This is a genomic window from Prevotella scopos JCM 17725, from assembly GCF_018127785.1.
In the GTDB taxonomy this organism is placed as follows: domain Bacteria; phylum Bacteroidota; class Bacteroidia; order Bacteroidales; family Bacteroidaceae; genus Prevotella; species Prevotella scopos.
Genome location: NZ_CP072390.1, coordinates 230,686 through 346,028, shown reverse-complemented (window position 1 = coordinate 346,028; position 115,343 = coordinate 230,686). Strand labels below are relative to the sequence as shown.

At 41.1% G+C, this 115,343-nt stretch carries 81 protein-coding genes, 2 tRNA genes, 3 rRNA genes and 1 pseudogene (2 of these 87 only partly in view); 46 read left to right on the top strand and 41 right to left on the bottom strand.

The features are described from left to right. The 6 genes from J4856_RS06705 to gltX form a co-directional block, all read right to left on the bottom strand. Positions 1 to 238: the start of a DUF4374 domain-containing protein gene (locus J4856_RS06705; RefSeq protein WP_065367612.1), read on the bottom strand. It extends 1,010 nt beyond the left edge of the window; the window shows 238 of its 1,248 coding nt (coding positions 1–238); the start codon lies at positions 236 to 238; the stop codon falls past the left edge of the window. Between the two features lie 108 nt (positions 239 to 346). Then, positions 347 to 2,521: a TonB-dependent receptor plug domain-containing protein gene (locus J4856_RS06700; RefSeq protein WP_065367613.1), complete on the bottom strand. Its 2,175-nt coding sequence runs from the start codon at positions 2,519 to 2,521 to the stop codon at positions 347 to 349. 373 nt (positions 2,522 to 2,894) lie between these two features. Next, entirely contained in the window at positions 2,895 to 3,983 is a 1,089-nt protein-coding gene (gene trpS, locus J4856_RS06695) for a tryptophan--tRNA ligase (protein ID WP_025838798.1), read from the bottom strand. Between the two features lie 36 nt (positions 3,984 to 4,019). Next, entirely contained in the window at positions 4,020 to 4,499 is a 480-nt protein-coding gene (locus J4856_RS06690) for a hypothetical protein (RefSeq protein WP_025838796.1), read from the bottom strand. Beyond that, complete coding sequence (locus tag J4856_RS06685) at positions 4,496 to 5,731, bottom strand: 3-deoxy-D-manno-octulosonic acid transferase (RefSeq protein ID WP_065367614.1); 1,236 nt, start codon at positions 5,729 to 5,731, stop codon at positions 4,496 to 4,498. Before J4856_RS06685 ends, J4856_RS06690 begins: the two co-directional genes overlap by 4 nt. Positions 5,732 to 5,764: 33 nt before the next feature. Further along, positions 5,765 to 7,282 (bottom strand): glutamate--tRNA ligase, encoded by a 1,518-nt coding sequence (gene gltX / locus J4856_RS06680; RefSeq protein ID WP_025838794.1) that lies wholly within the window; start codon positions 7,280 to 7,282, stop codon positions 5,765 to 5,767. Positions 7,283 to 7,424: 142 nt separating this feature from the next. Between gltX and J4856_RS06675 the strand changes: the two genes are divergently transcribed. After that, the gene (locus tag J4856_RS06675; protein ID WP_025838792.1) at positions 7,425 to 9,476 is read left to right on the top strand and encodes an HD family phosphohydrolase; all 2,052 of its coding nucleotides are present in this window, start codon (positions 7,425 to 7,427) and stop codon (positions 9,474 to 9,476) included. Between the two features lie 594 nt (positions 9,477 to 10,070). After that, positions 10,071 to 11,756: a hypothetical protein gene (locus J4856_RS06670; protein WP_065367615.1), complete on the top strand. Its 1,686-nt coding sequence runs from the start codon at positions 10,071 to 10,073 to the stop codon at positions 11,754 to 11,756. Between the two features lie 189 nt (positions 11,757 to 11,945). On the opposite strand, the gene priA is transcribed toward J4856_RS06670, so the two are convergent. The 7 genes from priA to J4856_RS06635 all read right to left on the bottom strand — a co-directional run bounded on the left by priA (position 11,946) and on the right by J4856_RS06635 (position 21,403). Then, positions 11,946 to 14,252: a replication restart helicase PriA gene (priA, locus tag J4856_RS06665; RefSeq protein ID WP_025838790.1), complete on the bottom strand. Its 2,307-nt coding sequence runs from the start codon at positions 14,250 to 14,252 to the stop codon at positions 11,946 to 11,948. 218 nt (positions 14,253 to 14,470) lie between these two features. Then, the gene (locus tag J4856_RS06660; protein ID WP_065367616.1) at positions 14,471 to 15,100 is read right to left on the bottom strand and encodes a porin family protein; all 630 of its coding nucleotides are present in this window, start codon (positions 15,098 to 15,100) and stop codon (positions 14,471 to 14,473) included. Positions 15,101 to 15,357: 257 nt separating this feature from the next. Continuing rightward, a complete protein-coding gene (porN, locus tag J4856_RS06655; RefSeq protein WP_025838786.1) occupies positions 15,358 to 16,401 on the bottom strand; it encodes a type IX secretion system ring subunit PorN/GldN in 1,044 nt (347 codons plus the stop codon). Positions 16,402 to 16,521: 120 nt separating this feature from the next. Then, positions 16,522 to 18,111: a type IX secretion system motor protein PorM/GldM gene (gene porM, locus J4856_RS06650; protein WP_025838784.1), complete on the bottom strand. Its 1,590-nt coding sequence runs from the start codon at positions 18,109 to 18,111 to the stop codon at positions 16,522 to 16,524. A gap of 64 nt (positions 18,112 to 18,175) precedes the next feature. Then, positions 18,176 to 18,973: a type IX secretion system motor protein PorL/GldL gene (porL, locus tag J4856_RS06645; RefSeq protein ID WP_025838782.1), complete on the bottom strand. Its 798-nt coding sequence runs from the start codon at positions 18,971 to 18,973 to the stop codon at positions 18,176 to 18,178. Further along, complete coding sequence (porK, locus tag J4856_RS06640) at positions 18,974 to 20,455, bottom strand: T9SS ring complex lipoprotein PorK/GldK (protein WP_025838780.1); 1,482 nt, start codon at positions 20,453 to 20,455, stop codon at positions 18,974 to 18,976. Between the two features lie 9 nt (positions 20,456 to 20,464). Next, positions 20,465 to 21,403 carry a PorP/SprF family type IX secretion system membrane protein gene (locus J4856_RS06635; protein WP_025838779.1) on the bottom strand — a complete coding sequence of 313 codons (939 nt, stop codon included), beginning with the start codon at positions 21,401 to 21,403 and terminating at the stop codon, positions 20,465 to 20,467. A 483-nt stretch (positions 21,404 to 21,886) separates the two neighbouring features. Here J4856_RS06635 and J4856_RS06630 point away from each other — a divergent pair, with 483 nt between their 5' ends. Beyond that, positions 21,887 to 22,849, top strand: a complete 963-nt coding sequence (locus J4856_RS06630) for an IS256 family transposase, variant Zn-binding type (RefSeq protein WP_428842430.1) — start codon at positions 21,887 to 21,889, stop codon at positions 22,847 to 22,849. 240 nt (positions 22,850 to 23,089) lie between these two features. On the opposite strand, the gene J4856_RS06625 is transcribed toward J4856_RS06630, so the two are convergent. From J4856_RS06625 to J4856_RS06580, 10 genes are all read right to left on the bottom strand, one after another. After that, the gene (locus tag J4856_RS06625; RefSeq protein ID WP_004337463.1) at positions 23,090 to 23,311 is read right to left on the bottom strand and encodes a DUF2795 domain-containing protein; all 222 of its coding nucleotides are present in this window, start codon (positions 23,309 to 23,311) and stop codon (positions 23,090 to 23,092) included. Between the two features lie 53 nt (positions 23,312 to 23,364). After that, the gene (locus J4856_RS06620; RefSeq protein WP_025840003.1) at positions 23,365 to 23,940 is read right to left on the bottom strand and encodes a cob(I)yrinic acid a,c-diamide adenosyltransferase; all 576 of its coding nucleotides are present in this window, start codon (positions 23,938 to 23,940) and stop codon (positions 23,365 to 23,367) included. A 36-nt stretch (positions 23,941 to 23,976) separates the two neighbouring features. Continuing rightward, positions 23,977 to 24,585, bottom strand: a complete 609-nt coding sequence (locus J4856_RS06615; RefSeq protein WP_065367617.1) for a hypothetical protein — start codon at positions 24,583 to 24,585, stop codon at positions 23,977 to 23,979. Between the two features lie 624 nt (positions 24,586 to 25,209). After that, positions 25,210 to 25,322, bottom strand: a 5S ribosomal RNA gene (rrf, locus tag J4856_RS06610). A gap of 299 nt (positions 25,323 to 25,621) precedes the next feature. Continuing rightward, positions 25,622 to 28,522: ribosomal RNA gene (locus J4856_RS06605) — 23S ribosomal RNA — on the bottom strand. Between the two features lie 221 nt (positions 28,523 to 28,743). Further along, a tRNA-Ala gene (locus tag J4856_RS06600) sits at positions 28,744 to 28,817 on the bottom strand. A gap of 64 nt (positions 28,818 to 28,881) precedes the next feature. Next, positions 28,882 to 28,955: transfer RNA gene (locus J4856_RS06595), tRNA-Ile, on the bottom strand. Positions 28,956 to 29,113: 158 nt separating this feature from the next. Continuing rightward, a 16S ribosomal RNA gene (locus J4856_RS06590) occupies positions 29,114 to 30,644 on the bottom strand. Together the 16S, 23S and 5S rRNA genes with 2 tRNA genes alongside form the textbook arrangement of a ribosomal RNA operon. A gap of 569 nt (positions 30,645 to 31,213) precedes the next feature. Next, positions 31,214 to 31,576, bottom strand: a complete 363-nt coding sequence (locus J4856_RS06585) for a DUF1304 domain-containing protein (RefSeq protein ID WP_025836888.1) — start codon at positions 31,574 to 31,576, stop codon at positions 31,214 to 31,216. A 244-nt stretch (positions 31,577 to 31,820) separates the two neighbouring features. Then, on the bottom strand, positions 31,821 to 32,681 hold the full coding sequence (locus tag J4856_RS06580; RefSeq protein WP_025836887.1) for an OmpA family protein: 861 nt from the start codon (positions 32,679 to 32,681) through the stop codon (positions 31,821 to 31,823). A gap of 969 nt (positions 32,682 to 33,650) precedes the next feature. Between J4856_RS06580 and purL the strand changes: the two genes are divergently transcribed. The 3 genes from purL (at position 33,651) to J4856_RS06565 (ending at position 38,826) form a co-directional block, all read left to right on the top strand. Further along, complete coding sequence (gene purL / locus J4856_RS06575) at positions 33,651 to 37,397, top strand: phosphoribosylformylglycinamidine synthase (RefSeq protein WP_025836883.1); 3,747 nt, start codon at positions 33,651 to 33,653, stop codon at positions 37,395 to 37,397. 169 nt (positions 37,398 to 37,566) lie between these two features. Then, on the top strand, positions 37,567 to 38,160 hold the full coding sequence (locus J4856_RS06570; RefSeq protein ID WP_025836881.1) for a chromate transporter: 594 nt from the start codon (positions 37,567 to 37,569) through the stop codon (positions 38,158 to 38,160). Positions 38,161 to 38,250: 90 nt separating this feature from the next. Then, complete coding sequence (locus J4856_RS06565) at positions 38,251 to 38,826, top strand: chromate transporter (RefSeq protein ID WP_025836879.1); 576 nt, start codon at positions 38,251 to 38,253, stop codon at positions 38,824 to 38,826. Positions 38,827 to 39,354: 528 nt separating this feature from the next. Here the strand turns inward: J4856_RS06565 and rseP are convergent. Genes rseP through tsaB form a run of 6 tightly spaced genes read right to left on the bottom strand, consistent with a single transcriptional unit; the run spans position 39,355 to position 45,176 of the window. Continuing rightward, the gene (gene rseP / locus J4856_RS06560) at positions 39,355 to 40,755 is read right to left on the bottom strand and encodes an RIP metalloprotease RseP (protein ID WP_065367618.1); all 1,401 of its coding nucleotides are present in this window, start codon (positions 40,753 to 40,755) and stop codon (positions 39,355 to 39,357) included. Between the two features lie 14 nt (positions 40,756 to 40,769). Further along, the gene (locus tag J4856_RS06555) at positions 40,770 to 41,927 is read right to left on the bottom strand and encodes a 1-deoxy-D-xylulose-5-phosphate reductoisomerase (RefSeq protein ID WP_025836877.1); all 1,158 of its coding nucleotides are present in this window, start codon (positions 41,925 to 41,927) and stop codon (positions 40,770 to 40,772) included. Positions 41,928 to 41,952: 25 nt separating this feature from the next. Continuing rightward, positions 41,953 to 42,474, bottom strand: coding sequence for a ribosome maturation factor RimM (gene rimM / locus J4856_RS06550; protein ID WP_025836875.1), 522 nt, complete (start codon positions 42,472 to 42,474; stop codon positions 41,953 to 41,955). A 27-nt stretch (positions 42,475 to 42,501) separates the two neighbouring features. After that, a complete protein-coding gene (gene murA / locus J4856_RS06545) occupies positions 42,502 to 43,815 on the bottom strand; it encodes a UDP-N-acetylglucosamine 1-carboxyvinyltransferase (protein WP_025836873.1) in 1,314 nt (437 codons plus the stop codon). A gap of 11 nt (positions 43,816 to 43,826) precedes the next feature. After that, positions 43,827 to 44,426, bottom strand: a complete 600-nt coding sequence (locus J4856_RS06540) for a DUF4290 domain-containing protein (protein WP_025836871.1) — start codon at positions 44,424 to 44,426, stop codon at positions 43,827 to 43,829. Between the two features lie 57 nt (positions 44,427 to 44,483). Beyond that, complete coding sequence (tsaB, locus tag J4856_RS06535; protein WP_025836869.1) at positions 44,484 to 45,176, bottom strand: tRNA (adenosine(37)-N6)-threonylcarbamoyltransferase complex dimerization subunit type 1 TsaB; 693 nt, start codon at positions 45,174 to 45,176, stop codon at positions 44,484 to 44,486. Positions 45,177 to 45,266: 90 nt separating this feature from the next. Between tsaB and J4856_RS06530 the strand changes: the two genes are divergently transcribed. From J4856_RS06530 to J4856_RS06475, 12 genes are all read left to right on the top strand, one after another. Next, positions 45,267 to 46,145: a YicC/YloC family endoribonuclease gene (locus J4856_RS06530; RefSeq protein ID WP_025836867.1), complete on the top strand. Its 879-nt coding sequence runs from the start codon at positions 45,267 to 45,269 to the stop codon at positions 46,143 to 46,145. Positions 46,146 to 46,325: 180 nt separating this feature from the next. Next, a complete protein-coding gene (locus J4856_RS06525) occupies positions 46,326 to 46,487 on the top strand; it encodes a hypothetical protein (RefSeq protein WP_172823677.1) in 162 nt (53 codons plus the stop codon). A 234-nt stretch (positions 46,488 to 46,721) separates the two neighbouring features. Beyond that, positions 46,722 to 47,429, top strand: a complete 708-nt coding sequence (gene gmk / locus J4856_RS06520) for a guanylate kinase (protein ID WP_025836865.1) — start codon at positions 46,722 to 46,724, stop codon at positions 47,427 to 47,429. A 140-nt stretch (positions 47,430 to 47,569) separates the two neighbouring features. After that, a complete protein-coding gene (gene nadD, locus J4856_RS06515; RefSeq protein ID WP_025836863.1) occupies positions 47,570 to 48,253 on the top strand; it encodes a nicotinate (nicotinamide) nucleotide adenylyltransferase in 684 nt (227 codons plus the stop codon). A 288-nt stretch (positions 48,254 to 48,541) separates the two neighbouring features. Then, positions 48,542 to 50,395, top strand: coding sequence for a phosphoethanolamine transferase (locus tag J4856_RS06510; RefSeq protein WP_025836862.1), 1,854 nt, complete (start codon positions 48,542 to 48,544; stop codon positions 50,393 to 50,395). An 88-nt stretch (positions 50,396 to 50,483) separates the two neighbouring features. Next, positions 50,484 to 51,653, top strand: a complete 1,170-nt coding sequence (locus J4856_RS06505; RefSeq protein WP_025836860.1) for an acyltransferase family protein — start codon at positions 50,484 to 50,486, stop codon at positions 51,651 to 51,653. 33 nt (positions 51,654 to 51,686) lie between these two features. Further along, positions 51,687 to 52,712 carry an acyltransferase family protein gene (locus J4856_RS06500; protein ID WP_025836859.1) on the top strand — a complete coding sequence of 342 codons (1,026 nt, stop codon included), beginning with the start codon at positions 51,687 to 51,689 and terminating at the stop codon, positions 52,710 to 52,712. Beyond that, a complete protein-coding gene (locus J4856_RS06495) occupies positions 52,709 to 53,599 on the top strand; it encodes a decaprenyl-phosphate phosphoribosyltransferase (protein WP_065367619.1) in 891 nt (296 codons plus the stop codon). The genes J4856_RS06500 and J4856_RS06495 overlap by 4 nt, the downstream gene beginning before the upstream one ends. A 3-nt stretch (positions 53,600 to 53,602) precedes the next feature. Further along, on the top strand, positions 53,603 to 54,223 hold the full coding sequence (locus J4856_RS06490; protein ID WP_025836857.1) for an HAD family hydrolase: 621 nt from the start codon (positions 53,603 to 53,605) through the stop codon (positions 54,221 to 54,223). Further along, positions 54,210 to 54,599: a GtrA family protein gene (locus tag J4856_RS06485; protein ID WP_025836854.1), complete on the top strand. Its 390-nt coding sequence runs from the start codon at positions 54,210 to 54,212 to the stop codon at positions 54,597 to 54,599. The genes J4856_RS06490 and J4856_RS06485 overlap by 14 nt, the downstream gene beginning before the upstream one ends. Positions 54,600 to 54,801: 202 nt before the next feature. After that, positions 54,802 to 56,154, top strand: coding sequence for a DUF6080 domain-containing protein (locus J4856_RS06480; protein ID WP_065367620.1), 1,353 nt, complete (start codon positions 54,802 to 54,804; stop codon positions 56,152 to 56,154). Positions 56,155 to 56,163: 9 nt separating this feature from the next. Continuing rightward, a complete protein-coding gene (locus tag J4856_RS06475) occupies positions 56,164 to 57,528 on the top strand; it encodes a DUF6080 domain-containing protein (RefSeq protein WP_065367621.1) in 1,365 nt (454 codons plus the stop codon). A gap of 101 nt (positions 57,529 to 57,629) precedes the next feature. On the opposite strand, the gene J4856_RS06470 is transcribed toward J4856_RS06475, so the two are convergent. From J4856_RS06470 to J4856_RS06460, 3 genes are read right to left on the bottom strand one after another with little or no spacing between them, the layout of a single operon-like run. Then, positions 57,630 to 58,457: a glycosyltransferase family 2 protein gene (locus J4856_RS06470; protein WP_065367622.1), complete on the bottom strand. Its 828-nt coding sequence runs from the start codon at positions 58,455 to 58,457 to the stop codon at positions 57,630 to 57,632. Positions 58,458 to 58,474: 17 nt separating this feature from the next. Continuing rightward, complete coding sequence (locus J4856_RS06465; protein WP_025836852.1) at positions 58,475 to 59,038, bottom strand: serine acetyltransferase; 564 nt, start codon at positions 59,036 to 59,038, stop codon at positions 58,475 to 58,477. A gap of 60 nt (positions 59,039 to 59,098) precedes the next feature. Next, entirely contained in the window at positions 59,099 to 60,541 is a 1,443-nt protein-coding gene (locus J4856_RS06460) for a lipopolysaccharide biosynthesis protein (RefSeq protein WP_025836850.1), read from the bottom strand. A 746-nt stretch (positions 60,542 to 61,287) separates the two neighbouring features. Here J4856_RS06460 and J4856_RS06455 point away from each other — a divergent pair. The 6 genes from J4856_RS06455 to J4856_RS06430 all read left to right on the top strand — a co-directional run bounded on the left by J4856_RS06455 (position 61,288) and on the right by J4856_RS06430 (position 71,678). Further along, positions 61,288 to 65,028, top strand: coding sequence for a hypothetical protein (locus J4856_RS06455; protein WP_065367623.1), 3,741 nt, complete (start codon positions 61,288 to 61,290; stop codon positions 65,026 to 65,028). Positions 65,029 to 65,040: 12 nt separating this feature from the next. After that, positions 65,041 to 65,205 carry a hypothetical protein gene (locus J4856_RS06450; RefSeq protein WP_172823678.1) on the top strand — a complete coding sequence of 55 codons (165 nt, stop codon included), beginning with the start codon at positions 65,041 to 65,043 and terminating at the stop codon, positions 65,203 to 65,205. Positions 65,206 to 66,027: 822 nt separating this feature from the next. Next, the gene (locus J4856_RS06445) at positions 66,028 to 66,858 is read left to right on the top strand and encodes a LicD family protein (RefSeq protein ID WP_025836848.1); all 831 of its coding nucleotides are present in this window, start codon (positions 66,028 to 66,030) and stop codon (positions 66,856 to 66,858) included. A 43-nt stretch (positions 66,859 to 66,901) separates the two neighbouring features. Further along, the gene (locus tag J4856_RS06440; protein ID WP_025836846.1) at positions 66,902 to 67,636 is read left to right on the top strand and encodes an IspD/TarI family cytidylyltransferase; all 735 of its coding nucleotides are present in this window, start codon (positions 66,902 to 66,904) and stop codon (positions 67,634 to 67,636) included. Positions 67,637 to 67,721: 85 nt separating this feature from the next. Next, positions 67,722 to 68,774, top strand: coding sequence for an NAD-dependent epimerase/dehydratase family protein (locus tag J4856_RS06435; protein WP_025836844.1), 1,053 nt, complete (start codon positions 67,722 to 67,724; stop codon positions 68,772 to 68,774). Between the two features lie 525 nt (positions 68,775 to 69,299). Then, positions 69,300 to 71,678: a DUF2339 domain-containing protein gene (locus J4856_RS06430; RefSeq protein WP_242403043.1), complete on the top strand. Its 2,379-nt coding sequence runs from the start codon at positions 69,300 to 69,302 to the stop codon at positions 71,676 to 71,678. A 138-nt stretch (positions 71,679 to 71,816) separates the two neighbouring features. Here the strand turns inward: J4856_RS06430 and J4856_RS06425 are convergent, their stop codons facing one another. Next, on the bottom strand, positions 71,817 to 72,992 hold the full coding sequence (locus J4856_RS06425) for an ATP-binding protein (RefSeq protein ID WP_065367624.1): 1,176 nt from the start codon (positions 72,990 to 72,992) through the stop codon (positions 71,817 to 71,819). A gap of 768 nt (positions 72,993 to 73,760) precedes the next feature. On the opposite strand from J4856_RS06425, the gene J4856_RS06420 reads away from it, so the two are divergent. From J4856_RS06420 to J4856_RS06385, 8 genes are all read left to right on the top strand, one after another. Next, positions 73,761 to 75,788 carry a M13 family metallopeptidase gene (locus J4856_RS06420; RefSeq protein WP_065367625.1) on the top strand — a complete coding sequence of 676 codons (2,028 nt, stop codon included), beginning with the start codon at positions 73,761 to 73,763 and terminating at the stop codon, positions 75,786 to 75,788. Between the two features lie 607 nt (positions 75,789 to 76,395). Then, positions 76,396 to 77,286 (top strand): diaminopimelate epimerase, encoded by an 891-nt coding sequence (gene dapF / locus J4856_RS06415; protein ID WP_025836840.1) that lies wholly within the window; start codon positions 76,396 to 76,398, stop codon positions 77,284 to 77,286. A gap of 81 nt (positions 77,287 to 77,367) precedes the next feature. Next, the gene (locus J4856_RS06410) at positions 77,368 to 78,600 is read left to right on the top strand and encodes an LL-diaminopimelate aminotransferase (RefSeq protein ID WP_025836838.1); all 1,233 of its coding nucleotides are present in this window, start codon (positions 77,368 to 77,370) and stop codon (positions 78,598 to 78,600) included. A 280-nt stretch (positions 78,601 to 78,880) separates the two neighbouring features. Further along, positions 78,881 to 79,336: a thioredoxin-dependent thiol peroxidase gene (gene bcp, locus J4856_RS06405; protein ID WP_025836836.1), complete on the top strand. Its 456-nt coding sequence runs from the start codon at positions 78,881 to 78,883 to the stop codon at positions 79,334 to 79,336. Between the two features lie 128 nt (positions 79,337 to 79,464). Continuing rightward, a complete protein-coding gene (locus J4856_RS06400; RefSeq protein WP_025836834.1) occupies positions 79,465 to 80,373 on the top strand; it encodes a TIGR02757 family protein in 909 nt (302 codons plus the stop codon). Positions 80,374 to 80,831: 458 nt separating this feature from the next. Beyond that, positions 80,832 to 82,967 (top strand): helix-turn-helix domain-containing protein, encoded by a 2,136-nt coding sequence (locus J4856_RS06395; RefSeq protein WP_025836832.1) that lies wholly within the window; start codon positions 80,832 to 80,834, stop codon positions 82,965 to 82,967. Between the two features lie 709 nt (positions 82,968 to 83,676). Next, positions 83,677 to 84,300, top strand: a complete 624-nt coding sequence (locus tag J4856_RS13210) for a helix-turn-helix domain-containing protein (protein ID WP_234967179.1) — start codon at positions 83,677 to 83,679, stop codon at positions 84,298 to 84,300. 723 nt (positions 84,301 to 85,023) lie between these two features. After that, a complete protein-coding gene (locus J4856_RS06385; RefSeq protein WP_025836829.1) occupies positions 85,024 to 87,213 on the top strand; it encodes a glutamine synthetase III family protein in 2,190 nt (729 codons plus the stop codon). Between the two features lie 629 nt (positions 87,214 to 87,842). On the opposite strand, the gene glsB is transcribed toward J4856_RS06385, so the two are convergent. Together glsB and glsA are read right to left on the bottom strand one after the other, a co-directional pair. Continuing rightward, positions 87,843 to 88,841 carry a glycine N(alpha)-acyltransferase GlsB gene (glsB, locus tag J4856_RS06380; protein WP_025836824.1) on the bottom strand — a complete coding sequence of 333 codons (999 nt, stop codon included), beginning with the start codon at positions 88,839 to 88,841 and terminating at the stop codon, positions 87,843 to 87,845. Positions 88,842 to 88,923: 82 nt separating this feature from the next. Further along, complete coding sequence (gene glsA / locus J4856_RS06375; RefSeq protein WP_025836821.1) at positions 88,924 to 89,751, bottom strand: lyso-glycine lipid O-acyltransferase GlsA; 828 nt, start codon at positions 89,749 to 89,751, stop codon at positions 88,924 to 88,926. A gap of 1,011 nt (positions 89,752 to 90,762) precedes the next feature. Here glsA and mraZ point away from each other — a divergent pair. The 13 genes and pseudogenes from mraZ (at position 90,763) to ftsZ (ending at position 107,218) form a co-directional block, all read left to right on the top strand. Beyond that, complete coding sequence (gene mraZ, locus J4856_RS06370; RefSeq protein ID WP_025836819.1) at positions 90,763 to 91,248, top strand: division/cell wall cluster transcriptional repressor MraZ; 486 nt, start codon at positions 90,763 to 90,765, stop codon at positions 91,246 to 91,248. 23 nt (positions 91,249 to 91,271) lie between these two features. Further along, positions 91,272 to 92,216, top strand: coding sequence for a 16S rRNA (cytosine(1402)-N(4))-methyltransferase RsmH (rsmH, locus tag J4856_RS06365; RefSeq protein ID WP_025836817.1), 945 nt, complete (start codon positions 91,272 to 91,274; stop codon positions 92,214 to 92,216). Further along, entirely contained in the window at positions 92,209 to 92,802 is a 594-nt protein-coding gene (locus J4856_RS06360) for an FtsL-like putative cell division protein (protein WP_025836814.1), read from the top strand. Before rsmH ends, J4856_RS06360 begins: the two co-directional genes overlap by 8 nt. A 3-nt stretch (positions 92,803 to 92,805) precedes the next feature. After that, a complete protein-coding gene (locus J4856_RS06355; RefSeq protein ID WP_065367626.1) occupies positions 92,806 to 94,965 on the top strand; it encodes a penicillin-binding protein in 2,160 nt (719 codons plus the stop codon). Positions 94,966 to 95,030: 65 nt separating this feature from the next. Beyond that, positions 95,031 to 96,488, top strand: coding sequence for a UDP-N-acetylmuramoyl-L-alanyl-D-glutamate--2,6-diaminopimelate ligase (locus J4856_RS06350; protein WP_025836812.1), 1,458 nt, complete (start codon positions 95,031 to 95,033; stop codon positions 96,486 to 96,488). Between the two features lie 60 nt (positions 96,489 to 96,548). Continuing rightward, positions 96,549 to 97,820: a phospho-N-acetylmuramoyl-pentapeptide-transferase gene (locus J4856_RS06345; protein WP_025836810.1), complete on the top strand. Its 1,272-nt coding sequence runs from the start codon at positions 96,549 to 96,551 to the stop codon at positions 97,818 to 97,820. A gap of 181 nt (positions 97,821 to 98,001) precedes the next feature. Then, a complete protein-coding gene (gene murD / locus J4856_RS06340) occupies positions 98,002 to 99,333 on the top strand; it encodes a UDP-N-acetylmuramoyl-L-alanine--D-glutamate ligase (RefSeq protein ID WP_025836808.1) in 1,332 nt (443 codons plus the stop codon). A gap of 81 nt (positions 99,334 to 99,414) precedes the next feature. Continuing rightward, on the top strand, positions 99,415 to 100,704 hold the full coding sequence (locus tag J4856_RS06335; protein WP_065367627.1) for an FtsW/RodA/SpoVE family cell cycle protein: 1,290 nt from the start codon (positions 99,415 to 99,417) through the stop codon (positions 100,702 to 100,704). An 85-nt stretch (positions 100,705 to 100,789) separates the two neighbouring features. Then, a pseudogene (gene murG / locus J4856_RS06330) lies at positions 100,790 to 101,895 on the top strand (undecaprenyldiphospho-muramoylpentapeptide beta-N-acetylglucosaminyltransferase). Positions 101,896 to 101,984: 89 nt separating this feature from the next. Continuing rightward, positions 101,985 to 103,361, top strand: coding sequence for a UDP-N-acetylmuramate--L-alanine ligase (gene murC / locus J4856_RS06325; protein WP_065367628.1), 1,377 nt, complete (start codon positions 101,985 to 101,987; stop codon positions 103,359 to 103,361). A gap of 27 nt (positions 103,362 to 103,388) precedes the next feature. Further along, positions 103,389 to 104,327, top strand: a complete 939-nt coding sequence (locus J4856_RS06320) for a cell division protein FtsQ/DivIB (protein WP_025836805.1) — start codon at positions 103,389 to 103,391, stop codon at positions 104,325 to 104,327. 51 nt (positions 104,328 to 104,378) lie between these two features. After that, a complete protein-coding gene (ftsA, locus tag J4856_RS06315; protein ID WP_025836802.1) occupies positions 104,379 to 105,830 on the top strand; it encodes a cell division protein FtsA in 1,452 nt (483 codons plus the stop codon). Between the two features lie 59 nt (positions 105,831 to 105,889). Continuing rightward, entirely contained in the window at positions 105,890 to 107,218 is a 1,329-nt protein-coding gene (ftsZ, locus tag J4856_RS06310) for a cell division protein FtsZ (protein ID WP_025836800.1), read from the top strand. 416 nt (positions 107,219 to 107,634) lie between these two features. Here ftsZ and J4856_RS06305 read toward each other — a convergent pair whose 3' ends face one another. Further along, positions 107,635 to 108,681, bottom strand: a complete 1,047-nt coding sequence (locus tag J4856_RS06305) for a YeiH family protein (RefSeq protein WP_025836796.1) — start codon at positions 108,679 to 108,681, stop codon at positions 107,635 to 107,637. A 258-nt stretch (positions 108,682 to 108,939) separates the two neighbouring features. Further along, a complete protein-coding gene (gene recO, locus J4856_RS06300; RefSeq protein WP_025836794.1) occupies positions 108,940 to 109,665 on the bottom strand; it encodes a DNA repair protein RecO in 726 nt (241 codons plus the stop codon). Between the two features lie 210 nt (positions 109,666 to 109,875). Between recO and rpsT the strand changes: the two genes are divergently transcribed. Further along, the gene (rpsT, locus tag J4856_RS06295) at positions 109,876 to 110,130 is read left to right on the top strand and encodes a 30S ribosomal protein S20 (protein WP_025836792.1); all 255 of its coding nucleotides are present in this window, start codon (positions 109,876 to 109,878) and stop codon (positions 110,128 to 110,130) included. Positions 110,131 to 110,373: 243 nt separating this feature from the next. Here the strand turns inward: rpsT and hemG are convergent, their stop codons facing one another. The 4 genes from hemG to J4856_RS06275 all read right to left on the bottom strand — a co-directional run. Further along, entirely contained in the window at positions 110,374 to 111,741 is a 1,368-nt protein-coding gene (gene hemG, locus J4856_RS06290) for a protoporphyrinogen oxidase (protein WP_025836790.1), read from the bottom strand. 64 nt (positions 111,742 to 111,805) lie between these two features. Beyond that, a complete protein-coding gene (gene hemN / locus J4856_RS06285) occupies positions 111,806 to 113,170 on the bottom strand; it encodes an oxygen-independent coproporphyrinogen III oxidase (RefSeq protein ID WP_065367629.1) in 1,365 nt (454 codons plus the stop codon). Positions 113,171 to 113,331: 161 nt separating this feature from the next. After that, complete coding sequence (locus tag J4856_RS06280) at positions 113,332 to 114,534, bottom strand: MFS transporter (RefSeq protein ID WP_044080955.1); 1,203 nt, start codon at positions 114,532 to 114,534, stop codon at positions 113,332 to 113,334. A 180-nt stretch (positions 114,535 to 114,714) separates the two neighbouring features. Continuing rightward, positions 114,715 to 115,343, bottom strand: the end of a protein-coding gene (locus tag J4856_RS06275; RefSeq protein WP_065367630.1) for a TonB-dependent receptor. Its footprint extends 1,429 nt past the window's final position; 629 of the gene's 2,058 nt are visible here — the last part of the coding sequence; its start codon lies off the right edge, out of view — the gene reads right to left on this strand; the stop codon is at positions 114,715 to 114,717.

Sequence of the window (115,343 nt, the reverse complement as noted above, 5' to 3'; positions counted from 1 at the left end):
AAGGAATACCGTTCTTATTGTCGTATGTTCCTGGTAAGAAACTTGGCAATGCTTGTAAATATACATTACCACTATTACCCTCTGGATTGGTAATTCCCGTTGCGAAGACAACTCCATGGAAGTCCTTATTACCAGGATTAGGTTTAGGACCCGGTGTTGGGTCGTCACCATTGTTTCCACAAGCGGTAAACATAGCCATCACAACAATGGCTGAAAGAATTGATTTAAGCTTTTTCATTGTTCTCTTTATTTAATATTAATATTATCTCTATAGACACACAAGATGCCCTTTCTTTATGAATCATACTTTATTCCTTCATATTGCAAAATAAAGTCTTATAACCTCTTACTTCAGAAGATATCTAACTTTTACTCCTATATATCTTCCTGGCAGAGGACGATTAAACTCTGATACAACATGGCGATCCATAAGATTCTTTACCTTAAACGTTAGAACCCATTGGTCATTCTTGAAACTATGTTCTATTGCTGCATCCATCGTCAAAGCAGAAGGAATCTTCTTATCTTGATACCGACTTACTTCAAAATCATAGTAATATGTATGCACGTATGAAGCATCAAAGAGGAAACGTGTGTTCTGTTCCTTTCCTCCAAAGAGATTTTCTTTATGGAACTCTGCACCAAAGTTTGCTAACAGATAAGGTACGTTTGGGATACGTTTCATATAGGTGGGATTCTCGACAGTTGTACCAGGAGTTAGCTTTCTGACGTCACGAAGGTCTTGATAAGTACCATTCGCATAAAGATAAAGTACTGGACAGACATCTCCCTTAACATCAAGTTCAACACCTCTCGTACGAACACTACCAAAGTTACGATAGCGAGCCATCGTAGGAATCATATCGGGCGTAAACCTTATCATGTCTTTCAACTGATTATAAAAACCATTCAACTCTATCTCAACAAGTCCACCATCTTGTTTTAAGTGACGATAAAGCATACCAAGATTGACACCAGATGTACGTTCAGGCTTCAAAGCTGGGGATGCGAGGATAGAATATCCATTACCTATCAACTCCTCACTTGTAGGTATTCGCACCTCTGAATTAAAAGAGGCCTTTAGCATCAAGTCGTCTGTAAACTTATAACGAAAGGCATCACTGAATCCAAAATAAGATTTAGACACTTTTACAGGCTCTGGCGCACGTACCGAAAAAACATCTATACTACGAGAATGAGAGGAGAAAATAAAGTTCTTTAAAGTAAAAGCATTCTGGAAACGACCATCAAAGAGGGTCAGATCGTATGACAAACCCGTTGTTAAGGTTTTCATCTTACTTGGGAAATTTGATTGAAATCCCAAGGCTTTATCCATTAAAGAGTCATTTGGATGAAGTGAATTCCTATCAAAGTAAACATTCAGATTAATGCCATGATGCTTATCTATGGTATATCCCAAATTAAGTTTCGAAGTCAACTCATTCGACCGGTTTCTTCCATCTGACGGGAAGTTATTCTGCTCTCCTCCGTATGGAGAGACTGCAGGCAACTTGTTTCCGTCCCAATCATAACGATTTGAAGCCTTATCATTCAAACCATACCTGCCAATGATATATCCTATATCAAAATCAAAATCGAGACCATCCAAAAAGAAATTCTTACGCTTTAGTGTCAATGCCGTCAATCCACTAACAGAATGGTTATAAGCCTCACGCACATCAAGGTCGATTCCTTGTATTTCTTGACGTGTCTTGAGGAAAATAAGTTCCCACTTCATTTCATCAAACCACCATTTCGTAGCCTTAACCGACATTCCAGCCATGACTTTATTGAACTTATCATGGTCTCTTTCCACAATTCTATTGTCCAAATTAGCCAATGTCATCTTGTAATTGTTCTTTGAGAACGAGAAGGCTCCACCAATACCAAATTGTAAACCAGTTTTATGATTGGTACGTTTAAACACCGTTGATACTTGATGTGTGTTAAACGAACCCAGTTCGTATGAAAAGTCAAAATAAACTGGTGGGTATTCCTTTGTTACTACATTAACAGCTCCTCCTAAGGCTGAACCACCAAACTTATAAGGGACAATACCTTTATAAACCTCAATACGCTCTATCATATTCGTTGGAATATCGTTTAAGGCAACAAAGTTACTCAACTGTGACATCGGAACTTCGTCCACATACATTCCCATACGCTTACCTTCTAAACCACGAAGTGAAATGCGAGAGGCACTACCTAAACCTCCTGTATTTCGCACGGTAACTCCAACTGTACGCGCAAGTACGTCATTAATATTTGTCGCCGTACCTTGTAACTGACGCTGTCCTATAACAGATATTGGCATAGCCGACTCCTTCAACTTCCTAATCTCGCTACGTGCTGTCACCATAACTTCTTTCATCTCAATAGTTGTATCACGCTTATTCACCTCTTGTGCATTTCCACTAAGCATGAAAAAACTTGAAAAAAGTATTAGACAAATCGCCTTTCTATATAACGAATAAGTATTATACACCCCTTTGCAGATAAATATTTTTCTGTTATTTTTCATCTAACTTGTAGTTTAAAGACTCCGTGTTACTACGAATAGAGTCTTAAGTAAAAAACATGTATTCAATTATCGATACAAAGGTAGAGAATAATAGAGTGTAGTACAATACCTAAAAGTTAGTAAACCAACTGACAATAAGCAAGTCTATTCTTAGAATAAATAGAAAAGCAAGTCGTTTAAGTCATGCTTAGCACCATTGGTGTTGAGTTTAAACACCACATGTGCAGGCATCCGCACGTACGTTAGAACAAGTAAGAGAACTGAAACAAACGAACTAATTGCAAGACTATTAGACACAAAAAAAACAGTCTTATTCCTTCTATAGAAAGACGGAATAAGACTGCTTATATAGTTCTAAGATCAAGCGAAAGACTTACTTCTGTTTGAATCTATCAGCCTGACTTTTAATCAATTCTGTATCATCAAAGTAGTTAATCTTCATGGCTGTACGTACCTCATCCATTGTCTTAGCAGCTGTCTCGCGTGCATCCAATGAACCCTTCTTGAGGATATTATAAATCTCAGGTATATCCTGCTCATATTCACGACGACGTGCACGGATAGGATCCAGCATCTTATTCAGTACGCTATTAAGCAATTTCTTGCATTTCATATCCCCAATACCACCTGCAGTATAAGCAGCTTTCAGCTCATCAAGGTTATGAAACTCTGGCCAGAACTCAGCAAAGTCTTCGTCTGTTGCGAAAGCATCGAGATAAGTGAACACAGCGTTACCCTCAACATGACCAGGATCAGAAACATTCAGGTGAGTAGGATCAGTGTACATCGTCTTCACCTTTTTCCATACTGTATCAGCATCGTCAGAGAGATAGATGCAGTTACCAAGACTCTTACTCATTTTCTCCTTTCCATCAGTACCCGGCAAGCGGCGTGCTGTTGCATTCTCTGGCAACATGATAGCAGGTTCAACAAGTACTGGTGCATAAATCTGGTTGAAGCGACGTACGAGTTCACGTGTCAATTCCAACATTGGCTCTTGATCCTCACCTGCAGGCACAGTCGTAGCCTTGAAAGTTGCGATATCTGCTGCCTGAGAAACAGGGTAAGCAAAGAAGCCCATTGGAATGTTGGCTTCAAAGTTACGCATCTTAATCTCCGTCTTCACCGTTGGGTTTCGCTGAACACGACTTACGCTAACGAGATTCATCAAGAAGGTAGTCAACTCAGCAATTTCAGGAATCTGACTTTGAATAAAGAGCGTACATTTCTCTGGACTTAAACCAGCAGAAAGGTAATCTAATGCCACCTCGATGATATTCTGACGAATCTTCTCCGGATTGTCAGCATTATCCGTCAGCGCCTGTACGTCTGCCATGAAGACAAACATCTTATCGTAGTCTCCGAGATTCTGGAGTTCTACACGACGGCGGAGAGAACCCACGTAGTGTCCCAAATGAAGTTTACCCGTTGGACGGTCACCCGTCAAAATAATCTTTCCCATATATTTCTTTTTATTTTTTTCAGTACAAGTCACGGCTTACTGCTCATTTGAATGAGCCTCAACTGTATCCGTTGATTCCTCTGGAGCTTCTTCAATATTCTCTTTCACCTCTGGAGCTGTTTGAACAGGAGCCTCCACCACCGTATCGACAGATTGCTCAGGTTCTATCTGAACAGGCGTTTCATAAGGAATAGTATCGTTTGGAATAGAGTCAGTTACAGGTGTCTGTGGTGAAGAAGAACCAAGTATGAAATATGCCCCTACTCCACCTGCCAATAATAGAAGTCCGATAACAACACCCCAGAGAATAGCATGACTACTCTTCTTTGGCATTGTTTCCTGTGTCTGCTGACTATAAGAAACAGGCTGTTCATACTGCTGTCCAAGACTTACCAAAGGTAATGTGATCTCCATTACTCCATGACAATGCGGACAATTACACTCAACTGTCTGTCCTTCTTCCGCCTCAACGATAAACTGTGTACCACAGTTATCACATGTTATCTGATATTTCATAACTTTACGTTGCTTAGGATTTTATTTGTTGCACCTGCCAGACTCTCAACATAAGCACCAGCAATACTCCCACAAGTTGCACAGAACTCTTCGTCTTCTGCAAAGTGATTCATCAATAAACTGAAACTCTCTGAGTCAAAGACCTCAAAGCCTCCTCCATCGTGCAAGAGCCCTTGTGCTTCTGCAAAATGTTTATTGTTTGGACCAAAAAGTACTGGCATATCCCAAACCGCTGCTTCAAGGACATTATGGATTCCAACGCCGAAGCCACCTCCAACATAGGCTACATCTCCATAATGATAGATAGAGGACAGCAAACCAAAACAGTCAATTATCAACACATCTGCATCACTGACGTTCTCTTCAGTTGCTTGCGTGTAACGAACAACCTTCTTTTCTTTTATCAATGAGAGGATACTCTTTAGATGATCTTCTCCAATAACATGTGGAGCAATGATGAGTTTCCATTCCTTATGTTTGTTAAAGTACTTAAGGAATATTTCTTCATCTGGCTGCCATGAGGAACCAGCCACAAAAACCTTCTTCCTGTCGGCAACATCGATATTGATGAATTTCTCCACCAACGGAAGTTGCTTACTAGCCTCCTTGATTTGCAAAACACGATCGAAACGGGTATCACCCACCACCATCGCATCTTTGATACCTATCTTACTTAAAAGGTCCTTACTCTCCTCATTTTGTACGAAGAAACGACTAAAGCATTTTAATACACGTCCGTAGCCACGACCATACCACTTAAAGAAAATCTGGTCAGGGCGAAAAATGCTTGACACACTATAAACTGGTACGCTCCGATGCTGTAAGATATGCAAGTAATTATACCAAAACTCATACTTGATGAAGAACGCCATAACAGGACGCACGACACGTAAGAATTTACGAGCGTTACCCATCGTATCAATTGGAAGATACGTAATGATATCTGCTCCCTCATAATTCTTTCTTACCTCATAACCTGAAGGTGAAAAGAACGTAAGCAGAATTTTGTATTGCGGATGGTCTTTTCTGATCTGCTCTATCAAAGGACGACCTTGTTCGAATTCGCCTAGTGAAGCCGCATGAAACCAAATGTATTGAGCATCTGGTTCCACCTTCTCACGTAAAATCCGCACGGCATCCTGCTCGCCTCTCCACATCTTATGCAACTTCTCATTGAAAAAGCTGCTTATGGAGATGCCAAGCTGGATGGCATACATTATTATATTATACATATTCGGCTCAATTAAATTAGCCTTTCAAGACACTTATCCTAACACCTCGATGGCCTTACGCATACGTTTCAAGGTTTCCTCTTTGCCAAGGAAAGCAGATATATCAAACATTCCAGGACCCTTACCAATGCCAACGAGAGTGAGTCGGAATGCATTCATGATATCACCAAGCTTATAGTCTTTGTCTTCTACCCACTTCATGACAACAGGTTCCTGACCTTCAATACTAAAGTCATCAATACCCTCCAAGACATCAGCAAGCTCACTCATCTGCTGTGCAGAGTATTCCTTCCAACGTTTCTTTACGGTTTTCTCATCGTAACTCGTTGGGGCAATGAAAAAGAAAGAGCATAGATCCCAAAGTTCCTTTACGAAATCTACACGATCTTTCATCATGTGTACAACCTGCGTCACCTGCTCCATGGTAGCTTCAACACCATTATTGGCAACGATTGGCGCAAAGAGTTGTGCAATCTCATCGTCTGACTTACGAAGGATGTATTCGTGGTTGAACCAAATACCTTTCTTATAATCAAACTTTGCTCCGCTCTTTGAACACTTCGTGATATCAAACGCTTGTACAAGCTCGTCAAGTAAGAAAAGTTCTTGCTCTGTACCTGGGTTCCAACCCAAAAGTGCCAAGAAGTTGACTACAGCCTCTGGGAAGTAGCCACTCTCACGATAACCTGAACTCACTTCACCTGTCTTAGGGTCGTGCCACTCCAATGGGAATACAGGGAATCCAAGACGATCACCATCACGCTTACTCAGCTTACCCTTTCCCTCAGGCTTCAGCAACAAAGGCAAATGGGCAAAACGTGGCATACTATCCTCCCAACCGAAAGCACGATAAAGTAACACGTGCAATGGTGCACTTGGCAACCATTCCTCACCACGAATAACGTGAGAGATTTCCATCAAGTGGTCATCAACGATGTTTGCAAGGTGATAAGTTGGCAATTCGTCTGCGCTCTTAAACAGAACTTTATCGTCAAGGATGTCAGTCTTAATACAAACATCACCACGAATCATATCCTTGATATGCACCTCTTCACCTGGTTCTATCTTGAAACGAACAACATACTGCTGTCCATCCTCTATCAGGGTCTCAACTTCTTCCTTTGACATGGTCAAAGAGTTACGCATCTGTAAACGGGTGTGTGCATCGTATTGGAAGTTCTCAATCTCTTGACGCTTCGCATCTAGTTCCTCAGGTGTATCGAAGGCTATGTATGCCTTACCAGCATCCAAAAGTTGGTTAACATACTTCTTATAAATATCACGGCGCTCACTCTGACGATAAGGGCCATGTTCGCCTCCGAAGCTTACGCCCTCGTCAAACTTAATACCTAACCAGTGAAAAGAGTCGAGAATATAGTCCTCTGCTCCAGGTACAAAACGATTAGAATCAGTATCTTCGATACGGAAGATTAGTTTGCCGCCATGCTGACGGGCGAAAAGGTAGTTATACAAAGCAGTACGCACACCACCAATATGCAAAGGCCCGGTAGGACTTGGGGCAAAACGTACTCTCACATTTCTTTCTGCCATTGTATTAAATATTATATTTTCCTGCAAAATTAATGTTTTTTTTTGACTATACGCCATATTTTTAGTATTTTCGCAAGTTGTTAGAGGATTAACAGCATAAGATACAATAAGTTATTATAAGATTTACGAAACAAGATATAAGATGATAAGATTCCAAAATATTAGCAACCCCTATTGGCGAAATATGATTTCAAGAACCATGTTAGTCATAGTAGCTGTAGTTTTAATCGTACTCTTCCTACCACGTTCAACGGGTAAGCTCTTTCATTACGATGAAGGTAAGCCATGGATGTATGGACAGCTGATTGCCAAATTCGACTTTCCTATATTCAAAACAGAAGCAGCCCTAAAGACAGAAAAAGACTCTATCACAAAGCATTTCCAGCCTTACTATAATATCAATCAAACAATAGAGAAGAAGAAGATTGAACAATTCAAGCAGGCTTATAAAAACGGTATTCCAGGCTTATCACAAGACTATGTGGATGCGATTGCCCATCGACTGCATGAGATTTACGAAGCAGGAATCATCGAGCCACAACAGTACTCTACACTTGCCAAGGATAGTAATACTTTCATCCGTGTCGTAACAGGAAAGCAAGCTGTCAGTGTACCCATAAACAAAACTTACTCAACGCTTGGTGCATACGAACAACTTTTCATGGATCCATTGCTCGGTCCTAAACGCTCGATATTACAACAATGTAACCTGAATGAATATATTGAGGCGAACCTTATTTACGATAAAGACCGCAGTGAGACGGAGATGAATGACATGCTTAGTCTCATCCCACAAGCTTCAGGAATGGTTCTTGAGGGACAGCGCATCATTGACCGCGGTGACATTGTCGATGCCAAGACCTATCGTGTATTAAACTCTTTTGAGCAGGCGATGGAAAAACGTAAGGCTTCCGAGGACGAGATTACCTCTACCTTTATCGGACAGACAATCTACGTTCTGATTTTCATCTTCCTTTTCACCCTCTATCTGGCTCTTTTCCGAAAGGATTATTTTAACAAGCCACGGTCCATTTCCTTACTCTATGTGATGATAGTCATCTATCCTATCCTCACATCTCTGATGATGGAGCATAACATCTTGAGTGTGTATATCCTCCCATTCAGTATGGCACCGATATTCTTCCGTGTGTTTATGGACTCACGAACAGCATTTATCGGACACATAACAATGGTACTTCTCTGCGCTGTTGCTGTAAAATATCAGTATGAGTTCATCATCGTACAGATTGTGGCAGGTCTTGTCGCAATCTATTCCTTGCGCGAGCTATCAAAGAGAAGTCAGATCTTCCTTACCGCCCTACTGGTTACGATCAGTTCAGCAGCTGTCTATCTCGCTCTGCAACTCATACAAGCTGACGACCTCTCGAAACTTGACCGAAGCATGTATTACCACTTTGCCATCAATGGTTTCTTCCTCCTCTTTACTTATCCACTGATGTTGGTTATTGAGAAGACATTCGGCTTCGTTTCTACTGTAACAATGTTTGAGCTCTCGAACACAAACAATGAGTTGCTTCGTCGCCTTAGCGAGGTTGCCCCTGGCACGTTCCAGCACTCTATCACAGTAGGTAATCTGGCGACAGAAATTGCAAGTAGGATTGGTGCTAAGAGTCAATTGGTACGTACCGGTGCACTTTATCATGATATCGGTAAGATGCTCAACCCAGCCTTCTTCACAGAAAACCAGGCAGGAATCAATCCACATGATAAGTTAAACGACCTTGAGAGTGCACGTATCATCATCAGCCATGTGACGGAAGGTTTGAAACTTGCAGAGAAGTATAACCTACCACGTGAGATTAAGGAATTCATTACTACCCATCATGGTGCTGGGTTAACAAAGTATTTCTACATTCACTATAAGAATGAACATCCCGATGAAGAAGTCAACGAAGATCTCTTCCGCTACCCAGGTCCTAATCCTTTCACCCGCGAGCAGGCAATTCTCATGATGAGCGATACCGTTGAGGCTGCATCACGTTCTTTACAGGAATATACAGAAGAGAGTATTAGCGGTTTGGTTAATCGTCTTATCGATGGACAGGTTGCAGACGGAAATTTCACCGATTGTCCTATAACTTTCCGTGATATAACAGCAGCCAAGGCCGTTCTCATTGAGCGACTGAAAGCGATGTACCATACTCGTATTCAGTATCCACAACTGAAGACATAAAAGAACGCATCCCCTCCGTTCCTCTCTACCAACGGAGAATTTGCAAGCACTATAAACCCCAGCAAGTTACATTTATTCTAACTCACTGGGGTTTTCTTTTGGCTCTATAACGAATCGTGTGGGTAATTCGTCATAGAGCCTAAAATATTGTCAAAAAGTATAGCCTCCAACGAAACACAACTCCAAATTGACCTTCGCTTTAATACGCTTAACGCACATTAAATCCCTACCCTTCCATATACAGCGATGGTGTTAATCCTCCGCACATGTGGTGCATACCATCCGCACCACATGTGCTAAGCATCCGCACCACATGTGCTGAGCACCCGCACCACTCGTGCGGAGACTTAAACTCACGATGCTATATGGATGGATAGGAATTAACTGTTCGTAAACATTATAAAACTAAGGTTAACCATGAGATTTGTTTAATGTCGTCTTTACGTTTTGCCTTTTTACCCTTTCACAGCTACCTTTCTTCTGCACAAATTAACTAAAAGTGAGAAAAAACAAGTAAATATTTGGAAGTATAGAACAATATTCATAACTTTGCAACCAAATTATATAAGTTTTTTATACACTTACAATTTAAAAATGAAGTATCAGAAGATTACCCTCGTTGCCGCATTAATTGCAATGGCAACAACAACGAAAGCTGGAGGATTGCTTACAAACACCAATCAGAACATCGCATTCAATCGTAACTTTGCACGTGTAGGAGCAATAGGTATTGACGGTGTTTACTTTAACCCTGCCGGTGTTGTATTCCTTGACGAAGGCTTTCATATATCTCTTAACTTCCAGAACGTATATCAGACACGTGAGTTAACATCTACTTTTAGCGTGCCTGCATTCGCAAATACTCCTTACGAATATCCTTTCAAACTGAATGGCGGCGACCCTACCAACGGAAGCAAATCGTATATTGGCAAGGCCTCTGTGCCAATTCTCCCATCATTCCAAGTAGCCTATAACAAAGGAAATTGGAGTTTCCAAGCTGGATTTGGTTTGACAGGTGGCGGTGGTAAAGCAGCCTTCAATGAGGGTCTGCCAAGCTTCGAGCGTCCTATCTCACTCCTTCCTGCACTTATCAACCAGCAGTTGCCTACCTTTGCGGCACTTCTCGGACAGAACGAGGCACCTGCCACATCCTATAGCATGCAGAGCTATATGAGCGGTCAGCAGTATAATTTTGGTCTTCAGCTCGGTGCCGCTTATAAAATCAATGAGAATCTCTCTGTCTTTGGTGGTGCTCGTTTCAACTACATCTACAATAAATACGAAGGAAACATCACGAACATCTCAGCTAATGTAGGTGGAAACAACCAGAACCTCTTCGACTACTTCGATTCAAAGGTCAAGGCCTTGAATGAGAAAGCAAGTGCGTTGCAGGCACAAGCAGTTGCAGCACAAACACAAGCGGCAGCCTTACAGGCTCAAGCAAATGCAACAACTGACCCTGCAACAAAAGCTCAACTTCAAGCAGCAGCAGCACAATATTCTGCGGGTGCACAGAAGGCAAGTGAGGGTGCAAAGCTTGTTAGTGCAGGTGCAGACAAATTGAATAGTAGTAAAGAACTTGTAAAAGACCGCTATGTAGAGGTTTCACAACGTGGATGGGGTATCACTCCGATTCTTGGTATCGACTACCGAACTGGCAAGTGGAATTTTGCTGCACGCTATGAGTTCACAACAAAATTCAATATCGAAAACAATACTAAACGCGATGACACTCAACGCTATGAAAATGGTGTAAACACACCTAATGACATTCCTGGTATCCTTGCCCTCGGTGCACAATATGAAGTACTGAAAAACCTCCGTGTTATGGCAGGATATAACCACTATTTCGATAAGGATGCACGCATGGACAATGACAAGCAGCGCTTCCTTAAGCACAACACACAAGAGTTCCTTGCTGGTGTTGAGTGGGATATCAACCCATCAGTGACAGTCAGTGCAGGTGGTCAGCGCACACTCTACGGTCTTGGCGATGGCAAATACTTGACCGATCTTAGCTTCGTAACAAGCAGTTATAGCCTCGGTTTTGGTGCAAAGATTAAGGTCGCAAAGAACGCTCATCTTAACGTTGCTTACTTCTTCACCAACTATTCAAAGTTCACAAAGGAATACAACGATGCTATTGTAATTGGTAAAGAACAGGTAACCCAACCAGACGGTTCTGTTATGGTTCAGCCTAAAACAATCGCAACAAAGAACACAGATATATTCACCCGTACTAATAAGGTACTCGGTGTTGGTCTTGATATTGATTTCTAACGACTATTAATATACCGTTTTCCAAAACTAAAACCACTAAAAAAGGCAGCCAGAGTTTTCTGGCTGCCTACGTTATATGGGTGATAACGCTATCATTGAATCTGAATTAATAACAAATAGCTACTGTCAATAAGAGAAATGAATGGTAGGCTCATTATGTTACTTTAGAAGTGTAAGTAAGAGCTAAGACTATAGCGGATCAACATCATAATACACTTGAAGCGCACCATATCTTTTATCTTTCAACATGGCATCCAATGCTCCACGAAGGTATTGGCGTACACGTGGGTAGTCAATACCATTCTCTAACTTTAGCATTATTTTCCGAATGTTCAGTGTATTTACACGAGCCACAGCAGGTTTGTCAGGACCCAACACACGATCACCGAAGATATCACGTAGCCTACTCCCAAGTTCTAAACCCGCAGAATTCACTGTATTATCATCTCTATGCTTCAAATATACATAGACAAGACGGTAGAATGGTGGATAACGAAACTCATGTCTCTCAACTAGCAAATCACTATAAAATGACTGGTAGTCATTATGCACCACCTGCTGAATGACAGGTAACTCAGGACTCTTCGTCTGAAGAATAACCAATCCCTGCTTCCCTTTCCTACCAGCACGTCCACTCACCTGACTCATCATCATAAACGAATGCTCATATGCACGGAAGTCAGGATAATTCAACATAGAGTCAGCATTGAGGATTCCAACGACTGACACCTTATCAAAATCAAGACCTTTAGAAATCATCTGCGTACCAATCAAAAGATTACTTTTACCGGTAGAGAAATCAGTAATCAAACGTTCATAGGCATTACGGGTACGCGTCGTATCGAGATCCATACGGGCTACACGTGCCTCCGGGAAGATGTTACGAATCTCATCTTCTATCTTTTCCGTACCATAACCACGCCCACGTATATCCTCACTTTCACAACAAGGACAAACCTCAGGAACTTTCATCGTGTGACCGCAATAGTGACATGAGAGGTAATTCATGTTCTTATGATAAGTCAACGACACATCACAGTTCGGACACTTAGGGACCCAACCACATTGCCTACACTCTATCATTGGTGCAAAACCACGTCGGTTCTGAAATAAGATAACCTGTTCATCCCGTCCCAAAGCTTCTCGAACAGCAGAGAGAAGACGGGGAGAGAACGGACCAGTCATCATCTTTCGACGGTAAAGGTCCTTTATATCTACAATCTCAATTTTGGGTAATTGAATGTCTTTATAACGACGAGTCAGCTCAACCAGACCATACTTATCCTGCTTTGCATTGTAATAACTCTCCATAGAAGGTGTAGCTGTTCCCAAAAGCGTCTTTGCTCCAGGATACATTTGTGCCAACACGATTGCCGCTGAGCGTGCATGATAACGTGGCGCAGGGTCTTGTTGCTTAAAACTCTGCTCATGTTCCTCATCGATGATGACAAGTCCTAGTCGTTGAAATGGGAGAAAAACAGCACTACGAGCTCCCAGAATAACATCGTATGGTGAATCTAACAACTGCTTTTGCCATATCTCCACACGCTCTGCATCACTGTATTTACTATGGTAGATTCCCAGCCGATTTCCAAAGACTGATTTCAAGCGTTCAGTTATCTGTATGGTCAGTGCAATCTCAGGTAGGAGATACAACACTTGCTTATGTTCATTGAGTGCTTTCTGAATAAGATGAATATAAATTTCAGTCTTACCTGATGAGGTAACACCATGAAGTAGCGTCACGTTATGTCCCATCATCTGCAAAAGAATTTGATTATAAGCTTCAGTCTGCGCTTCATTTAGCGGTTTGATATTCTGAGGACGTGGCGGGTTACCTCCATTCAGCCTGCCAACCTCCTTTTCGTATGTAACAAGAATATTCCTTTCCACCAAAGCTCGAACAACTCCTACAGAAGCATGAGAAACGTTCATTAATTCTTCTCTTGTCACCTCACGCAATAGTGTGTCTGGTGTGATTTCATCGATTTCATCGACACCAGCTAGCTGTAAGTAAGTCATCAAGACTTCCACTTGTTTCGAAGCACGCTTCATCGAATCAATCATAATGGATAGTGTCCGTTCATGAAGGAAGTTATCTGTCAAACGAATGTAAAGTTCGGTTCGAGGACGATAACCATATTCCTCCTTTAGGCCTGATGGCAAGGCGGCTTTATACACATCTCCGATTGGTGACATATAATAGTCAGAAATCCAATGCCAGAGCTTTAACTGCTGCGGAAGAAGTACAGACGTGTCATCGAGTACATTAATGATATTCTTATAGGTGATTTTCTTGCTACCTAATCTATTATTATCCGATGAATTCGGTATATTTACAGGATACTCCGCAACTACACCCACGTATATTTTACTCTTACCGAAAGGTACAGACACACGTACCCCTGCCGTAACTCTGGACACCATCGTATCAGGTATAGCATAAGTAAAGTAGCCTTCTAGAGGAAGAGGTAAGATTATATTTGCGTAAGTCATCATGAATAGTTTAACACCTAATCAGCCTTTTCAAGCTATACTCAATTTTATTATCGCTTTGAATACAAAGTTACAAAGAAAGATGCAAATACACAATGAACAAAGGACACAATAATATCAATCTGTGAGAAGAACAAACCTTATGAGAAATTAGGGCACAAAAAATCCCATTTCATCGCTTATGAAATGAGATGTATTAACATTAAGCATTATACATTTTAAAAGAAATAAGCCACGCCAACCTGCCATGAACTGTTATTGCTTCCCTTTTTCTTAAAAGCTGAACTAGTGGCATCAACTGCTGTTTTCCATGTGATGTCAGCAGTATTACCACAAGCAATATTATAGTTAGCACTTACCTGTAAATGTTTGAAAGCTGTCACGCCGAACCCTAAATTCACACTGAAATTACTTTTCTTTAGAGCATAGTTACTACCATTTGTCCATTCGAAGTTTCTGGCACCTACGTTAAAAGCTATCTGAGGACCACCAAAGAAGAATATGTTAGCCATGCTACCTAAACCAATAGAATAACGTGCATTAATAGGAATAGCTATCTCTTGCTGTTTTACCGACTGATCAACAGAAACATGTTTAAGCTTCGCTGAACGCATATCATAAATAACAGAAGCATCCATGCCAAGTCCAACAACAGGCAAAGTGAATTTCACTGTTGGTCCAAAGAACCATCCTACCTGATTTGTCTTGTCGAAAACATCACTTGAGAAACTGAAGTCACTCACATTCAGTCCCGTCTTTACTCCAAACTTTAGTGGTTCATCTGCATGAGCAGGAATGGAAATAAGAAATGATAGGGCTAATAGAGCCGATGAAATAATTTTCTTCATATCCAAGAGTTTTAATAAGTATAGGCTAAAATCACTTAGTATGACACGTTTATAGTGATCTGCACATCTAAAAAGCTTGCTCAAGAAAGATATACAATCAGAGCATATCTTTTTATTAATCGTATTCTTAAGCTTATTATTGCCCTGTTAGAATTAATTAAGGTTGATTCTATAAAATTCCTTTAAAGAACTTTTTTGAAAAGCCATTAAAGAAAGAATCCATCGAGGATTTTATAGAATCAACCTTAAGAAAAATTTTAATGACGCTCGCGACGAACAGTTACACGTGCTGGAGAAGTTACTGCACTGCTACTATTAGATGGACGACGTGAACGACTAAAACTACTTGATGAGCCACTAGATCGACGAGTACGAAGTCCCCTCTTTGGTACTTTCTCGGCTTCTTTGGCTGCCGAAATACTGTCAAGACTATCTCGACGAGCTGGATCACCATAGATTGTTCTTTCAAAAGCAACCAACTCGCGCTCAATTTTCTTCTGTTCAGCTGCCATGGCAGAATCGTTTGGACAATATTGTGCAAGCGTCTTACCCAACATATTAGTCGTTTTGTAAATCTTGCCCTTATAGAGATTCATCGTGAAGTAGTCGTCAACACTCATCGTTGCAGCATTATTCAAATTGCTTGTCATAATGGTTTGTTTCGCAAGGAAAGGAGCCAAATCATCGTAACGTACCCAGAAGAGCGGATATTTAACTTCGCCATCACCGAAATCATCTTCACGATACATAATAGGACAAAGAGCCACAACCTTACGATGAAAGGTTGCCGTACCTTGATCGTAATAGGCACTCTCCTTTAGGTAATAGCCTTTTACCTCGCCTAAGGGGATATCACTATTATCAAGACGAATACCATGATCGGTTCGTTCGTAGAAGATGTGATAGTTATCAAGGAACTGCAAAGGCTTTACACGAGCAGAGTCAGTGAAGATTTCATTGCCATCCATACGATAGTTGTAAGCCGCAATACCGCCACGATTTGGTCCATTCATCATCAACTTAAAGATGTAGGTGAAGAGATTCATCTGCGAACCGACAGGTTCAGTAGGATAATACAATCCTGCATTAGCATCGTCAGTAAGTTTCAGTTCACGATAGATATCACGTCGCCAAACAACATCTTCGTCCATAGGAGCAGTTGTTGGGAAAGAGATCTGCGCACGTATGGTAATCGTATTTGCGGGTGACTGACGTTGTTGCTGATTACGACGTGCAGCAGGCTGTGCACTAATGGTAAGTGCCAGGCAGGCTGTGAAAACTATGAGAAATATCTTTTTCATTTTTGTTTTGTTTGTTCTTTACTAAAAAGAGATGCTGTGATATAGTGTTTTATGAGGAGATATAAGTATCAACGTTATCTATCAACTTGTCAACCCGTAAACTCGACTACTCGTCAACTACTATCTCACAATGACCTCCATATTCCTTCCATTAAGTGTTCGGGTAGTTCCATCAGGTCCATGAACGACAACATTTGTGATGTAGAATCGCTTGTTACGACTCAACTGGCGGAATTGTTCTTTCTGTTGAGGAGAGAAAGAAGCACCATTACTTGCCAACGGAACAGCATTACCCAAATTATCAAAGAAGACAACACGGAAGCTCGTAACAGTGAAAGGAATGTCAAGCAAACCATCGTCAATAGCTGCTTGAATACCCGGAGCAGACATAAGTGCAGCCTTAGAGAGAGTACCACTCTTAAATCGATCAGCACCCATAGCAATATATGGCGATGGATCTGGCAATTTTCGAACACGGAACTTGTATTCTCCAATCTTACGTCCCTTAGCTGAAACTGCAATCGTTACAGGCTGACCAACAGTCGAAGGACGTGCTACAAAATGACCACCTCCTCTTGAAACGAGTGAACCACCAGACATAGTTGCCTGCACATCGTTCTGAGAAGTATTAGGGATACTGATTGTTATCGGGTTGTCAAAGCCAGCATAGAGTACATTCATCAAGTCTGCTGCAATAGTAGCCATTCCATCAAATGGTGGAACCTTTTGCATGCCTTTCGGATTGATATATTCTTTTGGTTGCGGTCCTCCCGTTACCCAATAATCTTGTGAGAAGTTTCTACGTAGCACGTTACCTGTTAAGTCCTTTATTAGGATGTAACCATTCAAAGTATGTTTACCTGGTGCTCCTGCTTTAACAGTTATCTGGTTGCCCTTAATGAGTTGTCCGTTAACAAATACTTGCGGCTGCTGGGTAGAGTCAACTGCACCCATAAACATTTGTGCGGTCATTGTCTCACCTGGGTAGAGACGAGTCTGACTTGGCACCACAAATGCTTGTAGCTTGTTAACACGTATATCTTTCAAACCAACATTAGCCACCAAGGTATGTAAGACTTCGCCTTCTGCATAGCGAACGTCGCTCTGCACCTTAGAGAGAAGCGTTACCGCTGCCGCAACAGGCATATTTTCGAACATATATTCTTCCCAGTTCTTACCCATTGAATGGTGAGGTACCTCCGTAGAAAGGTTACTTGCAATAATCTTCTTCTGTCGTGGGTCCGTTACAAACTGCAAAATACGCACTCTATAGTTATTAATAGCTTCGTAAAGCTTATGCCCCTGTCCATTGGCAGGGTTCAACATGATGTAACTGGCAGCCTCTATATTATCCTTTCCTTCAATGTTCAAGGGATCACCTTTCTCACCATCAGCCTCACGAACGATGGCGACTTTCAGCGATTGTGCATAGTTATAGAGAGAATCACTCATCTCTCTAACCGTTGATGCCATCATAAACCACTGCTTCACCTTCTGTGGATTCTTGCGCATCATTTGGTCGAGTTCGCCAAAGATAGCATCATTTTCCTTGGATGAATTTCCCGTTGTACGATTTAGGCTCTCTTCAACAATTGAGAAGCCATTGAGTACCTCTGTTGAAATATTCAATGCCAACATTGCCATAAGGACGATATACATAAGGTTGATCATCTTCTGGCGAGGGGAAACCTTTCTCTTCTTAATAGCCATTCATTCTATTATTTGTAGTCGGAAGATAACAGAAAACTAACATCTTTCCTACCATATTTCATCATTACAAGCTTTCAGGTGCAGACTGCTGAGGAGCAACACCAGGCGCAGCCACACGCATGTTAACAGTCATTGCCTCAATCATTCGAGCATAGATACTATTGAGTTGCTCAATCTGCTGTGCCATCCTGCGAGTCTGGTCATTAATCTGGTCGATTGTCCCAATCTGCTGACTAGCACTCTTAAGTTGCATCTCATAAACCTTAGCAATTCCAGTGAGCGTACGATTGAGGTTCTCCATCTCTTCGCTATCACGGGTCAGACGTTGACTCTGATCGTTCACCTTACCTAACATCTCGGTCAGATTCTGTAGTGCAGAGACGTAATTCGTCTGGGCTTCAACCATCTCTGGTGTCTGCTGTTGTGCATCAGCAATAGCCTTACTCTGCTGACCTACAACGGCTGCTGCAATATCACTTGCTGATGGCATTGCCTGCTGAACACTCTGCGCAATGTTGTCGGCAGTAGCATGCGTTGACTGTGATTCTGAAACAGGATGTTCTACAATAACCTCCTTATCTTCTACAAACTCCTCGGCTATACGTTTTGTAAGTTCACGACCATCATCAGTCTTATCAAATGGTCGGTCGAAGGCAGAGAGGAAGAACACGATAACCTCAGTACCCATACCGAAATAGAGCATAATATTAGCACCTGGCAAGTGGGTCAACTTAAACAAGGCGCCGAGAATTACCACGGAAGCGCCCCAACTATAACCATAGTTCAGGAACGTTTGTCCAGGAACACTATCCATCCACTTCTGCAGATGGTATATGAAATTGTATTTGCTGTACTGTGTCATTTATCTTCTCTTTTTCTTACTGCTTTTCTTATTCTCTTTAGCTGCCTCACTTGATGAACTTGCAAGACTACGAACACAACGAAAGCCTATGTAACTACGTGGTTGGTTCTGATACTCCCAAGTACGCCAAGCACTGCGGATATAGCTTTCTGGATCCTTCCAACTACCACCGCGAACACTCTTCTTTTTTAATCGATATGGATCTTCTTTTGCTGCTTTGTAGTCTAATTGAGGGTTGAGGTCGTTCATCGCATCAACACCAGCCTCTGTATAAATGGTACTTGTCCACTCGGCAACATTGCCTGCCATATCATAAAGACCATTAGAATTTGCACCATAGATGCCCACTTTACTTGTAATCAAGTTACCATCTTTGGTGTAGTTTCCGCGATCTGGCTTGAAGTTAGCATAGAAACATCCATTGCCATTCTTAACATTTTGATTATCCCATGGGAACTCATCTTGATTCTTTCCTCGTGCAGCATACTCCCATTCGGCTTCACTAGGAAGACGATAACGTTGTACGTAACGCGCCTCTTTTCCCAGTCCTTTTAATAAATACTCTGTACGCCAAGCACAGAAAGCATTGGCCTGTTCCCATGTAACGCCAACAACAGGATAGTTGTTATACGTAGGATTACTAAAGTAATTACGGAGATAAATCTCATTATCTGAATTACGGAAGTCGTTCACCCAACAGGTTGTATCTGGATAAACATTAACGATATAGGTATTCAGAAAGTCCCAAGGTCCTGTCAATGGACGGTTAATTGTCTCGTTATGAATAACGCCGTTTTCATCGACATAAGCTGTATCCTTTGATATCATTACCACCTCGTTTGGATCAACGGTGACATCAGTATTCAGATTACGTTCTTGTGGATTCAAACGATTGCGACGCAGAGCAGCTGATGTATAATCGTAAATCTCATAGCGATAATTCAACTGTCTGCCATCGATGCTCTTTTCGCCTGTAACTGGATTCGTAACATAAAAGCTTTCAAAAGCACGCTGTTCATCTTCATTTGGCTTACGTGGAAGACGTTTGTTCCAATTCAAATGAGGTGTAACTGGATCGCCATTCTTGTCTTCTGTAATCATATAGCTTTCATCACCGCCATAGACTGGGTCAGCCAAACGAGTGCGAAGAATAGAATCGTGAACCCACTCTACGAACTGCTTGTACTCAGAATTGGTCACCTCTGTTTCATCCATCCAAAATCCATCAACAGAGATATCCTTTACAGGGGTTTTCTTACCCCAAAGAGAGTCTTGTTTTTCCAATCCCATTCTCAACCAACCACGCTTAACGAGCGTCATACCATATGGTGCTGGTTCACGGAAAGTACGACCGCCACCTACGCCAGTAACCTCACCGCCACGACCTGACGTAGAAGTTGATTTACCAGCAAAACAGCCTGTCAATGTTCCTAATACGAGTACACCAAGACAAAAGGCAACTATACTTTTTTTCATTTTCATTATATGTTTCTATAGAAATCTTACGCTTTTATGCTTGTTCCTGCTTTTCTTCTGCAGGTTTATATCGGTTTGATAGCTAACAAAAAGTCCATGACTACCATTCTTGAAAGCTGTCGCACCACTATACATCTCATAACTATAACCCACATTGATTCCATGAAAGGTTCCACCAACATAGGCCGTAAGAGAGTTTGTTGGACTATATGATAGACCGCCATAAAGTACTTTCTTTCCATGGGTATATACTAATCGTGCAGTGATGTCTGCTCGATAGCTCATGCCATCATAACGTGCCAGAACAGAAGTAGGTATAGATAGAAACGGATTTCGTAATTTTATATTGTATCCACCCGTTAAATAATATGTTCGATTTATTTGTAACTCATTGGTCTCACCCATTTCAACCAAGGGTGCATTAAGGTGCTGAACAGACGCACCAAAATACCAATTCTTGTGCGTATAATAAACGCCTACACCTAAATCGAGTCCGTGCCCATTGACTTCTCCTTGTGCTAAAGCTGGGTCACTCGACTCTTCTGGGTCTAACTTAGAGCCATCTAATTTTTCAAAAAGCATACCCACCTGAACACCTGCAGATAGCATTCCGCCCCAAAGTTCCTTGCGAAAGGCGTATTGTCCCGCTACACGCTGATGAACAAAGGCTCCTAACTTATCATTCAGAATAGAAATACCCACTCCATGATATTGCTTCATGAAATAGATAGGCATATCTGCTCCGACATAGAAAGTGTTCGGATTGTGCTCATAACCTGCAAAGTCGAGGGCGTATGCACCCACAACATTCAGTTTGTTGTCCTTTCCGACTGTAGCTGGATTGAACAATGGCTCCATCGCCCAATAATGACTATAAGACGGGTCATACTGTGCCCTAACAGAACCATCTATCAGACAAGTGAATGTAAATATAAGTATTAAACGTTTAAACACGTATCTATAACGTATAGGAGATTAAAATATTGCTTTCCTACACATAAATATTGAAGGGATATGACTATGAACTAAGAAGCTATCAAGCATGCGTGTGCGGTTATTTAGGCTATATAACGAATCGTGTGCGTTGTGTGTTAATATTCCACACGTGTGGTGCTGGTCCTTTGCACTTATGGTACAGATGATATGCACCACATGTGCGTAGGATTAACACCATTGCTGTATATGGAAGAGTAGGGATTTATGTGAGTTAAGCGTATTAAAACTAAGGTCAATATGGAGTTGTGTTTAGTTCTAGGCTATACTTTTTGACAATATTGTAGGCTCTATGACGAATTACACATATGATTCGTTATAGAGTCACTTAATATAAAAATAATCTCGTTTTATACGATAATATTTTTCTTATATGTGAGTCATTGTTATTTCAAAATTTGGCCTATATGACAAAAATGTGCTTAAAATCCTTGTAACTATCTAATAATCATTATCTTTGTTTTATTTATATTTTTATGGCAAAAAATCTGCTTTTATTGTGGCTCAAAATCGACTATAAAACGTGGTCATCTTAATGGTAGTCAACGCTGGTATTGTAAGTGCTGTAAGAGGAGCTTTGTTGGACATAATCGCCTTACCAATACCATTGTCAATAATCGTTATTCCAAGGGTAATCTAACAGTCAAAGATCTATCAGAGGAGTACGGAGTTTCAACCAGGACAATTTATAGAAAACTCACCAAATCTTATAAAGAAGAACTTCCCAACCTTCTTGTTCGCCCTGTAGTGGTTTTAATGGATGCCACCTATTGGGGACGTAATTTTGGTGTCGTTATCATGAAGGATTCATTGTCTGGTGATGTACTTTGGTTTAAGTTTATCAATAGGCATGAACGTCTTGAAGACTATAAGGAGGGCATAAGCTACTTGGAGTCACTTGGGTATACCATTCAAGGGCTTGTATGCGATGGTTTTAAGGGACTTAGGCAAGCTTTTCCCAATTATAAATTCCAATTATGCCAGTTCCATCAAGTAATGACTATAAAGACAAAACTAACTTCAAGACCCAAGCTTGAGGCTTCAAAAGAACTGCTTGAATTATCCAAGATGTTATGTCATACGGACAAGGAGTCCTTTATTGGGGCTTTAAAGGAATGGTACACCAAGTGGGAGGATTTTCTTAAGGAACGGACAACAACAGAAGATGGAAAATCACATTATACTCATAAAGCTCTACGTAGTGCTTTTTTGAGCCTTAAAAGGAATATGTCGTCATTGTGGACATACTATGATTACCCTGAATTGAAGATGCCAAATACAAACAATGCCATTGAATCACTCAATGCAGATTTAAAGACAAAATTGAACCTACACAAGGGGATCAGTATGGAAAGAAGAAAGATCTTCATCCAAGACTTTATAAAGTCCCATTCTCCTAAGAAATAAAAGGGGAATGGGAGATTTTAAGCACATTTTTGTCACATAAGAGAAAACGACGCTAAAATAAGCACACTTTTGTCACATAAGCCCAAAATTTGCAAAAGAGCTTTTTATCATTAATCTCTTGTATGCCTATTACCCTACCCTTTTACTACTGCTCCACTTCATACATGGAAACAAAAACATACACTTCAATAAGCAAAAAAAGAGGTTGTATCAATAATGACACAACCTCTTTTTTATTCTTTAGTATTCGTCTTCATTCCACAAGAAATCATCTTTTGAAGGATAGTCTGGCCAAATATCCTCGATACTGTCATAGACATCTCCCTCGTCTTCAATCTCCTGAAGATTCTCAAGAACCTCAAGTGGTGCACCTGATCGCATTGCATAGTCAATCAGTTCATCTTTTGTTGCAGGCCATGGAGCATCTTCCAGCTTAGAGGCCAATTCAAGTGTCCAATACATATTCTTATTTTTTTACATGATTCTTAGTGCGTGCAAAAGTAACATTTATTTTCTTATCTGCAAGTATTTTTCCATGTTTTTTCACTTGTGACACTATCTTTATTCAAATAACGTGACAAAATGAAGAAATAATCTGATAATCTGTTGACAAAGATAAAGATTTTAGGTGAAACTGTTGCCACATGGGATAAAGCAACAATACGACGCTCAGCACGACGACAAATCGTACGGCAAACATGACTTTGAGCTGCCGGTATGATACCCCCTGGCAAAACAAAATGGTGCTGCACAGGGAGTTGGGAAGATAGTTCATCAATAATGGTTTCTATTTTCGCAATGAGTTTTTGAGTACTAACAAGTTCTTCGGTCTTCATCTCTGCACGAGCAAGCTCGCCACCAATTACAAAGAGTTCTTCCTGGATTTCAGATAAGAAATCTGTGAGGTTAGCAGCAGATTGTACTCCTTCTTTTGAACTACTTGTTTGTAATAACGAAATAAGTAAACCTATATGCGCATTCAGTTCGTCTAATGTTCCGTATGCTTCTACTCGTATATCATCTTTCGATAAGCGACTACCATCACATAAGGAAGTCATACCCTTGTCACCTGTCTTCGTATATATCTTCATAATAGTATTACATTTCTAAAGTTTAACCTTGTATTTTCAAAAATTTACTATATATGATTGCTTTACCATATCAGTTCTCAGAAACAATACCCCACAATAATATAAATCAAAGCTAACACCTGTGCGCAAATCAGATATAAGACCAGACCAGTACTTCTGAACTTCATTATCTCGCTTTATATTCTCAATAATTAACACACATGATGGAGGTAAATGGTCCAATGCCTTATCGATTACCGTACTATAGTTTGAAACAAGAGATACACGCACCATACTATTCTCACCGATAGATGAAAATAAACGTACCAGTTCCTCTTCTGATATCGATTCTGTTACCTGACGATAAATTGTCTTACGGCAACCTGCACTTACATATATCTTGTAACAAGAAGAAGTTGGAAAACAATCAATAAATGTGTGAGCTTGCTGATAATTTGCTAAACGAAAGTAAAACCTACATAGTTTGCGAGTTATCTTGTCAATCGCATAAACCTGCTCTGCAAGTTGTTCATACTTATAATAAGGATAATGTTCATTCACCACATAACGAATAAAACGATATGCCCAAGGCGACTGTACACCAAATCCTCTGGAATAACGCGCACGTCTTAACCAAACAAAGAATCGTTTAACAAAATATATCATGATGAATTAATATGATTGACAAAGTTAGTATTTTTTTCCATATCAGAAAAATATTCGACTAAAAAAGCAACACTAACAAAGTATATAAAACTAACAAAACATCATACTATTAATAGCATCATATACTTATCATACACAACATCATGCACTCAGATGTAAAATTGTCGTAAATAAATTTGCATTATCATCCACATTGACTAGTTAGGGTTCTGTAGGAAAAAATGAGGAAATAGATACACAAAAGACTAATAATAAAAAGCGCTTTCAAAATTAGAAATAATAATAATTCCCAGATAAAAAAATAGTGCATAAAATGCAAGATTAATTTTATATTTAGTTGCTGTCATTATTAACACTTCGTAAAAGTACCTGTAACCAAACTAATTAGCAAGCTAATATGGATGACAGTAGTGACAGCAAATTATAAAACGATAGTCTAAGAAAAAATAAACTCATCATTAACATAGGACATTGGTCTCTAAATATAAATATTTGTCCTATTAAGTCCAATTAGCCTTATTACTCCTATTAGCCTTATTAGCTCTAGTAGGCTTATTAGCCAAATAAGCTTGACCTCCATAAACACAAAAAGCCCTGAAGATTTCTCTTCAGGGCTCTCGTAAAAGAAGGCGGCCACCTACTCTCCCGCATTGCATTGCAGTACCATCGGCGCAGTCGGGCTTAACTTCTCTGTTCGGAATGGGAAGAGGTGGGACCCCGACGCAATAACCACCTGATATTTCTCTCGGTTGACTAGTTCACAGTTGACAAGTTGACCAGTTATTTGTCATTATTCTTGTCTTCTTTCTGTCTTCTTATCAGTAGATCCATTATTAAATATTGTCCATAGAACTAATAACTTGTTTACTTGTTAACTCGTTATCTTGTCAACTCGTCTACTGACTTGTCAGCCGTATAAGGTGACGTATTTCCACAAGCAAAACATATTAGAACTTTTCTTCTTACTTTAGAAGAATACACAGCTCAAAGTCTGAGTCACTGGTCCCCGCACTCCAATATCTAGAGGCGGGAGACCCGAAGAAAGTTTCGGGCAATTAGTAGTGCTCGGCTTTGACGTCACCGTCTTTACACCTACACCCTATCAACGTCATCGTCTATGACGACCCTTATGAGGAGTTCTCATCTTGCGGCTGGCTTCGCACTTAGATGCTTTCAGCGCTTATCCAATCCAGACTCAGATACCCAGCGGTGCACCTGGCGGCACAACTGGTAAACCGGAGGTCTGTCCAACACGGTCCTCTCGTACTAGTGTCAGCACCACGCAAAACTCCAACGCCCACGATAGATAGAGACCGAACTGTCTCACGACGTTCTGAACCCAGCTCGCGTGCCACTTTAATGGGCGAACAGCCCAACCCTTGGGACCTTCTCCAGCCCCAGGATGTGACGAGCCGACATCGAGGTGCCAAACCACCCCGTCGATATGAGCTCTTGGGGGGATCAGCCTGTTATCCCCGGAGTACCTTTTATCCTTTGAGCGACGGAGTTTCCATACACATCCGCCGGATCACTATGCCCCAGTTTCCTGCCTGCTCGGCATGTCTGCCTCCCAGTCAAGCGCCCTTATGCCATTGCACTCTATAAGGCCGGTTACCAATCGGCCCGAGGGCACCTTTGGAAGCCTCCGTTACGCTTTTGGAGGCGACCACCCCAGTCAAACTACCCACCAAGCAGTGTCCGCACCACAGGCGCGTTAGACCTCAGACAGCCAAAGGGCCGTATTTCAAGGATGGCTCCACGAATGCTGGCGCACCCGCTTCGAAGCCTCCGGCCTATCCTACACATCGGATGACCAAGGTCAATGCTAAGCTGTAGTAAAGGTTCACGGGGTCTTTTCGTCCCATCGCGGGTAATCGGCATCTTCACCGATACTACAATTTCACTGAGCTCATGGTTGAGACAGCGTCCAGATCATTACACCATTCGTGCAGGTCGGAACTTACCCGACAAGGAATTTCGCTACCTTAGGACCGTTATAGTTACGGCCGCCGTTTACCGGGGCTTCAATTCAATGCTTCCCATTGCTGGTGACATCTCCTCTTAACCTTCCGGCACCGGGCAGGTGTCAGGCTGTATACATCATCTTTCGAGTTAGCACAGCCCTGTGTTTTTGTTAAACAGTTGCCTGGACCTATTCTCTGCGCCTCATATTGCTATGAGGACCCCTTATTCCGAAGTTACGGGGTCAATTTGCCTAGTTCCTTAACCATGAATCTCTCAACGCCTTAGTATATTCTACCCGACCACGTGTGTCCGTTTGCGGTACGGGTCGCTATTACATTAAGTTTAGCGGATTTTCTCGGAAGTATGATTACCTGCACTCAAGTTATCCCGAAGGATTACCTGTACTTTCATGGTTCAGCTCGGAAGGTGGATTTGCCTGCCTTCCTCATAGCCTACGCACTTAAACGCCCTATTCCGTCAGGGCGCGGCAGTGTCACTGCTCCGTCTCCACATCACTGTAATAGCGAGTTGCGGAATATTAACCGCATCTGCCATCGCCTTCGCCGTTCGGCTGAGACTTAGGACCCGACTAACCCCGGGCTGATTGGCATCGCCCGGGAAACCTCGGTCTTTCGGCGAAAGGGAATCTCACCCTTTTTATCGTTACTTATACCTACATTTGCTTTTCCATAAGCTCCAGGATCGGTTACCCTCACCATTCAACGCCAATGGAATGCTCCCCTACCGATACTTTTAATATACATTACTATCCCGCGCCTTCGGTATCTGACTTATACCCGATTATTATCCATGCCCGGACCCTCGACTAGTGAGCTGTTACGCACTCTTTGAATGAATGGCTGCTTCCAAGCCAACATCCTAGCTGTCACGGGGACCAGACTTCGTTAGACTAACTTAGACAGAATTTCGGGACCTTAGACGGCGGTCTGGATTCTTCTCCTCTCGGGGACGGACCTTAGCACCCGCCCCCTTACTGCACGATTGCGGTCCATAAGCATTCGGAGTTCGTCAGGTCTCGATAGGCGGTGAAGCCCTCTTGACCTATCGGTCGCTCTACCTCTTATGGAGATCATCGCACGCGGCACCTAAATGCCTTTCGGGGAGTACGAGCTATCTCCAAGTTTGATTGGCCTTTCACTCCTACACTCACCTCATCGGGAAGCTTTTCAACGCTTATCCGTGCGGTCCTCCATCCGGTGTTACCCGGACTTCAACCTGGGCAAGTGTAGATCACTTGGTTTCGCGTCTACCCCATCTGACTCGACGCCCTATTCAGGCTCGCTTTCACTGCGGATGCGCGTCTCATGACGCTTATCCTTGCCAGACATGGTAACTCGTAGGTTCATTATGCAAAAGGCACGCCGTCACTGCGTAAGCAGCTCCGACCGCTTGTAGGCGCATGGTTTCAGGAACTATTTCACTCTCCTTATTGGAGTGCTTTTCACCTTTCCTTCACAGTACTCGTTCACTATCGGTCTCACGGGAGTATTTAGCCTTACCGGATGGTCCCGGCTGATTCGCGCAGAATTTCACGTGTTCCGCGTTACTCAGGATACCACTACGTCTCGTCATGCTTCGAATACGGGATTATCACCCTCTATGATTGTTCTTTCCAGAACATTCTTCTCACAATCTAAGTACGACAGCGTGGTCCTACAACCCCTGCTAAGCGTTGCCACAAAGCAGGTTTGGGCTATTCCCCGTTCGCTCGCCACTACTAGGGGAATCATTATTTATTTTCTCTTCCTAGAGGTACTAAGATGTTTCAGTTCCCTCCGTTCGCCTCACTACTTATGTAGTGATAACAGGTCTTCAACCTGATGGGTTGTCCCATTCGGAAATCCTTGGATCAAAGGTTATTTGCACCTACCCAAGGCTTATCGCAGCTTATCACGTCCTTCATCGCCTCCGTGAGCCAAGGCATCCGCCATGCGCCCTTTCTTACTTTCTTCGCCTTTCTCGTTGTTGACAACAAGAAATGTAGCTCATACTTTCAGCTGTTGTGTGATTCTAAAAAAATGAAGTTTAAACCTCATTGTTTAGAATACTAATTCTTCCAATCATTGAAAGAATAGTTCTACTTTACAGTCTTGCTTGTGTCAATATGTCAAAGATCTTATGCTGTTACTTTGATTGTTCTGAGGCAGTGCCTCAGAAGCGTGAACAGCTAAGTGGAGAATAACGGATTCGAACCGTTGACCCCCTGCTTGCAAAGCAGGTGCTCTAGCCAACTGAGCTAATCCCCCAAGGGATAGAGAAATATAGGTTATCAGGCTCTGACCCAGTTCACATTGGCTTAGCGCCGATGTGTAGTCCCAGGCAGACTTGAACTGCCGACCTCCACATTATCAGTGTGGCGCTCTAACCAACTGAGCTATAGGACTGAGTTGGAAGAAACTCTGCAGCTTCTCTTGCCAGACTTCCTTTCTCTTATTCTTAAAACAGTGTCAGTGAGTACAAGAAGAAAAACGAACCAAGGTTCTTTTTATCTTTACAATACTTTTAACTTGTCAACTTGTCAACTAAAAAGCATTCTCTCCAGAAAGGAGGTGTTCCAGCCGCACCTTCCGGTACGGCTACCTTGTTACGACTTAGCCCCAATCACCAGTTTTGCCCTAGGCCGATCCTTGCGGTCACGGACTTCAGGCACCCCCGGCTTTCATGGCTTGACGGGCGGTGTGTACAAGGCCCGGGAACGTATTCACCGCGCCATGGCTGATGCGCGATTACTAGCGAATCCAGCTTCGTGGGGTCGGGTTGCAGACCCCAGTCCGAACTGGGACCGGCTTTCAAGATTTGATGCAATTTGCATTACACCATCCCTCTGTACCGGCCATTGTAACACGTGTGTAGCCCCGGACGTAAGGGCCGTGCTGATTTGACGTCATCCCCACCTTCCTCACACCTTACGGTGGCAGTGTCTCCAGAGTGCCCAGCATCACCTGATGGCAACTGAAGAGAGGGGTTGCGCTCGTTATGGCACTTAAGCCGACACCTCACGGCACGAGCTGACGACAACCATGCAGCACCTTCACAGGAGTCCCGAAGGACCTCAACATCTCTGTATCGTTCTCCTGCAATTCAAGCCCGGGTAAGGTTCCTCGCGTATCATCGAATTAAACCACATGTTCCTCCGCTTGTGCGGGCCCCCGTCAATTCCTTTGAGTTTCACCGTTGCCGGCGTACTCCCCAGGTGGGATGCTTAATGCTTTCGCTTAGCCGCTGATACCAGGTACCAACAGCGGGCATCCATCGTTTACTGTGCGGACTACCAGGGTATCTAATCCTGTTTGATACCCGCACCTTCGAGCTTAAGCGTCAGTTGCGCTCCCGTCAGCTGCCTTCGCAATCGGAGTTCTTCGTCATATCTAAGCATTTCACCGCTACACGACGAATTCCGCCAACGTTGTGCGTACTCAAGGAAACCAGTATGCGCTGCAAGTCAGACGTTGAGCGTCTACATTTCACAACACACTTAATCTCCGGCCTACGCTCCCTTTAAACCCAATAAATCCGGATAACGCCTGGACCTTCCGTATTACCGCGGCTGCTGGCACGGAATTAGCCGGTCCTTATTCGTATGGTACCTGCAAAAAGGGACACGTCCCTCACTTTATTCCCATAAAAAAGCAGTTTACAACCCATAGGGCCGTCATCCTGCACGCTACTTGGCTGGTTCAGACTTACGTCCATTGACCAATATTCCTCACTGCTGCCTCCCGTAGGAGTTTGGACCGTGTCTCAGTTCCAATGTGGGGGACCTTCCTCTCAGAACCCCTACTGATCGTTGCCTTGGTGGGCCGTTACCCCGCCAACAAGCTAATCAGACGCATCCCCATCCATTACCGATAAATCTTTACTTCAAATCTGATGCCGTCATCGAAGACCATGCGGTATTAGTCTGCCTTTCGGCAGGTTATCCCACAGTAATGGGAAGGTTGGATACGCGTTACTCACCCGTGCGCCGGTCGACGTCCAAAGAGTGCAAGCACTCTCCGCCGTTTCCCCTCGACTTGCATGTGTTAAGCCTGTAGCTAGCGTTCATCCTGAGCCAGGATCAAACTCTCCATTGTAAAATATCTGTTGGTGATAAATGATGGATAATAGGTGATAATAAATACCACTACTTCCAAACACGTCACCGAGTAATCTCTGTTTCAGAACGCTTATCCTAAAAGTATCAAGTAAAAAGCACCTCTTCGCTTGTTTCTTAATTGTTTTGAGGCGGTGCCTCAAAAGCAAGAACAATGAATTGATCGGTTCGTTTCTTTTACCCATCCATTTGATATAAAATCAAACAGACGCTTCTTGTACTACTTCTCTGTTTATGTAAATCTTTTCAAAGAACTCTTTCTTTATTGCCTTAATCAACTTGCCAGGTGGCTTGTTTTGTAAAGCGGATGCAAAGGTATAGAGAAATTTGAATACTACCAAATGTTTTGAAGATTATTTTTCAAAAAAAATAAAAATCACCCAAAGCCTTGACACAAATCAACCAAAACAACACCCAAGACACCCCTATCACACTCCAGGAAGCCATAAAAACAAAAATAGCGCTACAAAACCACTAAACAAGAAATAACCCCTTAAACGCAAAATCGAAAATAAGGGAAGTTTCAATTTTAGCCAAAACAACAAATACCTATAATAGAACAAAACTATATATTAATGCTACCAAAGCAGGCGCACCCTGCTTTAAAATAATAGCTGGACTACTTGTAAAACCGCCATAAATAGCTACCAATGCCACATACATCAAAAGACAACGCGTCCAAAACAAATCATTCATTACCCAAACAGCTATTAAAATCAACACTGCCAATAAAAGATTATAGACACCTTGATTTTTAAATAACGTAGATACAGATGGGCGACTTAATTCCTCCACATCCATATTAAAAGTACGCACAGTTGTTCTCGATTTAGTAAATATTGTTTCAAGACACATTATATATATGTGCTCGACAGCTACCAATGTAGCTAAAATCATAAAAGTAATATCCATACGCAAAACTTATATACTATAATAAAAGACAAAATCTGCACCTTGTCAATACAGTATAGACAAGATGCAGATTTATATTTATCAACGTTTTCTATTCTATCAATGCAGTAAATACCACAATGCTTCTCCGAGACACTTTCCACAGATATAAATCATATATACGGAAAATACAGCCAAAATCCACCTATACCTCCGTGGACATCGCTGGAGAATCAAGGACAGAACGTCATTATTCATAATCAGATTACTTTGTAGCCTTAGCCTCTGGAGCCTCACCAATGAGATCCATGAACTGATCAAGCTTTGGAGTAATGATAATCTGTGTACGACGGTTACGCTGCTTACCCAACTCAGTATCGTTAGTAGCAAGTGGGTTATACTCACCACGACCACCAGCTGTCAAACGCTTAGGATTTACACCAAAGTGATCCTGCAGATACTGCGCAACAGATGCTGCACGCAAACAAGAGAGATCCCAGTTATTACGGATATTCTTCATCTTGTCTGTAGTAGTGTTGATAGGCACATTATCAGTGTTACCCTCAATCAGCACATCATAATCCTTATAATCAGTAATAATCTTAGCAATCTTGCTCAATGTCTGCTCAGCACGATCATTCACCTCATAAGAACCGCTCTTATAAAGCATATTGTCAGCCAAAGAGATATAAACAACACCCTTCAGAACCTGTACATCAACCTCCTTCAACTCCTCACGGCTCAAAGAACGAGTAAGATTGTTTGTCAATACCATATTCAATGAGTCGCTCTTAGACTTCACCTCAACCAAGTGACGGATATACTGATTACTCTCGTTAATCTGATCAACAAGTTTAGAGATGTTGATATTGTTTGAATTGGCATTTCTCAAACTGTTATCAAGACTACCCTGCAACGCAGCAGCACTCTCTCTTGCCTGAGCCAACTGATCTTCCAAGCTCTTGATACGTGCGTTATTGGCAGCAATCGTTTCCTTAGCATTCTGATAATCTGCCGTCAACTGATTGTTTTCTGTACGACAATTCTCCAAATCCTTCTTGCTGGCACAACTGCTAAATGCAAGTGTACCCAATGCCAAAGCTACGATAAAAAGACTCTTTTTCATATTTACTATTTTATTTTGGTTATTATTCTACTTGTAATAGATTCCTCCGAACATACGTAAAAAGAAATCAATCCTACGGTTTTGAAACCTACTCACATTATTGTATAAAACGACGCAAACAGGTACACAAAACTAACCTCATTACACAGAATGCGGTATATCTATTGCAAAGATATTATAAAGACGTGTAAAACAAAGAGTTGTATAATGAGTTTAGACATTTTTAACCTGAAACTTACAATTAATGGAACTTTTTGATGAAATTATACAGAATAAACTATTAGAAGACAAAATAGCCATGAGACGAGATAATCAAGTAAGAAAAGACATAGTAACGTATGGAATAACAACCATTAATAACGTCAAAGAGAGTTCACAAAAAACGAATTCGACTATTAGTGTAAATAAAAAGAAACAAGGCTACCTTTCCATTTACAAATATAGCCTTTACCTTCTTGAAAACAAGTTCATTACAACGCACACAAACCAACAAAAGATCTATAAAGGGTAACTTTACCGAATTATTTTCACGAACAGAAGAAATTATTTTCATGAAAAAAAATATTTTTCTTCACGACAAGAAATATTTACTTTCATGAAAAGAAATTCAATCCAACAAATCAACGCCCCCGACACTATTACCTTACCGAAAAGGAAAAAGGTTCTTTCTACTTTTAGAAAGCAGCCTTACAGATATTGTTAAATCCTCTTTTATAAAGGGAAAAGTTCCATCAATGAAGGATATAAGATTTTATCGTAAAAGGCAGAAAAGCCCTATCCATTTTTACGTAAAAGTAAAATTAGCACTTCATTCTCATTATTACTTTAAACAGCATAATTCCACACAAAACCGAGTCTGATTATTTATAACACCTAAGAAGACTAAAAAACACTGGGCAAAAGGGCAGTATATCCAAAGAATATCGTATCTTTGCAAACAGAAGTAACACCAAATTTTATATAAAGACTATGATTCTTTTCTTCAGAACTCAGTCCAAAAGCGTGATTGCCACAGAAGTCTATCATGCATTATCCGACGCGGAAATCAACGAACTTTGTTGGCTCTATGGCGATGCCACCTACTTGCAGAACGAAGAGACACTGCAGGGCTACTATGTGGGACCACGCCGTGAGATGATTACTCCTTGGAGTACGAATGCCGTCGAGATTACTCAAAACATGAGTCTTGACGGCATTTTGCGTATAGAGGAGTACTTCCCTGTAAGTAGCAAAGATGCTGATTACGACCCAATGTTGCAACGTATGTATGAGGGTTTGGACCAGGCAATCTTCACTGTCAACCACGAGCCAGAGCCTATCAAGCGTGTAGAGGACTTGGAGAAGTTCAACGAAGAGGAAGGTTTGGCACTCTCACCAGAGGAGATGGAATATCTCCACAAGATTGAGAAGCAGAATGGCCGCCCACTCACCGACTCTGAAATCTTCGGTTTCGCACAGATTAACTCTGAGCATTGCCGCCATAAGATTTTCGGTGGTGAGTTTGTCATTGATGGTAAGGTAATGGAGAGCAGCCTCTTCAGCCTCATCAAGAAGACTACAAAAGAGAATCCTGGTAAGATTCTTTCAGCCTATAAAGACAACGTAGCTTTCGCACAAGGTCCAGAGGTTGAGCAGTTTGCACCAGCAAACCAAAGTACATCCGACTATTTCCGAGTAAAGCCTATCGAGAGTGTTATCTCTCTGAAAGCCGAGACCCACAACTTCCCAACTACCGTTGAGCCATTCAATGGAGCAGCAACAGGTACGGGTGGTGAGATTCGCGACCGTATGGGCGGTGGCGTTGGTTCATGGCCAATCGCAGGAACAGCAGTCTATATGACCGCTTACCCTCGTCTGACAGAAGATGACGGTACAACTCCAGCCTTACGTGATTGGGAAGATATCCTTCCTGTCCGTCAGTGGCTCTATCAAACTCCAGAACAGATTCTTATCAAGGCATCTAATGGTGCGAGTGATTTCGGTAATAAGTTTGGTCAGCCTTTAATTACCGGTTCACTACTCACATTTGAACATCAAGAGAATGGTGAGAAGTATGCTTACGATAAGGTAATTATGCTTGCAGGTGGCGTTGGTTATGGTACCAAGCGCGACTGTCTGAAGGGTGAACCACAGGCTGGCAACAAGGTAGTTGTCGTTGGTGGTGATAACTATCGTATCGGACTTGGTGGTGGTTCTGTTTCATCAGTTGATACTGGTCGTTACTCAAATGGTATTGAGTTGAATGCCATACAGCGTGCTAACCCAGAGATGCAGAAACGTGCTTATAACCTCGTACGTGCATTGGTAGAAGAAGACAACAACCCTGTTGTTTCTATTCACGACCATGGTTCTGCAGGACACTTGAATTGCTTGAGTGAGCTTGTTGAAGAATCTGGTGGTAAGATTGATATGTCACAGTTGCCTATCGGTGACAAGACTTTGAGTGCCAAAGAAATTATCGCCAACGAATCACAGGAGCGCATGGGCTTGCTCATTGACGAGAAGCACCTCGACCACGTGAAGAAGATTGCTGAGCGTGAGCGTGCACCAATGTATGTTGTTGGTGAAACTACAGGTGATGCCCACTTTGCTTTCGTACAGGGCGATGGTGTAAAACCATTCGACTTAGACGTAGCACAGATGTTCGGTCATTCTCCAAAGACAATCATGAAGGATGAGATCGTTGAACGCAAATATGAGAATGTATCTTATAGTATAGATAAGGTGGAGGAATACCTCCAGCGTGTGCTTCAGTTAGAAGCTGTGGCATGTAAGGACTGGTTGACAAACAAGGTTGACCGCTCTGTTGCAGGTAAGGTTGCCCGTCAGCAGTGTCAGGGTGAGATTCAGTTGCCACTCTCTGACTGTGGTGTTGTAGCCTTAGACTATCGTGGTCATAAGGGTATTGCTACCGCACTCGGTCACGCTCCACAGGCAGGACTCGCATCACCAGAGGCAGGCTCTGTCCTTTCCGTAGCTGAATCATTGACCAACATCGTATGGGCACCATTGGCAGACGGCATGGATAGCCTAAGTCTTTCAGCCAACTGGATGTGGCCTTGTCGCTCACAGAAGGGTGAAGACGCACGTCTTTATAGTGCGGTTAAGGCACTATCAGACTTCTGCTGCGCTATCGGCGTGAACGTTCCAACAGGTAAGGATTCACTTTCTCTGACTCAGCAATATCCTAATGGAGATAAGATTATCTCTCCAGGAACCGTCATTGTTACCAGTGGTGGTGAGGTAAGCGATGTTCGTCAGGTGGTTTCTCCAGTACTTGTTAATAATAAGAACACACGCCTCTATCATATCGACTTTAGCTTTGACGAGCAGCGTTTAGGTGGTTCTGCCTTTGCACAGAGTCTCGGAAAGATTGGCAGTGACGTTCCAACCGTGAAAGAACCACAGTACTTCTGCGACTGTTTCGATGCTGTACAGGAGATGATTCGCCGTGGATGGATACTTGCTGGACACGACATTTCAGCAGGTGGTTTGATTACAACATTGCTTGAAATGACCTTTGCTAATGCTGAAGGTGGTTTGCATATCAACCTCCACGACATCAAGGGTGACGATGTAATCAAGAAGCTTTTTGCTGAGAATCCGGGTGTAGTTATTCAGGTTGCTGATGAACATAAGGAAGAAGTCAAAGAATTCTTGACTGAGAACTGTATCGGCTTTGCTCGTATCGGTACACCAAGTCCTGACAAACGTACGCTCAGCATTGCTGATGGCGATTGGAAGGCAGAGTTCGATATTGATGCTATGCGTGAGACATGGTATAAGACTTCGTACTTGCTCGACCGCAAACAAAGTATGAACGGCATGGCGAAGAAGCGTGCTCAGAACTATAAGAAGCAGCCAATCGAGATGAAGTTTAATGCTGACTTCACCGGTACACTTCAGCAGTATGGACTCAATGCAGACCGTTGGAAGACTTCAACACCTAACACCCATCACCAAACACCAAAGGCAGCTATCATTCGTGAGAAGGGCACCAATGGTGAGCGTGAGATGGCTTATGCACTCTATTTGGCAGGCTTTGAGGTGAAAGACGTCATGATGACCGACCTCATCACTGGTCGTGAGACTTTGGAAGAAGTAAATATGATCGTCTTCTGCGGTGGTTTCTCTAACTCTGACGTACTCGGTTCTGCAAAGGGATGGGCTGGTGCTTTCCTCTATAATCCAAAGGCTAAGCAGGCACTCGACCGCTTCTATGCACGCGAAGATACACTTTCATTGGGTATCTGTAACGGTTGTCAGTTGATGGTTGAGTTGAACCTTATCAACCCAGAACACAAGCATCGTGCTCACCTCTGCCACAATACAAGTAAGAAGTTTGAGAGTTCATTCTTGAACTTGACCATTCCACAGAACGATAGTGTAATGTTCGGTTCACTGAGCGGTAACAAACTCGGTATCTGGGTAGCACACGGCGAGGGTCGTTTCTATCTGCCAGAGGCTGAAGACAAGTACAATATCATTGCTAAATACAATTACGCTGAATATCCTGGTAACCCTAACGGCTCTGACTACAATGTAGCAGGTATCTGCTCTGCAGACGGTCGTCACCTTGCAATGATGCCACACTTGGAACGTGCTATCTTCCCATGGCAGCAGGCTTACTATCCACGTGAGCGTCGTCAGGAAGAGGTTACACCATGGATTGAGGCATTTGTAAATGCTCGTAAGTGGGTTGAAAGCAAGTTGTAAAGTTTGCCCCCTCCCCTATTGAAGGTGTAATAGATTAGTACACCTTTAATATATATAGACAACGCAGGGAAACGCCCTCATCTGAGTTATATTACCGAATAGGTATATGTGAACAGATGGGGGCGTCTGTACCTCTCTAATATTGATTTCACTATAAAAACAAGACACAGTGGACAAAGATAACATTTCATCAACACCAAACACCCAACGTCCATCACCCAAAGGATTCTATTGGGAAGCCTTCAAAACCTTCTTTAAGATCGGAGCCTTTACACTTGGCGGTGGTTATGCTATGATTTCGATTATTCAAAACGAAGTCGTAGTAAAGAAAAAGTGGATTCCAGAAGACCAGTTTGTTGACCTGATAGCTGTTGCACAAAGCTGTCCGGGTGTCTTTGCAGCTAATATCAGTGTCTTTGTAGGCTATAAGATGCGGAAGACCCCAGGAGCCATTTGCACCTGCTTGGGAGCAATTCTCCCCTCTTTCCTTATCATTCTCTGCATCGCTCTCTTCTTCCATCAGTTTATGGACATTCCTTGGGTGGCAGCAATTTTCCGCGGAATACGCCCTGCTGTCGTGGCTTTGATTGCAGCACCAACCTTTACCTTGGCTAAGAGTGCAAAACTTTCATTGGCAAACTGTTGGATTCCTATTGTCACCGCGATAGCCATTTGGCTGTTAGGTGTTAATCCTGTTTACGTCATTATTGCAGCAGGATTAGGTGGATTCCTTTATGGGAAGTTTATTAAACCGACGGAGTGAGATACCTCCCCCAGCCCCTCCAAAGGAGGGGAGAGCCTAACGGGATATACTTCGCAAAAGAAATAGCATACTAATAACAGAAATAACAACATGATATATTTAGAACTTTTCTACACTTTCTTTATTATCGGACTCTTTGGATTTGGTGGAGGATATGGAATGCTATCACTGATACAAACAGAAACGGTTGTGAACCATCATTGGCTTAGCTCTGCTGAATTCACAAACATCGTTGCTGTATCACAGATGACGCCTGGACCTATTGGTATAAACTCTGCTACTTATTGCGGTTACACTGCTGTACATAATGCAGGCTTTGGCGCAGGTATGGCAGTATTGGGTAGTCTCACTGCCACCATAGCCCTTGTACTCCCTTCGTTGATAATGATGATTCTTATCAGTAAAATGTTCCTCAAGTATATGAACACACCCATCGTACAGTCTGTATTTGCAGGTCTACGCCCAGTAGTAGTGGGTCTATTAGCAGCTGCCACCTTATTATTATGCAATGCAGATAACTTCTCTGCACCAAGTATTAACCCTTGGCAGTTTTGTATTAGCTTGTTCCTCTTTGCTGCAACCTTTGTCGGTACGATGTGGTTAAAGATAAATCCTATCCGCATGATATGTTATGCAGGAGTTGCTGGGTTAGTCTTACTTTATTAAGAAAGTCTCATCTGCAATCATCCTATAATGTGAGAAGGAGTGAGAACACAACATTTGTAAGGGCTATTGCTAAATGGCTTCTTCTATACTACATTATGGTGACAATAAAGAATTACGCAATATCTACCGTGGTAGGTGTTGCGTAATTTCGTATTAAGCCACAGCAGTATCGAATAAGACCTCATTATACCAGTTAATCATTAGTGCATATCGTATCTAATAACGCTTGTCATAGAGTTTTATAACCATCTTTTATTATTGTGTTAAGGCTTAGCACCATTGGTGTTCATGCTTAGCACCATTAGTGCGGAGCCTTAGCACATGAACAACATGTAGTATAGAAACGAGTATCCTACTGTACATAGAACTGCAGGAAAGGGAGAGAAAACTGCTAAAACTTTGTGAATAAGCGGCAAGAATAAACAAAAATCACGCAATACTTGCTATAGCTTGTATTGCGTGACTTCGTATTAAGATACTATTAACGGACTATTCGATAGAATTAAGTCCATTAAAGAAAACTTGTTCTTACATAAGATGCAACCAACGAAGAATGTCGTTGAGGTTGGCAAATATCATAAGGAGGATTAGGATGGTTATACCAACATACTCTGCACGTACCATGAACTTCTCTGATGGCTTACGACGAGTAATGATCTCATAGAGAAGGAATACCACATGACCACCATCCAAAGCAGGGATAGGGAGAATATTCATGAAGGCAAGCATGATACTTAAGAAAGCTGTCATCGTCCAGAACATGTACCAATCCCAAAATGGAGGAAAGAGGCTACCTATAGCACCGAAGCCACCAATACTCTTAGCACCATCAGCTGAAGCAAGGTAACGAAAGTTACCAACATATCCACGCAGCACGTTCCAACCATGCTTGATACCTGCTGGGAAACTCTCAAAGAAGGTGTAGTTCTCTTGTACTGGCTTATAATAAGTAGCCAACGTAGCTTGCATAACACCCAACTTTAAGTCTGGTGTCATCATGATTTTTAGTGTGTCGAGTTTTGTATCTCCCTTATGTTGGATTGTCAACACAACAGAACGGACTGCAAGAGAGTCTTTATGAGTATTCTTCACTGCCAAGACATCACTTAAGATACCCGTCTGATAGTTCATATCCGACCAAGTTTCAACAGGTTTCCCATTGATAGACTTAATAAGATCACCTGCCTTGATACCTGCTTTCGCTGCTGGCGTATCCCCCAACACACTGTCAACCTGTGCTGGAATAAAAGGTTCAGCAAACAAAGGGCGCGTCTTGATCATTGACAGCATATCCAAATCACCAGGCAGAGATATGCTATGCTTCTTACCGTGACGAAGGACATCGACACGTTTTGCCTGTGCTATCTGCCGAAAGAAGTCACCATTCACATTAGCATACTCACGGAATGCACCTTGGTCAGTTCCCAACATTACATCATGATCTTTGAAGCCCAGTGCCTTTGCCTCTGCATTGAAACGCATACCCATACTCATATCAGCGACCTTGAAATAGCTATCGCCCCAAACGAACATAACCATTGAGTAGATGAAGAGGGCAAGGACAAAGTTGACTAGAACACCACCAACCATAATCAAAAGACGTTGCCATGCAGGCTTAGAACGGAATTCCCATGGCTGTGGTTCCTGCTTCATCTGGTCGGTATCGAAACTTTCGTCTATCATACCAGATATCTTACAGTAGCCACCAAGAGGCAACCAACCCATACCATATTCCGTATCGTCTTTCTTAGGTTTCCAACTAAAGAGTTTACCTTTCCACTTACCGATACCCACATCGAAGAATACGAAGAACTTTTCAACACGAACACCGAAAAGCTTCGCAAAGAACATGTGTCCTCCTTCATGCAGCAGGACAAGCAGAGAGATTGCCAGAACAAACTGGAGCAATCTGATCAGAAATGTTTCCATTGTTTATCTATTCATTATTTATTATTCATAATCTCGAGTGCTACACGGCGTGCCTCAGCATCCGTCTGCACATAAACATCATAGTCGGGGTTACTATCAAAAGCAACGGCTTGCATTGTCTTCTCTATAATATCGCCCATTGCCAAGAAACTACAAGCATCCTTTCGGAAGCCTTCATTAACAATCTCATTGGCAGCATTGACAATACAAGGCATATTACCGCCCTTATTGATAGCTTCGTATGCCATTGCTAAACACTTAAACTTCTCCACATCAGGTTCAAAGAACTCTAACGGCTGACGGAAGAAGTCTAACCTATCGCCCCTTAATGGCAGACGCTGTGGGAACGAAAAGGCATATTGGATAGGTAATCTCATATCTGGAACACCTAACTGTGCCTTCACACCACCATCACAAAACTGTACCGCACTGTGAACAATAGATTGTGGATGAACCAATACTTGTATCTTATCAGCTGGAACACCGAAGAGCCATTTAGCCTCTATCACCTCGAAACCTTTGTTCATCAAAGATGCAGAGTCGATGGTAATCTTTGCCCCCATATCCCATGTAGGGTGTTTGAGCGCATCGGCTGCAGTGACATGCTTCAACTGTTCATGGGTAAAAGTACGGAAAGGACCACCTGAACAAGTGAGAAGAATCTTCTCTATCTCGTTCGCATCCTCACCAACTAAACTCTGGAAGATGGCACTATGCTCACTGTCAACAGGCAGAATAGGCACATGATATTGCTGCGCCAACTGCAGAATTAATTCTCCAGCAACAACAAGTGTCTCCTTGTTTGCCAAACATATCTTCTTCTTTGCTTTGATAGCGTGGATTGTTGGAGCAAGACCCGAATAACCAACCATCGCTGTGAGTACCATATCTATTGATGGTGACTCAACGATATCCTCCAAAGCTTTGCTACCTGCATACACCTTTACATCAGGCATATCAGCCAACTCTTGCTTCAAAGGCTCGTAGTAAGTCTCATCAGCTATGACAACAGCTGCAGGATTAAAGCGACGAGCCTGTTCAGCAAGTTCCTTCCAACGATGGTTGGCAGTGAGCGCATACGCCTCATAGAGGTCAGGATGCTGACTGATAACATCAAGAGCTTGCGTACCAATGCTACCTGTTGAACCTAATATACAGATTTGTTGTTTCATTACTTCTTTTAATTTATGCTGCGAATCATAGGTCGAGCAATCCTGCTGGGATCCGCATCGTGATAGTCTGAGCTTCCGTATCAGTTGCAACGATAAGTTCGTCAGTGGCAGGAATGAGTATTTCCTCGCCTTCAGGCGTATTCACCTCAAAGAGCGTATTGACAGTTGTTTCATCTACAGCAACAATCTTACCAATCACATTATTCGTTGCTTCATCTATCAAGGAATAACCTACAATCTGCGCCCATGACACATCATCGGTACCTTCCTCCGCCAACTTGCGTGGAAAATAGACGATACAACCTGTCAATTCACGTGCTTGCGCATCGCTGTCGATGTCACAAAACTTCATCAGGGCTATCTCGTCAGAACGGAACCGATATTCCTCCATAAAGAAAGGAACAAGGATTCCGTCAATGTCCAATATTAGATAGTCGGCATCTACCACATCAAAAATGTCATCGGAGAACTGCAACTGCAACTCTCCGTGTACGCCATGTGGTTTCCCAATACGCCCAATCTTATAGACATCTTCCTTCTTTATCATTTATATCTACTTACATCATACTATTGACTAACAAACCTCTGCTCGCTGAATCTTTGCACCAAGGGCATTGAGGCGTCCTTCGATGTTCTCATATCCTCGGTCAATTTGTACTATATTATCAATACGACTTGTTCCCTGTGCTGTTAGTGCTGCGATAAGCAGTGCAATACCCGCACGAATATCAGGACTTGACATACGACCCGCACGAAGTTTCTTAGCATTATCGTGACCAACAACTACGGCACGGTGAGGATCACAGAGGATTATCTGTGCACCCATGTCAATGAGTTTGTCCACAAAGAACAAACGACTCTCAAACATCTTCTGGTGGAAAAGTACACTACCCTGTGCCTGTGTAGCAACAACAAGTAACACAGAGATAAGGTCTGGAGTCAATCCTGGCCATGGAGCATCACTGATAGTCATAATCGTTCCATCAATGAAAGAGTCTATCACATAGTGGTCCTGACGTGGAATGATGAGGTCGTCATTATCTACTATTATCTGTACACCGAGACGGTGGAAGGTGTCGAGTATCAATCCCAAGTTAGGAACGGACACATCCTTAATGCGAACACCATCACCAATCATTGCAGCAATACCAATGAAAGAGCCTACCTCAATCATGTCAGGCAGGATTCTATGGTCAGCAGAATGCAATTCCTTCACACCCTCGATAGTAATCAAGTTACTGGCAATACCGCTAATCTTTGCACCCATTGCATTTAGCATCTTACAGAGTTGCTGGATATATGGCTCACAAGCTGCGTTGTAAATTGTTGTTGTCCCTTCTGCTAACACTGCTGCCATGATGATATTAGCAGTACCCGTAATAGACGCCTCGTCTAATAGCATATAAGTACCAACAAGTTTATCAGCCTGTATCTCATATACATCTCGATCTTCAACACGCCCAAAGTGTGCACCAAGATTTTTGAATCCAAGGAAGTGAGTATCCAAACGACGACGACCAATCTTATCACCACCTGGCTTAGCTATCGTAGCCTTACCAAAACGACCCAACAAAGGACCAATCATCAAGACACTTCCACGCAGAGAAGAGCACTTCTTAACAAAGTCGCTACTCTCCAAATAATCGAGGTTTACCTCGTCTGCTTGGAAAGAAAACTCATTAGGAGCAAGCTTCTTCACCTTCACTCCAATATCTTGTAAGAGTTTGATGAGATTGTTCACATCGAGGATATCAGGCACATTACGTATGATAACCTCTTCTGATGTCAATAATGTTGCGCAAATCACCTCCAAGGCTTCATTCTTTGCACCTTGTGGAGCAATCGTGCCACTCAGCCGATGTCCACCTTCTATGATAAAGGATTCCATGTGTCGTTATTTTACTTTTTCTTCTTATTACGAGGCTGTGCAAACTCCCTCGTATTAATTTTCTCAAACTTGAAAGTATCAAGGTCGAGCTGAATCTTGCCATCTGTATAGCGAGCAAGATCAGAGGCTATCTTCTCATCATCACTTGAGCCATGTCCCCATTGCATAAGACTTCGTTTCATCTGATTAGCAACAGAACGTACAAAAGCATCCCGACGATCTCCTGGTTCCATTGTCTTCAGCTCTTCAAAAGCTTCAAACAATAGTTTCCCATAGTGCCTTACTGGAATATTCGACATCGGATAAGTCATGGATTCAGGCTTTGTAGCTATCTTCAAAGCTTCTGACATATCACAAGGATAGTCAATATCCAACTTGAAGTTAGACATCAATGCCAAATGATCCCAAAGCTTCTCCATGTGATCAAAGTTACCACGATTCTGAGCATTCATCCTATCCATAATGGAGACAATAGTTTCTGCACACCGCTGGCGTTCCTCTTTTGTAGGAAGGCCGACAGCATAGTCCACCATGTTTTGTATCTCTCGCCCATACTGTGGCAGTATTAGTCGTTCTCGTTGTGTGTTATAATCTAATCCTTCTATATTCATTGAATGATGAATGTTACGTTTTAAGTGATGATGAAAAGCCTTCTGATAGAATCTGGACTATAGCAAAGGCTTTGCCTCTTTAGCAACGAAGTCCTTAAGATAGAATGGGACAAAGTAAGCTACATCCTCAAACTTCTCTTGTGCAATACGCTTCTCAGCTAAAGGGAACATATTCTTAGCCAAGGCATCAATACCCTTGATTAAGTGTGCATTAGGATGATTGATAATCTCCATACACTTCTCTGCGCCATTTCCGAAGAAATAGACAGGACCACAATCAAGATACTCCTTGTAAGTATTCTCGTCAACCACATCAGCCTGAATACCACGCACTTCTTTTAAAGCACGGTCATATACCGCAGAATAAACTTCCATACGGCGCGCATCAATCATCGGCACGAGGAGCGCATTGTTCTCAACCTCTTCATGATGTAATAAGACAGGCACAGTCAACAGCTCCAATGTAGGCACTGCCAACAACTTCACTCCTCGTCCATAGCAAATACCTTTTGCCATGGACACGCCAACACGCAGACCAGTGTACGAACCAGGACCACTACTAACTGCCACTGCATCCAATGGCAATCCATTCTTATCTGTAAAGGCAAGAGCCTCATCTACAAATGTTCCTAACTTTTCTCTATGCTTAGGATCGAGCGTATCTTGCTTTTCGAAAATACAAGTTCCATCCTGACTAACTGCAACAGAGCACACATTTGTACTCGTATCAATGTTTAATATACAAGACATAAAAATCAATTATGTTCTAAATAACATGCAAATATACTCTTTTTATTCCACATTTTTTGTACATTTGCAAAAAAATAATGCGAAAAGCTCATGATACTATCAATGACAGGCTATGGCAAAGCCGTTATAGCCTACAAGGAAAAGAAAATCAACGTTGAGTTGAAATCACTTAATAGTAAGTCTTTCGACCTCTCAGCACGCATCGCACCTCTCTACAGAGAAAAGGAAATGGAAGTCCGCCGTTTGCTCGCACAAAAGCTAGAACGTGGGAAAGTTGACTTCTCGCTATGGGTTGAAAAAGAGGCTACCATTGACGCTACCCCTATCAATGCTGCACTTGTAGAGAATTATTATAAACAAATTAAATCTATCTCGTCATCTACAGGTATTCCAGAACCACAAGATTGGTTTACAATACTTCTCCGTCTTCCTGACATAACAACTAAGACTGAGATTGAAGTCTTGGACGAAGAAGAATGGGAGATAGCACAACAGGCTATCAACGAAGCGCTTGAAAAACTTATTGAATTCCGCAAGCAGGAAGGAGCAGCCTTGCAGAAGAAGTTTGATGAGAAGATTGACAACATCAGCACCCTTCTTAAAAGTATCGAACCATTTGAGAAGAGCCGTGTACCAAAGATTAAAGAAAAAATCATCGATGGTCTCAAACAGATTCCTGAGGTTGACTATGACAAGAATCGCCTTGAGCAGGAACTGATTTATTACATTGAGAAGCTCGACATCAACGAAGAAAAGCAGCGACTGACCAACCATCTCAAATACTTTAAGGAGACAATGCAGGAGAATGGTCATGGAATTGGCAAAAAACTCGGTTTCATCGCTCAGGAGATGGGTCGAGAGATTAATACAACAGGATCTAAGAGCAACCAAGCTGAGATGCAGAACATCGTCATTAAGATGAAGGACGAACTGGAGCAGATTAAGGAACAGGTTCTGAACGTCTTGTAAGGACCTCTCTAGTTCCGTCACGGGAGGGAAGTACCTGACGGGGTGTAGTTTGCAGAAACTATAAATAAAACATGAAAAGGAACAAGAGTACATTATGGTAACAGTATATGGTACCGATACTCATGATAAAAAAATCTTTCATGATTATAGAAGACCTGCAAACTTATTAAGTATAACGCTATGGAGAAAGAAGATAAGGGACATCGTTATCTTGGAAACCTTCATTATCATACGAATGATACTTTTACCGACCAACTACTTTATCAAAATGCAAAATATAACAGGAAGCATCCTACTAAAGTAGAAGAACCTTTGTGGAAGTACCTGGAGGGAAGCAATTAAGTCTATGTAATCGCCGACAATATCCGGTCTTGGATTATATTTCTGCTGCTGCCTGCCTATCCTTGAACCTATTAATTGAAGTTGACGCCCCCAATCACCTCACAGCAGAATAGTAATTAAACGATAGAGAACAAGACGCTTACTCTAAATCTTTAGGTTTTCATATCATTAAGGTTCTCCAATGAGGAAGTACTTCAAAATCCCAATAAAGTATTAAACAAAATAAAAACAGCAATGAACAAGCTTTCATCTGAAAACCAATCTGCTAATATAACACCAGCAGCAAATATACAGGAGGACACTTCTAATATCACATCGTCTCCTGACAACTCCCACGACAACCCGTCAGACACTCCCGTCCTTCGGAGGGGTCAGGGCAAATTGCTCATTTTCTCGGCTCCTTCCGGTGCAGGCAAAAGTACCATCGTCCAATGGTTGATGCAGGAACATCCTGAATTTGAACTGGCTTTTTCAATTAGTTGCACCACTCGTGCCCCACGTGGCACAGAACAGAATGGCATAGAATATATCTTCCTTTCTCCTGAGCAGTTTAAGGAGAAGATTGCTAAGGGTGAGTTCCTCGAGTATGAAGAGGTTTATGAAAACCGTTTTTATGGCACCTTAAAATCACAAGTAGAGAGCCAGTCTGCAGCAGGACAGAACGTTATCTTTGATGTTGATGTGAAGGGTGGCTGTAACATCAAGAAGTTCTATGGTGATCGTGCTTTAAGCCTTTTCATACAACCTCCATCGATAGAAGAACTACGTCGCCGTCTTGTTGGGCGACAAACCGACAGCGCAGACGCAATAGAGCATCGTCTTGCTAAGGCTTCAGAAGAACTGACTTTTAGCGATAAATTCGACAAGATTATCGTCAATGACGACCTAGAGAAGGCCAAGCAGAAAACTTATGAGATTGTAAAAGCGTTTTTAGAGGGATAAAGCCTCCCCCAACCCCTCCGAAGGGAGGGGAGTTTAACCCAACACTAAGGAATAGAATAAAGCATTTACCATAAAGCATAGTTATTTCTAGAATAACTAGGAACTCTAGGAGTACTAGCCCATATAAGCCAATACCTCCAATGAAACCATCAAACAACATTACCCAGCAAAAAACTCCCCTCCTTTCGGAGAGGTCGGGGGAAGCTTCAGGGAGGACTTCCATCGGTATCTTTGGTGGTTCTTTCAACCCAATCCATAACGGGCATATTACCCTTGCAAAGGCTTTTCTTGAGAAAGAAAACTTAGATGAGGTTTGGTTTATGGTTTCCCCTCAAAATCCATTTAAGGTTAACCAGCAGCTTTTAGCTGACCACCTACGCTTAGAATTAGTGCGTAAGGCAATCGCTCACAACCCACAATTCAAGGCTTCGGACTATGAATTCCAACTTCCGAAACCTTCTTACACTTGGAACACGCTACAGCATCTCAGACATGACTACCCAACTTATCGTTTCACCCTTCTTGTTGGAGGTGACAATTGGGCAGCTTTCGACCGATGGTATCATGCAGAAGATATCCTTGCCAATTACAAAATCGTTGTTTATCCACGACTTGGTCAAGAGATAGATAAAACTATACTACCTGCAAACGTTAGTTTACTTCAAACTCCACTCATAAATGTTAGTAGCACCGATATCCGTCACCGAGTAGAGCAAAGGGAAGACATCAGCAGACTTGTACCTGCAGATATTGAGAATGAAATCCAACGACTTTATTCAGCCATAACACCTATTGGGAGAAATAGATTCCAACTAAGGAAATGATTGGAGTAACAATACAAATCTTCACTCCACAGCCAATCATTCGTAGCTTACAACATTACTTTTACTCAACAGTTTTCACATATAGTATCTTCTGCGTTTGTGCATATGCCCAACACCAATTGTGCGGAGGCTAAGCACCAATTGTGCGGAGGCTGAGCACGACATGTGCGGTGGGTAATTGAAAACGGACGAATAGACGCTTACCAGCTTACATAGTATTATTTTACGTCTAAGCTTTGACTTATCTTAAAAATAGTGTTAACTTTGCAAGTAAATAAATACGCCTACATGAAATTTGCTAAATACGCAGTCAACTCATTGAATAAGGCATATCAGCCCATTAAGGACAACGCCTCATTCTTTTTCTTTATGTACCTTATCGGTATATTAGTATCGTATGCAGAATTACCTACAAACAACCCACATGCTACGGTATATAGTAACCTATGGTTAGAGTTGTTTCTCGACCTATACATTATCTGCATCATTCTCACGCTGATTCCTCTAAAGGTTCGTCGATGGATTCGTGCTTTTTTGTATATCATCGCCTACAGCACGAGCCTTATCGACCTTTTCTGTTGGGTAAAGTTCCAATCGGCGTTGAATCCGTCAATGCTCCTACTTGTTGGAGAAACTGACAAACGTGAGGCAAGCGAGTTTTTTAGTAGTTATTTTACGTTTGACCTTATCTTCTCAAGTGTAGGATTACTACTGCTTGTTATACTTTTTCATATCCTTACAACATTTCTGAAGAAGATAAAACTGCCACCAGCTATTAGCTATAAGGTTACAGTGGCGAAACAAATAATTAACCATAGTCACCACATTCTTGGGGGCATTTGTCTCGTATTTCTTGGTTGGGCGATTGAATCATCTGCTCACAACAAGAAAGAAATGGTTCAGATGTTCTCTTTGGACACCATCGGCTCTGTTGAACACGAGTTGACAACAGACGATTGCGCACAATTTTATTTACCCCTTTACCGCCTTGCTTTCAGTATTTTCTCCAACGAGTTAGCATCGCAACAAGTTGAACGTCTCATCGAAGCAAAAGACAAGATGAGTGTAGATAGTTGCTCCTTCAAATCGCCAAATATCATCCTTATCATCGGAGAAAGCTACGGAAAGCTCCATTCACAACAATATGGCTATTTCATGCCAACTACTCCTCGCCAGATTAAACGTGAGAAGTCAGGTTTGCTCATACCATTTAAGGATGTCGTAGCACCGTGGAATCTAACTAGCTTCGTGTTTAAAAACGTATTTTCTCTACACGTTGTAGGCCAAAAAGGCGAGTGGTGTGATTACCCACTTTTCCCTTCACTATTCCGAAAGGCAGGCTATCACGTAACCTTCATCACCAATCAGTTCTTACCAAAGGCGAAGCAGGCTGTGTATGATTTTAGTGGTGGGTTCTTCCTTAATCACCCAGAACTTTCAGAGGCAATGTTCGATTCACGAAACACGCAATTATATCGATTTGATCGTGGTTTGCTCGATGATTACGACAAAAATCAGGAACAACACAATACCGATCATAACCTCATCATCTTCCATCTGCTCGGACAGCATGTTAAATATAAACAACGTTTCCCAAGCGACCGACGTCACTTCAAAGCTGATGATTATGTTAAGAAACGTGCCGATCTTGATGGCAAACAACGAGAGATGTTAGCTGATTACGATAATGCCGTACTCTATAATGACTCCATTGTTGATGCCATCATCAGTCGTTTTGAGGATAAAGATGCCATCATTATCTATATGCCTGACCATGGTGAAGAATGCTATGAGGGGAATCGCGGTTTCATCTGCCGTAAACACTCGGCTGCCATTGACTATGACTTGGCGCACTATGAATTTGAAATTCCTTTCTGGATTTTCTGCTCTTACAAGTATGCTGCTAAGCATCCTGATATTTTCAAAGAAATAATCGGTGCTAAGAACCGACGCTTTATGACGGATGCCCTGCCCCACATGCTACTTTATCTGGCGGGTATTCATACGAAAGACTATCATGCTGAGTATAACATTCTGAGTCCACAATACAACGAAAATCGACCAAGAATACTCAAGAATACAACGGATTACGATAAGCTAATCCGACCTTCTGAGCAGGAATCACCTCTGAAGAGGAGGTAAACACCCAACTCAGATGCGAAAGCTTCAACCACAACATCAATCTTTTAGTGATTCTAGAAGAATATTAGATTATAAGATATAAAAAACAATGTTCGACAAGATCTTTAGTTCTAAAGGAAGCAAACATCCATCCATCTCATCCGGCGAAAATACCGAAGAAAAACTTACACGGACGGAATGTAACGCATTGCGGGGACTTGCCATCATTGGCATCTTCCTGCATAACTATTGCCATTGGTTAAGACCAATGGTGAAAGAGAACGAATACCAATACTTCCAACGTAATGTTGATGGACTTTATCGGGTGCTGCAAGGTTCATGGGATGAATTATTTTTATTCCACATCTTTTCTTTCTTTGGACATTATGGAGTACCCATATTCCTCTTTCTGTCAGCTTATGGACTGACAATGAAGTATGAAAAGTGCTCAGTCATTAGCCCTACAGAGAATATGCAAGCCGAAAGGAAACTCCGTCGCTTCGGTTTCATCAAGTACCACTGGTTGAAACTCTTCCGCATGATGATTGTCGGCTTCGTTGCTTTTACGATGGTTGACGCTATCACCATCGGGCAGCATCATTACAAGGTGATGGACATAATCGGACAAATGGGCCTTTTTAACAACCTTCTTACCCATCCCGACGACATCATTTGGCCAGGACCATACTGGTTCTTTGGACTAATGATTCAGCTATACATCGTTTATCGATTGTTTCTTTATCGTCGCCATTGGACGTGGAATGTTACATTGATTGTCCTATGCTTTGTTATCCAGATAGCTTGTGACCCAGAAGGTGACGCTTTGAACCGCTGGAGATATAACTTTATTGGAGGAATGTTGCCATTCGGTGCAGGCCTACTTTATGCAAGATACGTACGTCCATGGAGTACAGCTACGAACCTTGTAGCCTTCATCCTATCAGTGTTTGCGATTGTATTGATGAGTTTCAGTTATCTAACATGGTATTTTGTGCCCCTTGCTATTTGCATCGCTTCCATCACATTCGTGAAGTTATTAAGTCGTTTAGAAACAACTATTGACTGGAAAAACTTCTCATTAATGGGTGTTTTATCTTGGGTCGGGAGTATATCAGCAGCCCTCTTCGTATGCCATCCTATCACAAGAAAGATATTTATTCCTATTTCCAAAGGTGGAGACTACTGGACAGGGCTTCTACTATACATCATTGCGTCACTCTGTCTTGCATGGTTGTTTAAGGAATTAATGAAGAAGATTCCAAGTCCTAAACTGAAATAAAAAACATAAAAGTTACGGTTTCATCGCATCAAAATGAAGATAAAAGACATCGAATTAGCTAACATAAGCCGTTACCGTGGCGAATTGATGGGAGCAGCTATGCTCTTCGTCATCCTCTTTCATGTTAGTCTGCCACGAGAGGATGCTTTCTTCGGATTAAGAAGAATGGGGAATATTGGCGTAGATATCTTCCTCTTCCTGAGCGGTATGGGTCTTTGGTTCTCTTGGACCAAGAAGCCCTCACTTCGACTTTTTTATCTCCGACGTCTTTTACGCATTTATCCCGCATGGTTCATCATAGCTTGTCTATACTATATCCCAGATTATCTCTGTCCTAACCTCGTAGGACATAGCGGACAAAGTACGAGTATCATCGATCTCATCGGTGATATAACAATAAACTGGGACTTCTGGTTACACGATGAACTAACATTCTGGTATATACCCGCCATCATCTTTCTCTATCTAGTGAGTCCATTTTACATGAACCTCATCATCAAGCATCCTATTTATCGATGGTTGCCGGTGATGATGATTATGTGGTGTATTCTTGTGCAATATGTAACGCCCATCCACAATATCTTAGGTCATTTAGAGATCTTCTGGAGCCGTATCCCAATCTTCTTCATCGGGATCAACATTGCAGCAGCGGTGAAACGAAAGGAGACAATGGACGGAGCTTCCATCTGGATGATTTGGCTAATGTTCATAATGGCGCTTGCAGCGAGCATTTTCCTCGAGCAAGAGAAGCACGGACAGTTCCCACTCTTCCTTGAAAGAATGCTCTATATCCCCCTTACAATTACAACGATACTTCTTCTAAACCGCGTATTCCGTAGAACGCCAAAGAGTATAAACAAAGCATTTAAGTTCATTGGTGCATTAAGTTTGGAGGCGTATCTGATTCACGCACACTTTGTATTAGATTATGTAGAAAAGAATAATTGGTCATATTGGCCTACTTTCATCGTAACAACTGCCATCACGCTGATTTTTGCATGGCTGCTGCATACGTTACTTGAACAAATAATAACGCCCATAGAGAAAAGGATAAAATGAGAAACCTCATATTGTTAATTCGCCCACATCAGTGGATAAAAAACCTCATTGTTCTTCTGCCAGTATTCTTCGGCGGAGCATTACTACATTGGGATGCCATTTACGCAGGTCTGATTACAACGCTAGCTTTTAGTTTTTCAGCGTCATCAATCTACTGTCTTAATGACATCGTAGATATCAACGATGATCGCCAACATCCTGTAAAACGAAACCGCCCAATGGCATCTGGAGCTGTGAGTATTGGGATGGGATACCTACTGATGGGAATGATGTTCATCTTCTCGATGGCTTCGACCTTTTTGTTACCAGCTCACCAACTAGAGACAGCCAGCGTAATCCTCTTTTACTGGCTATTAAACATTGCCTATTGCCTTCGTCTAAAGCAATATGCCATCATCGACGTGTGTATCGTTGCCTTCGGATTTGTACTTCGCATTCTTGCCGGAGGATACGCTACGAACATACAACTGAGTAAGTGGATAGTGCTCATGACCTTCCTCCTAATGCTCTTTTTATCGTTTGCAAAACGCCGTGATGACGTAGTGAGAATGAATGAGACGGGGAATGCACCGCGTCAAAACACTATTCGTTATAACATCACCTTCATCAATCAGGCTATCACGATAACAGCGAGTGTTACTCTCGTATGTTATATCATGTACACTATGAGCCCAGAGACGATTCAGAATTTTCACACAGATTACCTTTATCTGACAAGTGTTTTCGTACTCTTAGGGCTGCTACGTTATATTCAGATATCAGTAGTTGACAAAAAGAGTGGCGACCCAACGAAGGTGATGCTACACGATCGTTTTATGCAACTGATTGTCTTAGCCTTCGGTCTAGCCTTCCTCTTCATTATCTATGTACTTAAGAATATCCAATAAGAAATGAAAAAGATATATGCCTTTGATTTCGATGGGACATTGACTACTAAGGATACCCTTATAGAATTTATCCGCTTTACAAAAGGAAGCAGGCAGATGTTCTTGGGGTTTCTACTCTTTTCACCGATACTAATCTTGATGAAAACCCACCTTTACCCCAACGAGAAAGCAAAACAGAAGATATTCTCCTTTTTCTTCAAAGGGATAAGAATTGACGATTTCAACACCCTCTGTACACGCTTTGCACAGCAGAACAAACACTTGCTTCGACCTGCCGGAGAAGAAAAAGTAAGGAAGGTTATTGAAGAACAAAACGTAATAGTACTTATCATCAGTGCGAGCATAGACAACTGGGTACGCCCTTTCTTCGATGGAATCGATGATAAGATAAAAATCTTAGGAACTCAGATTGAAGTAAAAGAGAATTACCTTACAGGTAGATTTACCACTAAAAACTGCTACGGACAAGAGAAGGTAAATCGCCTATTGGCACTTTACCCACATCGCGAAGCCTATGACTTGATAGCTTTCGGTGACAGCAAAGGCGATAAAGAGTTACTTGACTTTGCAGACAAAGGCTATTACAAACCTTTCAGAAATAAGAAACGAGATGCTAAGAAATGAGATAAAAGACAGGAAAAAGCTCGGTGAAATCGTACGTTTTATCATCGTTGGATCATCAGCTGCAGCCATACAATATAGCACATATTTACTGTTAATATGCTGGCTACAGCCCCTCATCGCAAATACTATTGCTTACCTGGTTAGCTTTATATTTAACTATATTGCTTCCACACGTTACACCTTCCGCGTAAAGTCAACGACAAAACGAGGAGCAGGATTTGTCTTTTCGCATATTACCAATTATCTTTTGCAGAGTGGTTTCCTAAAACTCTTCCTTTGGTTAGGCTTCAGCAAACAGATAGCATTGATTCCTATGTTCGCTATCTGTGTACCAATCAACTTCCTTTTAGTACGCTTTTTCTTACATAAGAAGTGAGGTTTTGTTCCTTATTAAGCCTCACCTTCAAATTATTTTCATGAAAAGAAATATTTATTTTCCTGAAAAGAATATCTTTTTTACGTGAAAATAATTCGGAATAGAAGACAGAGTACTACGCACAAAACGAGTTCTTCCTCTTATTTCCTTTGTTTAATCTGCTTTAATTTGTACCTTTGCAGTGATTAATCAAAGCTACTCAATGCACATATTCAATATATTCAAGGTGAAGAAAGAGGAACGCTGGTTGGTTTTCATCATGCTAGCTGTCTTCCTTACTTTCAATACATTACTCATCATAAGCCATTACCACGTCTATACAATGGGCGCACATGGCGGTTTTTGGAGTATCTTTACCAAGAATTTCCGTATGTCAGGCTATGATAACTGGTCATGGATAACCATTTCAGGGATGCGCATCCATTTCATGACTTTACGCCATCCGCTATATCTCACCTTCCTTTATCCACTTTACCTATTGAACCACTGGCTCATAGATATTTTTGGATATAACTTTGCTGTGTACTTCATGGCTATCATCATCGTACTCTCAGCCTTCTATGCGGTGGTGTTCGCCTATCGTATTTTCCGTGAAGTCATGGGATTGAGACAGTTCGATGCGACTCTCCTAACCCTACTCCTCTTCTCCTTCGGACATATCCTTATACCATCGATGGTACCCGACCATTTCATCGTATCAATGATGTTTCTTCTGATGACATTGTATATTTGTGGTAAAAAGATGAAGAAGAGAGAATTATTGACAGCTTGGCAGTCATTTATCCTGACCTTTTTCACTGCGGGTATGGCTACCTCTAATGGTGCAAAGATTTATCTTGCTGGGCTATTTACAAATCAGAAAAAGTTCTTTACATGGAAGTATATCATGATTGGCGTAATCCTTCCATGCATCTTGTTGATTGGTATTCAGCAAGCACAATATTACCTTTTAGAGGTCCCTCAAAAGGCTATTATCAGCAACATAGAAAAAGTAAAGAAACAAAAGGACCCTAAGGGAGTGGAAGAATTTCAAAAGAAGCGTAATGCTTGGCAGAAATCACATTTAGGGCAGACCATGTCAAAGGGGTCAGTGCTGGATTGGCTTGATGGTTCAACACCTCGTTCAACGACTTTGGTAGAGAACTTCTTCGGCGAATCTATTCAGTTGCACCAACGTTATCTGCTGAAAGATGTTGCTTGGGACAGACCGGTTTTCGTAGCGTACAACTGGATTATAAACTATGCGATAGAAGCCATCATGATTGTGCTCTTTGTCATGGGAATTATTTTCGGTTGGCGGAAACGCTTCTTCCAAATGCTTTTGGCGTGGTTTGCTTGTGATATAACACTGCATCTCATTCTTGGTTTTGGCATTACAGAGGTTTATATCATGGCATCAGGCTGGGCTTTCATCATCCCAATAGCTTATGGTTATCTTATGAAAGGACTTTCTCATAGACACCGTCAAATACTGCGCGGCATGCTATTAGTGATTACGATTTTCCTTTGGGTTTACAACGGAGGATTAACAGCCAACTATCTACTTAACTTATAAAAGGACGTCATGCGAAATATCTTTGCGATAAAACGTGGTGAAAGGCGACTATGCCTGGTAGCATTCTTAGCTTTCTTGGCACTAAACTGGCTCATGATAGCCTATAACTATGGTTTGTTTACCAGAGGAGGCAACTTAGGTTTTTGGGGATTATTCTTCGACCATTACACTGTCTCGGGCTTCGACAACCTTTCCTACATGACAATGTCACGATGGAAAATTTATTATCAGCTCTATCGTCACCCATTGTTACCAACTTTTTTCTATCCTTTCTATCTCCTCAATCACTGGCTAATGGATCTCACAGGTAGAAATAATGCCATATTCATCGAAGCTTTCTTCAATGTACTAGCCGCTACTTATAGTTGTCTTTTCATCTATCGCATCTTTGTGAAAGTACAAGAATTAAGAAGAAAAGACGCTCTGTTACTAACGGTCTTCTTCTTTTCTTTTGCCTCTATCCTGCTCACAGTGTTTGTGCCAGACCATTTTATCTTCACACTATTCTTCCTAACTATGACATTATACCTTGCTGGAAGAGCGATGAAACGGGAGAAAAGTAGCATGAAAGCATGGCAAACAATGCTCTTGTCATTCTTTGCAGCAGGCATAACCTTTACGAATATCGCAAAGATTGGCTTGGCTGATTTGTTTGTCAATGGTAAGAAAACTTTTCGGATAAAGCACTTCTTCATTAGCTTTATTCTACCACTTTGTGCATTATTCGCAATTTATAGCTATCAACAGCAGGCGTTCGTTGAACCAGATGCGAAAGTACAAGCAAAGGTAAAAGAAAAGAAACTGAAGAAAGACTTGAAGTTTGCTGCTAAGTATGAGAAGCAACATGAGTTCATGAAAAGTCGTACTGGAACGCAAGTAGCCAACAATAGATTCTTTGAATGGACTGACTTATCAAGTTCACGAACTGACGCAGTCGTAGAGAATCTCTTCGGTGAGAGTTTACAACTTCATCAAAAACACGTATTGGAAGATGTAAACAAGTCACGCCCAATCATCGTCAGGTATAGTTGTGTACTTAATTATATAGCTGAAGCAATAATCATACTTTTGTTTTTAGGCGGAATCATCGTGGGTAGAAAGGACAAATTCCTACAATTATGTATGGCTTGGTTTGCCACAGACATTGCGCTCCATATCATTCTCGGCTTCGGTATCATCGAAGTTTATATCATGGGGGCACATTGGTTGTTCATCATCCCAATAGCAATAAGCTATCTGTTTAAACGTATCAAACAAAGACGAGTACTAATAGGAGCAAGACTTTTTATTGCAGCTTTAACGCTTGCCTTAATAGTTTACAACCTCAGCCTCATCATTCCTTATATGTTACGAGGCTTTGTTGCCCCACATTAAAGTCCTCTGCACAAACAAACAAAAACAACTCCCTTATGCCTTAGGGAAGTCGTTTTCGTTTTTTTTTCATCTGTCCTGCTTTATTACAGGGGAAGACGTTGTTAAAGATTCTCTTTATAAGTTGTAACAGGCTTACCACAATACTGCCATTTCCTTATGGCATTACGGAACATACAACCATCAAGAATCTTGTACAACTTGAAGAAAGGACGATAACATCGGCCATTTTCTGGCAAATACTTTCCAAGATACATCGCACGAAGTGCATCTGTATCACGTTTCCAAATTGTTCCTCCTTGTGCCGTTTTGGTCTCTGGGTAAATACGAATTGCACCCAAATTACGATTGATACGTCTTACTTTCAGCCCTGCTTCGTACACCCTAATGAGCCATTCCACATCCATCTTTGCATGAAAAGACTCATCAATATAGCCGATTTTATCGAAAATCTTACGTTTCCAAAACATTCCTGGTTGTGAGATATTATAACAGCCATGACGAAAAAAGAAATGATTCATTACGATATGCGTGAAGTTAATAATCTTCCCTTCCTTGTCAATCTCGACCGTATAGCCATTGGCGAAGTCTGTATCAGGATGGTCATGAAAGAATTTTGCTACAATAAGTAAGGTTCCTGGCAACAACACATCATCGCTATTTATCCAACAAACAATGTCACCAGTAGCTCTATGCATCCCCTTATTGATGGCGTCACTTTGTCCATTATCTTTCTCACTACACCACCATGTAATCTTATCAGCGTACTTCTTCAATATTTCCACGGTTTCATCGGTAGATCCACCATCACAAACAATATACTCCAAGTTAGGGTATTGCTGTCCGATGACCGATTTAATCGTTGCTTCTATGAACTGTCCTTGATTATAAGAAGGCGTTACAACTGTTATCTTTGGATATTCCAATTTCATGCTATTATCGACTTGAATTATTGCTGTTTTACGATTCTTGCAGGGTTACCAACTACTGTGCAACCATCAGGTACATCCTTAAAGACGACCGCTCCAGCTCCTATCGTAACATTATTACCGATACGAATTGGCCCAAAGACGGTTGCTCCAGTCATTATTTTCACATTATCACCAATTATAGGGCGACCTTCTTGACCTTCATGATGTCCTGTTCCCAAGGTTACCAACTGAAGGCAATAGAAGTCCTTACCAATACTCTCTGCATTTAGGTAGGTAGCATAGTTATGTTCAAAATGAGCACCTTTGCCAATAGAAGGGCACCAGATGTTCAATGTTCGTTCGCCAGGACACAGCCATTTGATGGGTGTTGACATGTATTCACCTATTCTATAATAGAAAAGATTGCGAAAGGTACGCTCACGCGTCATCACCTTCACGAAGTTACACACCCCTCGTTTTCGGTCCTGCACTTGTAGGAGATCATCATCAATCTTCGCTCTATACAACTTATATAGTAGGATATGTGGAATCAACCTTAGGGAGGACACAGTAAGTATTACGCCTTGAACAAATGGGTTCATCTTCTCTTTTTTATGCAAATTTACAACTTATTCCTTTATCTTCCAAGCACTCCTTTTCCTCTATTGCTTACGTCGATGTAGATAATTCATACACTCCACGAGTATCTGTGACCCTGTCCATTTCATAATTAGAAAGTAAAGTAGAGCCGCCAAAAGAATTCTTATAATCAAGAGTAAGAGGAGGTTATGAATGAAAGAGGTTGCAAAATAAACAACCACCATTACTGCTACTGAAGCTAAAAGGTAAGGACTGATATCCTTCAGTACATCAAAAAGGCGTAACCCCGTCTCTCTTCCAGCAAAGAACTGCCATACGAAGAGCCATAAGACGGTTACAATAGTATAAGCACTTACCATAAACACCACTCCTTGCTGATAGCAACTAATCACAAAGACTATCTGTGCAATGATTAAAGCTATCGTACACCACATATAAACAACAGACTTACCACGACTAAGGATAAGATTCTGATACATCGTGTAGAATGGTAAAAAAGCACCGCTAATACAGAGAATTCGTAGCAAAGGAATACTCTCTATCCATTTATCTGATATAAGAAGAATGATAAATTCGTACGATATCATCGCCAATCCAAACATAGCAGGAAAGACTAAGAATGCCGTAAAACGAAGCATCTTACGGAACACATTCACCTGCCTTTCTGGGTCTTTATTCACCTCGACAAGCACTGGTTGCGCTACCTGCGACACCGTTCCAGACACAAAGGTGCTTGCCATTGTATCCCACTTGAAGGCTTGAGAGAAGTTTCCCACTACCTTTGCAGAATATAAACGACCGAAGATAAAGGTTAGAATATTCTGACTGATCGTATTGACAATCGTCGTCACAAGAATCTTATAACTAAAGGAAAACATCTTCTTTACAGGGGTAAAGTCGATGCGAAAAGAGGGTCGCCAAGGAATGATAAAGAAACGCCATAGACTCGTAAGACTGATATAAAGTACTTGCTGCCAAGCCAAACTCCAATAAGCATAACCCTTTAAAGCTAAGATAATTCCTACCACACCCGAAATAAAAAGGCAGGTGATACGCAGCAGAGCAGTCTCTTTAACCATCATATTTTTGAAAAGATAAGCTGCAGGAGCCGTACCTAATGAGGAGAAAAGCAATGATGCAAAGACGAAACGGGATAGACTGATAAGCTCTGGATGATGAAAGAAAGCTGCAATCAAAGGAGCTGAAAAGAAGAGGGTTGTATATGAAATCCAACCCATTATAGCACTAAACCAAAAGACAGAGTTATAATCATTATCCGTTGGACGCTCCATATTGGCAAGTGCTGCAGTAAATCCACTTTCCTGCAAGGCACCCGCAATAGCAGTAAACACTGCCAACATTCCCACCAATCCATAGTCAGCTGGTGTGAGCAGACGTGCCAAAAAGATTCCAATAACAATATTCAAGAGCTGCATTGTACCATTGTTCAATGCACCCCAAAAAAGTCCTTTGGCTGTTTTCTCCTTCAGTGTTTCTTTTTCCATTCGCTTTTCTATGTCAGCAGAGTAACTTCTTCACCATAAATATTAACATGCAAATGTAATGCTTTTCTTTGAGAAGGCAAAATATAGATTACCTTATATCATAAAGTCATCATCTAATCACAGGATCAATTATATGATCGTAATCGCAGAAAACAGCTTTCCAAGAAGAACATAAAGAAAAGGTACAACCCACAAATAACCTAAAATAGGCAATACTAAAACCAACTCACACCTATAAAATTCGCTTAAAACTTTACGACACTATCGCACTCATAACAACGTTAATAATTCTTTTTATATTTAACTAACAGAAACATTGCTTTGGAGGATAATATTATGATTCGTAAAACTGAAGTTTAATTTTATTCACACACATAGAAATAATGCATCTATAAATTTCCTCACATAGTTAAGATAAACTTATGAGGTTTATTAAAATCACAAACTAATATTTACAGACTAAAACATAGAGCTTTAGCAAAAAAATCTCTTTTGTAAACAAAAATACAAATAGCCTTCAACAATAATATTACAAACGTTCAAAAGACTATAAGCAAAACAAACATATGTTAACTGTTATAAAATACAAATGGCTCGATTTTATCGTTAATTATTGCAAAACAGAACAAGATTATTTGTATTCAAAGTAATTTTATACATACATTTAACCGAACTAAAAACAACATATATAGTATCCACAACTATATTGTTAAATATTTTAGATTTATAAATAACGTAATTATTTGATGAAAAGAAAAAAAATTATCTCCCGCTATGGGCTTAAGTTTTGTGTTGTAATTGCATTATTACTCTTGTGTAATATTGCCATCTCAGCACAAACAGGTAGTAAGGCCGTAAAGGTTACTATTAGCCCACAAACAGGTAACATTATCTCTGTACGTTCTGAGAGTAGTCTAGAGGCAGGATCTCAAAGTGGATATGGCTCTATGTTTATTCACAATCAGGCGCCACTTACCTACACAACAACAGATAATCCAAAATTTTCTGCTGATGGCTTGATGCGTAACCACACTGGTAACATTCGTTTCTATGAGAAAGATAATCGAATGGTACACATTACTGGTGTGTACAACTCTTATGCAGCTTTAGCTGTACCTAAAGGTTTCCGTATCACAAAGTACACCATTAAGATTAAGAATAAGCTAAAAGGTAGTTATGGACAAGCAGACTATGACATTCTTGATGGAGCATTTGATGGACACCTAACATGGGGACGAAACCTCCCTTGGTACTTTGGTGAAATCAAAGAAGATTATATCAAGTCGAATAACAAACCAAATTCTATCAACACAGATGATAATATTGCTACAAAATGGGTAGGAAGTCCTGTAAAACTAACTCATGATGCAAGCGGTCAGTCAAATACATATACACTCACTCGAGGTGATGGAACAACCAGCCTTGGATCTGTTTTGTATTTTACCTTTATTGGAAACCATAATGGTATCAATAAGGGATATAACGTCCTCACAGGTTTTGAATATGAGTCTATCGAAGTAGAATATGCTCCAGACGTAGAGTTCACAGTTTCTATGACTCCTTCGAATATTTCAGAAACCAAGACTAACTTAATTGAAAATGGTTTTGAGACTCGGAAAATTGATGTCGGAGAAATTAAGAAGGTAACAAAGGCAGGTAAGACATTCTTAGCTTATGTTCCAGAGAACATAAAGCAAATGGAGGCTAAGGTAAAGCTCTTCCATGAGACAGCTGTAGCAAATGGGACCTGGAATAAGAAAGAAGGTAACAATGAAAACATTTCTGTTATACAGAACGACGGAAAGATTTGGAATGCTTTGAAGAGTGGTATTTACTACATCGAAGGTCCTACAAAGGTTGAAAACAACTATAAAGATGGAACTACAAAGGTCGTTCCTATTGGTTATCGTATCACTGGTGCTACCTTTAACTTCTCATTAGGTAAAAATGAGAATTATGGTACAAAAGGATTTAAGATTAAGGGAGATAACAACAAATATCTAACCTTTAACAGCACGCAATATCCTACATGGAGTACACAAGGTACGACATGGGAGCAAGATTCTGAAGGTCGTATCTATACAAAAGATGCGTATGGATATTACTATTATCTTACTATGAGTGGTGGTGTGACAACTGGTACTTTTTACGCTACAACAACAACATCTAAAACAAGTGCTTATAGAAACTGGTACTTCGACAGTGAAGGAAACCTTTATAACTCATTGTATAGAACAAGATACTACCTACAGGCTTATGGAAGTTATGCTGTTCTTTCTTACTATGACCAGTCAACTTTCTACGGAAAGCGTGAATCTGCTGGTTCAACCTACACCCCACAAAACTACACTATAAAGGTGTATGATAAGACAGGTCAGACGGTTTATCAGGAAGTATCCGTTACTCCATCTGCATCAAACGGTTCTATTACCATTAATGGTCTTAACAACGATGCTGTTAAGTTTGAGATTCTAAACACTACAGGTACAGCCTTAGTGAATGTAGATGTAAAGATGGAGCCATTGAACCCTTATATCAGTACTGCCGACATCGTTTGTACAGGTGCACAAGGTGAGGAGATGACACGTACCTTTACAAATGCAACCGACTTTAAGATGGGTGGCGACCTCTTTGAATATAAGGTACCTGCCGGCTTCTCTACTCCATCACAGGGAGTCTTTTCTTTCCGCAATTTGAAGTCTCTCTTTGCTGATGACACTTATCTGAATTGTGATTCTCATGATGGTAAGGCACGTTATAGCTTTGTAGGTTCTGTATATACTCCTATCACAGGTAAGGACTTGTATGCAAGCGATTACAACCCTAACCAAAGTTATTTAGATAAGATTGATGTAAAGGTGGCAGGTAACCAACCATTCATCTTCAACAACTCTGCACAGCTTGATCGTAACAGAAACACACAGGCGACATTATATCTCGAAGAGACACCATTTAGTAGCGCTGCGTATAGTTCACAGGGTGGCAACTTCAATGCAGAGAACTCGATCGTGGCAATGAACGAAACAAAAACACTTTACCTATTCACGAAGGATGAGACACGTTACAACATTGCACCAACTGTTAAGGAACAGCATGAGGCTTTCGCCTATTATACAACAACTATCAAGTTGACTACAGGTGAATACGACCCAAAGGTAGAATGGGTTAAAATCTACGACAAGACCAACTACTATAAGTCTGACACCGATCAAGACAATGAGGAGCCTATGTATGGGGCAAAAGTTACTACAACCGCTGCAGGCTATGATACAGAGAGTGCTACAAGCTATGGCTATCTGACGCTAAGCCAGATTAAGAATGCAATGACCGCAGCACTTGGTGGAGCAAATGCACCAACATCACTTGACCAGGTTCTCTATGTAGACAACTCTCAGTTGTTCAGTGTTATTGGTAGTGCAAACGATGCTGCAACAGGTATCATGAGTATGAATACATTCCGTGATGCATTGGCAAAGAACGCTATCGTTTATCTCCCTTATCGTTCTGCTGCACAGGCTACAGCTAACAACATTGCTGTTGCAAAAGAAGGAAGCACATCAGACTTTACATCCCCAGTAGAGTTTAAGCTCATCGATAAGAATCCATTCTTTGCTCCATACGATATCAAGTTGGCAGACGACAAGTTTGCTACCTACGAGCGTAAGATGACTTACAATGGTTATGGTGCAGACACTTATGCTTCTATCGTACTTCCATTCAAGCTCACTGTTGACACTAATGGTGACCATAAGGATGACAATGGTGGTTTCTTTGAGTTTACAGTTGGTAAGATGAAGGAGAATGGTTTAACCTATACCAGCACTCCACAGAATCAGGGAACAGACTATCAGGCTACAGCTCAGTTCGAGAAGCTCAACACAGATACTGAAGCAAATAAGTCTTACATGGTACGACTCCCACGTGCAAATGCTTCAAACAACATCCTCTTCACTGTACGCGAGAAAGCTGCACTCATCGAGAAAACGATATCAAAGGCTCAACTCAACGAAGACGGAATGATTAATAACACACTGAATGGGTCAGCAGCAAACTTCAAGAGTTACCACACTTACTCTGGCTTACGTTTGAACAAGGCTGACAGACCTAATGTATTCTACTTCTCTTACAACAAGTTCGTTGCCTTGCGCAACCTTCGCAAGGAAGTATTCTATATGTGGCCATTCCGTGCAGCTTATGAGTTCAGCAGCTCTGCTGGTGCTAAGATGTTCAGCATATTCAATATCAGTTTCGATGAGAATAACACTGAAACAACTGGCATTACAGACATCGCTAACGAACCTACATTAGCTATCACAACAGCTTATAACACCATTATTGCAACAGCTAATAAGGACACTGAGCTGAAGATATACAATGCTACTGGACAGAACATCACAAGAACCATTGTAAAGTCTGGCGAAACTCGTACATACTCTGTTCCAACTGGCTTGTATATTATTAATGGAAAGAAGATAACTGTAAAGTAAAAAAGAAAAGAAATGAAATATATATATATTCAGCCACTTACTAAAAAGTATCAGTTAGAGATTGAGTCTCTATTGATTGAGGTCTCAGATCAAGGTGATCACGCAGAGAGTAAACCACAGATTCTCTTTGAGGATGAAGACTCTGATGATAATACAGATTGGTTAAATATTGATTAACCATGAGATAGGGATGCGGTATGTTATTCAAAATTCAGTATGAAAAAACTTTTATGATGTACCAAATCCCTTCAAAACGAGAGATATTCTCTTTTTAAATGATACCTTTTTCAAGTCAGATTTTTCCGAGCTTGACAGATTAGCAGCACTAAGCCATGTAAAATTTCTGATAAATCCAAGTGTTTGATTACATTGTTAATCAGACATTTGGATTTTTTTAATAGATTTCATGCTGAATAATGTTGGTAAACATTGATAATGCTTACACTTCAAAACGAAACAAAAGCTATATAAAGTTAAGTAGGGAAAATATGAAAAACAGGCACACATTTTGGAATGATAAGTATTCCCAAAGAACGAAGATAGCGTTACATAAAACAAGAAAAAGCTCATTTTCAAGTTGCTGTCATTTTTAACAATTCTCATATCTTATTGTAATACAAGAAATTAACAATACTTTATAAATGACAGGAATGACAGGAAATTAGATTTATGGATTGCACGATAAAATGAAATCATCAAGTCAACATAATACGAATTTATCGCAAGGAATCCTGATGAGTGATTCCACTCACCATCTGCACTTATGGTGCGGAGGCCCCACACCAGTGGTGCAGAGGCTGAGCACTATTTGTGCAGAGGGTCAGCACCAATTCAACTAATGGCAAAGTACGATACAGACAGAAATAAACTAAATGTTTAAATAGCACAGCAAAGAAGAATATATCTGTTTAACAATGAAGTCTATGTATAAGTTTTTATAAAGACAGAAGGTGAAGTCATAATCTTTTATTATCTTTGCAACAAGTATATTAAAGGAAAATGATTGAAACATTCAACACAGGAGAGACACAAGAAAGTCTCCGACAGGAATATAACCCAGACGGTTCTGTGCTCAGAAAAGCACAGTTGAGACTGCTTGATATGGCTATCTACCTGCAGGAGACTGCTAAAAAGATAGGCATTCCCTGCCGTCTTGATGGCGGTAATGTGTTAGGAGCTGTACGACATGGGGGCTTTATTCCTTGGGATGATGACATTGACATGGTTGTAAGCTATAAGGACTTCAGACGTTTATGCGATTATCTGAAAGCACATCCTCATCCACAATATGTGCTACAAGACAATGATACCGACCCAGGCTTCTATAAAGAATGGGCATGTTTACGCGATTTGAAAAGTGAAAACCGTAGCCACGAAAGCCAAGGCAGCACTGACCGAAGAATACATGAAGCACAGAGATACAGAGGCCTACATGTTGACATCTTTCCATACGAAGGTAATATGATTCCTTGGTTACAACGTTTTGCTGCAAAACTATCGGTAAATGTGAATGCAAAATTAGCAGGTCAGCACCCCCATTTAGCACAGACAAGCTATACCCTTTTACACAACATCGTTTTTCCTACGTTCCGCTTTTTCGGTAAAATCTTTGGAAAACCAGACCTTTGGATGCACTCATACGGCGCTTGGTTCTATGAACAACACCCACGTCGCTGTATGATGCCACACAAAGATATCGTTTTTGAGGGCTATACTTTTGAAGGTCCTGCAGACGTGGATGAGTTCTGTCGCATCGCCTACGGGAACTATATGGACCTACCTCCAAGGAATAAACGTGACAGACATAAGGTAGATGTCGTCTTTAAGTAGTAAGAGGAATCCCTTCACCCCCTTTAAATCCCAAATTAAAATTATGAACATAGCAGTAATCTTTGCAGGCGGATCAGGACTGAGGATGCACACGAAATCACGTCCTAAGCAGTTTCTTGACCTCAATGGGAAACCTATTATCATCTACACCTTGGAGTTATTCGACAATCATCCGAACATAGATGCTATCGTTGTAGCGTGCATTGAGAGTTGGATTCCATTCCTTGAGAAGCAACTTCGCAAGTTTGAAATAAACAAAGTAGTAAAGGTTATTCCTGGAGGAAAGTCAGGACAGGAGTCTATCTACAAAGGACTATGTGCTGCAGAGGCATATGCTCAAAGTCAGAATGTTAACAATGAGAACACCATCGTACTCATTCATGATGGTGTGCGACCGCTTATCACAGAGGAGACGATTACGGATAACATCAAGAAAGTAGAAGAGGTGGGAAGTTGTATCACCTGTATTCCTGCAACAGAAACGCTTATTGTGAAGCAAGCAAATGGCTCATTAGAGATTCCATCACGTGCAGACTCACTCATTGCCCGTGCTCCACAAAGTTTCCGCTTATCGGATATTATCAGCGCACATAGACGCTCCTTAGAGGAAGAAAAGTCTGATTTCATCGACTCTTGTACGATGATGAGCCATTATGGTTATAAACTTGGGACCATCATTGGACCAATGGAAAACATTAAGATTACAACCCCAACGGACTTCTTTGTATTACGTGCCATGGTGAAGGTACACGAAGATCAGCAAATATTTGGTTTATAAGTCTCGTCCTTTCATCCAATAGGATGAGGATTTACTATTACAGAAAAGAAAACAATTAAAGGATCGTCGTTTATATAACTTTGAGATGATAAGCAGTAAGATACTAAAAGAAGATATAAAAAACTTTGTTGGAAAGTTTGCATTAGCAGAAGAACTGAGAAACAAAACCATTGCTGTAACAGGCGCAACGGGGCTATTAGGCTCCTGTATGGTGCGTTGCCTTTTGGCTTTATCAACAGAAAAAGGTATCAATCTGCACGTCATTGCAGTTGTAAGAAACACCGAAAAGGCAACAGAGATGTTTGGCAAAGAAGGCGAAATATTAAGCTATTATGCTTATGACTTTTCCTCAATGGCACCTTTCAAACCTTCAAAAAACATCGATTACATCGTTCATTTTGCTGCTCCGACAGCCTCAAAGGGTTTTATCGAGAAGCCCGTTGAAACGATGAATACGATATATTTTGGTATGCAGAACATCCTTACCTATGCGCAGGAGAAAAAAGTAGAATCACTTGTTTTTGCTTCAACGATGGAGGTTTATGGCTCTGTTACTGACGACAAGGAGTCGCTTACCGAGCAAAAGCAGGGATATCTTGATCCAATGGCTACACGAAGCTGTTATCCTTTGGCAAAGAGGGCAGCTGAAGGTTTGTGCCATAATTATGCTGTCGAATATGGAGTACCTGTAAAGGTAGCACGATTAGCGCAGACATTCGGTGCAGGAGTCGGTAAAAACGACAATCGTGTCTTTGCCCAGTTTGCACGAAGTGTCATCAACAACAACGACATCATTCTACATACTAAGGGTGAAGGCTGTCACAGCTATTGCTACACAATTGATGCGGTCAGTGCGATGCTCTATCTATTGTTACGTGGAGAGAATGGGGAGGCATATAATGTAGCCAACAGCGATACCTATATCTCTATCCGTAATATGGCAGAATTAGTAGCAAAAAAAATCAATCCTAAGCACGTAAAAGTTGTCATACAGCTACAGGAAGGAATGGGTTATCCACCAACAACTAAGTTACGACTTGACACAAAGCGTATCAATCAGCTAGGTTGGAAGGCTGAATATGGATTAAAAGAAATGTTCAGTCGTTTAATAGACGCTATGAAGGAAACAGAAAGCTAAGCTTCTTACATAAAGATAAAACTATCTCAATACGCTTATAACATTAAGTTTGAGGTTGGAACACATAACCACCAGGCCTCAACCCAACCACTTAAAGTAAAGCTGTTTACTATCGTTTACACTTCTTTGAGTTAACCAGAAGGGGAATTATTTTCATGAAAAAAAATATTTATTTTCATGAAGAAAAATATTTATGTTCGTGAAAATAATTCTTTTCTTTCATGAAAAGAATTACTTAACGATATCAAAAGCAACCTTAAAGAACAACGTCTTCCACCCTTAAAAACAAAAGAAATAAGTATTATTGTTGGTTAACATTCGTCATTATCATACATTATCATTATCTTTACATCCAAAACTAAATCCTTAGAATATGGAATATGAATTTCTTTCCTTTTTGTTCTCGTTTTATTTGCGGTATCACTATTGGGCTTCTTTTATCTTATATCCAAGCTTAACAAAATAAGTAATACACTAAACAACGTCAGTTTTGAGATTTCCACACTGAAACTTATCATTGAAAAGATGCAGCGTGAAAATCAGAAACAAGCTGAATTAGCAACAGAAACAAAGCCAAAAGAGAATATAGAGCAACCTCAGGAGAAGATTACAGAAACTCCGAAGGAAGTTCAGAAAGAATCCGTTAGTCCTAATCCTAACTGGTGGCAACAACCAATAAAGGACGAAATGCCAACAACCGAAAAGGCTGAAGAAACAGAGACTACAGTTGAAAACGAACTGCCTGAGCTACAAGAGACACCAGAAACTATAGAAATTCCTATTGTACACAATGAGGATATCAGACCTTCTACGATTGAAATTCCTATTGAGAAAACGGAAGATAAGACTCCTGAAGTTGAGGAGGAGACTCCTGACACCATTGAAGAACCTGTAGAAGAAGAGCAGGAAGAGCCTGCAATGGCTATGGAGAAAGAGGAGAAAATAGAAGAATACGCCACTTCTGAGACCAACTTTGAGAAATATATCGGTGAGAATCTCTTTGGAAAGATTGGTATTCTCATCTTTATTATTGGTATCGGTTTCTTCGTAAAATATGCTATTGACCAGAACTGGATCAATGAGACAGCACGTACGTTGATGGGCTATGCTGTCGGTGCAGGTATGTTAGTACTGGCTGAACGATTACACAAACGCTACCATACTTTCAGTTCACTGTTAGCAGGTGGTGCCTTTGGTATCTACTATTTGATTACAGCCATCGCCTTCCATTACTATGACTTGTTCTCTCACACGATGGCATTTGTTATCCTATGCGCCACTACTATCTTCATGTCGGCAGTCTCCGTCCTATACGATAGGAAGGAATTAGCAGTCACAGCACTCGTTGGTGGCTTTATTGCACCATTCATTATTAGCACAGACTCAAGTAGTATCATTAGCCTACAGATTTATATCGGTATTCTGAACATTGGTATGTTCTGCCTTGCAATGTATAAGAGATGGGCTATATTACCTATGGTATCCTTCGGTTTCACCTATATAATATTATGGGGAACGACTGCAATAGGATCATTCACAGATAGTGAAGCTGTTACAATTTATCCTACCCTATTTGCTTTTGCAACACTATTCTACGTCATTTTCCTATTGCCTATTGTCTTTATTCTGCGCACACAGTATGGTGAAAATACCAGACTTGGACTATTGGCTATCATCACAGCTAATAGCTTCATGTATCTTATTTATGGCGATTTCCTCTTACAACACTTCGAGGCATCATCTGACACAACAGCTTACTTAGCTTTCTTCATTGCTGGTGTCAATCTGGCAATACACCTTTATTTGCGATTCCGTGTCGAAGGACAGGACACATTGCGCAACCTTATGTTAGGACTTGCGGTCACATTCGCATCTATGGGTATTCCAATTCTGTTCAGCACAGCCAATGTTCTTATGGTATGGGCAGCTGAGGCTGTACTTCTTTTGTGGCTCTTCACAAAGGAGAAAAACAGAATCTACGAATGGGCTTCTGCAATATTATTGCTCCTAACGATGGGAGCTTTGGCATACTACAGAACAACTGACACTTTCATCCATAATACAGGAGACAGTTTATTCTTCAATGGTGCCTTCTTTGTGACAACATTTGTTAGTATAGCCTACTTTGTTGCAGCTGTCATTATGCAATATAATAAGGAGTTTTTCAGTGATATGAGACGTCTAATCGCTTACACTCCATGCAATGCTATTGCCTATGCGTTGGGCTTTAGCATCCTGTTCCTTGCTTTCAGAGACAACTTCCACTTCCATCTTGAGCAACCAATATCAGAGTATGCGTCTCTACTTACAGCAAACATAATACTCTTAGGAGGAGCACTTATCCTGCGCAAACGCTTCGAAATAAGTGAAAACAAGTTAGCATACGAGATTAGCCTCTATCTTGCAGGAATCCTTTTTGCTATGACTGTGTGGAATGACACCGTTCCAGACGGACTCCTACTGAGGTGGTTAATGGCACTTGTAACAATCGCTTATATGGCATATTGTATGCGTGGGCAACTCCTTGTTACCTCTAACCCGCGAAGCTTACATACAGAATACGCTATCGTATCAACACTGACGTGGCTTACTTTGACGCGTTTATTGCTGATTACTTTCAATGAAGTAAACTTCAGTACCGCCTTCTCTTTGTCGTTAGGTATTGCAGCCTTCATCTTGATGTGTATCGGTATGCGTTACCACAGTAAGGAGATTCGTATTGTTAGCTTGGCAGAATTCGGTATTGTCATTGGCAAACTCATTCTCAATGACGTATGGGCAATGCCTGCTCTTGGTAAGATTATTGTCTTCATCAGCCTTGGAGCCATTCTTCTTATCCTCTCATTCCTCTATCAAAAACTTAAAGATGCACTTTTCAATGAGGAAAAACAAGAACAGGAATAAGCCTCAGCATCAGACATTAACATAACAACTATCGCCCTCATCTGTCCAAACTTCATTTTTATCTTGGACTGATGAGGGCGATTGCTTTAGTATAGTATTCGTGTTTCTTACCTATTTATATTAGGAGAGATGCAGACCTTAATAATTCAATCCAAACATCCATAGAGGTATGATATTACTTGTACCAATCTCGATATCATCTTTTACTACATAACCCTTTTTAGCTTCAACAATCTGTTTTTGCCCCTTACTCTTTCCTCCAACTTCAAAGGTTACACCATTAATCTCAAAGTCTGAGATACGAGAAACTATAATATCATTATGTACTCTCAACTGATTATAGAAGAAGGTTTCTCTTATATTCCCAATATTAGCTTCACTACCAGCTAAGATATAAGCTAAATTAGGGTTATCGAGATAAACCTTATCCACCTTACCTAACCCTCTTATACCACCAGTAGCATCTCGTAGTTGACTAATAATCCCAGCCTTTTCCATATACAAGAAGTAATCTGGAAGTACATTCCTGCTCACTCCCACCATTGTTGCTAAAGAATCCATAACAGGCTTAAAAGGTACGCTACGTGAAATTATAGCAAGCAACTTCTTTAGCTTACGACTTGTTGAAAGCGTCATATTTGCAAACTGTGGTATATCAACCTCCATCGTAAGATTGACACTTTGGTTTAATAACATTATAAACTCGACGTCATCTCCAAATGGATAATACCCATGACGCAAATACTCTTTAAACAAAGGTAATGGACGCTCCAAACCTTTGGGGAGTTCCACACGATGTTGAAGAATATCTTCTAAGCTATAAGTTGGGACAACAATGCCCTTAAACATCTCCAGATACTCTCTGAAAGACAGCCCCTGCAAATGATAAACTGGAGCACGACGGCTAAGGTCTGCCTCTCCTTGTATTATATCAAGAACCGACGAACCTGTAAAAGCAACTTTCAAATCAACATGAGTATCATATATTTGCTTTAGTTCTTGTGCCCAACCTGAGTACTTATGAATTTCATCAATAAAGAGATATTCTCCTCCTTCTCTACTAAACTCATCAGCTAAATCAATAAGTGTATGAGATGAGAAATAGACATAATCAGCTGATACATAAAGCATATTCTGCTCAGACTGATGTTCCTTTATATATTGTAGAAACATCGTTGTCTTACCGACACCACGTGGACCAACCAGTCCTAACATCTGTCTTCCCCAGTCTATACGATTATATAAATAACGATGAAAAGTGGTAGAGGTGTGCTCTATCCTTTCCTTCATAAATTGTATTAAACTAATATCCATAACTCTTCTTTTTGCTACAAAGATACAAAAAACACACTAAGCATAGAGCAAAAGTACTAATAAATTGCACTGTCGGCAGTGCAATTAATGTTAAAAACTGCACTGTTCACAGTGCATTATATCTTAAATCCTGCACTATCCGCAGTGCAATTTCGATTATACATACTATTAAGAAATGCTTATAAACAGGACTATATAGTAAAGCTTTTCCACATATTAGTTAACTATTAACCTCTTATTATCTTTATTATAATAGCCTTTAAACACCATTCTTCCCATCTTCAACCCATGTGCAACTACTCCGCACACGTCGTGTTGATGGTTCGCACCAATGGTGTTGGGGCTCCGCACCATTGGTGCGGAGTGCTAAACACATTACAATAAATTATCAAAATGGGTTCAACTTATTGATAGAAACGAGTTATACAACTAAAAACAAACTAACCAATATATGGTTAAAACAGTTTCACACACAAAAGGATACTATTTCAGCAACAGATAGTAATAACCCACAAAGTAGTGCTTTTACAAGTTTAAAGACTCAAAAAAATACTGGTAGCGCATGTTAAAAGAATGAAAAAATCAAGTCACAAACGTAGTTCTTCATCAAAAAAAACGACTAATAGAATAACATTAGTCTTTTTTATTTACCTTTGTAATAAGATAATATCAAAGAAAAAGTGACTTCTTAACATCATCTTTCAAGATGAAAAGGAGTAAAATTAGATGGCAAAAAAGTATATATTTAACACATAAAACAATAAGCACATGAAAGCAAAAATCTTACTTTTTGCAGCCTCATTCATAGCTACATCAGCTATGGCACAGGGACTGAAGTCGGGTGTAGACCGCAACAACATGGACTTTAACGTGAAGCCCGGTGAGAACTTCTATGAGTATGCTGCAGGTAACTGGTTGAAGAGTCATCCACTTGACAAGGAGCATCCAATGAACGGTGCCTTTGTTGATTTGGAAGAATTGAACAAGAAACGCATCCGTGAAATGGTTGAGGATTATGCGAAGAAACCACAAACGAAAGGCACTGTAGCACAGAAGATTGCTTCTATCTACAACCTTTACATGGATAGTGTACGCCGTAATCGTGAGGGATATGCACCTATTAAGCCTGTATTGGCAAAGATTCGTGCTGCAAAGAATCGTAAGGACCTTATCAAACTGATGTATGACCTCGATGTGAAAGGCTATGGCACCTTCCCTGTTGGCTTTGGTATGACAGTAGATGCTATGAACTCTGACCGTTATATCATTGGTATCTCACAAGGTGGTATTGGTCTTGATCCAGAATATTATACAAAGCCTAACGATCAACAGAAGGCTGTCATAGCAGCATATAAGAGTCTGAACAACGATTTGTTCAAGATGACTGGCAACGATGCTGCAACTGCTAAGAAGAAGATGGAGGCTGCTTTCTCAATTGAGAACCAGATTGCAAAGGTTAGCTATGACCAAGTAAAGTCACGTGATCCACAAGCTAACTATCACCCAATGACTTGGGAACAACTCTTGAAAAACTATCCTGGCGTCGATTGGAACTACCTTTTGAAGGCTTCCGGCTATCCAAATAACGGCGGAAAGGTAGATGTTGGGCAGCCAGAGCCTGTACATGAAGTTGAGAAGATACTTGCTACGGCTCCGTTAGACGCATTGAAAGCCTACATGGAGCTTGCTGTTATCTCAAGTTCTGCAGGTATGTTGTCTGATAACTTCTCTGATCGTAACTTTGAATATACCAAGGTGGCATACGGTGTTCAGCAGCAACAGCCACGTTGGAAGCGTGCTTTGTCTTTCGTACAGGGTATCATGGGTGAGGCTGTAGGTAAGCTCTACGTACAGAAATACTTCCCTGAGAGCAGCAAGCAACGTATGATTACATTGGTAAAGAACCTCCAAGATGCTTTTGCACAGCGTATCGAAGAGAACACATGGATGACTGATGCAACAAAGAAAAAGGCTATAGAGAAGTTGCAGGCATTTGATATTAAGATCGGTTATCCTGATAAATGGCAGAATATGGATAGCGTCTTCGTGATTGATGACAATAAGTCATTGATTGAAAACGTGAAGGCTGTACAGGAAGCAGCTATGAAGTATCGTATTGCTAAACGCTGGGGTAAGCCTGTTGATAAGAAGGAATGGCACATGACTCCACAGACGGTTAATGCTTACTATGACCCAACAACCAACAGTATTAACTTCCCTGCAGCTATTCTCCAGCCTCCTTTCTTCGATCCAACAGTGGATGATGCAGCTAATTATGGTGCTATCGGTGCTGTCATTGGTCATGAGATGAGCCACGGATTTGACGACCAAGGTTGTCAATTTGACAAGGATGGTAATATGAAGAACTGGTGGACAGAAGAGGATAAGAAGAACTATGACGCTCGTACAAAGGTCCTTGTAGACTGGTTCAACAAGCAGGAAGTAATCCCAGGCTTGTATGTTAACGGTGAGAAGACACTCGGTGAAAACATCGGTGATAACGGAGGTTTGAACATTGCCTTCCGTGCACTTGAAAACAGTATGAAGGCAAAGCCATTAGGCGACATGGACGGATTCACACCTGCACAGCGTTTCTTCCTCGCTTGGGGACGTGTTTGGGCAAGCAATGTTGCACCTCAGTTCGTTGCTTACATTGTCAACTCTGACGTTCACTCACCAAGTATCAGTCGTGTTAACGCAGCCCTTCCAATGATTGACAATTGGTATAAAGCATTCGACATCAAAGAAGGCGACAAGCTCTTCGTACCACAACAGAGTCGTGCACACATCTGGTAAACAAGAAGTAACGTTAGATATAAACTATAAGTGTAATTACAATCTTTCATTTATAGGATAATCAACATCTTCAAATATCAAAATAAGGGAGTATATCCATTCAACCTGGACATACTCCTTTTCTTATATTACAATAACGTCTGCTACAAAGAGACTATCACAAATAAAAACAAGAGATTTGTAAAATAAAAAATATGTATCTTTCACACCATTATAGCTGACTAAAACTTATAGAAATAACCTCCAAATTCTAGTCTTCTTCAAATAAGAGATACCCCAAGATAAAACCTTTAACAAAAAGAACACCATATACAATAATGAAAGAAAAATAAAGAAACTTGATACAAACATCTATGTATGATAAAAAATAAACAAATAATAAAAGACTTTGAAAATCAGATATCAATCATAAATATACGCTTAAGATGTTGAGGAAAAGATGTTTTGTAATAAATTAACAAGTAAGCAGAAACAAACTATATAATCATTAAAAAATATATTCTTGATAAGAATTACGATTATTTATCTATTAATTCAATAAAATATTGTATATTTGCACCCGATAATAAAATTAACGTTCCCATAATAGAGTAAAGAAAATTGCACAATGGGGCAGAAGATAAGGTTTACCAAAATGCATGGTGCTGGTAATGACTACATTTATGTTGACACATTGAAGTACGATATACCTCACCCAAACACTACATCTATCGCTTGGAGTAATCGCCACATGGGTATTGGAAGTGATGGTTTAGTACTGATTGGGAAGCCTATTGTAAAGGATGCTGATTACCAAATGCGCATCTTCAATGCAGATGGCTCTGAGGCAATGATGTGTGGCAACGCCAGCAGATGTATAGGAAAATATCTCTTTGAGAAAGGGCTTACTGAAAAAACAGAGCTTAAACTTGAGACTCTGTCGGGGATTAAAGTACTACAACTACATATCTGTGCTGACACAAAACATGTAGATTCAGTTACTGTTGATATGCTTGAGCCTAAGTTTGATGTACAAGAACAATATCAGGGGACCTCTCCTAACCTCGTTCCTTACCATCTTCCCTTAGTGAGAAGCAACGATGTACAACCCACTTTCGTAAGTATGGGTAATCCACACTTCGTTATCTTCCTTGATCAAAGCAAGATTGACGATACGAAGCTACCCATCACTGACACCGACTTAACAGTCATAGGTAAGGCATTAGAGCATAATCCAGCTTTCCCAGAGCGTTGCAACATAGAGTTCGCATGCTTAACAGGAGCCAATCATCTACGAACACGCGTATGGGAACGTGGCAGCGGAATCACAATGGCATGCGGAACAGGAGCTTGTGCCACAGCTACTGCGGCTATAAAGAACAACATTGCCGACCGCTCTAAACCCATTGAGATAGAAATGGATGGTGGTACTCTCTCAATTGAATGGAAGGAAGATAACCACATTTACATGACAGGACCAGCAACCTTTGCCTTCGAAGGTGAGGCGGAACTCCCATAAGGAAGAGAACAAGAAAGAGAGTGTCAATAAGAAATAAGCGAGATATCTTTTATAGAATTATCCAAACAGAACGAACACAAGATGGCACATATAAACGAAGAGTTTCTTAAATTACAAAAGAATTACCTCTTTGCTGACATTGCAAAGAAAGTAAACGCTTATAAAACTGCTCACCCTGATAAGAAAGTTATCAGTCTGGGCATCGGAGATGTCACACAACCTTTAGCACCCGCAGTGATTGAGGCAATGCACAAGGCGGTCGATGACATGGCAACAAAGGAACACTTCCATGGCTATGGACCTGAGCAGGGCTACCTGTGGCTCCGTGAAGCCATTGTCAAGAATGATTACGAAGCACGTGGCATAAGCCTTGACCCTTGCGAAGTATTTGTCAACGATGGTGCAAAGAGCGACACAGGAAACATTGGTGACCTATTAAGTCAAGACAATACAATGGCTGTGACCGACCCTATCTACCCTGTTTACATTGATTCTAACGTCATGGGGGGTCGCGCAGGAGTATTCGAGAATGGCCGTTGGAGCAATGTCACATACATGTCCTGCGGTGAGGAAAATAAGTTTGTACCACAGATTCCTGACCATCGTGTCGATATGGTTTATCTCTGCTATCCAAATAACCCGACGGGCATGGTGATAACCAAGGAAGAACTTAAGAAGTGGGTTGATTATGCACTGGCACACAATGCTATCATCTTCTACGATGCAGCATACGAGGCTTATATTCAAGATAGCGACATTCCTCACTCTATATACGAGATACCAAATGCAAAGAAGGTAGCAATAGAGTTCCATAGTTACAGTAAGACTGCTGGCTTTACGGGTATTCGTTGTGGCTATACCATCATTCCAAAGGAGTTGACTGCAACAACAAAGGATGGTAAATGTATTGAAGTGGCACAACTCTGGGACCGCAGACAATGCACAAAATTCAACGGCACAAGCTACATTTCCCAACGTGCAGCAGAAGCTATCTATAGTCCAGAAGGTAAGAAGCAGATTAAACAGACCATCGATTATTACATGGAGAATGCTCGCATCATACGTGAGAGCTTAACCGAGTTAGGGCTGACTGTTTATGGTGGAAAGAACGCTCCCTACTTATGGGTAAAGACACCAGCCGATGCTCCTTCATGGAAGTTCTTTGAGAACATGCTCAATGGTGCTCAAGTCGTTTGTACACCTGGTGTTGGCTTTGGATTAGCTGGCGAAGGTTTTATACGCATCACAAGTTTTGGAGATCGTAATGATTGTATCGAAGCAATGGCTAGAATTAAGAAATGGTTAAAGAAATAAGAATATAAAACGTCTTTTTCAGACAATCAGATATAAGAAATAACTACCAAAATCCCATTGTTAATGGGATATTTTTAGTTACCAGTGGGATTTCATCGTGAGATGAGATCCCACACCTTTTTTCAAACTGCACCTATTGACACTATGCTTACTTCTTGTATTCCATCGTATCTACCATTAAGAACAATTTATAGCACCTTTATCATCACTGGCTGTAATCTTTTCATTTCTTTTCTGTATCTTTGTATTCTGATAAATCACAATTAAAACAAAACGAATTATGAACGTAGGGGATAAAGCACCAGAGATTCTTGGTATTGACCAAGATGGAAAAGAGATTAAGTTGAGCGATTATAAAGGGCAAAAAATTGTTCTTTATTTCTACCCAAAGGATTTAACATCAGGCTGCACAGCACAGGCATGCAACCTTCGTGACAACTACAAGGAGTTAAGAGATAAGGGATATGTAATTATCGGAGCAAGCATTCAGGACGAGAAGTCACACAAGAAGTTTATCGAGAAAAATGGACTTCCTTTCCCACTCATTGCCGATACCGACCTAAAACTCGTTGAAACATTCGGTGTTTATGGTGAAAAGAAGATGTATGGACGCACCTACATGGGTACCTTCCGTACAACTTTCATCATCAACGAGGATGGTATCATTGAGCGCATCATCGGACCTAAGCAGATTAAAACTAAGGATCACGCTGCACAGATTCTTGCAGGAGAGTAACTTGTTATATAAAGGCATAGCAATGAAGGATTGAAAACAAGCTCATTAAGTATAGAGAACGATAGTTACAAAATAATAGACCACGCTCTCCGCTAAAAGAGATATGATAACAGAAAGACTACACTACTATGCCTAAAGTTCCAAGAACAAGCGATACGATAAAAAAGACAAAAAGCATTAACTGCAAAAGTCTTAACAAAACAAAGAAGCCTCACCAACCACTTTCTCCTTCGAATGAAGAGAAAGGGGTAGTGAGGTCGCTTTGTAACAAGACAGAAGTGAAAGCTCTACGAAGAAAGCTCCTTACCCTTGCAAACAAATATGAAAACTCTTCGTTTCTCAATAGTGATCCTTCATGGTTCATGCACCAAGTTCTCGGGAAAAGAAATCAAGAGACTATCGCTTTTATAGCTTCTTGTTTAAGCTATGGTTCACGGCGAGTATTCATACCACGCATACAATATCTTCTAGACTGTTCTCGTAGTGAACCTTACGAATGGATTAGATCAGGAAGATTTGCATTGGATATACCTGATAATGACCAATGCTTTTATCGTCTTTATACCAATTCAATGCTACGCGCCCTTCTCCATGCACTACAAACCATGTATGAAACTTACGGAGATTTAGAAAACTACATTCGTTACTATGCTAATATAAATAAAGACAATCCACAAACAGATGCAATCACTGCTATTGAAGCTATTTGCGAGTTCTTCTTAAAACACGATGCAATAGGGATTGTACCGAAGAACACAACCTCGAGCTGCAAACGTATCTGTATGTTTCTACGATGGATGGTTCGTACCGACTCATCAGTTGATCTTGGTATATGGTCAGACTTCATCCACCAACGCTCACTCATCATACCACTTGACACCCACGTCATACAACAATCTCTACAATTAGGCCTTATCTCAAGTAAGACAGCTTCCATGTCGGTGGCACGAAAGCTTACGGATAAACTCCTGGAGATTTTTCCGGACGACCCTTTAAAAGCCGACTTTGCACTCTTTGGGTATGGAGTAAGTCATTAACAGCACTTCCAAACTTTGGTAGGATAGCACTATCGAAGAAGAAAGAAAGTATTACATAAACGCAAATCCCGACTCCATTCAAAACGAAGTCGGGAAATTGTTATTACTCTCAAATTTCTAAATTACTTTTAAATTAGGCAGTGATATGCTTATTTACATTAACTGCCTTTGCTACTAATGCTGCTACTACAACAGCTGACAATACTACTGAAATCATAATCTTTTTACCTTTAATGGGGGCACCACTGTCCCCTCGTTTATATTAATGTTATCCTTATTACGAGTGCAAAGTTAAGCAGAAACAAGAGGTAACACAAAAGAAATCGACTAGTATGTGTTGAATTCGCCCTTTTATTACCTTGCATCAAGCCAACTGATGTAAATCAAGAAAATATCATTTGCTATTCTCAAATATTTGAGTTACCTTTGCTAGCCGTTAGCAAAAAATACGCTGAAGAATGGAGAAAAACCAAGAATTACGCAATGCGTGGGACTTTGTTGAACACACCGGAATAAGTATTTTCCTTACAGGAAAGGCTGGTACAGGTAAGACCACTTTCCTCCGAACACTCAAAGAACGCAGTAATAAGCGAAACATTATTGTTGCACCTACTGGAGTAGCTGCCATCAATGCAGGTGGCATGACCATTCATTCGTTTTTTCAGTTACCACTCTCTCCGTTCGTACCAAATTCTAATATTAAAAATAGATTCGATTATAGCAAGGAGAAACGGAAGATTATGCGTACACTCGACTTGCTTATCATCGATGAAATCAGTATGGTACGTGCCGATGTCTTAGATGCCATCGACTCTGTTCTACGCCGTTTTCGTGAACCAAACAAGCCCTTTGGCGGTGTGCAACTCCTGATGATTGGTGACTTACAACAACTTACACCCGTTGTTACACCCGAGGAAGAGGAACTCTTAAAACACTATTACGAGACACCCTATTTCTTCGGCTCAAAGGCTTTGTGCAGTATCAGCTATGTGACGATTGAATTAACACATGTCTATCGCCAGCAAGATGATACGTTCATCTCCTTGCTTAATAACATACGAGAAGGAAAGACGACAGCAACAGACCTTCAACGACTCAATGAACGGTATAACCCTGCCTTTCAACCAAAAAATGGGAGCGATTACATACGATTGACAACGCACAACAGGATGGCAGAGAGTTATAATGAAGAACAACTCCGAAACCTTCCCACAAAAGCCTATACTTTCAGTGCTGAAACAGATGGTAATTTCCCAGAATATAACTACCCGACTGACTTCAACCTCACACTGAAAGTGGGAGCGCAGGTAATGTTCATCCGCAATGATAACAACGGACGGTATTATAACGGACGTATCGGACACATTACGCATGTTGATAACAAAAAGATAGCTGTCCTTTGCCCAGGTGACGAAGAAGAGTTCGAAGTTGAAATTGAGACTTGGGAAAACACCAAATACACCCTGAACGAAAAAACAAAACAAATTGAAGCAGAGGTACAAGGTTCCTTCAAGCAATACCCTCTACGACTGGCGTGGGCTATAACGATACATAAAAGTCAGGGGCTAACCTTCGAGCATGCTATCATAGATGCACAAGCATCCTTCGCCTCAGGACAAGTGTATGTTGCCTTAAGCCGATGCAAAACCTTAGGAGGTCTTGTTTTGGCTTCGCCCATTGGCAACGCTGCCATCATCAATGACAACAAGGTTAATGAATATATAGCCAACCAAACAGTAGAGGCTGAAAGGAGTATTGCGATCTTACCTACTCTAAAAAAAGAGTACTATCGTCAGTTACTCATCGAACTTTTTAACTTTAACGAATTAAAGATGTACGAAACAGCACTTTTCAAAGTGTTGTCTGAATTCTTCTACAAATATACTAAGATTAATGCGCTTCATAAGATGACACTTACTGACTTAGACGCACGCATCATTGATGTATCGATGAAATGGGAGAATCTTATCAGGAAGATGACCACCGAGGAGCTTCACGAAGAAGATTTCAAGGAAAGAATTAAGAAAGGGGCCCTATATTTCCATAGTCAGCTGACCGAACTATTCAGCCACCTGCTTGAGCTAACAAAAGAGCCTCAAACGAACAATAAGGTTGGTGCAAAACGTTTTGACAACGCTTATACAGAGCTTAAACAGACTTATCATGCAAAGCATGAATTATTGGACACCATCATGAAAGAAGGTTTCTCAATCACAACTTATCTCACAGCAAAACAGGAGGCTATTCTCAATAGTATTTCTGATGGAAGTGAAAGGAAGAAAAGAAAACAGAAAGAAAACAAGATAAAAACAAATGAACAAACCTTTACCCTTTTCAAAGCAGGAAAGAGCATTGATGAAATTGCAAAAGAACGAGGGTTTACACGAGGCACAATCCTGAGACATCTCTTCCCTTATATCCAACAAGGAGACATCCAACTTAATGAACTAATTGAAGAAAAGAAAATCAATCTCATCAAACGCATTATTAAAGCTGTAGGAAAGGAAGAAGGTATGAAACCTATAAAAGAGTTGTGTCCTTCCGACATAACTTATGATGACATAAACTTAGTAATGAAATCAACTATGACATAAGAAACAAAAAAGAACTTTAGCAATCCTGAACCTAAAATATTATTTTCGAAACAAAATGATTAAACAATCAAAAGTCTATAAAAAAGAAAGTACAATAAAATAAATTGTGCTTTGAAGCGTTGTGATACAACATAAATCTCCACACAAACCATCTTTTATAACATGACAAGCCTAGTTTTTGAGATAAATTATGTAACTTTGTATTAAACAACAACACAAATAAATTATGATAATAAGTTATGCTTCCTCATTGGCAGCTATAACCACTACGGCTATATGCTTTGCCATTATTGCAACAATATACTGGAGGTCACCGAGTGGCCCACTCACGTTTAAGCGCAGATTAATAATATCGGACTACAGCCTGTTGCTATTATATCTTTGCTGTCATTTCATACAAAGCAACAACGATGAAACCGAGATATTATATGTTCCATCGATAGTGGCATTGTATCTTCTTTGGGAATCTTTCCTCATTACTTGTACTACTTTTAGTAACGGGAAAATCTACAAGAATAAGTATGCTTTATTGTTTTATAATCTTATTCCAATCGCATTACTTGTCCCACAGATAATATACGCACTTAATGGGCAGATCTATCATTTTCAGAATTATGATCAGCTAATAGCTGTACTCAAACAACCTATACCGATTCAAGCCTATATGCGTATTGCGTTTTCATTTGGAATTATCTTATGTAAAATTCTGATGATTATAGAAATTGTAAGGCAACAGCTTCAATATAAGCAGCAACTTATTGATGAAGATGGTGAAATGAGGGGTATAGCTCAACGTAACACGATGTATTTCGGAGTAGGAGCGCTTCTGGTGATGATGACAATCGGACAACTTGTTCCATCTCAAACATTCCACGTCATACTTAAGTTAGGCATGATTATTGCTGTTATCACTATCACACGTTTCTACTTAAAACTACACCAGCAGCTTAGAATCTTAGAGTTCAAGAGCTATAAAAAAGGTAAGAGTATAAAAGAGAAAATAGATCATTGGTTAAATCAAGATCCTTTCCCATTGTCAGACACAGAACTTACAATGGAAAAGACGGCAGCTTCTATTGGAATTCCAACCATAGCCCTCTCCTATTATATTTATGAGTTTGCAGGCAAAACATTCCTTTCATGGCAAAGCGAATGCCGTATGCTTCATTGTAAAAAACTTCTCAGCAATCACGATAAAAACATATCCGAGATTGCATACGAATGTGGCTATAGTGACCTTGCGGCAATGAGTAAAGCCTTTAAAAGAAGGTTTGGAGTAGCTCCTACTATTTATAGAAAGAGATTAAAAGCAGATGAAAATCTTCCAAAGTAGGATTCATTCAAAACACAAAATTAACCGATGAAATCGGCAAAATTGACGAGTTTCAGGCTTAAAAAGGTAGTTAGAATAAGAAAAAAACGCTTATAACAAATATAATTTATTTATCATAGCATGATTTCTTCTTAAAATTCACTATCTTTGTGATGTCAATTAAAGATATTTCTTGAGTAGCAATCAAATTACGTTTAAATAGTTATTAGTAAGTTAATAGTCAAATTAAACTAATTAGGACGGTCCTCGTGAGAAGATAGCCTAATGATTTTTTGAGTCAAATAATTTTTTGAGTTATTTAGTTAAGTGGCTGAGTGTACGTCTGCGTGAGCAGGTGTACACTTTTTTATTTTAACGGAACCATCGAATACTTTAATTCCATTCTCCTCTTCTGCACGACAGGAGGGAAGTTAGACGGAGAAAAACTTCAGACATTTAGATTATCATACCCCTATACATAAAGAATAATATCGGCACAATAAGAAAAAGGGTGGGAGAAATTTCTTTAATTTGCCAAATGACATTAGGAGACTTACGATTATCACTTCATATTTTGAAACACTTGTTAATCTAAAGTGTGAAAGTGCTTAATATCATTAGCCTTTTGTGTGACTATTTCCTCACCTATTTCCTACTGAGCAATAATATATCTTAATTACTTTGCAGATAATCCGAAAATCTGTAATTTTGCATATATAAATTTCATTATAAGATATAGAGTATATGGTAAATTTAAGATTTGGCGCTATTGAGGAAGCATACAAGAAACGCCCCTTAGAAGTCAAGACACCTACAGAACGCCCAGAACAGTTCTATGGTAAATACGTCTTTAATCGCACAATGATGTACAAGTATCTCCCCGTTGATGTGTACCAAAAGCTGATAGACGTAATTGACAACGGTTCACGATTAGACCGCTCCATCGCTGATGCAGTAGCGCAAGGCATGAAGAAATGGGCAGAAGAACATGGTGCGACACACTACACTCACTGGTTCCAACCATTAACAGAAGGAACTGCCGAGAAACATGATGCCTTTATCGAGCATGATGGTAAAGGGGGAATGATTGAAGAGTTCTCTGGAAAACTACTCGTTCAGCAGGAACCTGACGCCAGTTCCTTTCCAAATGGAGGAATCCGAAATACTTTTGAAGCACGCGGCTATTCAGCTTGGGATCCAACTAGTCCTGTATTCATCATCGAAGACACACTTTGTATTCCTACAATTTTTATATCTTATACTGGAGAATCACTTGATTACAAAGCACCACTATTAAAATCACTCCATGCTGTGAATGTCGCAGCAACTAAGGTTTGCCAATACTTTTATCAAGACGTAAAGCAGGTTCACACGAACCTTGGATGGGAACAAGAATACTTCCTTGTAGATGAGAATTTATACTTTGCCCGCCCAGATCTTATGCTTACAGGTCGTACACTGATGGGACATGACTCTGCAAAGAACCAACAAATGGATGACCATTACTTCGGTACAATCCCAGAGCGTGTACAAGCTTTCATGAAGGATCTTGAGATTCAAGCACTCGAATTGGGTATTCCTTGCAAGACACGTCACAATGAGGTTGCCCCTGGTCAGTTTGAGCTGGCTCCTATCTTTGAGGAATGCAACCTTGCAGTAGATCATAACATGCTACTGATGTCACTCATGAAGAAAGTTGCTCACAAACATAGCTTTCGTGTTCTCTTACATGAGAAACCTTTTAATGGAGTCAATGGTTCTGGCAAGCATAACAACTGGAGTCTTACCACCGACAACGGAATTCTCCTTCACGCTGCAGGAAAGACTTTCAACGACAACCTTCGTTTCGTCGTCTTCATCGTTGAGACATTGATGGCTGTTTACAAGCATAATGGACTCCTGAAAGCATCCGTGATGAGCGCAACTAATGACCATCGCCTTGGAGGGAACGAGGCACCACCTGCAATCATCTCTTCTTTCCTAGGAAAACAAATTAGTGACTTACTTGAACATATAGAGAAGTCAGATAAAGAAAACATCTTCAGTCTGAGGGGTAAAACTGGCTTACAGATGGATATCCCAGAAATTCCAGAGTTATTGATTGACAACACTGACCGTAACCGAACATCGCCTTTTGCCTTTACAGGAAACCGCTTTGAATTCCGTGCCGTCGGTTCTGGAGCTAACTGTGCATCAGCCATGATCGTACTCAACACCACAGTAGCAGAAGCCCTACAGAACTTCAGTGAACGAGTTGACGCTTTGGTTGCAAAAGGTGAAGAACTACCATCTGCCATCATCGACATCATTCGTGAAGATATCAAGACAAGTAAGCCAATTCACTTCGATGGAAATGGATATGCTGAGAGTTGGAAGAAAGAGGCTCTGCGACGTGGACTCGACTGCGAATCAAACTGTCCTAAATGTTTTGACCGATATCTTGACGAAGATTCAATCAAGATGTTTGAATCGATGAATGTGATGAATCGTAATGAGCTGGAAGCACGTAACGAGGTAAAATGGGAAACCTATACGAAGAAGATACAAATTGAAGCACGTGTAATGGGTGACCTAACGATGAATCATATCATCCCTGTAGCTACCCACTATCAGAGTCAGCTTGCGAAGAACGTGCAGAACATGGTTAACATCTTTGGAGATGTGGAAGGCAAGAAACTCAGCGAACGAAACATCAAGATCATACGTGAGATTGCTGAACGTACGAATATCATTGAGACAGAAGTTGAAGAACTTGTCAATGCTCGTAAGCAGGCTAACAAGACTGAGAGTCAACGTGACAGAGCGATTGCTTATCATGACACAATAGTTCCGAAGATGGAAGAGATACGCTATCACATAGACAAACTAGAGCTAGTTGTCAGCGATGAGTTGTGGACACTCCCTAAGTATAGAGAACTACTCTTCATCAGATAAAATAACGATTTCATCGGTATATAAACTCATTATCCAAGTATTTGGGTAATGAGTTTTTTCGTAAATTGAGATGGACAGAAGATACACAATGTACTGATAATTCAGAGTACATAATGAAGACGGAAACAAAAGGAATGAACAGAACTACGAATTACATGACTGAATGCAGAAGAGTACAACCAACCTTTCTACTTGTCTATTGAAAACTATTGGTGTCCGATAAAACTTTTTGGAGTTATCTGTGTTAGTTAAAATAGGCTTAAACTTATGATTTCATTAATTTATTAGGTTATTATAGGGCTTCCCTTGTTAAAATAAGCACATTTTATAATGCTTACAGTTTGAAACTGAAAACCAAGCCTCTATATAAGTAAAATGGCTGCAACACCGATGAGTAAAGAGATACAGAGCTTTCAGTTTATTTTTACCGGACAGCAATAATTGAAAACTCATCAACCATAGGTAATCACTTCACTCTCTACTGGGGAGGGGCTAGAGGAAAGGGATTGCCATCTGGTGGGAAGTGTAGAGCTGCAAAATCTTCCATTGAGGCAATGAAGTACAGAAAGGCAGGTAATCCGTAAAACACGCAATTACCTGCCTTCCTTATGTTATTTATCCAATGAACCTTATTTCTCTTCTTTTTCTTTGTAGATAACATTGTTAGCGCCACTGGTAAACTTCAGCGCCTCAGGGTTTTCATCTACAAAGCTTTCAATATGGCGAATACGCTTCTCTTCAAAGATTTCATCAACAGCGATAAGGATTCCTGTTTCTTCCACATCTCCAAAACCATAGTTTATGGCTGTACCAAAGAGTTTCATCGTTGGAGAAAGATTCATGTAGGCATTAACCAAAGGTGGAATGTTATATCCCAACTTACGGACCTCATGATTGAGGATCTTATAATCTTCTTTAAATCCACGACCTTGAAAAAGTGCATCTAATTCAGCGATTGGAGTATCTATTTTTAACGGTTTAATCGGGATAATCAGGTTATCCTTATCATCGAAATATTTCTTTAAGAAGTAAAGAATCATATCCCTTCCACGACGAATATAAGATGGATACATTGTCATCTTACCAAAGAAATATTTACATTCAGGATAGAGTACCGTTAATGCTCCCAATCCATCCCATAGATTATCAAGTGCAAAAATACTCTTAGAATTCTTACGTACGTTCTGATATTCTAATGACACAAATGAACGACCCAGCTCAACAGTATAAGGAGCGTACTCCTTCATAAACTTTTCAGAGAAATGGAACATATGACTCGTTGCAACCATTGGCTGTCCGTTCTTATCTATTTCCCACTCGCTACCAAAGATATAACGATAGCCACCGATAATCTCCTCAGCTTCTGGGTTCCAGACAATCAACTGCCTACAACAATTCTCCATCGTGTCGAACTGATCGATATCCATCGATTTGCCCGTACCGCCCCCAGCAGAACGGAATGCAATTTCACGTAGCCGACCAATCTCCTTCATCACATTAGGAGCAGTCTTAGCAGTCACAACATAAATTTCATTGTGACTCTTGTTTGTCATACGAAGCATCCGTTCAGGAGTCAACTCGTTCTTGAGAAGTTCCTTGCTTATGGGTTGGATGATTTCTTCTTCCATATATTCTTTCTAATCTTTTGCTTTCTCTAATTCTTTACGTCTTGTTTTCCTCCGTTGCACTCTCATTGATGAGATAGAACATCTATAGTTCATAAACAATATCTTCAACATATTTTGCCCATTCCATCGATGTGCGACTCTTATCAAACGTCTGCCAAGGAATAGGTTTACCTATTGCGACACGAAATGTTTTCCCAACATTTTTGTACATTTCATCGACAAGGAAGAGCATGGCTATATTCACTTTCTTAACATACTTATCACTAAAATGAGCAATACGATAGAAACGAGCTGAATTTCGGCCGCCAAAGAAAATAGGCACGACATCACGTTGATATTCTACGCTCTTTGTGATAAACGTCTTCTTCCATTCTAAGTCATGAATCTCTCCATTGATTTTCCGACTGTTCAATCCTGCTGGAAACATAAGTATGTGATTGTCACTTTTAAATCCAGCCTCAACCATTCGAGGGAAATCGCGGCACTGTTTTCCTGTTTTATTTATACCAATGCTCACTGGTTTTAAGCCAGGAAGATTGAGCAACAAGTCATTAACCAAATAGCGAAACCTACCATCATAATGTTTTCCAATAATAGATCCCAATGCTACACCATCTTGTCCACCAAGAGGATGATTGGAGACAAATGTATAGAGTTTGCCATCATTTTTATCAGGGAGATTCTCAAGTCCCTCAATCTGCAGGGTCATGTCCAAATAATGCACACACTCCGTAAGCCATTCTGTTCCTGACAATCCTCGACTATCCCAAAGAAACTGATTTACTTCATCCTCATGAAGTATCTTCTTAAGCCACTTGATAGTAAAAGAAGGAACGAATTTAGCCTTCGCCCCCATCTTATCCTTAAGAATCTTGTCAATGTCTATTGTCTTATCTATTTCTGTGCTCATGTACGCAATTCTCCCCTAACAAAATGCAAAAATAACGAAACGATTTGGAATTGCTCGCTTTTTTTTGCGAAAAATATATGATTAATTAGAAAAATCATGTCAACAACCCTATCTGCTACACAAAACAAAACTCAAAAGCATGAACACTCCCCACCCTATTTGGTATAATGAACTTCAGAAAAAAGGTTCTATAACGAATCGTGTGGGTTGTGTATTGATACTCCACCGGTTTGGTGCGGGTGCTTAGCACATGTAGTGCTGGTGCTTAGCACTAATGGTGCGGATGGTATGCACCACATGTGCGAAGGATTAACACCATTACTGTATATGGAAGGGTAGTGATTTAATGTGCGTCAAGCGTATTAAAACTAAGGTCATTTGAAGTTGTGTTTAGTTTTTTGACAATATTTTTAGGCTCTATAACGAATTACCCACACGATTCGTTATAGAACCGAAAAAACAACAAATTCGTTCACCAAAACAATCAGAAGACAACTAACAAAATAACAAAAGTAAGGAGATAAAAAAGAGAGATTCAAGCTTCTATCATTCAACATTTTGTAATAAATATTCAAAACGCAGAATTTTACTAACGCTTCATAGCATTTGAATTAAGGCTTAACAGGCTTCTAAAACATGCCCTTTTAGAGCCTTACTAAGGCCCTTCAAGAGCCTAATTTGGTACCTTTTACCACACCCCTTTATAAACATCTGACTAACAAACACTTACAAGCACATTGAAAAATGGCATTTTTGAAGCTTTAATCAATCATTTCAAACAATTTATTTGTAAATTAATTTCACAGCCATAGACAACCCTATATATCCTCCCAATAAAGAACAAAAAATAAGAATATCACTATAACCCATCTAAAGGAGAAGACAAATGGCCCTCGAAGTGTTAATATTGATAAAAAAGAAGTCGTAAATAAAATATTGTGGTGCATAGTGGGGATATGTGGGGAAAAATGCGTAACTTTGAAACCGAATACAGCTTTATAAAATATAGACATGAGATTCTTAGGCAATATCGAGGCAAAAACAGATGCAAAAGGAAGAGCTTTCCTGCCTGCCGTCTTCCGCAAGGTGCTCAATGCATCGGGCGAAGAATCGTTGGTATTGCGCAAAGACATCTTCGAGCCATGCCTTGTCCTCTACCCAGAATCTGTATGGAATCAAAGAATGGATGCTCTTCGCAAACGATTGAGCCGTTGGAGTCGTCGCGATCAGATGATTTATCGCCAGTACGTTACAGACGTTGAGATGATTACATTGGACGGTAATGGTCGTTTTCTCATCCCAAAACGATATCTCAAAATGGCCAACATTGACCAGCAAATCAGGTTCACCGGAATGGATGACTGCATTGAAATCTGGGCAAACCATGATAACAACGAGCCATTCATGTCAGCTGAAGAATTCAGCAAGGCCATGGAAGAAACCATGGGAATGGACAATGCTTTTGGAACTGAAAGCCCAGTAGAGAACAACAAATAGTCAACTTGAAAAGAATCAACAACATGATTAAAACTGCAGAATGTTACCACATCCCAGTACTCCTCAACGAAAGCATCGAGGGTTTGAATCTTCATGCCAATGGGGTTTACGTGGATGCAACATTCGGTGGGGGAGGTCATAGCAGAGAGATTCTTTCTCGTTTACCAGCTAATAGTCATCTATACAGCTTCGACCAAGATGCTGATGCTGAGCAGAACATTGACAGAATGGGCTTAAGCGACGAACAACTAGATCGTTTCACCTTCGTTCGTTCCAACTTCAGATACTTAAAGAACTGGATGCGATATTACGGAGTAGAATACATAGACGGATTACTTGCTGACCTTGGTGTAAGTAGCCATCATTTCGATGACGAGACACGTGGCTTCTCTTTCCGTTTTGAAGCTCCACTTGACATGAGAATGAACAAACGAGCAGGAATGACTGCTGCCGACATTCTCAACAACTGCGATGAAGAACGATTGGCAGACATACTCTATCTCTATGGAGAACTGAAGCAGTCGCGCCGTATCGCCTCAGCCATCATCAAAACAAGAGGTCAGAACCCATATAAAACCACTAATGATTTACTGGCAACCATCGAACCTTTCTTTCAACGGACACGTGAGAAGAAAGACATGGCAAAGATGTTCCAAGCCCTTCGCATCGAAGTAAACCATGAGATGGACGCTCTTAAAGAGATGCTGATGGCTGCCACCGAACTTCTACGTCCTGGCGGAAGATTATCAGTTATCACCTACCACTCATTAGAAGATAGAATGGTAAAGAACATAATGAAGTCGGGGAATATAGAAGGGAAAATGAAACAAGACTTCTTCGGACGAATAGAAACACCGTTCCGATTAATCAACAATAAGGTTATCACCGCAAGTAACGACGAGCAAGAGCGCAATCCACGAAGCCGCAGTGCAAAACTAAGAATAGCAGAAAAGAAAGCAAATGAATGACGAGAAGGACAAGAAAATTCCAATACTGACGGAGCAAGCGCTCAATGAAGTGCAGACTGTCTTCACAGAAGAGAGCACAAACGTCACAGAACAACTCATAGCGACTGAGGCGGTAGAAGAAAAGCCACTACCAACTGCTAATGACAAAGCAGCGACACCACTAACGGAGGAAGAAGAAAAGAGAATAGAAGAAGAGGCAGAAGTTGAAAAGATTAAAGCAGCCATCGAGGAACAAGCCCGCGAAGATGAGCAACCACAATCATCCAACTTCACTCTAAGAAAGATTCTCGGTGGCGACATTCTCTCTGCGCGTTTCTTTCGCCATAATATTTGGTTGATTATTACCATCGTATTATTCACAATCGTCTATATATCAAACAGGTACAGCGTACAGAAGTACCTCATTGAAATAGATAAGCTAAATAAAGAATTGGAAGACGCCAAATATCGTGCACTATCAAGTAGCAGTCAACTCACCGAGAAGACACGTGAGAGCCATATTCTTGAAATATTGAAAACAAGAAAAGACAGTGTACTAAAGATGTCAGATCGTCCACCTTATATTATAGATATACCCGAGAAATAGGATATGAGTAAGTTTGATAATAGTAAAATAATGCCCCGTTACAGTGTTATAGCAATTATCATGTCGATTATTGCTGTAGCTGTCATTGGTAAGACTATCTATACCATGACTGCAGGTAGAGCTTACTGGTTGGAAGTTGCCGCTTCTCAAAAGAAGGATAGTGTCACTGTAAAACCAACCAGAGGTAACATTCTTAGTTGTAACGGGCAACTCATGGCAAGCTCATTACCCGAATTTAAAGTATATATGGACTTCAATGCTCTCAAGGAAGCAGGGAATGACACCGCTTTTATTGATAGCATCAACTATATCAGCAAAGGCTTAAACAACATCTTTCCAGAGAAGTCAGCAGCATATTTCAAACAGCATCTGATGGAAGGTTATCATAAGGGAAGTAAGCACTGGGCTATATGGAACGATCGTATTGACTATAACACATTCAAGGAAATACAGAGTCTTCCTATTTTCCACCTTTCTAAATATAAAAGTGGATTCCACTGGGATGAGTTTAATGCACGCCGCCGCCCATTCGGGTCACTGGCTCAACGTACGATTGGCGATATGTTCGGTGCAAAGGATACTGCACGTTGTGGACTCGAGCTATCTTACGACTCAATCCTTCGTGGTACAAATGGTATTATACACCGTCGTAAGGTACGTAACAAGTTCTTGGATATCACAGACACACCGCCTATCGATGGTGCCGACATCGTGACAACCATCGATGTTAGTATGCAAGACTTAGCCGAACGTGCCCTCTTAGACGAACTGAAAGACCCTAATGTCAATGGTAACGTCGGTGTTGCCATCGTGATGGAAGTTGCTACAGGCGATGTGAAGGCCATTGTCAACTTAGACAAATGTAGTGATGGTGAATATAGAGAGGTGAAGAATCATGCTGTAAGCGACTTATTAGAACCAGGTTCTGTCTTCAAGACTGCTTCAATCATGACTGCCCTCGATGATGGAGTCGTTGACACAATGTACACGGTTCAAACAAGTAGTGGCGTATGGAACATGTATGGGCGAGACATGAAGGACCATAACTGGACACGTGGTGGATATGGTACCTTAACGCTACCATGGACTTTAAAGTACAGTTCAAATATTGGTGTCAGCCGCATCATTGACATTCATTATCATAATAACCCTGAGAAATTTGTACAGGGAATATACGATTTGGGGCTTGCAGCTGACTTACGCATCCCTATCGTTGGCTATTCACCTGCAAAGATACGTATGCCACGTAAGAATAGTCGCGGACAATATGTGAACTGGAGTGCTACAGCTCTCCCATGGATGAGTATTGGTTACGAAACACAGATACCGCCGATATCAACCCTCGCTTTCTATAATGCCATCGCCAATGGAGGTAAGATGATGCGTCCACGCTTTGTGAAGCAGATAATCAAGAATGGAAAAGTCATCTATAACAATCCTCCACAGGTTATCAAGGAGCGCATTGCTAAAGAGAGTACCATAAAGGAAATCACACGTATTCTGACCGAGGTGGTATCTGAAGGACTTGGCAAGAAGGCTGGTTCTGACAAGTTCCTTGTAGCGGGAAAGACGGGTACTGCACAGATGTCAAAAGGAGCTTTGGGCTATAAGAGTGGAGGAACGAACTATCTCCTTAGCTTTGCAGGCTTCTTCCCTGCAGACAAGCCACGTTACTCTTGTATTGTTTGCATACAGAAGACCGGTTTACCAGCGTCAGGAGGTGGTATGAGTGGTGTTGTATTCCATCACATTGCAGAAGGTATCATGGCTCAGAGTCTGAAGCTGAACGTAACGGATGCACGTGATTCTTCATCCAATACTATCCCCAGCGCAAAGACGGGTAACCTACTTGCTACAGACTATGTGCTTAATGCACTCGGCTTCAATATTACAAATGGATGGAATGGTGCCTATCCTTTCGGCAACCCTGTATGGGGAAGGACGTTAGAGAAAGGAAAGTCGATAACTTTCCAAAAAGAACAAGTACCAAAAGCAAACATTGTACCTGATGTCCACGGAATGGGAGCACGTGACGCTGTTTACTTAATGGAGAAGCATGGTATCAAAGTAATACTCATAGGCAGAGGACGTGTCATACAACAGAGCGTTGCACCAGGCGAAAAGATTAAGAAAGGAATGAAGTGTGAACTCCGATTCGGATAATCCTTCACTTTTGATATATATAAACTCTCTAATACATCAATAAAGAAAAAGAATAAAACGAGGATATGAAGTTAAGCGAATTACTTAAAAACGTCAAGACTATTGCTTGCCAAGGCAACTTAGACGTTGAAATCAAGGATGTGAACATTGATAGTCGCAAGATTGAAAGTGGTCATCTGTTCATCGCAATGAAAGGAACACAGGTAGATGGACATAAGTTCATCAATAAAGCAATTGAATCTGGCGCTGTAGCGATTTTATTAGAAGATATGCCAGAGGCACTTAATGATAAGGTAACATACGTTCAGGTAGCATCTACTGAAGAAGAAGCTGGAGAGGTTGCCACAATGTTCTATGGCGAACCATCACGCAAACTAAAGCTTGTTGGTGTAACGGGAACAAATGGTAAAACAACTGTTGCCACCTTATTATATAGAATGTTTCGTGAGTTTGGCCATAAAGTAGGCTTACTCTCTACTGTTTGCAACTATATTAATGACGAGGAAGTGCCTGCTAGCCATACAACTCCAGATCCAATAGAGCTTAATAAACTCCTTGCCGATATGGTAAAAGCTGGCTGCGATTATGCCTTTATGGAATGCTCTAGCCATGCCATCCATCAGCATCGTATTGGTGGATTAGAGTTTGCCGGTGCTATCTTTACTAATCTTACACGTGACCACCTCGACTATCACAAAACCTTCGAGAACTATCGTAATGCTAAAAAGATGTTCTTCGATGGCCTGACTAAGCAGGCTTTTGCCATCACCAACCTCGATGACAAGAATGGTATGTTCATGGTTCAAAATACAAAGGCAACCATCAAGACCTACTCTATCAAGCGCATGGCTGATTTCCGCGCAAAGATCTTGGAGTGCCACTTTGAAGGAATGTATCTTGAGATTGATGGCAAAGAGGTTGGTGTACAGTTTATTGGTAAGTTCAATGTGAGCAATCTGCTAGCAGTATATGGTGCTGCCATCATGTTAGGTAAGAAGCCTGAAGATATTCTGATAGCAATGAGTACACTGAAGAGTGTCAACGGACGATTAGAGCCAATCCAGTCGCCAGAAGGTTATACAGCCATCGTTGATTATGCCCATACACCTGACGCATTAGAGAATGTTCTCAATGCTATTCACGACGTACTGGACAATAAGGGTGGTCGTGTCATCACTGTTTGTGGTGCTGGCGGACATCGCGACAAGGGAAAGCGTCCTTTGATGGCACAGGAAGCTGTTAAACAAAGTGACACTGTCATCCTTACAAGTGACAACCCCCGAGATGAAGAGCCACAGGCCATCATAGACGATATGCTTGCAGGACTCGACACGACACAGCGTAAGAAGGTTCTCACAATTACAGATCGCAAAGAAGCCATACGCACTGCAATCATGATGGCGCAGAAGGGTGACGTAATCCTTGTTGCTGGTAAAGGACATGAAAATTACCAAGAGATAAATGGTGTAAAACATCACTTCGATGACCATGAGGTGATTCGTGAAATCTTTGGTATAAAGTAAAACGATATAACAAATAGACACATAATCTCCATAGTAAGAACAATATAAAAACGAAAAAACATGTTATACTATATCTTCCGTTGGCTTGATCAATTCGGCATCAGCGGAACCCACCTTTGGGGTTACATCAGTTTCCGTTCTATCTTAGCAATGATATTGGCACTGATTATCTCGGCTTGGTTTGGAGAGAGATTTATCAAATACCTCAAGAAAAAACAAATCACAGAGGTACAGCGTGATGCAGAGATTGACCCATTCGGTGTCAAGAAGGTTGGTGTACCATCAATGGGTGGTATCATCATCATTATAGCCCTCTTGATTCCTGTCGTCTTGTTAGGCAGATTACGTAACATTTACCTGCTGCTAATGATTGTAACAACCATTTGGCTTGGATTCCTTGGTGGAATGGATGACTTCATTAAGATTTTCAGACATGACAAGGAAGGACTGAAAGGTAAATACAAGATTATCGGACAAGTTACCATTGGTCTTATCGTAGGAATTGTTCTTTGGGCTTCGCCTGACGTTAAAGCCAATATGAATCTTGAAGTAGCAAACAAGAACGGGCAAGAGGTTGTCATCAAACATGAGGCTAAAGCTGAAAAGACATTGAAGACGACAATACCTTTTGTTAAATCACATAATCTTGATTATTCTGAGCTTGTAGGCTTCTTGGGTAAGTACAAGACTGCTGGTGGCTGGATTCTGTTTGTTCTTATGACAATCTTCGTTGTTACGGCTGTATCGAATGGTGCTAACCTAAACGATGGAATGGATGGTATGTGTGCTGGCAATTCCGCTATTATAGGTGTCGTCTTGGGTATATTGGCATATGTAAGTAGCCATATACAATACGCAGCCTATCTTAACATTATGTACATACCAGGTTCGGAAGAGTTAGTTGTGTTCTTCATGGCTTTCATTGGAGCATTGATAGGCTTCCTCTGGTACAATGCTTATCCTGCACAAGTGTTCATGGGCGACACGGGAAGTCTTACTATCGGAGGTATCATTGCAGTAGGTGCTATCATTATTCACAAAGAGTTGATGCTTCCTATCCTCTGTGGCGTATTCTTTGTTGAGAGCTTAAGCGTTATCGTTCAGGTGTGGTATTATAAGTTAGGAAAGCGTAAAGGTGTTAAGCAGCGCATCTTCAAGCGAACACCAATACACGATAACTTCCGTACACAGGATAATCAACTTGACCCTGAATGTAAGTACCTGTTGAAGAAGCCACATAGCGCAGTGCATGAGAGTAAGATTACCTTACGATTCATCATCGTGACCATCATCCTCGCAGCAATGACTATCATCACGCTAAAGATAAGATAAACAATAATCGTGCGGGGGCTTAACACTAAGCGTGCGGGACATATACACCATTGGTGTTCATGATGAGCACAATTCAGTTGAGGCATTACCTACTAGAATGGTGGTCCACAGGCAAGATAAATGAAAATGGTTCAATAGCCTAGAACATTTTACAAACAAGAGTTAGGAAAGAAAAAAAGATATGAAAAGAATAGTAATACTTGGAGCTGGCGAGAGTGGTGCTGGTGCGGCCGTATTGGCAAAAAAAGAAGGCTTTGATGTTTTTGTATCAGACATGTCAGCCATTAAGGACAAGTATAAGAAGATGCTTGATGAACGTGGTATTGAATGGGAAGAAGGTCAGCATACAGAGGAGAAGATTCTTAATGCTGACGAAGTTATCAAGAGTCCTGGTATTCCAAAAGAAGCACCAATGGTTCAGAAACTCATTGCACAGGGAACGCATATCATCAGTGAAATTGAATTCGCTGGTCGATATACCCATTCCAAGATGATATGTATCACTGGTAGTAATGGTAAAACAACCACAACGAGTCTCATCTATCATATCTTCAAAGACGCAGGTTACGATGCTGGATTAGCTGGAAATATAGGAAACAGTCTTGCCCTACAAGTAGCAGAGGATCCACATGAGTATTATATCATTGAACTCAGTAGTTTTCAATTGGATAACATGTATGACTTCCGTGCCAACATTGCCATCCTTCTCAATATCACTCCTGACCATTTGGATCGCTATGACTTTAAGTTTGAGAACTACGCAGATGCAAAGATGCGTATCATTCAAAATCAAACGAAGGACGATAGTTTCATCTATTGGAATGATGACCCTGTCATCAAGAAAGAACTTGAGAAGTTTGACGTACATGCTGTATGCTATCCATTCTCCGAACTGAAGGAGAAAGGCAGTATTGGCTACATAGAAGAAGGAGAGTACACGATAGAACAACCTGAACCATTCAACATGGAGCAGGAAGACCTCTCACTGACAGGTCGTCATAATATCTACAACTCCTTGGCAGCTGGTATTGCCTCAAACATCAGCGGTATTAAGAAAGAAAATATCCGCAAGAGTCTAAGCGACTTCCCTGGTGTTGAACACAGACTTGAGAAGGTATGTAAAGTTGCTGGTGTACAATACATCAACGACTCAAAAGCCACGAATGTGGACGCCTGCTGGTATGCGTTGGAAAGTATGCGTACTCCAACCATTCTCATCATCGGAGGTAAAGACAAGGGTAATGACTACAATTGCATTAAAGACCTCGTGAAAAAGAAGTGTAGGGGTATTGTTTATCTAGGAGCTGACAACAAGAAACTCCATGATAACTTCGACAACCTAGGCATCCCAGTTCGCGACACTCACTCTATGAAGGATTGTGTTGCAGCTTGTGCTGAAATGGCAAAGCCAGGGGATACAGTTCTATTAAGTCCATGTTGCGCTAGCTTTGATCTCTTCAAAAATATGGAAGATCGTGGTGAGCAATTCAAGAGCTATGTAAGGGCTTTATAGGAAAAGAATAATGGACCAACGAGTCCAATAAGGCTTATTAGCCCAATTGGGCAAATAAAGCCAATAAGTAAAAAAGAAACAATGAAGAATAAATCTCTCAGCAACATATTCAAAGGCGACAAGGTAATATGGATGATCTTTTTCTTCCTATGTATCATCAGTATCGTTGAGGTATATTCGGCCTCAAGTTCACTGTCATACAATGGAGGAAACTATTGGAGTCCTATCATCTACCATTGTAGCATCCTTATTGTAGGAATAGCTTTGATGGTCGTTGTACTGAACATTAAATGCCGATACTTCAAACTTGTCACGCCAATCATCCTTGGAATGTCATTTTTAATGCTTATTTGGGTACTTGTGGCAGGACAGAGTACAAATGGAGCAAGCCGATGGATAAGTTTTGCAGGTATTCAGTTCCAACCTTCTGAGTTAGGAAAAGGAGCATTGGTTTTAGCAATTGCTCAAATACTGAGTGCGATGCAAACAGAACATGGAGCAGACCGAAAAGCTTTCAAATACATCCTGATTCTTTCAGGAATTATGATTATATTAATTCTATTTGAGAACCTTTCCACAGCCATGCTCATCGGGCTGACGGTTATTTTGATGATGTTTGTTGGTAGAGTTCCACTGAACCAATTAGGGCGTTTGGTAGGCTGCATTGTCTTGGGTGTTGTTTTAGCCTTATCCGCAGTTATGTTGGTGGGTGATGACAAGAAAGCAGAAGATGAGCTAACCGCCAAACAAAAACTTACAGAACAAACCGTGTCTGTACAACAGGAAGAAGAGTCACCAGGGTTCATCGGTAAAACACTACACCGTGCTGACACATGGAAGGCGCGAATCAAAAAATTCTTCAACAACGAATACGTAGCTCCGAAGGACTACGACTTGGATAAAGATGCACAGGTGGCACATGCTAACATTGCCATTGCTTCATCAGATGTCTTCGGTAAAGGACCAGGTAACTCTAACGAACGAGACTTCCTGTCGCAAGCCTTCTCTGACTTTATCTATGCGATTATCATTGAAGAAGGGGGCATCGAAGGAGCCATCTTTGTGGCACTTCTATACATCATCCTTCTTTTCAGAACAGGAATCATAGCTAATCGGTGCGAGAACTCCTTCCCTGCATTCCTTGCTATGGGCATTGCCTTCCTATTGGTTACACAGGCTCTGTTCAATATGTTAGTAGCCGTTGGCTTGGCTCCTGTTACAGGACAGCCTCTACCTCTTATCAGTAAGGGTGGCACCTCAACCATCATCAATTGCATCTATATAGGCGTAATACTCAGCGTAAGTCGTTCGGCTAAGAAAAAGAAAGAAGACAAGATACCTTCGGAGAAACTTTCACACGTAACAGTCTAATTTACAGACAAGAACAAAAAGGAAGCTGAAAGTTGAAAGAAGACAAAAAAAATGATTACCTTTGTAGGTTATAAAGAAGATGCAAATGGACAAGGAATTAAGAATTATCATCAGTGGTGGCGGTACGGGAGGACACATCTTCCCTGCAGTATCAATAGCCAATGCCATCAAAGCAAAGCACCCAGAAGCAAAGATTCTCTTTGTTGGTGCTGACGGACGTATGGAAATGCAACGTGTACCAGCTGCTGGTTATGAGATAAAAGGCCTACCTATCAAAGGTTTCGACCGTGCTAATAAATTAAAAATATAGAAGTCCTTTATAAACTCTGGAAGAGTCTTCGTATGGCACGCCAGATAATTAAAGACTTCAAACCACAGGTTGCTGTGGGTGTCGGTGGTTATGCCAGTGGTGCAACGCTCTATGAGTGTGCGAAGATGGGGATCCCATGTCTTATCCAGGAGCAGAATTCTTATGCTGGTGTCACTAATAAACTCTTATCAAAGCGTGTGAAGAAGATTTGCGTTGCTTACGAAGGTATGGAACGTTTCTTCCCAGCTGACAAGATTATCATGACGGGTAACCCTGTTCGCCAGAACGTACTTTCTACCCCACTCTCTATTGAAGCGGCACGTGAGAGCTTCGGTTTGGATCCTAACAGGAGGACAATTCTTCTCGTCGGTGGTAGTCTTGGAGCAAGAACTATCAATCGCTCTGTCATAGAACACCTCGACCTGATTAAAGATTCTGATGTTCAATTCATTTGGCAGACAGGTAAATTCTATCATCAACAGATTTTGGATTCCATGAAAGGGAAGGAACTTCCAACCTTAAAGATAATGGACTTTATCAGCGATATGGGAGCAGCTTATAAGGCAGCTGACCTCGTTATCAGTCGTGCAGGTGCAAGTTCAATCAGTGAATTCCAGCTTATTGGTAAACCGGTCATCTTGGTACCAAGTCCTAATGTGGCCGAAGACCATCAGACGAAGAACGCTATGGCTCTTGTCAACAAGGATGCTGCACTCTGCGTAAAGGATGTTGACGCTCCTGGCACTTTGATAAAACTTGCCCTTGAAACTATCAATAATGACAAGAAACTGGAGAGTTTAAGCGAGAATGTAAAGAAGATGGGACTGAAGAATTCTGCTGAAATCATTGCCGATGAGGTTATTAAACTCATCAGAGCTTAAGTCCTCCTTACAACAAGATGAAGTCAAGATAACAGCAGAAGAACGGAAGTCTGCTCGCAAATATATAGAAAGAAAAGAATATATAACACATGGAACTCAAAGATATTAAATCAGTTTACTTCGTAGGTGCAGGTGGCATCGGGATGAGTGCTATTGCTCGCTATTTTCTCCATAAAGGATTGATAGTAGCAGGTTACGATAAGACACTATCTGAACTTACTCATACATTGGAGAAAGAAGGAATGGATATTCACTATGAGGAGAATGTTCAACTTATTCCTGACGCATGTAAAGAGCCATCCTCTACACTAGTTGTCTATACCCCTGCGATCCCTTCTGACCATGCAGAACTGGTTTATTTCAAAGAGAATGGATTTGAGATTCAGAAACGTGCACAAGTTCTCGGTACACTCACCCGCACACATAAGGGTCTTTGCTTCGCAGGAACACACGGAAAAACAACAACTTCCACTATGTGCGCACATCTTATGCATCAGAGCCATTTAGATTGTAATGCTTTCCTTGGAGGTATCTCTAAGAACTATGGCACAAACTACATCCTTTCTGACCACAGCGACTATGTTGTGATTGAAGCTGATGAGTTTGATCGTTCTTTCCACTGGTTGCGTCCTTGGATGAGCGTTATCACCTCTACTGACCCTGATCATTTGGATATCTATGGTACCAAAGAGGCATACCTTGAGAGTTTCCGTCACTATACAGAACTCATTAAACCGGGTGGCGCACTCATTATTCGTAAAGGTCTTGAGATGAAGCCTAACGTACAGGAGGGTGTTAGCATCTACGAGTATAGCCGTGATGAAGGTGACTTCCATGCAGAGAATGTACGTATTGAAAACGGAACGATTATCTTCGATTTCATTTCTCCTATCGAAAACATTAAGGATGTGGAGCTTGGACAACCTATCCCTATCAACATTGAGAACGGAATCTCGGCGATGGCTATGGCACAACTTAATGGCTGCACGGCAGAAGAGCTTCGCAATGGCATGAAGACCTACAAAGGTGTTGACCGCCGTTTCGACTTCAAGATTAAAAACGATCGTCATGTATTCCTCTCTGACTATGCACATCATCCTAAAGAGATTCTGCAGAGTGCAAAGAGTCTTAAAGAACTCTATGCAGACAGAAAGGTTACAGCAATCTTCCAACCACACCTCTACACACGAACACGCGACTTCTACAAAGAGTTCGCTGATGCACTAAGTCATTTTGATGAGGTGGTGTTAACAGAGATTTATCCTGCCCGTGAGGAGCCTATCCCTGGCGTAACAAGTTCACTCATCTACGACAACCTCCATGCGGACGTTGAGAAGCAGATGATTAAAAAGGACGATGTACTCGACTTTGTTAAATCAAGAGACTTTGATGTACTTGTCGTACTGGGTGCTGGGAACCTCGATAACTACGTACCAGAGATTGCTAAGATACTTAATAAAAAATAAGCAGTAAGAAAGCGAAAAGAAGAAGATATGCACATTAAGTGGAAAAAGATAATTATCACTGCGCTGGATATCGTGCTGGCTATTTATCTCATCATAGCTGTTACCTCTTGGAACAAGCCAGATGAGAGTAAATTGTTATGCACCCAAGTGAACATCAATATATCTGATTCTAATAATGCAGGCTTCCTTACTGCAACCGAAATCAAACAGATCTTAAAGAAAGCTCATCTCTACCCTCTCAATAAAAAGATTTCTGATATCAATCCTCGTAAAATTGAGGAGGCACTTAAAGTGGGACCATTTGTCAATACCGCTGAGTGTTACAAAACAAAAGATGGGCATATCAACATCTATATTACTCAACGAATGCCGATTATCCGCATCAAGAGTAATAACGGAGCTGACTACTATCTTGATGACAACGGAGGCATACTCCCTAACTCGAAATATACGAGTGATTTAATCATCGCAACAGGCAATATAGACAACAACTTCGCACGCCTTTACATTGCTCCGCTGGCTAAGGCTATCAGCGCATCACCGCTATGGCTGAACCAAATAGAACAGATTAACGTCTTACCAGACAGAGGTATTGAACTTGTTCCTCGCATTGGTAATCAGATTATCTTCATGGGTTATCTTCCAAGGAATAATGGACCATGGAAGCGGAAACATGATATCAACATCTTCGTGACAAAGAAGTTATCACGCTTAGAGAAATTCTATCGATATGGTCTTTCACAAGCTGGATGGAACAAATACTCTTACATCGACCTAGAATTCGATAACCAAATCATCTGTAGGAAACGCGATGAAAAAACTGAAAAGGCAGAGGAAGAAGCACTGCTGAAACAACCAAAGTCAGAACAAGCAGAAGAAATACAACGCACAGAGGAGGAGGAAAGAGAAAAAGCCCGAAAGGAAGTTAAACATCAAGAAGATGCCACAGCAGGGCTTACTGAATAAGCAAGAATCAATTTAGAGAATAAAAAATAAGGAACATAATACTTAACGAATATGGCAGAGTTCATAGTAGCCATTGAATTAGGCTCATCAAAGATTACGGGAATCGCTGGCAAAAAGAATCTTGACGGCAGTATCACCGTGCTATCCGTTGTAAAGGAAGACGCCACACAGTGTATTCGCAAGGGTGTAGTTTATAACATCGATAAGACTGGACAGTGCCTCACGAGTATCATCAACAAACTAAGGAAACAACTGAAGTTTGAGATTGCTCAAGTCTATGTAGGCGTTGGAGGACAGTCTATACGTAGCGTTCGCAACGTTATCGTAAAGGATTTACCTACTGATACCATCATTACCTCAGAGATGATTAATGAGTTAATGGATGCCAACCGCAATATGACTTACCCAGATCTGGAGATTCTAGATGCTATCACACAAGAATATAAGGTTGACAACCAATTCTCTCTTGACCCTGTAGGTATCAAAGCTTCTCGTCTTGAGGGCAACTTCCTCAACATTTTATGGCGTAAGGCTTTTTATGAGAACCTCAACAACTGCTTTGAGAAGTCTGGTATCGCTATAGCTGAGATGTACCTTGCACCATTGGCTTTGGCTGATGCCGTATTGAGCGAAGCTGAAAAGCGTGGTGGTTGTGTATTAGTTGACTTCGGTGCTGATACTACGACCGTCTCTGTATATTACAAGAATGTCCTCCGTCACTTGGCTGTCATCCCATTGGGTGGTAACAATATTACAAAAGATATTGCTAGTTTGCAGATGGAAGAGAAGGATGCAGAGGCGATGAAACTCAAATATGGCTCTGCATTCACAGAGAACAACGACATCGATAATACAATGAAGTACTCTATTGATGCAGAACGCACCGTTGACAGTCGTAAGTTCATTGAAATCGTTGAGGCACGTATTAATGAGATTGTTGAAAATGTATGGTATCAGGTACCATCTGATTATGCCGATAAACTTCTTGGTGGAATCATTCTCACAGGTGGCGGCATGAACCTGAAGAACATTGAACGCTGTATTCGTAATACCACACATATCGACAAGATTCGCAAGGCAGACTTTGTTACACACACTATCTCTTCTAGCAATGCTGATATCACTGCAAAGAATGGCGAAATGAACACTATCCTCGGCTTGCTGGCTAAAGGTGATATGAATTGTGCTGGTCCAGTATACAACCCTGCCCAGAATAACCTCTTCAACAATGATGATATTGCCGTAGCTACGCCTATCGAGCAACCTTATACTCCTACGTCAAACACAAGACAGGGACAAGGCATTGTTCCAACACCTGAAGAGAAGAAGAAAGCTGAAGCTGAACGTCGTAAGCGTGAAGAAGAGGAGCGCAAACAGCGTGAAGAAGAGGAAGCAAGAGAGCGCGAACGTGAAGAGGAGAAACGTCGTAATAGTTTATGGAACAAGTTCTCACGTAAACTCAAAGATTTTGGAAAAACAATAATTTCTGAAGATGAAGAATAATCATCCATCATTTTGCGCATAAAAAGAAACATAGAAATTAACATAGACAACTAACTGTTATGGCAGACAACAATAATAAAATGGATATATTAGACTTCGGTGATGGCGATGTTGCTGATAGCATCATCAAAGTTATTGGTGTCGGTGGTGGTGGTGGAAACGCCGTAAACCACATGTACAAAGAGGGTATCCACGATGTGACCTTCGTACTCTGCAACACGGATGCACAAGCACTCAACGACTCTCCTGTTCCTGTTCATCTGCAATTGGGTAAAGAAGGATTAGGTGCTGGAAACCGTCCTGAACGTGCACGTCAGGCTGCAGAAGAGACCAGCGAGGATATCAAGCGTATGCTCAACGATGGTACGAAGATGGCATTTATCACCGCTGGTATGGGTGGTGGTACGGGTACTGGTGCAGCACCTGTCATCGCACGTGTCAGCAAGGAATTGGGCATTCTCACCGTGGGTATCGTTACCATTCCATTCCGTTTCGAGGGAGCTAAGAAGATAGATCAGGCGTTGGATGGCGTTGAAGAGATGGCAAAACACGTCGATGCGCTGCTCGTTATCAACAACGAACGTCTCCGCGAGATTTATCCTGAACTGAGTTTGCTCAATGGTTTTCGCAAGGCTGACGACACACTGAGCGTGGCTGCTAAGAGTATTGCAGAGATTATCACCGTTCATGGTATTATGAACCTCGACTTCAACGATGTTAAGACAGTCCTCAAAGATGGTGGCGTAGCTATCATGTCAACTGGCTATGGTGAGGGTGAAGGTCGTGTGAAGCAGGCTATTGAGGACGCACTCAACTCACCACTGCTCAACGACAACGATGTCTATAAGTCAAAGAAGATTCTGCTCTCTATCAACTTCAACACCGACGACAAGGACAACCCTGGTCTGACAATGGAGGAAATGGGCGATGTGACAGAGTTCATGAACCACTTCAGCGCAGACTTCGAGTTGAAATGGGGACTTGCTATTGACCCTGAACTCGACAAGAAGGTTAAGGTTACTATCCTTGCAACGGGCTTCGGTATTGAGGATGTTGACGGTATGGGTAGCCATATCAAGAAGCAGACACAAGAGGATGCAGCACGTCAGGCAGAGGAAGAGGAGAAGGCTGCAGAGCGTCGTGACCGTCGTGATCGTTTCTATAAGGACAACAACAGCTCACAATACAAGCATCGTCCACACATCTATCGCTTTACTGCGGATGAACTCGACAACGAGGATGTTATCCTTGCTGTAGAGAACACACCAACCTATAAGCGTACTAAACAGATGATTAAAGACATCAAGCGCATCAGTAATCCTGAGCAAGATAATGAAGAAAACGAAAGCAACGAAGGCGCTGTTGAAGGCGTTATTAGCTTCGTATAATAGTTATATCAAAAATAAGAAAAGGCTGGACTCCGAAAGAAGTTCAGCCTTTTTTGATTCATCAACCTTCTTCATTATAAGAAGAATAAGCCCTTCCTTTGAGGGAAAGGCAGCCTTTCTATAAGCCACCTTACCCTTATATGCGTTCTTATTCAGCCTCCGCACCACATGTGTTAGGCGTCCGCACATAATGTGCTAAGCCTTCGCACATTTGTAGGAGATCGTAAGTCTTCTCCTATATATCATTCAACATCTAACCAAAACATGTTCCCTCAGATGCGCACTTTATCAACACCCAAACGCAAACATGTTCCCTCGAATGCGCACTTTATCAACACCTAACATTCAACACCCAACACCCAAGCCAACATTTATACATCATCATCACCCAAAATTCAACACCTAACACCCAGCACTTAACACCCAACACCTAACATAGGCACCAAATACTTTGCCAAGCAATAACCTCCACCAATTAGCCAGCACCATAGAATTGCAGCTAAAAGGAAAGGCTTAAAGCCTGCTTTCTTAAACTTATCGATACTCGTCTCTGCACCTAAGGCTGACATTGCCATTGTAAGGAGGAAGGTATCAAAGGTATTAATAAACTCTACAACTCCTTTAGGAAGTAAGTTCAAGGAGTTGAATCCGATGACGACAAGGAAGAGGATAGCAAACCAAGGGATGTTTATCTTACTACTACCCCCAGTATCTCCGTCTCGCTCTGTAACATTCTTTGCAACAAAGAAAGCTATCACCAACAACACAGGTACCAACATCATTACACGAATCATCTTAACAATAATCGCTGAATTGCTCACAGCAGCACCCATCGCATTACCAGCGCCAACAACATGAGCCACCTCATGAATCGTAGAACCAGCAAAGATTCCCATTGCATCAGGTGATAAATCAAAGACACCTGCACGATAAAGAATAGGATACAGGAACATAGATAGTGTTCCGAAGATAACCACCGTCGCTACTGCCACAGCTGTCTTATAAGGCTTCGGACGAATAGCTCCGTCGACACCTAACACCGCTGCAGCTCCACAGATACCACTACCACAAGCTGCCAAAAGAGCTATACTGCGGTCCATCTTCAAGAGTCTGCCAACTAAAACACCCAAGAGAATCGTTCCACATACGATAATTGCATCCACGATTATAGCAGGGAAACCCACAGCCACCACGTCTTGAAAGGTCAAACGAAAACCATAAAGAATAATACCAAAGCGCAAAACACGTTTTCCACAGAAGGCAATACCGGGTACCCAAGACTCTGGAAGATTATTGCGCAGACTGTTGGCATAAAGCATACCCAAGATAATACCAACAACCATCGGACTCAACGAAAGTGCTTTCACCCATCCCATATCACCGATATAGAACGCTGCACAGGCAAACAAAGTAATTAGCAGTACACCATGAAGCATACTACTGCGCTGTTCTGTTAACTTCATAGACTTATATTATATAATAGGTTAAGTTTGAATTTTCATGCTTCAAGTCCACAAAAGTAATAAAAAAACAAGCAACAAAATACCAATCGTGAATTATTATCATGAAAAAAAGAAATTATTTTCATGAAGATAAATATTTCTTTTCATGAAGATAAATATTTTTTTTCATGAAAATAATTCGATAAAGACTATCTATAAGTATAATATACGGTTACTTTAAGAGCAGTATTAAACGCCTAACAATCATCATAAAGCTCATTAACTAAACAGCTCACGCAACACATGAAAGCTTTTCAGTTCAGGCATATCAGGTACATGGATTCGATAATAATGCAATACGATGTCAGAGATTCGGTTACGATCATGACGAGAAAGACGAAAGAGGTGCATATTCTCATAGTCCATACGAATCAGCTTGTTTATCTGCGCAGCATCTAAAGGTAACAGGTAATCCGAATGCAGTGGCACATGACTTGTAAAGGTTGCATTGCGCAGGTCAAAGCAAGCATCTTCTTGAAAGGCATCAAGATTGGGAAAGAAACCAACGAACCGGCTTAATCGCATCATAAAGACAAGATGAAAGTTAGCATATCCTTGCTCAGCTTCATCTAGCCATTCCATACTCGCTTTAACATAATTAAATAGGTGAGCATTCTGTTGCTCCCCACGAGTAACATAATAAAGAAATTCAGAAAGGAAGAGAAGGATTGTCGATTTCACAGGATCAAAGGGTATGGATCCGTAAGGACAGAGGATACGTACATCTTTTATTCGCTGCAAAGAAGTTCGCGGACGAAAGTCAAATTCAAGATCAAGCAAGGTCAGTGGTTGAAAATACTGCTTCTTAATCTTCCCCTTCGCTGTCTTAGGTATGCGCGTTATAAAAGAAATACGTCCCTCTAACTCGGTAAACATATCAATTATTAGCGATGAATCACCGAACTTCAGAGAACGCAATACAATTGCTTTTGACTTCAGAATCATATAAAAATCAATGCAAAAATACAAAAATACAGCCTCTTACAGAAATTTATTAGCAAAAAGTTTGGCTGATTAAAATAAATAGGCTACCTTTGCACCCGCAAAACCAACTATGGTCCCTTCGTCTATCGGTTAGGACGAGAGATTTTCATTCTCTAAAGAGCAGTTCGACTCTGCTAGGGACTACAAATAAAAATAAAAGAAGAAACAAAGATGGCAAATCACAAATCATCATTGAAGAGAATCCGTCAGGACAAGGTTAGAACCTTGCACAACAGATATTATGCAAAGACAATGCGTAACGCTGTTCGCAAGTTGCGTAACATGACAGACAAAGAAGAGGCTGTAAAGCTCTACCCTGTTGTACAGAAGATGTTGGACAAGTTGGCTAAGACCAACATTATCCACCAGAACAAAGCAGCTAACTTGAAATCAGCTCTTTGCAAGCACGTAGCTTCTTTGGGATAAAGAATACTTTCAGTCATAGCTGAAAAGAATAATAGAGCCATAATCCAAGAGGGTTATGGCTTTTTGTATATTATATACTTGTTTGACGTTGTGCCTTTGCTTAGGCAATTAGGATAAAATCAATTTGCTGTCACTGCTGTCACCCATTGTAAGACTTAACTTATTGGTTTACAGAGGAGTCAACAAATTGTTAAAAGTGACAGCAAATTGATACTAAACCTATTCGTGTAAGATAGCTTGTATTTACGATACCGTTAGACAAATCTTCTCTGCCATATCCACAGCCTGCTTGATTCTGTCGCCCATACCGATACCATCTTTCAAATTACCAATGATATGTAAACCGGGATAAGCAAGTTCTACGGCATCAATAGTACGAAGACGAGCATCCGTTTCGGACATATATTGCGGAATAGCATGTCTGTGTCTGTAAATACGAATGACGTCAGCCCGGGTACCTTTGGGATATCCCAACATCGTATGAAGGGACCTATGAACCAATTCTATCAGTTCTTCATCCGTCTTATTAAGATATTCCGGATGGCGTTCTCCACCAATAAAGAAGGCATAATTTGCTCCTTCTTCTGGCGCACGACCATCGAAACAGGCGGAAGGCATAAGGATTCCCAACACATTCTGCTTTTCCTTAGACGGTACTAATCCACCAAAGGCATTCCAATGTACATCCCCCGTATTCTTCATTCCCACCCCAATCTCAATCACTGGAGCATAATAAAGATTGCTTAAGTCGTCAAGTTGAGCCTTAGATAAGAAGCTCAACAACTTAGGTAAGGCATAGGCAGGACAAGTTGTAACAACCTGTTCAGCTATTATAGTATTCTTACCCCAAGAGAGTTTCCACTTATCTCCTAATGGTTCTATACTTAATTCTTTGCAATTCGTTCGGATTCTCTCATCACCTATAACTCTCCCTAATGCAGAAACAAGACTACGGAAACCTCCACGAGTAGAGAAGACAGCCTTTGTTGCACGCTTTTCCCTGTCCGTCTTTGGTTGCTTTGCAAGTGCCACAGCCCCTTTAATAAAACTTCCATAACGCTGTTCTAAGTCGTAGAGTTTAGGCAAAGCAAGGCGAGTTGGTAGTTGATAAGGATCACCAGCATACACACCAGAGAGGAAAGGGTCAACTGCATAATCAACGAATGACCGTCCCAAGCGTCGTTCAGCAAGGCTTCCCACACTCTCGTTAGGATCTATTCCCTTCTTACGCCATGGCTCGCCAAGGATGCAGAACTTATCTTTCAGTGTGAAGAGAGGAGTTGTGATAGCAGACCAAAGTCCAGAAGGGAGTGCATGAAAGCGTCCGTCCTTCCATATCAAACGACACTTTGCAGAAGAACGTGCCACCTCCAATGTACAGCTATTGCCTAACATATCGAAGAGTTCAGCTACTTCTGGATACTTAATCGTACCTGTACTCGGACCTTGCTCCATGACGAAACCATCAACTTCCTCCGTTTGCATGAGTCCACCAATACGATTGGCAGCTTCTAAAACCACGACATCCATACCTTTATGACGCAGAAGTGCAGCACAAGTGAGACCAGTGAGACCAGCACCAATGACAACTATTTTTCTTTGTTGTTCCATAATTGTTATATTCTTAAGCAATCCCTACTAACTCTTCAATGACAAAAGCTATAGAGCGATACTTTTATATAGGTTTTGAGAATTTCTTATCTGTAGCAACCATCATAGGGTCGAGCGTAGCGGCTACCGTACGTACAAAGGGGTTACCCTCCCCTGTCATCTCCAAGGTATTTTCTGTCAAACGAAGAATACCATCACGTTCCATCTCCTTTAGCCGTTCCAAGTCAAAGTTGATTGCTCCCTTAACCTCGCTTACTGACACTGATAAATCTTCTGCCAGATGCGTCCAATCAAGATGATAGTTACACATCAGACGCTCAATCACTTCACGGGCAATCCGCTCGTTAGGCGTTAACTGATAACCCTTCCGTATGGGTAATGTACCGGCTGAAATCTCCGAAATATACTTATCTATCGACTTTGTGTTCTGTGCATACGCACCCTCCAACTGACTAATGCCCGTCACACCAAAAGCATATACCTGTCCGGTTGTACGTCGTGTGCAATAACCTTGGAAGTTACGATGTAAGCGATGTGACCGAAGCGCTTCAAGAAGTTCGTCATTCGGAAGGACAAAATGGTCCAAACCGATACTATGATAGCCAGCCTCATGTAATACATCTTTAGCCTTTTGGAACATCAAAGCCTTCTCCTCCGTACTCGGAAGTCCCGCCTTTTCAAGAATCATTTGCCGCTTAAATATCCATGGGCAGTGTCCATAACTGAACGTTGTAATGCGGTCAGGACGAATGGTTACAGCGTGTTCTATCGTCTGTTGAAAGCTTCTCGATGTCTGAAGGGGTAAGCCAAAGAGGAAATCCATATTAATACTGACTCTTGCACCACGCAGAATAGCCACAATCTCTTCAGTGGGTAACTCAGAAGGAGTGCGATTGACAAGTCTCAACACCTCCTCATTAAAGTCTTGTACACCCAGACTGAAACGATTGAATCGTGCATCCAATAAGCCCTGCCAATCCCTTGCTGTCAGATAACCCGGATGACACTCTATGGCAATCTCGGGCTTTTCAATCAAAGGGAATAGCGAGAGCAGGTGCTCATTCAATTCTTTCAGAACACGCACAGGCATGGCTGTAGGGCTTCCACCACTATAGTGAATCTGTGATATACGCCTGCGCTTATCTAAATGCTTTGCAACAAGGTCTATCTCCTTATGCAATGCATTTACATACTCCTCAATACGACCCTCTTTGGCCATTGGGTAAGAGTTACAACCACAATAGTGACAAAGACGGCGACAGAAGGGCATGTGAAAATAAAAAGATAAGTTCTTCTCACTTGCCTCGTTACTTTCATCAACATCTTTCAGATACTCTTCACCATCAAAAGGTCGGAAGAAATTAGCAGGTGGATAACTTGTATAACGAGGTACAGATTTATTGTATTTATCAATCAGTTCTTGTTTCATTCGTCGAAATAAATTATATGACAAAGGTATGGATAACCTTTAAAATAAACAATCCTCATTTGTGAGGAAAGCTTTAAGAACAAATAGTGCTTTGCAGTAATCGTTCTTAATAGTGTGAACTCTATGGGAATCGTGACATCATCCGTAACGTTTAACAACCCTTACTTTCTCCGTCTAAAAGCTATGAGGACATAAAAGAAACTGACGATTGAGACCATTACCTCAGCTATATACAGCCCACGATAGGTGAAGAGATGAGCTACTATTCCTGCAAGCACTGCGACAAGCAGACCGCTTACATGACTGATAACAATCTGTATCGTAAAGTCTGTTCCTTCCCTACCTGGACGCACTTGCTGCATTGAAGCAGTATAAAGCACAACAGTAGCCAAGCCGTAACAAGCTTGGATATAAATAATGCCGAAAACAAAAGCCGTCTTATTAAAGTTGGTAAAAGTCATCGCAAGGAAATAGAGCGGTGCAAGAATGATGAGTCCAGCGATAATGATACGAGCTTTATGGATGCCAATACGACGTATGAGCACTCCTGAGAACCACGCCATGACGAAAGAGGCGGCTGTTCCGACAACACCCATAAGGAAGCCTATCTCCTTCATACCATAGCCCTTATCAACAAGGTAAGGACGTATCATGGAGAGAATACCAATGATTCCCATATAATAAAGCAGTAAGAACCCTATCTGTGGCCATATCTCTTTACGCGAGAAGAAGCTAAAGATATCGGTCCACCTCGCACGTTCTCTTGCCTGTTCATTCTCAATCTTGATATGAGGATTGAGTAGCAAAGGGATTATCATCATAATAACAAACAAAGCCAAACAGGGCACTACGACATTCCAACCATAGCTTTTAAGTAAGATGAGCAAGACTCCTCCACCAATGACTGCACCACCGAAGGCTCCCATAGACTGCATGCTATTAAGCATACTATGATCGTGCTTTTTAAAGGCAAGGATAGCCAGTGCATCTGTAGCTATGTCTTGCGTCGCTGAAGCCAACATTGATATGAAAGCAAGAATGATGACAAGTACTATCTCAGAGTGTACGTTGATAAGTCCTGTAGCCAAGAGCGCAATAGCATAAATGAGTTCTGTAGTGACTATCGTCCGTTTGTAGTCGCCTACTGTGACACAATGACGATCGACAAAGGGCGACCATAGGAACTTGATTGTCCATGGAATCCGAACAAGATTAAGTAACCCGATGGTAGCAAGACTAAATTGTCCTTCTCGCATGATTACCTGTAAGGCTGTCATGAGAAAGGATGAAGGTACCATCTGTGCAATGTATAGACAGAAAAACGTACCCAAGCTGAGCTTCTTTGATGAGATATTTTTAAACATGTGATGAATGTATAAAGAAAGCCTCCTACCTCCCTATCTAACATCCGATCCGAACGTAGAGGACGTTAGAAAGGAAGAAAGGAGTTGCACTTAACGAAGGCTAAAATCAATGTTATGCTGCAGGAGTTTAAACTTATTGAGCCTGAGAATTTAGTACAGCATAAATATTTTTCATTCCTTTTAGAACGTCAAACTGACGGAAGTACCGAAAGACAGCAGTTTACCTTTCTGTGCGTAGTTACCCGTTGACATCTTAAAGCAATAGGCCAAATAGTCGGTTCCGGTGAGGTTCTTTCCCCATAAATCTAATGTCACGATACCCTTTGTAAGACTAACCTTAGCATTGAGCGTTGCATAGAAGTTCTGACGAACAATATTATCATCAGCCCAGTAGATTCGACCAAGGCCTGTCAAACCAGTATTCAGAATAATCTTATCAAACCAGCCTGCCTGCATAACAGTGTAAGTTCCGTCTATTGACAGTGTGTGATTAGGTACCATTGGCAGTCTATTCCCTGAGAAATCTTCTTTAGAACTCTTCTTATACTCTAGATAACGAGCGTGGGTATAGCCATAATTCATACTGAACTGCAAACTCTTCACTGGATGATAAGCCAAAGAAAGTTCGAAACCCTTACTATCCGTATGACCTGCATTTGTAATTAAATTTCCTACATTGGGAACCGTATAGATTGCTTGCATGTGTCGCCAGTCAATGTAGAAGAGGTCAGCTTCGGCTCTCAATCTTCCATCCAAGAACTTTAATCTTGCACCAACCTCATAGTTCAAGCTGTATTCTGGATCGTATG

Bases quoted from the DNA above. Each gene is read 5' to 3' on its own strand.
- J4856_RS06425 (WP_065367624.1), bottom strand. From the start codon at position 72,992: ATGGATATTAGTTTAATACAATTTATGAAGGAAAGGATAGAGCACACC.
- J4856_RS06675 (WP_025838792.1), top strand. From the start codon at position 7,425: ATGATAAGATTCCAAAATATTAGCAACCCCTATTGGCGAAATATGATT.
- glsB (WP_025836824.1), bottom strand. From the start codon at position 88,841: ATGGAAGAAGAAATCATCCAACCCATAAGCAAGGAACTTCTCAAGAAC.
- J4856_RS06585 (WP_025836888.1), bottom strand. From the start codon at position 31,576: ATGGATATTACTTTTATGATTTTAGCTACATTGGTAGCTGTCGAGCAC.
- J4856_RS06465 (WP_025836852.1), bottom strand. From the start codon at position 59,038: ATGAACCCATTTGTTCAAGGCGTAATACTTACTGTGTCCTCCCTAAGG.
- J4856_RS06335 (WP_065367627.1), top strand. From the start codon at position 99,415: ATGAAGAATAAATCTCTCAGCAACATATTCAAAGGCGACAAGGTAATA.
- nadD (WP_025836863.1), top strand. From the start codon at position 47,570: ATGAAACCATCAAACAACATTACCCAGCAAAAAACTCCCCTCCTTTCG.
- hemG (WP_025836790.1), bottom strand. From the start codon at position 111,741: ATGGAACAACAAAGAAAAATAGTTGTCATTGGTGCTGGTCTCACTGGT.
- rseP (WP_065367618.1), bottom strand. From the start codon at position 40,755: ATGGAAACATTTCTGATCAGATTGCTCCAGTTTGTTCTGGCAATCTCT.
- J4856_RS06470 (WP_065367622.1), bottom strand. From the start codon at position 58,457: ATGAAATTGGAATATCCAAAGATAACAGTTGTAACGCCTTCTTATAAT.
- J4856_RS06615 (WP_065367617.1), bottom strand. From the start codon at position 24,585: ATGATATATTTTGTTAAACGATTCTTTGTTTGGTTAAGACGTGCGCGT.
- J4856_RS06480 (WP_065367620.1), top strand. From the start codon at position 54,802: ATGCACATATTCAATATATTCAAGGTGAAGAAAGAGGAACGCTGGTTG.
- J4856_RS06455 (WP_065367623.1), top strand. From the start codon at position 61,288: ATGAAAAGAAAAAAAATTATCTCCCGCTATGGGCTTAAGTTTTGTGTT.
- J4856_RS06440 (WP_025836846.1), top strand. From the start codon at position 66,902: ATGAACATAGCAGTAATCTTTGCAGGCGGATCAGGACTGAGGATGCAC.
- rpsT (WP_025836792.1), top strand. From the start codon at position 109,876: ATGGCAAATCACAAATCATCATTGAAGAGAATCCGTCAGGACAAGGTT.
- J4856_RS06565 (WP_025836879.1), top strand. From the start codon at position 38,251: ATGATATATTTAGAACTTTTCTACACTTTCTTTATTATCGGACTCTTT.
- J4856_RS06525 (WP_172823677.1), top strand. From the start codon at position 46,326: ATGGAGAAAGAAGATAAGGGACATCGTTATCTTGGAAACCTTCATTAT.
- ftsZ (WP_025836800.1), top strand. From the start codon at position 105,890: ATGGCAGACAACAATAATAAAATGGATATATTAGACTTCGGTGATGGC.
- J4856_RS06385 (WP_025836829.1), top strand. From the start codon at position 85,024: ATGGTAAATTTAAGATTTGGCGCTATTGAGGAAGCATACAAGAAACGC.
- J4856_RS06350 (WP_025836812.1), top strand. From the start codon at position 95,031: ATGAAGTTAAGCGAATTACTTAAAAACGTCAAGACTATTGCTTGCCAA.
- gmk (WP_025836865.1), top strand. From the start codon at position 46,722: ATGAACAAGCTTTCATCTGAAAACCAATCTGCTAATATAACACCAGCA.
- trpS (WP_025838798.1), bottom strand. From the start codon at position 3,983: ATGGGAAAGATTATTTTGACGGGTGACCGTCCAACGGGTAAACTTCAT.
- bcp (WP_025836836.1), top strand. From the start codon at position 78,881: ATGAACGTAGGGGATAAAGCACCAGAGATTCTTGGTATTGACCAAGAT.
- J4856_RS06280 (WP_044080955.1), bottom strand. From the start codon at position 114,534: ATGTTTAAAAATATCTCATCAAAGAAGCTCAGCTTGGGTACGTTTTTC.
- rsmH (WP_025836817.1), top strand. From the start codon at position 91,272: ATGATTAAAACTGCAGAATGTTACCACATCCCAGTACTCCTCAACGAA.
- J4856_RS06320 (WP_025836805.1), top strand. From the start codon at position 103,389: ATGCACATTAAGTGGAAAAAGATAATTATCACTGCGCTGGATATCGTG.
- J4856_RS06495 (WP_065367619.1), top strand. From the start codon at position 52,709: ATGAGAAACCTCATATTGTTAATTCGCCCACATCAGTGGATAAAAAAC.
- J4856_RS06450 (WP_172823678.1), top strand. From the start codon at position 65,041: ATGAAATATATATATATTCAGCCACTTACTAAAAAGTATCAGTTAGAG.
- hemN (WP_065367629.1), bottom strand. From the start codon at position 113,170: ATGAAACAAGAACTGATTGATAAATACAATAAATCTGTACCTCGTTAT.
- J4856_RS06475 (WP_065367621.1), top strand. From the start codon at position 56,164: ATGCGAAATATCTTTGCGATAAAACGTGGTGAAAGGCGACTATGCCTG.
- J4856_RS06555 (WP_025836877.1), bottom strand. From the start codon at position 41,927: ATGAAACAACAAATCTGTATATTAGGTTCAACAGGTAGCATTGGTACG.
- J4856_RS06305 (WP_025836796.1), bottom strand. From the start codon at position 108,681: ATGAAGTTAACAGAACAGCGCAGTAGTATGCTTCATGGTGTACTGCTA.
- dapF (WP_025836840.1), top strand. From the start codon at position 76,396: ATGGGGCAGAAGATAAGGTTTACCAAAATGCATGGTGCTGGTAATGAC.
- J4856_RS06620 (WP_025840003.1), bottom strand. From the start codon at position 23,940: ATGAAGATATATACGAAGACAGGTGACAAGGGTATGACTTCCTTATGT.
- ftsA (WP_025836802.1), top strand. From the start codon at position 104,379: ATGGCAGAGTTCATAGTAGCCATTGAATTAGGCTCATCAAAGATTACG.
- gltX (WP_025838794.1), bottom strand. From the start codon at position 7,282: ATGGCAGAAAGAAATGTGAGAGTACGTTTTGCCCCAAGTCCTACCGGG.
- murD (WP_025836808.1), top strand. From the start codon at position 98,002: ATGAAAAGAATAGTAATACTTGGAGCTGGCGAGAGTGGTGCTGGTGCG.
- J4856_RS06505 (WP_025836860.1), top strand. From the start codon at position 50,484: ATGTTCGACAAGATCTTTAGTTCTAAAGGAAGCAAACATCCATCCATC.
- J4856_RS06500 (WP_025836859.1), top strand. From the start codon at position 51,687: ATGAAGATAAAAGACATCGAATTAGCTAACATAAGCCGTTACCGTGGC.
- J4856_RS06670 (WP_065367615.1), top strand. From the start codon at position 10,071: ATGAAGTATCAGAAGATTACCCTCGTTGCCGCATTAATTGCAATGGCA.
- J4856_RS06410 (WP_025836838.1), top strand. From the start codon at position 77,368: ATGGCACATATAAACGAAGAGTTTCTTAAATTACAAAAGAATTACCTC.
- J4856_RS06445 (WP_025836848.1), top strand. From the start codon at position 66,028: ATGATTGAAACATTCAACACAGGAGAGACACAAGAAAGTCTCCGACAG.
- J4856_RS06700 (WP_065367613.1), bottom strand. From the start codon at position 2,521: ATGAAAAATAACAGAAAAATATTTATCTGCAAAGGGGTGTATAATACT.
- J4856_RS06485 (WP_025836854.1), top strand. From the start codon at position 54,210: ATGCTAAGAAATGAGATAAAAGACAGGAAAAAGCTCGGTGAAATCGTA.
- J4856_RS06510 (WP_025836862.1), top strand. From the start codon at position 48,542: ATGAAATTTGCTAAATACGCAGTCAACTCATTGAATAAGGCATATCAG.
- J4856_RS06345 (WP_025836810.1), top strand. From the start codon at position 96,549: ATGTTATACTATATCTTCCGTTGGCTTGATCAATTCGGCATCAGCGGA.
- J4856_RS06420 (WP_065367625.1), top strand. From the start codon at position 73,761: ATGAAAGCAAAAATCTTACTTTTTGCAGCCTCATTCATAGCTACATCA.
- rimM (WP_025836875.1), bottom strand. From the start codon at position 42,474: ATGATAAAGAAGGAAGATGTCTATAAGATTGGGCGTATTGGGAAACCA.
- mraZ (WP_025836819.1), top strand. From the start codon at position 90,763: ATGAGATTCTTAGGCAATATCGAGGCAAAAACAGATGCAAAAGGAAGA.
- J4856_RS06625 (WP_004337463.1), bottom strand. From the start codon at position 23,311: ATGTATTGGACACTTGAATTGGCCTCTAAGCTGGAAGATGCTCCATGG.
- J4856_RS06435 (WP_025836844.1), top strand. From the start codon at position 67,722: ATGATAAGCAGTAAGATACTAAAAGAAGATATAAAAAACTTTGTTGGA.
- porM (WP_025838784.1), bottom strand. From the start codon at position 18,111: ATGGCTATTAAGAAGAGAAAGGTTTCCCCTCGCCAGAAGATGATCAAC.
- J4856_RS06540 (WP_025836871.1), bottom strand. From the start codon at position 44,426: ATGAATATAGAAGGATTAGATTATAACACACAACGAGAACGACTAATA.
- murC (WP_065367628.1), top strand. From the start codon at position 101,985: ATGGAACTCAAAGATATTAAATCAGTTTACTTCGTAGGTGCAGGTGGC.
- J4856_RS06690 (WP_025838796.1), bottom strand. From the start codon at position 4,499: ATGAAATATCAGATAACATGTGATAACTGTGGTACACAGTTTATCGTT.
- glsA (WP_025836821.1), bottom strand. From the start codon at position 89,751: ATGAGCACAGAAATAGATAAGACAATAGACATTGACAAGATTCTTAAG.
- porK (WP_025838780.1), bottom strand. From the start codon at position 20,455: ATGAAAATGAAAAAAAGTATAGTTGCCTTTTGTCTTGGTGTACTCGTA.
- porN (WP_025838786.1), bottom strand. From the start codon at position 16,401: ATGAAAAAGATATTTCTCATAGTTTTCACAGCCTGCCTGGCACTTACC.
- J4856_RS06660 (WP_065367616.1), bottom strand. From the start codon at position 15,100: ATGAAGAAAATTATTTCATCGGCTCTATTAGCCCTATCATTTCTTATT.
- J4856_RS06355 (WP_065367626.1), top strand. From the start codon at position 92,806: ATGAGTAAGTTTGATAATAGTAAAATAATGCCCCGTTACAGTGTTATA.
- J4856_RS06460 (WP_025836850.1), bottom strand. From the start codon at position 60,541: ATGGAAAAAGAAACACTGAAGGAGAAAACAGCCAAAGGACTTTTTTGG.
- J4856_RS06395 (WP_025836832.1), top strand. From the start codon at position 80,832: ATGGAGAAAAACCAAGAATTACGCAATGCGTGGGACTTTGTTGAACAC.
- J4856_RS06685 (WP_065367614.1), bottom strand. From the start codon at position 5,731: ATGTATAATATAATAATGTATGCCATCCAGCTTGGCATCTCCATAAGC.
- J4856_RS13210 (WP_234967179.1), top strand. From the start codon at position 83,677: ATGATTATAGAAATTGTAAGGCAACAGCTTCAATATAAGCAGCAACTT.
- purL (WP_025836883.1), top strand. From the start codon at position 33,651: ATGATTCTTTTCTTCAGAACTCAGTCCAAAAGCGTGATTGCCACAGAA.
- J4856_RS06580 (WP_025836887.1), bottom strand. From the start codon at position 32,681: ATGAAAAAGAGTCTTTTTATCGTAGCTTTGGCATTGGGTACACTTGCA.
- J4856_RS06490 (WP_025836857.1), top strand. From the start codon at position 53,603: ATGAAAAAGATATATGCCTTTGATTTCGATGGGACATTGACTACTAAG.
- J4856_RS06400 (WP_025836834.1), top strand. From the start codon at position 79,465: ATGCCTAAAGTTCCAAGAACAAGCGATACGATAAAAAAGACAAAAAGC.
- porL (WP_025838782.1), bottom strand. From the start codon at position 18,973: ATGACACAGTACAGCAAATACAATTTCATATACCATCTGCAGAAGTGG.
- J4856_RS06360 (WP_025836814.1), top strand. From the start codon at position 92,209: ATGAATGACGAGAAGGACAAGAAAATTCCAATACTGACGGAGCAAGCG.
- priA (WP_025838790.1), bottom strand. From the start codon at position 14,252: ATGACTTACGCAAATATAATCTTACCTCTTCCTCTAGAAGGCTACTTT.
- J4856_RS06430 (WP_242403043.1), top strand. From the start codon at position 69,300: ATGCAGCGTGAAAATCAGAAACAAGCTGAATTAGCAACAGAAACAAAG.
- J4856_RS06530 (WP_025836867.1), top strand. From the start codon at position 45,267: ATGATACTATCAATGACAGGCTATGGCAAAGCCGTTATAGCCTACAAG.
- murA (WP_025836873.1), bottom strand. From the start codon at position 43,815: ATGGAATCCTTTATCATAGAAGGTGGACATCGGCTGAGTGGCACGATT.
- tsaB (WP_025836869.1), bottom strand. From the start codon at position 45,176: ATGTCTTGTATATTAAACATTGATACGAGTACAAATGTGTGCTCTGTT.
- recO (WP_025836794.1), bottom strand. From the start codon at position 109,665: ATGATTCTGAAGTCAAAAGCAATTGTATTGCGTTCTCTGAAGTTCGGT.